Origin of the sequence: Elioraea sp. (assembly GCF_022842375.1) — a bacterium.
Lineage (GTDB): Bacteria > Pseudomonadota > Alphaproteobacteria > Acetobacterales > Acetobacteraceae > Elioraea_A.
In genome coordinates this window covers 35,001-143,280 of the sequence record NZ_JALHPR010000006.1, presented here as the reverse complement: position 1 = coordinate 143,280, position 108,280 = coordinate 35,001, and the positions used below count along the sequence as shown (strand labels likewise).

The window sequence follows — 108,280 nt, the reverse complement described above, 5'->3', positions numbered from 1 at the left end:
GGCAGCAGCACCCGACATGGCGTGGCAGAGGCGCATGCTCGCCTCGCCGTCACCCGCATGCGTCGCGTCCCGCAGCGCGGCGAGGCGGAGGGCGAAATCGTGCTCGAAGATGGCAAACAGGCGTGCGAGTCCGGCTTCGCCCAGCTCTTCGCCAAGCTCCGCCAGCATGGCCGGATCGAGGACATGCTCTGCGGGCTGGGAATGGGTGACGCCTGCCTCTGCAGGGCGGGGCATGTCGCGCTCCGTGGCGTTCAGATGCGCCACTGAGCCACGTCGCGATTGCGGAAGGGTAAAGCGAGACAGCCCCGCGTATGCGCAACGGTGGCGGTCAGCCCCGCGTGGTTGTCAGTGGGTGCTCACCAGGGCGTGCCGACGGGGAATGCGCGTCACGGCGCGAGACGCACGCCGATGCCGTCGAGCCCCGGGCCGGCCGAGGGAAAGCGGACGAGCACCGCCGGGTCATGGCCCGGCACGACCCGGCGCCGATCGCCCCCGGCCTCGCCGATGAGCCGCCGGTGGCCTTCGAGCACGGCGCGCATGTCATGCACGATCGGGTAGGGGTTTCCGGTCAGCGTCTCGTCGAAATGCGCGGCATCGGAGGCGAGCACGATGGGGCCGGAGGCGGTCTCGATCCGCGCTGCCATCAGCCCGGCCGAATGCCCGCCGATGCGCAGCAGGCGGATGCCGGGCCAGGGCTCGTCGTCGCCATCGTGGAACACCACCCGGTCCTCGAACACGCGGTGGACGAGGGCAGAGACATCCTCCGCCAGGAAGGGGCGGCGGAGATGCGGGTGGCACATGCAACGGCCTGTCGCATAGGCCATCTCGGCGTCCTGGATATGGAAGCGCGCGGCGGGGAAGGCGGCATGGCCGCCGGCGTGGTCGTAGTGCAGGTGCGTGATGACGACATCCTCGACCGACGCTGCATCGATGCCGACGAGGGCGAGCGCCTCGGCGGGCGAACGCAGCCAGGTGTGGCCATGCGCCGGGGCGCGATCGGCCGGGAAGCCCGTGTCGAACACAACGGCCTTGCCGGTGCCCGCGTGCCGCGCCGCCCAGACGAAGAAGGTGAGCGGGTGCGGCGTGTCATGCGCGGGATCGGGCGGGAAGAAATGGTTGCGCCGTCGCCGCGCGGTGTTCTCGGCATAGGCCAGCGCGAAGACCTCCCACATGGCGTGCTCCCGGTTCGTGGTTTAACTATGCCGCGAGCTTAGCCCACGGGGAGTGCATGACCATCGAAACGTTCCGCATCGCGGTGCTGCCTGGCGACGGCATCGGACACGAGGTGATGGCGCCGACGCTGGCGCTGCTGGACGCCGCCTGCGCCCGGGCGGGCGGGCTCACGCTCAGCCACGAGACCCTGCCGGCGGGCGCGGTCTGCTGGCGCGACACCGGTGCCGCCCTGCCCGCCGCGACCATGGCGGCGGCGAGGGCCGCCGATGCCATCCTGCTCGCCGCCATGGGCGACCCGGCGATCCGCTACCCGGACGGCACCGAGATCGCGCCCCAGCTCGACCTTCGCTTTGACCTCGGCCTCTATGCCGGCGTCAGGCCGGTGAAGCCGATCCCGGGCGTGCGCATCCCGCTGGCTGACCCGCGTGCGCGGGAGATGGATTTCGTCGTCCTCCGCGAATCGACCGAGGGGCTGTTCGCCAGCCGCGGCCGGGGCACCGTGGAGAACGATGCGCGGGCGTCCGACACGATGGTGATCACCCGCGCGGTGTCGGAGCGGCTGTTCGACTTCGCCTTCGCGCTGGCGCGTTCCCGCCGCGACAAGGGGGGCAGGAACCTCGTCACCTGCGTCGACAAGGCGAATGTCTTCACCTCCTTCGCCTTCTTCCGCCGCGTGTTCGACGAGCGCGCGGCCGCCCACCCCGACGTGCGCGCAGCCCACGCCTATGTCGACGCGATGGCGCTCGATTTCGTCCGCCGGCCGTGGGAGCTCGACGTGCTGCCGACCGAGAACATGTTCGGCGACATCCTCTCCGATCTCGGCGCCGGGCTGATGGGTGGGCTCGGCTACGCCCCCTCGGCCGACATCGGCGACGAGCACGCGGTGTTCCAGCCCTGCCACGGCAGCGCACCGGACATTGCCGGCCGCGGCCTGGCCAACCCCACGGCGATGATCCTCTCGGGCGCGATGATGCTCGAATGGCTCGGCGAGCGGCATGGCAGCGCGCGGGCGGCGCGGGCGGGCGGGCTGTTGCGCGCGGCGGTCGATGCCGCCTTCGCACCCGGCCAGCTGGTGACGGCTGAGCATGGCGGGGCGGCCGGCACCGCGGCGGTTGCGACGGCGGTGGGCGAGGCGCTGGCGGCAGCGTGATCTGCCATTGCGGCGCCATGCGGGGCTGCTCACATGGCCTGCATGCGCGTGCCATCCCTCCTCCTCCTGCTCGCCCTGGGTGCCTGCGCCACCACGCCCTATGCCTGGCAGCGGCCCGAGACGGGCGAGCGGCCGTCGGAGGAACTGATCAACGCCTGCAGGGCCGAGGCGGCGCGCGAGGCGCAGCGCACGGCGTTCATGGGCACCTGGCCCTCCTACGGCATGGTCTGGGGGCGGGGGCGTGCGCCAGGCTGGGGCTATGGCATGGGGTGGAGCCCCGGCTGGAGCAGCATGGCGATCAGCCAGCGCACGCAGGAGCTCACCGCCTTCTGCCTGCGCGTGCAGGGGTTCCAGCTCCTGCCGGTCGCGCCCGAGACGACGCCGGGCGCAGCACCGCCGCCGCCGGACGATGAGCCGCGGCCGAAGCGCTGAGGCCACGATGGCGTGACGACACCTTCCACTGCCCCATATCGAAGTCACACTATCAGGAACGCCGAAGGAGTCCCCGCCATGCCGATCCACCGCCGCAAGCCCTGGCAGATGCCCGAGAGCGCCGTGACACCGGAGGAGGCCGTGCTCGCCCATTCCGCGGCGAAACGGGGTGGTCTCTCGCGCCGCGCGCTGTTCGGCGGCGGCGCCGCGGTGGCGGCGCTGGCCGGTGCCGGCGGCTACGCTGCACTCGCGCAGGGGCGTGACCCGATCGGCTGGTGGGACGCCCAGGTGGGCAATGACCCCTCGAAGGGCCTCTACCCCGCAGCACGGACCGAGCGCTTCACCCTCGACCGCCCGATCACCGAGGCGCGGGAGGCGATCACCTACAACAACTTCTATGAGTTCGGCAGCCACAAGGGCATCTGGCAGGCCGCCCAGCGCCTCGAGACGCGGCCCTGGACGCTGACGGTCGACGGCCTCGTCGCCAAGACCAAGACCGCCGACATCGACACGCTGCTCAAGACCTTCCCGCTCGAGGAGCGCGTCTACCGCTTCCGCTGCGTCGAGGCCTGGGCGATGGCGGTGCCCTGGACCGGGTTCCCCCTCGCCGCGCTGATCGCCTGGGCCGAGCCGCAGGCGGGAGCGAAATACGTCCAGTTCGAGACGTTCCAGAACCCGGCCATCGCCCCTGGCTTCCGCCAGACCTGGTATCCCTGGCCGTACCGCGATGCGTTCACGCTCGACGAATGCACCAACGAGCTCGCCTTCATAGCGACCGGCGTCTACGGCAAGCCGCTGCCGCCGCAGATGGGTGCGCCGATCCGGCCGATAACCCCCTGGAAATACGGCTTCAAGCAGCCGAAATCCATCACCCGCATCAGCTTCCTGGCGGAGCGGCCCGTCGGCTACTGGGAGAAGCTGCAGCCCTCCGAGTACGGGTTCTGGGCGAACGTGAACCCCGAGGTGTCACACCCGCGCTGGAGCCAGGCGACGGAGCGGATGCTGGGCACCGGCGAGCGGCGGCCGACGCTGATCTGGAACGGCTATGGCGAGCAGGTGGCGGGCCTCTACACCGGGTTGACGCGCGAGCGGCTGTTCGCCTGAACCTGGCGCGGAAGGTCAGAAGTACGTTCCATGCGGTTGTTTTTTCGGCTTTTTCTTGGCGTGCTCGGGCTTTGCTTCCTGGCGCTCGCGCTGTGGCCGGCAGCGCGCGAGGCAATGGCGCTCGCCGCCGGCACGCACAGCTTCATCCCGCTCGGCCAGGTGGCGTTCGAACTCGACCCGGCTCTCCTGAACATGACCCAGGCAGGGGTGCAGCGGCACGTCGCCCCGTGGCTATGGGACGACGTTCTCCAGCCGCTGCTCGAACAGCCTGCGTGGCCCATCCTGGGCGGGCTGGGCCTCGCGCTGCTCTGGTTGAGGCCACGCTCACGATGAATGAGCCGGCGACGTGACGGGGGAGAGGGTTCTTCTCGTCGAGGATACGCGCGCGCTGGCGGAGCTCTACCGCTCCTACCTCCGTGATGCGCCCTGGTCGCTCGCCCATGCGGCGACGGCGGCCGAGGCGCGTGCGGCGCTGGCCGAGGGCGGGGCGGACGCGGTGCTGCTCGACCTTCGCCTGCCCGACGCCGACGGGCTTGACCTCCTGCGCGAGATCAGGTCGGGCGAGATCAGGTCGGGCGAGATCAGGTCGGGCGAGATCAGGTCGGGCGAGATCAGGTCGAGCGAGATCAGGACGGGTGAGCGTGCGCCGCCGGTGATCGTGATCACCGCCAATGGCTCCGTTGCCACCGCGGTCGCTGCCATGCAGGCAGGGGCGGCCGATTTCCTGGTCAAGCCGTTCCAGCAGGAGCGGCTTCTCGTCACGCTCGGCAACGTGCTCGAGCGGGCGCGGCTGGCGCGCGAGGTGGCCTCGCTCCGCGATGCGGCGGAGCGCAGCGCCTATGGCGGCTTCATCGGTGCCGCCCCTGCGATGCAGGCCGTCTACCGCATCATCGACAACGCGGCGGCCAGCAGGGCCACGGTGTTCATCAGCGGCGAGAGCGGCACGGGCAAGGAACTCGCGGCGGAGGCGGTGCACCGCATGTCGCCGCGGCGGGATGGGCCGTTCGTGGCGATCAACTGCGCGGCCATCCCGCGCGAGCTGATCGAGAGCGAGGTGTTCGGCCATGTCCGCGGCGCCTTCACCGGTGCCGTGGCTGACCGTGCTGGCGCCGCCGCCCAGGCCGCCGGCGGCACGCTCTTCCTCGACGAGATCTGCGAGATGGACCTCGGCCTGCAGGGCAAGCTGCTGCGCTTCATCCAGACCGGCACGTTCCAGCGCGTGGGCGCCACCAAGCTCGAGCAGGTGGACGTGCGCTTCGTCTGCGCCACGAACCGCGACCCGATGGGCGAGGTGAAGGCAGGGCGGTTCCGCGAGGACCTCTACTACCGCCTGCATGTCGTGCCGATCGAGCTGCCCCCCCTGCGCGAGCGTGGCGAGGACATCCTGATGCTCGCCGACCGCTTCCTCGCGCGCTTCGCCGCCGAGGAGGGCAAGCGCTTCACGGCGATCGGGGCGGAGGCGCGGGCGGTGCTCCTGGCGCATCCGTGGCCGGGGAACGTGCGCGAGCTCGAGAACGCGATCCGCACGGCCGTGGTGCTGAACGATGCCGAGACGCTGGAGGCAGCGATGCTGCCCGCCCAGCTTCGCGCGAGCCGGGCAGGCGCCGTCCGACCGCCGAGCCAGCCGGAGCCGCCCGCCGCCCCCCGGCTACGGGCAGGCATCAGGACGCTGGCCGAGATCGAGCGCGAGGCGATCGAGGCAGCGATCGTCGCCTGCGGCGGCAACATCGCGCAGGCGGCTGCTGCCCTCGGCGTCTCTCCCTCGACGCTCTATCGCAAGCGCATGGGCTGGGAGAAGGGCGAGGGAACGCCCGGAAGCATCGCCCAGTAAGCTTCTGTATTTGCGATAAAAGCGTCGTTCAGCCGCGGCGGCGCAGCATCGCCAGCGTGTCGTGCAGGCCGCTCTGCAGCGCGACGAAGGCAAGCGAGAGAAGGCCACGATTGTCCTGCCGCGCGGCGCGCTCGATCCGCCCGGCATCCTCCGCCAGCGCCCCGAGGCCGAGCACCATCGCACCCGTGGCGATCGCATTCGCCTCCGACACCACGGCCTCCAGGGCATCGACCTCGATCGCGCGCGCCATCGCATCCACCCGCCGCAGCAATTCGGCGGAGAACAGCGCCGCGCGCGCTGCCTCGCGCTCGGCCGCCTCGTCGCGCGAGGCGTCGGTCATCGCGGCACGGGCAAGGAACTGAACGCTGGCCATGGGTGGGCGATGCTCTCTCTTCGCAGCGGGACCCCGTAAGTCTGCGGCAGGGGATGCAAGCGCCGTGCAAGCTGGAGCTTGCTACTTGACCGAGAGCAAGGAGGCTGATTTTTCAATCACAACGCGTGTCCGATCCCAGAGCGGGATGGCCTGCGGGATCGTTCATTGTGTCCCTTGCGTGGGCTGCGATACCAGGACCTCCCCGAGGCCTCGGGGACAAGGACATGCTTGGTGTTCCGAGCCGGTCCAGATGATGGGACCACTGTCGCATGTCGTTTCTTGATCCTCGCAGCTCCTGGATCGGTTTCCTCGCCGTTGCCGGCCTCACGCTGACACTCGCATTCACCGCCCTTGAGCCGGCATCGTCGCAGGGCCTCGGCTTCCTGCCGCGCCTTGCCTTCTGGGCCGCCCACAATGCCGGGGCGCTGGTGCTGCTGTCGGTCGCCCAGCTTGCCATCACAAGCAGCCGATGGCTGGGTCGCGCCCCGCCGTTCGTGCAAGTCGCGCTGGCAGGTCTTCTCGGCGCCGTGCTGTTCACCCCCGTCGCGCTTGGTCTCGACAGGCTGTTTGCGTTCCTGAGCGCGACGCTGGTCGATGATCCCAGCCTCGTGCGCGCCCTGGCGCAGGAATTCGCCGCGTTGGCGCCGCCGCTCTGGCTCATCTGGGGTCTCTTGAATGCACCGAGGCTGGTTCACCTCCGCCAGGAGGCCACGCCGCCGGTGGCGGCCACGGACCACCAGGTGACGGAACGGCGGCAAGAGGATGCGACCCCACCAGCGGCCCAACGCGATCCCGACATCCTTCAGGAACTGTGGGAACGGGTTCCCCCCCGGCTGGGGCGGGACATCGTTGCCCTGACGGCGGAGCTGCACTACCTGCGCGTCTACACGGTTCAGGGTGACGCCCTGATCTTCATGGCTTTCGGGCGCGCGGTGGAGGCGCTCGCACCCCACCGCGGTTTCCAGATCCATCGCTCGCACTGGGTCGCGCTCGCGCATGTCGTAGAGCTCGCGCAGAAGGACGGCAAGACGTTCTGCGTTCTCGATACCGGCCTCAGCCTGCCGGTCAGCCGCGCCAACCGGGCCGCGTTCAAGGTCGCTTTCGAGACAGCGTCCTCCGCTGCCTGACCGCATCGACCGTTCGTGCAGGCAAGCCGTCCGCTCGTGCATTCGCCGTTGCCGTCCTCCGGCGCCGCTCCCCTGATCCGGCCTGCGCCACGACGCGGCGCTTCTGGGACGCGAGGAGTTCACGAATATGCGAAATGCCATCACCCTTGCCGCACTGTCCGCACTGATTCTGACGATGGCGGCCGCCCCGAGCGCGGCGCAAAGCTGGACGGATGGGGTCTACATCAGGCTGTTCGGCGGCGGGTCGTTCCTGCGCGATGACACCGCGACCCTGTCGGGCGCCGGGTCGGGCAGCGTCAGCTTCGATCCCGGCTTCGCCTTGGGCGGGGCGCTCGGCTACGAGGTGACGCGGAACATCAGCGCTGAAATCGAGCTGGCCTATCGCTCCGGCGGTGTCTCCAGCTTCGGCAATCCAGCACTTGGCACGGGAGGCGACTACGCCTCGCTCGCCGTCATGGCGAATGTCACGTACCAGCTCGATGGGTGGAATGTCGGCCTGGGGCGGCGCCTGCGTCCGTTCGCCGGGGTGGGGCTCGGCGTCATCGAGGAGATCGATTTCGACCTCAAGGGTGGGACCGGTCCGAGTGAATTCAGCGACAGCGGTCGCTTTGCGTTCCAGGTTCGGAGTGGGTTGAACTGGGAGCTGACCAGGAAATGGGTTGTCAGCAGCGAAGTCCGCTACTTCAGCGCCGGAACGCCCAAGCTCGCCGGGCAGGCCGGCAGAACCCTCGAAGCCGGCTATGCCAGCGTCGACGTGCTCCTGGGGCTGGGCTACCGGTTCTGATGTCCAGGACCCATGCTGCGACGCGGAGAGGCGCTGGTTCCCATGGCCCCGTCCAAGGGAGGCCCGTCCGATCATGTGAACCCACACGATCGGAACGTGCTCTAGCTCTCGCCGTGCCGCAGCATGGCGGAGGCCTTCATGATCACGGCCTCCGTCCTCTCCCAGAGGCCGAGCCCGGGCAGCGCGGTGAGCGGCGTCCACGCAACGCCGGCGCAGTCCCCCCCCGCGACGGGCTCGCCCGGACCCGCCAAGCCTGCGAAATCGACCAGCGTGTAGTGGAACCGCACCCGCCCTGCCTCGTCGCGGGTGATGGCATCGACCACGTCGACGAGGGTGAGGGGGCCGGCGATGCCGAGCCCCGTCTCCTCGGCGATCTCGCGCCTGGCGGTCTCCTCGACCGTCTCGCCAAGCTCCTGCCCGCCGCCGGGGAGAGACCATTCGCCGACGCGCGGCGGCGTGCCGCGGCGGATCAGCAGGACGGAGGAGCCCCGGAACAGGATGACGCCGACGCCGACGCGCGGGTGGACCGGATACTCCCTGCCGGAGGACACAGGCTAGGACGGGTCGCGCGGCGGCGGCGCCTGCATGTCCTCGCGGCGGAGCAGCAGGATGTCGGTCTTCCAGTCGACGAGCTGGTAGGCCCAGGGGGCGTGGCGGCGGGTGAGCGCTTCGGCTTCCGCGCGGGCCTCCTCGGGCGTCCTGACCTCGGGCGGTGCACCCTCCGACCGCGGGCCCTTGTCCTCCCAGCCGGCCGAGACGAGCGCCCAGCGCTTGTCGTCCGCCGTGACGATGCGCAGCGTCAGGGTAAGGCCGTCGAAGCTCGCGAACCGCGCCTCTCCGGTCGGGGTGCCGGCAGCGACGGCGGCGGCGGGGCGGACGTCGTTGAACGTCATCCACTCCAGCGCGCGGGGAAGATCGTCGATCTTGCCCTGGTCAGGCCTGAACCCCTCGGGCATGTCGGCCATCGTGGCCTGCTCGGCGGCTGGGGTGTCGCGCACGACCGTCACGGCGTCCTCGCCGGCGCGGTGGGCGGTGGCGGAGGCGATGCGCTGGCGCTTGATGTCCAGCACCTCGCGCTCGACCCAGAGCATCGGGTCGGTGTCGGTGCGCAGCTGGCCTTCGGCGAGGAATGTCCGGTTCTCGCCCGGCCGGCGGATATAGATCGCCTCCGGCAGGTTGCCGGCGGTGCGGATGCGCCGACGCCCGAGGATCGCCTCGGCAATCACCCGGCCCTGGCCGTCCTTCACGGTGAGGAGCTGGCTGGTGCCGCCGGCGACCGTCACGTCCTCGAGGCCGAGGCGGGAGAAGAGCTCAGGGTTGCCCGTGCGCTCCTCGATCAGCCGAAGCTCGCCAAGCCCAGCGAAGAGCTCGCGCACGCGGTCGGCGCGGACGGGGAAGCCGCCGCGATCGGCCAGCCCCCAGGTGCCGTCCTCGGCGCGGGTGAGCGACAGGGTCGCGTCTGCTTTCCGGATCTCGACCGTCCGCGCCTCGGCGAGGCGGGCGGCGACGCCGGGGAACACCGGCTGGCCGATCAGCGCGGCTTCGGTGCGCGTCGTCTCGCCGGTCATGACGACGGCGACCGCCCCAGCCGCGACGATCGCAGCCCCAGCCCCGAGCATGAGGACGCCGCGCCGTGTCATCGCCCGCCTCCGTTACGCATTGCATTCCGCATCGCAGATCGCACCCTCATGCGGCCGCCGCGAGCGGCTCCTCCGCCCGCCTTGCACGCCGGCGTACGCGCCAGAGGCCGAGCAGGATCGCGACGAGCGACACGACGACGGGAACGGCGACGATGGTGGCGATCTTCACCGTCCTCTCCAGCCCCTCGATGTCGCGGCGAAGCTCACGCTGCACGGCGCGAAGCTCCTGCCGCGTCGTGACGATGTCGGCCCGCGCCTGGTCGATCGCCGCGCGCTGTTCCGCCGTCAGCACCGCTTCGGCCCGGCCGCGCTCCGCTGCCGTCGCCCCGCCCTGGCGAAGCTCGCGGAGCTTCCGCTCGGTCTCCTCGAGCCGCTTGGTCAGCGCCTGCTCGCGCGAGCGGTAGGCGGCTTCCGCCTGCCGGCGCATGCCGTCGACCAGCTCGAACGGCCGGCGGCTCTCGCCGCGGCTGCGCAGCCCGATCAGCGCATCCGAGCCCGCGAGGTTGTCGAGCGTGTTGATGACCAGCGCGCCGTTGTCTGCCGTCGGCTGTGCCACCTGCTGGCCGAAGAAATCCTGCACGCGCACCCAGAACCGGTCCTCGAGCACATCGGCATCGGCGATCACGACGAGGTTGGCGTTGCCCACGCTCCGCGCCCTGTGGGCCTGGGTGCGGGCCGGCGCCTCCTGGCCTGCCTCAGCTGCGGGCGGGCCGTCGGGGAAGGCGGAGCGGAGCTCGCCGCGCACGCGGGCAGCGAGCGTCAGCGCCGTGCCGCCAGGCCGGAAGGCAGCGAGGATGGCCGACGGGTTCGGATCGGTGCGCACGCTCGCCGCATCGATCGCGGCTGCCTCGGTGCTGGTAGTGACCAGCGGCTCGAAGGCGATGGTGGCACCCTCGCGGCGGCTGATGAACCCAGCCGAGCCGAAGGCGACCTGGTTCAGCTCACCCGTCACCACGTCGGTGCGGCTGATCTGGCCGGGGCCCGAGGCTGCGAACCAGGCGACGTAGTCGACCGCCTGCACACGGTCCTGCGGCCCGGCGCGGACGCGGAAGGCGCCGCGCAGGTCACCGGCCACCTTGTCCTTGTCGTAGACGATGCCCCAGGCCTCGAGCAGGCGCTTGAGGTCAGACGCCGTCTCGGTCTGCGGCCGGCCGCGCGGGTCGGGGCGGAAGGCCTGCGCCTCGGAATGCGGGTCGACCATCAGCAGCAGCTTGCCGCCACGCATCACGAACTGGTCGATCGCGTATTCCGTCTGCGGCCCGATGCCTTGCGGATGGGCGACCATCAGCACGTCGATGTCGGCGGGGACCTCGGCGGCATCGAGGGCGACGTCCTTCACTGTGAGGAACTGCCGCATCTGGGCCATCACCACCCAGGGCGGGGTGGGGCGGCCGCCGGGGCCGCGCATCTCGCCGTTGATCGGCAGCGACGTCATGACGCCGACGGTGGGGCGGCGGGGGTTGGAGAGCTCGTAGACGAGGCGGGTCAGGTCGGCCTCGAGGAAGCGTTCCCGCTCGGGCTGGAAGAAGGCGATGATCCTCTCGTCATCCAGCGTGTTTGACCCGGCGAGGCCGAAATAGACCTGCTCGCCCGACTGATCGACCGGCACGCCCTGCAGCCCGAAGGCGAGCGCGCGATCCTCCACCTCCGAGAACGGCTCCGGCTCGTAGAATTCGAGCCTGAGCTTGCCGTCGGCGAGCGCGGCGTATTCGCTGAGGAACTCGCGCACGCGGGTCGCGAACCCCGCATAGACGGGAATCTCCCGGCCGAGGCGCTGCGAATAGTAGAAGCGGAGGGTGATCGGCTCATCGATGCCGGCCAGAACGCTTCGGGTGCCGTCCGACAGCGTGTAGAGGCGCTGTTCGGTCAGGTCGATCCGGTAGCGGCCGAGGAACCGGTCGGCCAGCACGTTCACGCCGATGGCGAGCACGAGGGCGGCGATGATGCCCACGGCACCGTAGAGGCGGCGCGGCGGCGCTTTCGCTGCCGTCACGGTTGCAGCTGCCATCTCAGCCGACCTTCTTGAGCTCGACGATCACCGCGTTGGCGTAGAGCCAGAAGCCGATGAAGGTCGCGAAGAACACGAGGTCACGCACGGCAATCACGCCGCGGGTGATGCTGTCATACCGCCCGATGAGGCTTATCCGCCGCGCCCCTTCCAGCACCCCGGCGGGTACCGCATCGGCCACGAAGCCGGCGACGACGGGGCTGCCGAACACGGTGAACACGAAGCAGGCAGCGGTGGCCAGCACGAAGGCGATCACCTGGTTCCGCGTCAACGCAGACACGGCCGCCCCCACCGCGAGATAGCAGCCGGCGATCAGCAGCGAGCCTGCGTAGCCCGCGAGGATGACGCCGTTGTCGGGCGCGCCGAGGATGTTGACGACGATGACGAAGGGGAAGGTGAGCGCGAGCGCGATGGCGGTGAACGCCCACGCCGCGAGGAACTTGCCGAGCACGGCCTGCCACATCGCCACCGGCAGGGTGAGGAGGAGCTCGATCGTTCCCGTCCGCCGTTCCTCCGCCCAGAGGCGCATGGTGATGGCGGGGATGAGCAGCAGGTAGAGCCACGGGTGGAAGGTGAAGAACGGCGCGAGGTCGGCCTGGCCGCGCTCGAAGAAGCTGCCGACGGAGAAGGTCAGCGCGCCCAGCATCACCAGGAAGATGACGATGAACACATAGGCCACCGGGGTGGCGAAGTAGGCGGCGAGCTCGCGCCGCGTGACGGCGAGGAGAACGTGCATGGTCAGGCCGCCTCGCTCGTCGGTGCTGGAGCCTTGCCGCTGGTGCCCGCCTTGCCGCTGGTAATCGCGCGGAACACTTCGTCGAGCCTGCCCTTCTCGATGCGCAGGTCGCGCGGTGCGATGCCGGCGGCGGCCAGCGCATCGCGCACCGCCCCCTCGACCGGCCTGCCGGCGACCGGCAGGGCGCTGATCGCGAGAAGTCCGTCGACCGGGTGGTCATCGGCCTCGACGCCATCGACGGCATCGAGGCGGGCGAGTGCGGCGATGGCGGCGACGCGCTGGTCGGGCAGCACGCGCACGGTCACGGCATTGTGCCAGCGCGAGCGTGCGGCGAGCGAGGCGGGCGCAGCATCGGCGACCAGGCGCCCGCGCGCGATCACCACCGCGCGGGTGCAGATCGCCTCCACCTCCTCGAGGATGTGGGTCGAGATCACAATCGCCTTCTCGGCCGCCATGGCGGTGATGAGCGCGCGCACCTCGTGCTTCTGGTTCGGGTCGAGGCCATCGGTCGGCTCGTCGAGCACCAGCACCTCGGGGTCGTGCAGGAGCGCCTGGGCAAGCCCGACGCGGCGCTTGAACCCCTTCGAGAGCGCCTCGATCGGGTAGTAGATGACGTCGCCGAGGCTGGTCGCACCCATCGCCTTCTCGACACGGCGCCGCTTCTCCGCTCCCGAGAAGCCGCGGATGGACGCGACCCATTGCAGGAAGGCGAGCACGGTCATGTCGGGGTAGGTCGGTGCCCCTTCCGGCAGGTAGCCGAGGCGCCGCTTCACCGCGAGCGGTTCCGCCAGCACGTCATGGCCGCAGAGGCGGGCCGTGCCGGCGGTGGGCGTGAGGAAGCCCGCGATCATCTTCATGGTCGTGGACTTGCCGGCCCCGTTGGGGCCGAGAAAGCCCAGCACCTCGCCGCGCGCGACGGCCATCGACACGTCGTCGACCGCGAGCACGGGCCCGAAGCGTTTCGTCAGCCGTTCGACCTCGATCATCGCCGCCATGCGGCCCAGTCTCCCCGTCGAAACCCGCGTTTGGCGGCGGATGTGGAAACGCCCGGCCGCACGATCAAGAAGCCGGGCGAATGACCATGCGGTTGCCGTCCGGTCAAGGCGTGCGGATCGGCGGGGCGCCGAGAAGCCGCGCCACGCCCTCGACATGGGCGGCGAGCAGCGCTGCCGCCCGCTCGCGCTCGCCTGACGCCAGGGCAGAAGCGATCGCCCGGTGCGCGGCGTTGGCGGCGGCGATGCGCCCGCGCGTGGCCGGCAGGGTGTGGCGCAGCGCGCGCACCCGCGCGGCAATGCCGCGATGCGCGCCGATGAGGTCCGGATTGGCCGAGGCGGTGACGATCGCCCCATGGAATGCGGTATCGGCCGTCTCGCAGGCCGCGAGATCGCCCACCGTGAGCGCTGCGTCAGCCCCGTCGCAAAGCCCGGCGAGGGTCGCGGCCAGCGTATCCGGCCCAGGCGCGAGCCTGACGGCGCCTGTTTCGAGCAGCGACCGGAAGGCGCAGAGCGCGGCGATCTCGTCAGCATCAGGCCGGAAGACGAAGCTGCCCGATTGCGGGCGGACGGTGACGAGCCCTTCCCCCACGAGGGCGAGCAGCGCCTCGCGCACGGGGGTGCGGCTGACGCCGAGCTCCGCCGCCAGCGCCTTGTCCGAGATGCGCGCGCCGAGGCCGAGCGTGCCGTCGGCGATCAGGGAGCGGATCGCGTCCGCGAGGCTCCGCTTGAGGGGGCCTTGGGGCGGATCGACATTTATCATACTAATATACTAGCATATCGCTATGAGCCACTTCACTGTCTTCCTCAAGCGCGACTGCGCCACCTGCCAGGCCGTTGCTCCCGTCATCGCCGAGCTCCGCGCCCGCGGCCTGGCGCTGATCGCGTGGGTCCAGGACGATCCCGGATTCTACGCCAGCCTCGGGGCGGAGGATGACACATCCCTCCGCGCCTCCTTCCTCGCCGATGTCGAGACGGTGCCAACTGTCGTCCGCGACGACGGCGCGAAGGCCGAGGGCTGGGACCGTGCGGCGTGGGAAGAGCTGACCGGCCAGCCTGACCTCGGCCCAGGCCTGCCGCCGTTCCAGCCTGGCTGCGGATCGAAGACGCGCGAGCCCTTCGTGCACGAGGCGCTCGCCGCCCGCTTCGGCCCAGCCCTCCTCGCCGCGCGCGCCATCCCGCTCGGCGCCTGGGACGATGACGCAGAGGCGTGCTTCGACCGGGGGTGGAGCGATGGGCTTCCCGTCGTGCCGCCGACGGACGCGCGCATCCTGCGCATGCTCGCCGGAACGAAACGGTTGCCAAACGAGATTGTCGGCAGCATCCCGCCCAACCTCGTGCCGTGCACGGTCGAGAAGGTGGCGATCAACGCGGTGATGGCGGGTTGCCGGCCCGAATACATGCCCGTCCTGCTCGCCGCGCTCGAGGCGGCGCTCGAGCCGGTGTTCACGCTGCATGGCGTCACCTGCTCCACCTGCTTCTCCGCGCCCGTGATCGTGGTGAACGGGCCGATCGCGCGCCGCATCGGGATGAACAGCGGGGCGAACGCGCTCGGCCAGGGCAACCGCGCCAACGCCACGATCGGCCGCGCGCTCAACCTCATCATCCGCAACGTCGGCGGCGCGGTTCCGGGTGGCATCGACCAGGCGACGCTCGGCGGCCCCCACAAGGTGGGCTTCTGCTTCGCCGAGGCCGAGGATGATCCGACCTGGCAGCCCCTCGCGCAGGCCCGCGGCATTGCTCCGGGCCGCAGTGCGGTGACGCTGTTCCAGGGCGAGGGCATCCAGGGCGTGATCGACTGGAGGAGCCGCACGGCCGATGAACTCGCCCGCTCCCTGGCCCTCTCGCTGCTCGCTGTCGGGCATTGGAAGCTCTGCGAGTTCTTCAACGCCATTCTCGTGCTGGCCCCGGAACATCATGCCATCTTCCGCAACGCCGGCTGGGGGCGGGGCGAGGTGGAAGGGGCGTTGCGTGCGGCCCTGCGCCGCCCCGGCCGCGACCTCGTCGCGGGTGCCGGCGGGGTGGGCGAGGGGATGGCGACAGCGCGGGCCGAGGACATGGTCGACAAGTTCTGGCCGGAGGGGCTTCTCGTCGTCCGCGCCGGCGGTGCCGCCGGCCTCTACTCCGCAATCTGCGCCGGCTGGACAGGCGGGCGGTTCCGCCACGAGAGCCAGCCCGTGACACGGGAGATCGTTGCATGAGCGATGGCATCACGCTGCGTGACCCGACGGCCGAGGCGAGCGGGGCGATGCGCCCACGCGTCGCCCCGCCTGCTTCCCTTGCCGGCGTCACCGTCGCGCTGCTGGATATCGGCAAGATGCGCGGCGACGAGTTCATCGACCGCCTCGCCATGCTGCTGACGGAACGCGCCATCGCCACGCGCCGCTTCCGCAAGCCCACCAACACGCGCACCGCACCGGTCGAGACGCTTCAGGAGATCGCCACCACCTGCAGCGCGGTGGTGATCGCACTGTCCGATTGCGGCTCCTGCACCTCCTGCTCGACGCATGACCTCAACGACCTCGATCGCCGTGGCATCCCCGGCGTCAACGTCATCACGGAGGCCTTCGTGGAGGCCTTCGCGGGCCAGACACGGGCGATCGGCTTTGCGGGGGCGTCCGTCGTCGTCGCCCACCCGGTGCAGAACCGCACGACGGTGGAACTGCACGCGATGGCAGAGGCAGCGTTGCCGGGCGTGCTTGCCGCCCTCGGCGTCGTGGCGGCAGAGTGAGGCGATGGACCTGCGCGAGCGCACCTTCGAGGACTACATCGTCGGCCACGTCGCGACCTTCGGCGCGCGCACCGTGACGGCCGAGGAAATCATCGCATTCGCGCGTGACTACGACCCGCAATCGTTTCACCTGAGCGAGGAGGGCGGGCGCGCGACACCCTATGGCGGGCTGATCGCGTCCGGCTGGCACACCGCGAGCCTCTCTATGCGCATGCTCGCCGACAACGCCGTCTCGCGCCACGGCCTCGGCAGCCCGGGGCTCGACGAGTTGCGCTGGTTCATCCCCGTCAGGCCAGGCGATACGCTTTCGGTGCGGCTCACCGTTCTCGAGACGCGGCGGTCACAGTCAAAACCCGATCGCGGCATCGTCAAGCAACGCACCGAGACGTTGAACCAGAACGGCGACGTGGTGATGCTCTGGACCGGCAACATCATGGTCCGCTGCCGCGACTGAGGCCTACGCGGTCACCTCGCGCCGCGAGCGGATCAGCCGCATCAGCGCGCTCACGCCAGCGAACAGCCAGACCGCGATCGTCAGCACGCCAAGCGCGGTCGAGAGCGGGCGGTCGAAGAACGCGGCGAGGTTGCCCTCCGACTTGATCATGCTGGTCATGAAGGTCTGCTCCAGCATCTCGCCGAGCACGAGGCCGAGGATGGCCGGTGCGACGGGGATGCCGTTCTCCTCCATGATCCAGCCGACCACGCCGGCCGCAAGCATGATGACGATGCCGTACACCGAGGAGGTGATGGCGAAGCTGCCCACCATGCAGAACAGCAGGATGATCGGGAGCAGCACGCGACGCGGCACGCGCAGGATGTAGGTCGAGCCCCTGATCGCGGCGAGGCCGAGCGGTACCATGAGGATATTGGCGACGATGAAGGCCATGAACACCGCATAGATCAGCTGCGGGTTCTGGATGAACACGGTCGGCCCCGGGTTCATGCCCTTCATGTAGAGGACGCCGATCACGATCGCGGTGATCGAATCGCCCGGGATGCCGAACACCAGTGCGGGGATCCACGCCGCGCCGAGGGCTGCGTTGTTGGCACTCGTTGCATCGACGATGCCCTCGACATGCCCGGTGCCGAACTTCTCCGGCTCCTTCGAGAACTTCTTCGACATGGCGTAGGCGACCCACGCCGCGATGTCCGCCCCGGCCCCTGGCAGCGCGCCGACGATGGTGCCGATGGCGTTGCCGCGGAGCGCGTTCGGCCAGTAGCGGCGCGTGACCGTTCCGAGGCCCCGGAACACGTTGCCGATGCGCTGCTGCGGCAGGGACGCCTGGCTCTCAGGGTCTGCCATGCCGCGCAGCACCTCGCTCACCGCGAACAGGCCGATCATCGCGGGGATGAAGCTCACGCCCGACATCAGGTCCGTCACGCCGAAGGTGAAGCGCGGGAAGCCGGAGATGGTGTCAAAGCCCACGGTCGAGACCATCAGCCCGAGCATGAGCGAGACCATCGCCGTGAGCGGGGTGAGCGAGGCGATGAAGACGCCGCAGGTGAGCCCGAGGCAGGCCAGCCAGAAATACTCGAAGCTCGAGAAGCCGAGTGCCAGGTCGGCGAGAACAGGGGCTGCGAACATCAGCACGACGGTGCCGAACAGCCCGCCCACCGCCGAGAACACGACGTTGACGCCAAGCGCCAGTTCCGCCTGGCCCTTCCGCGTCATCGCGAAGGCCTCGTCCGTATAGGCGGCGGAGGCGGGCGTTCCCGGCATGCGCAGCAGCGTCGAGGGGATGTCGCCGGCGAAGATCGCCATCGCTGTTGCCGTTACGATCGCGGCCAGCGCGGGCACAGGGGGCATGAAGAACGTCACCGGCACCAGCAGCGCGGTCGCCATCGTCGCGGTCAGGCCCGGAATGGCGCCGACGAGAATGCCGAACACGGCGCTGCCGAGGATGGTGAGCAGCACGTTCGTATCGAGGATGAGCCCGAAGGCCTGCCCAACTGCGTCCATCAGACAGCGTCCATCAGGCAAACACCACGAGAAGCCCGCGCGGCAGCGGAATGCGCATCAGGCTGCCGAAGGCGTATTCGACGACCAGCGCGGTTGCAACCGCTGCGATCGCTGTCGTGACCACGCTGACGCGGAGATAGAGCATCATCCCCGCGAGCATCAGTGTCGCGGTGATCACGAAGCCCAGCGTGTCGGACACGAGGATGTAGGCGACGATGGCACCCAGCGTCAGCGCGATCGCCCCTGCCGCGCGCGGGCTCCTCGCCCAGTCTGCGACCGTGACGAGCGGGTGCCGCGGGCGGATCGCCACGCCGCGGATGATCATCAGCACGCCCGAGAGTGCAAGCATCCCCGCGATCACGCGGGGGAACAGGTCAGGCCCATAGGGCTGGCCGGGGATGCGCGGGAAGGAGGCGGTGATCGAGAACACGGCAAGCGCGAGCCCGATCAGCAGCGCCCCGATCACCGCCTCGTTCACCCGCACGGGGGGCGTCCCCGTGCGGATGCGTTGCCTTGCCTCATGCCTTGGCGAGGCCCACGGCCTTCATCACCTCGCCCATCTGCTTGTCGTCATCGGCCATGTGCTTGGCGAAATCCGCCGGTCCCGCCCAGGTCATGCCGAAGCCGCGGGCGTTCATGAAGGTCTTGAAGTCGTTGCTGTTCCAGATCTTCTCGAGCAGCGGCACGATGCGCGCGACGACCGGCGCGGGCAGGTTGCGCGGGCCCGCGATGCCCCGCCAGGCAGCGACGGTGTAGTTGATGCCGAGCTCTTCGTTCAGCGTCGGCACGGTCGGGAATTGCGGGTTGCGCGCCGGCGCCATGATGGCGAGCGACTTCGCCCGGTTCGCCTCGATCATCGCGCGCGCCTCGGGCACCGAGCAGGTGACGATGTCGACGCCGCCCGCCGCGAGGTCCTGCATCGCGGGCGCCGCACCGTTCGAGGGCACCCAGCGCACCGCATCGCCCGGCAGGCCCATCGCCCGCAGCCAGCCCGCGAGGGCGAGGTGCCAGATGCCGCCCTGGCCGGTGCCCGACGCCGTCATCCGGCCCGGGTTCGCCTTGATCGCATCGGCCAGCGCCTTGACGTTCTGGAAGGGGCTGTCGCCCTTCACCTGCACGCCAGGCGGGTCGGAGTTCATGAGCGCGAGCGGGGTGTAGCTCGTGCCCTTGAGCTCGGTCAGCCCCTGCCAGTGCATCATGCCGATCTCGACCGTGATCATGCCGATCGTGAAGCCGTCGGCCGGCGCGGTGGCGATCGCGGAATGGCCGACGACGCCCGACCCGCCGGTGCGGTTGACCACGTTGACAGGCTGGCCGAGTTCCTTCTCGAGGGCGGCAGCGACGAAGCGCGCGGTGGCATCGGTGCCGCCGCCGGCACCCCAGGGAACGACGAAGGTGATCGGCCGGTTGGGCGACCACTGTGCCTGCGCTGCGGCCGTTCCAATCAATGCAGGCGCGGCGAGCATGCCGGCACTGCCGGCAAGCAGGATGCGACGACGGACCATCGGTTTCTCTCCCCATTCGCAAATGTTGCACCCCGGCTTGGGCCGGGTTTCGCGCGCGAGTGTTGCCGGAACCGCGCCCGGGCGAAAGGGAAATTGTCAGCCGATCCGTGGCACGCCTGCCGGCCTGTCGTCCTTCAGCGCCACGCCCGAGAGGCCGCGCGCCCGCATCTGCCCGACCAGCCAGGCGAGCGTGGCGGCGGCCTCGGGGAAGCCGAGCCCGCCAGGGCGGATGTTGCTGATGCAGTTGCGTTCCGCATCCGTTCGCCCCGGCCGCGGTGCGAAGGTGATGTAGGCGCCGAGGCTGTCGGGTGCTGACAGCCCGGGCCGCTCGCCGATCAGCACGATCACCACCTCCGCGCCCAGCGCTGCGCCGATGTGATCGCCGAGTGCGACGCGCGCCATCGTCGCGATCACCGCACGCACCGGGGCCGCGCCGATCGCCGCGAGCATCGGCAGCGCGGCGGCGACGAGCGGTGCTGCTTGCCGCTCGGCCGCGGTGGCCGAAAGCCCGTCGCCGATCACGAGCGCGACGCCGCCCTCGCGCGGCAGGGCGGCGAGGTCATCGGGGTCAGCGACCCGGCCGAGATCGGGGCGGAGCAGGTAGGCCGCGCGGTCCGGCGCACGCGACCGGCAGGTCGAGACGGCAAGCCCGAGGGCGCCGAGGTCGGCCGCAAGCACCGCCGTATCGAGCCGCGCGTGCACGGCATCGCGGGCGAGCGCATGCGCGGCCTGGAAGTCGAGATGCGCTGCCGTGGGCAGTGCGTTCCCGGCGCGACCGAGTGCCACGCGTGCTGCGGTGAAGCGGCGGAGGTCGCGCCAGGCGGCGGGGGGATCAGCCAAGGCCGATCAGCGTCGGCGAGAGGGCAGGGGGGATCGCCACGCCATCGGTGCCGATGCCGACACGGTCCAGCCACGCAACGAATTCCGGGGCGGGTCGCTTGCCGAGTGCGGCGCGCACCGCGAGCGCATCGTGGAAGCTGGTGGACTGGTAGTTCAGCATCACGTCATCGGCCCCCGGAACGCCCATGACGTAGGTGACGCCGGCAACGCCGAGGAGGGTGAGCAGCGCGTCCATGTCGTCCTGGTCGGCCTCGGCGTGGTTCGTGTAGCAGACATCGACCCCCATCGGCAGGCCGAGCAGCTTGCCGCAGAAATGATCCTCGAGGCCTGCGCGGGTGATCTGCTTGCCGTCGGCGAGATACTCGGGGCCGATGAAGCCGACGACGGAGTTGACGAGCAGCGGGGCGTAGGCACGCGCGACGGCGTAGGCGCGGGCCTCGATCGTCTGCTGGTCGACGCCGTGATGCGCGTCGGCCGACAGCGCGCTGCCCTGGCCGGTTTCGAAATACATCACGTTGCAGCCCACCGTGCCGCGCCGGAGTGCGAGCGCTGCATCCCGCGCCTCGGCGAGCAGGGAGAGCGAGACGCCGAAGCTCTCGTTGACCCCTTGCGTGCCGCCGATCGACTGGAACACGAGATCGACCGGCGCGCCGGCCGCGATCGCTGCCATCGTCGTCGTCACATGCGCGAGCACGCAGCTCTGCGTCGGGATGTCGTAGCGCGCGCGCACCTCGTCGAGCAGCTGGAGAAGCCGTATCGTATTCGAAACACTGTCGGTGGCCGGGTTCACGCCGATCACGGCATCGCCGGCGCCCAGCAGCAGCCCATCGAGCACCGCGGCGGCGACGCCGCGTGGATCATCGGTCGGGTCATTCGGCTGCAGGCGCACCGAGAGCGTTCCCGGCAGCCCGAGCGTGTTGCGGAAGCGCGTGACGACGCTGCACCGTGCCGCGACCGCGACGAGATCGGCCAGCCGCATGATCTTGGCCACCGCCGCGGTCATTTCCGGCATCAGGCCTGGTGCGAGGGCGGTGAGCGTGGCGGTGTCGGCCTTCCCCAGCAGCCAGTCGCGGAAGCCGCCGACGGTGAGGTGTGAGACGGGGGCGAAAGCGCGTGCGTCATGGCCGTCGATGATCAGGCGGGTGACGTCATCCGCCTCGTAGGGGATGACGGCTTCGCTGAGGAAGTGGCGCAAGGGGACATCGGCCAGGGCGCATTGCGCGGCGACACGCTCCGCCCCCGATCCTGCCGCCACGCCGGCAAGCGCATCGCCCGAGCGGAAGGGTGTTGCGCGCGCCATGAGCGTGCGGAGGTCATCGAAGACGAAGCGTGTGCCGCCGATCGTGTGCGCGAAGCCCATGCGCCACGGTGGCGCGTGGGCCTCGCCGCTGTCCAGCCCCTACCAGGCGCAGATGGTCGGCCAGGCGGGGACCGTGCCGTCGGCGGCGAGTGCCTGCGGCGGCGGTGCCGGTGCGTTGCCGAGCCAGCCGCGCGCGGCGACGGTGGCAGCGATCGCCGCGGCGACGCGTGGCGGCGTTAGGCCCTGGCGGCGGAGATCGGCGCGCAGTGCCGCGATCTCGGCCACGCGGCCGTCCCATTCCGGGCCGTAGCGGGCCTCGAGGTCGCGACGGATCTGCACGGCGAGGCCAGGTGCCGCGCCGCGGGTCGAGACCGTCAGCGTCAGGTCGCCGCGACGGACGATGGCGGGAACATGCACGTCACAGAATTTCGGCACGTCCTCGACATTGACGAGAACGCCGATGCGCCGCGCGGTGGCGGCAAGCGGGGCGGCCTCCTCCTCCGCAAGGTCGCACACGAAGAGCAGCTTCACGCCCGCGATCTCGTCAGGTCTCGGCAGGCTGGGGCGGAGCCAGCGTGTCGCTGCGTCGGCGAGCGCCGGTGAGGGCGCGTCGGACCACACGGCGATGTCGCGTACGCCCGCCGCCTCGACGAGACGGAGGCGGTTCAGCGCCTGGCGGTCGCGCCCGACGATGCCGACGCGCGCGGCGGTGAGATCGAAGGCAAGCGGCAGAAGAGCGGGAGGGCGCATCGCTCAGCCCTCCGCGACGATGTTGAAGCGACGGATGATCGCGCCGTAGCGCACGGCATCCTCGCGGATCGCGTCGGCCAGGGCCTCCGGCCCCTCGTCGGTCGGCTCGACGCCGAGGGCGGCGAGGCGCTCGACCAGCCCTGGCTCACGGACGGCGTCGCGGCTTGCGGCGTTGAGCTTCGCAAGGATCGTCGGATCGGTGCCATGGGGGGCGACGATGCCGTGCCAGCCGACGGCGGTGAGCGCGCCGAATCCGGCTTCGGTGAGCGTCGGCACGTCGGGCAGCGCCGTGCTGCGTGCGGCTGGGCTGACGGCAAGGCCACGCAGCCTTCCCGCGCGCACATGCTCGGTGACGGCGCCGATGTTGATCATCACGCCGTCGAGGTGGCCGGCGAGAAGGTCGTTCAGCGCGAGCGGCCCGCCGCGATAGGAGACATGCGTGAGCTCGGCCCCGCTCTCGGCGGCGAGCTGTGCCGTCAGCAGGTGCGAGAGCTGCCCCGTTCCCGGCGTGCCGACAGAGGCGCCCTTCGCCCGGGGGAGCGCGAGCCAGGCTGCGAGGTCGCGCGCCGGATGATCGGCCCTGACGACGAGGATCTGGGGCACGCGCACGGTGCGGTGCACGGGGGCGAAGCCGAGCGGGTCGAAGGCCAGGCGTGGCGCGAGCGTGCCGACGATCGACAGTGAATCTGCGCCCGCAAGCAGCGTATGGCCATCAGGGGCCGCGCGTGCGGCGGCTGCATAGCCGATCGTCGAGCCGCCGCCCGGAACGTTCTCGATGGTGATCGCATGTCCGATGCGCTCCGACACCGCCCGCGCCCAGTGGCGGGCCACCACGTCCTGGCTGCCGCCCGGGGCGACGGGGACGATGAGCTTGAGCGGTCGCGACGGCCACGCGGCCTGCGCGGTGGCGCGGCGCGCGGTGGCGGCAGAGACGAGGGCCGAGGCGGCGGAGGCCAGCGCGGCGCGGCGTGTGATGGTGGTCATGTCGTGTCTCCTGCGTGGGGGATGGATGCGGCGCGCGGTCAGCCGCGCCGACATCGCCGTGCAGGAGGAGGGAGGGGGCGCATCAATCGGCCGCCAGCTTCGTGGGGCCGGGAAGGGCGAGCAGCGCATCGCGGCCGAGGCGGTGGCAGAAATCGCCGAAGCCTTCGTTGCTGTACCGCAACGCCGCGAAGGCGGCGAAGAGTGGCGCGAGCGCATCGGCGACCGCCGCTTCCTTCACCTTGTCATGCAGCATGTAGGACAGCCGCGTTCCTTCGAAATCGCCGCCGACATGCAGAGCGTAGTGGCCCGGCATGCGGCCGACGATGCCGATGTCGCCGGCATAGGGCCTGGCGCAGCCATTCGGGCAGCCGGTGATGCGCACGCTGATCCGCTCATCCAGAAGCCCGTGGCGGGCGAGTGCCGCCTCGATCGCGCCGATCATCGGCTCGCGCACACGCTCTGCTTCCGCCAGTGCCAGGCCGCAGGTGGGGAGCGCGGGGCAGGCGAGCGCCCAGCGCGCGAGCGGGCTGCGATCCTCGGCGAATTCCACGCCGAGGGAGCGGAGCGAGCGTTCGACGGCACCGCGATCCGCCTCCGCGACGTCGGCGAGCAGGATGTCCTGCTGCGGCGTCAGGATCGGCGAGAGACCGAACCGCGCGATGACCGGGCGCAGCGCGGCGCGGAGCTTCACCTGTCCCAGATCGGCGATGCGGCCCGACGGCACGGGAAGGCCGAGCCACCAGCGCCCGTCGCCCTGCGCGTGCCAGCCGAGATGATCGGGGATGGCAAGCGTCGGCAGCGCGGGCGGCTCGTCCATCCGCCTGCCGAACCGTTCCGCGAGCCGATCCTTCACCCAATCGAGGCCCATGTCGTCGATGACGTATTTGAGGCGCGCGCGCTTGCGGTCGCTGCGGTCGCCGAAGTCGCGCGAGAGCCTGATGACGGCCTCGACGGCGGCGAGCAGATCGGCGTGGTCGACGCGTCCGACCGGGGTGGCGAGCCGCGGATAGGTGCGCGGCTTGTTGTGCGTCATCCCGTGCCCGCCGCCGACGCAGACGATCCAGCCCGTGATCGCCTCACCCGTGACCTCGGCGATCAGGCCGAGGTCGTTGGCAAGGACGTCGATGCTGTTGTCGGCAGGGTGCGCGAGGCCGATCTTGAACTTCCGCGGCAGGTAGGTGGCGCCGTACAGCGGCTCCTCCTCGCCCTCGGTGCCGTCGTCCTCGCCCGCAACGAAGATGGCGTGGTGGGCGCGCGTTCGGGGCAGCAGCGCGGCCGAGAGCATGCGCGCGCTCTCCTCCAGCATCGCATGCACGCCGTCCTTCACCGGGGCTGCCGTCGCCATGACGTTGCGCGCGACATCGCCGCAGGTGGCGAAGGTCGTCAGCAGGGTCGCATCGACCGCGGCGATGGTCTCGCGCAGGTCACGCTTGGCGATGCCGTGGAACTGGATGGTCTGGCGCGTGGTGATGCGGAGCGTGCCGTTGCCGTGCCGGTCGGCCAGGTCATCGAGCGCGAGGTACTGCGCCGCCGTGAGCCTGCCCGCCGGGATGCGGACGCGGACCATGAACTGCCAGTCCTTCTCCTGGCCCGCCTGCTTGAGCGCGGTGGCGGTGTCACGGTCATGCTGCTCGTAGGTGCCGTGGAATTTCAAAAGCCCATAGGTGGCCTCGGTCACCTGCGGCGTCGTGGCGTCGGCGAGCTCCGTGGCGATGTCGCCACGCAGGCCCCTGCTCGCTGCCTTCACGCCCTCGATGCCCGACACGCTGGTTCTCCGTGGCTTAGGAGGCATTCATAAAAACCACAGATCAACAGCGCAAGTTTTTTCTTTACACGATACGGATCGGCGTCATGATCGGCTCATGCAGCGTTTCGCCCCTGGATCCGTCTGGCTCGTCGGCGCTGGCCCCGGCGATCCCGCCCTCCTCACGCTCAAGGCGGTGCACGCGCTCGGCCAGGCCGACGTGGTGCTGCATGACGCGCTGGCCGGCCGCGCGGCGCTGGCCCATGCGCGGCGTGGGTCGGAGATCATGGCCGTCGGCAAGCGCAAGGCCGCGCCCTCGCTGCCGCAGGCACGGATCAGCGCGCTGCTCGTCGCGCATGCGCGGGCGGGGCGGCGCGTGGTGCGGCTGAAGGGCGGCGACCCCTTCGTGTTCGGCCGTGGCGGGGAGGAGGCGCTGGCGCTCGCCGAGGCCGGCATCCCGTTCGAGATCATCCCCGGCTTGTCGGCCGGTACCGCTGGCCCTGCCCTTGCCGGCATTCCGGTGACGCACCGTGGCATGGCGTCGGCCGTGACGTTCCTGACGGGTCATGACGAGCAGGGCGGGCTGCCGGAAGGGCTCGACTGGGCCGCGATCGCCCATGGTGCGCCGACGTTGGTCGCGTTCATGGCGCTCACCACGCTCGATGCGCTGGCGGTGCGGCTGATCGCGGCCGGGCGTGATCCGGCGACGCCCGTGGCGGTGATCTCCCGGGCCTCGCTGCCGAACCAGGAGACGCTGACGACGACGCTCGGCGCGGCGACGCTCGCGGCACGACGCGCGTCGATCGGCTCGCCCGCACTCGTGGTGATCGGCGAGGTGGTGGGTCTCGCAGCGACCCTGGCGGCCGGGATGGCGGTGCCGAAGCATGCGGCGGTCGCGCGATGACAGCGGGGCGAGAGCTGCTTGCGCTCGCTCTGCGCGCGGCGATCTTCATTGCGATCCTCGGCGGGATCGCGGTGCTGGCGGGCGGCTGAGCCGCCCGCCAGCGCTGCTACTCAGCCGCCTTCTTCGGCCCGGACGGGTCAGGAACCAGGCGCAGATAGGGCTTCAGCGCATTCCAGCCGTTGGGGAAACGCTTCGCCGCTTCCTCGTCCGACAGCGACGGCACGATGATCACCTCCTCGCCCGGCTGCCAGTTCACCGGGGTGGCGACCTTGAACGCATCGGTCAGCTGCAGGCTGTCGATCACCCGCAGCACCTCGGTGAAGTTCCGCCCCGTGGCGGGCGGGTAGGTGAGGGTCAGCCGCACCTTCTTCGCCGGGTCGATCACGAACACCGTCCGCACCGTCACGGTCGGGTCGGCCTCCGGGTGGATCATGCCGTAGAGCGTCGAGACCGAGCGGTCGGCGTCGGCGATGACGGGGAAGTTCAGGGCCTGGCCCTGCGTCTCGGCGATGTCGGCGGCCCAGCCGGCATGGCGCTCGCCGGTATCGACGGAGAGGCCGATGATCTTCACGCCCCGGCGGTCGAACTCAGGCTTCAGCCGCGCTGCCTCGGCGAGTTCGGTGGTGCAGACAGGGGTGAAGTCCTTCGGGTGGCTGAACAGCACGCCCCAGGACTGGCCGAGCCAGGCGTGGAAGCTGATCGGCCCCTCGCTGCTCTCCTGGGTGAAGTCGGGCGCGATCTGGCCGAGCTGGATGGACATGGCGTGTGATCCCTCGTGGGTTCGGGAGAGCATGGACGCATGGCCGGCGCACGCGTTCAAATAAAAACGCCGTGCAGACGTGGGTTTCAGAAAAGCTCAGATTGCATAAGTGATGGGGACATCCGGCTTCGGCGCGAGACCGGCGGCGGTGGCCTTGCGGGCCAGCGCCTCGATCGTCACGGCATCGAGGCGCGCCAGCGCTGCCTCGCGCGCCTCCAGCCACGCGGGAGCCACGGCGGCAGTGACGAGGGCGGGGAGCGCCTCGCCCGGGGCATCTCCCTCGGCCAGCGCACGGAGGATTGCCCCGGCGGAGATGTCGCGCCGCGCCCGAGCGAGGCGATACCCGCCGCGCCTGCCCCTGCTCGACGCCAGGATGCCGGCACGGCTGAGCGCCTGCAGCAGCGGTTCGAGCCCGCGCGGGTTCTGGCCGAGCCGTTCCGCGATTGCCGCCCCGCCGACGGGGCCTGCGGCACCGTGCAGCGCGACGTCCACCACCGCGGCCACCGCGATTGCCTCCCTGCCGCCCGCATCCAGCATCGCACCGCCTCCAGGCCCGTTGAGGGGACTAAACTACGCTTCCCCGTCGTGGTATTCCATCCGGCATGGACGGTCCATCCCAGGTTTCCCGCATCCACGACAGCATCCTCGATACGATCGGCCGCACGCCGCTGGTGCGCGCGCCGCGGCTGGCGGCATCCGAAGCGCTGGCGGCCGACCTCGTGCTGAAGCTCGAGTTCTTCAACCCGCTCGGCTCGGTGAAGGACCGGATCGGGCTCGCCATGGTGCTGGCGGCGGAGGAGGCGGGAACCATCCGCCCCGGCCAGGGAACGCTGGTCGAGCCGACGTCGGGCAACACCGGCATCGCGCTCGCCTTCGTCGCTGCCGCGCGCGGCTATCGCCTGGTAGTCACCATGCCGGAGGGGGCGTCGGAGGCGCGGCGGCGGATGCTCAGGCTGCTCGGGGCCGAGGTGGTCGAGACGCCGTCGCGCGAGGGCATGGCAGGTGCGATCGCCCGCGCCGAGGCGATCGTCGCGGCAACGCCCGGGGCGGTGATGCCGCGGCAGTTCGACAACCCGGCCAACCCAGCGATCCACGAGGCGACCACGGCCGAGGAGATCTGGGCCGACACGGCCGGTGAGGTCGATGCCATCGTCGGCGGCATCGGCACGGGCGGCACGCTGACCGGCATTGCGCGTGCGCTGAAGCCGCGCAGGCCCGGGCTTCGCATCATCGGGGTGGAGCCTGACGAGAGCGCCGTGCTGTCGGGCGATGGGCCTGCGCCGCACGGCATCCAGGGCATCGGCGCGGGCTTCGTTCCCACCGTCCTCGACGCGACGCTGCTCGACCAGGTCGAGCGCGTCGCCGAGGCAGAGGCCATCGCCACCGCGCGGCGCGTCGCGCGCACCGATGGCATCGCCTGCGGCATCAGCTCAGGCGCCGCACTCGCCGCGGGGCTTCGCATCGCGCGGGAGCCGGCAATGGCGGGCAGGCGCGTGGTGGTGATATGCGCATCCTTCGCCGAGCGTTATCTCTCGACGCCGCTCTTCGCCGCTCTCGACTGAGGGTGTTGGATGGTGGGCGCGGTAGGGATTGAACCTACGACCCCCGCCGTGTGAAGGCGATGCTCTCCCGCTGAGCTACGCGCCCATCCAAGGCCGCGGGTCTTAGGAGGCGCGGGTATCTGCTGTCAAGCAGCGGCGCCGCCCGGCCCGGGCCGGGCCGACCCTGGCAGCGCCGACCCTGGCAGCGCCGAGGCCGAGCAGCCCGGCGGCGAGCAGGGCGAGCGTCGCAGGCTCCGGCACCGCCGTGATCGCGTCGATCGTGAAGGCTTCCACCGTGATGCCGATGCTCCAGGAGAACTCACGCGTCTCGCCCGGGTCGAAATCGGCGAGCAGCAGGAAGTCCTCCGAGACGTTGGCGCTGCCGACGCCGCAGGCGCGGCCTGCCGAGGGCAGTGTGTCGACCACGATCGCCCCGCCTGGCGAGCCTGCCGCCTCGGTCGTGCAGGCATGGGCATCGCTGGCCTGAGGGCCGCCGAGCCGCGAGGCGGCGCGGGCAGCCTCGCGCGTCGTGTCGAAGGCCAGCGCGATGGTTTGGCCCGAGGTGGTGAAGGGCGCGCCGAGGCCCGACAGGGCGGCGCCGAGGACAGGGCCGCCGGTCGGCGTCACGGCGCTGAAGGCGAGCATCACCAGCAGGGCGTCGAAGCTGCGGGCGCCGTCGTTCCTGAGCGTCGCGGTCAGCGTGACGGCGAGGTCGAGCAGGGCTGTGCCCTGGTCGGTGACGCGCGCCGCTGCCGTCACGCCTGCACCGGCGCGGCCAGGGTGTGTGTCGATCACCGTTGCATGGCTCACCGCGCCGTCACCCGTCGTCGCGGTGGTGACGGTCGGCGGTGCGGCGGCGAGCGAGAGGGCGATCTCGCCCGGGCCTGGGGTGACGAAGCTGCCAGCGATGATCCCGTCGCCGAGGCGGAGGCCGATGAAGGCCTGGCCGATCTCGGCGATCGCGGCCGCGCTGGCTGGGGCTGGGGCGAGGGCGGGCGTGCCCAGCCAGGCGGCGGCGAGCAGGACTGATGAGACGTGTCTCAACGAACGGAACTCCATCACGGTTACCCTGCACACAATGTCGTGAGTTGTGATGGTTGCCCACAACTGTACCGCGTCGCAACCACGAAACAACACGCATCACGCGCATTTCGCGTGCGGTGTTGCGGATGTCACATCCGCGTGGTGCTTCCCCAATCCGGCAGTCCCGGCCCGAATGCCCTTGCGCCGGCATGCCGCCATTGCATATCGAAACGCATGCGCAGCATCCTCCTCGTCTCCCTCTCGTTGATCGCTTTGCCGCTGGCGGGTGAGGGGCGGGCGAACACGCCGCTCGCCAGTCCCGCCGGCGCCGTGATGTCAGGTCCGGTGCAGGCGAGCTACACCGCCTACTGGTCGGGCTTCACGATGATGACGCTCGATGCCTCGATCGAGCTCGGCCCCGAGGCCTATCGCGTCGCCTCGACCATGCGCACCGCCGGCCTGCTTTCCACCTTCGTGCGCGGCGAGACCACCACGGTAGTGGAAGGCCGCGTGCAGCCGGCAGCGACGCCGCTGGCGCTGGCCCCGCAGCGCTTCTCGATGGAAGGGCGCTGGCGCGACACGCCGCGCCGCGTCTCGATGAGCTGGACGGGTGGGCAGCCCGAGGTCCTGGCGCTTCTGCCCGCCAACCAGGATGAGCGGGAGCCGGTGCCGACGGAGTTGCAGCGCGGCACGGTGGATACGCTGACCGCCCTGGCCGCCCTGGTGCGCCAGGCTGCTGCCACGGGGCGTTGCGATGGCAGCGCCCAGGTGTTCGACGGCCGCCGGCGCAGCGACTTCACCGCCGTGACCGACGGGAACGAGATGCTCGCGGCCAATCGCTGGAGCGGCTTCTCGGGCCCCGCGCTGCGCTGCCGGTTCGAGGGCCGCCAGGTGGCGGGGTTCTGGAAGGAGGCTGACCGCGCGGAGGCCTCCAAGCCCCGCGGCGGCACGGCGTGGTTCGCAAGCCCAGGCGCCGGCCTGCCGATCATCCCCGTGCGGATCGAGGCCGACAGCAACTGGGGTACCGTCTACCTTCACATGACACGTGCCGCCCCGGGCGTGCTCGCCCTGCCGGCGCGGCAGACCGAGCGCCGCTGACTTGGCGGTGTCACGGGGGCGCCGGTCGCGCGCGATCAAAAACCGCCGCGATAGAGCGTGATGATCTCGCGGTCCGGGATCGTCCTCTCCTGCCTTGCGCCGTAGAAGAACACGCCGCCCGCACCGTCAAGCGAACCAGCGTTCCGCACCAGCATGCGGTCGAGCTGCTTGATCGGAATGCTGAGGAGCAGCGCCACGAGCGACATCACGCTCCGGAACCGCCGCGACGGGTGGAGGTTCGACAGCACCATTTTCAGCGACCAGGCAGACGCCGCTGCGGGGCCGCGTGCGATCCCGCTCTCGATCTCCGAGAAGCGCCGGAAGAGGCGCTGGTGGCCGAGCGGCGTGAATCGGGTGAAGTCATAAGCCCCCATGTGCACGGGCTGGAGGAATGGCGTCTCGGCAAAGACGCGTCCGTCCGGCTTCAGCACCCGCCAGACCTCGCCCACCACGCGCGCCGGATCGGCCACATGCTCGAGCACGGCGATGGCGATGACGAAGTCGAACGTCCCATCGGCAAAGGGCAGGTCGTGGGCGTCGGCGATCGCGTTCACGCCGTCGGAGAACGCGACATCGGTGTAGTGGAACTCCGCCGCATCCTGGTAGCGGCAGTTGCCCGCGCCAATGACCAGCACACGGGGCCGCTCGGCACGCGCCGCGCAGAAGTCGTGCAGTGCGCGCTCGACATCCAGCGTCCTGCGGCTGATCTCGTACTCCGCGAGCCGATGCACGGCACGCCGATAGCGGCCACGAAGGCCGCCATGCGGGTCCGACGCCTCGCCGTAGGAGACACCCTGATAGGCGCCGGCGGACCGATAGTCGTCGATCGCGAAGACGCTGTTCTCGTCGTTGATGAGAATCGGCACGCCCCTGACGACAGGGTATCGCCGGCCGCAGGCGTGGCAGACGAGTTCGCTGCCCCCCGTTGCAAGCGGCCCGCCATGGCAGGTGGGACACCAGAAATCCGCGCCTGCCGCCACACCCTCATCGGCCAAGGCGATGTTCTCCCGCTGCCACTACGTACGGTATCATTGCAGGGCCGACATAACCTGCTCAAGCTTCGCTGTCCGCTCCACGCTGCCGTTGCCCCTTGCCACCGCGATAGGCAGGACGGCTAAACGGGACGTGACCGTGTCCAGGCACCGGCGCCGGAAGCAGCGCGATGACCGCCACGACGGGGATGAGCCAGGCGATCCGGGCCTGGTAGCGGTGGTGCGGCTTCGACAGCGCCCCGGCGGCGAAGGCATTGGCGCCAGCGGCGGTGAGCACGACCAGAACGAGTGCCAGGCTCCGGATATCGCCGCGACGGAAGCTTCGCCACCCAGCGTAGAACGCCAGCAGCACGCCGCCAGCCAGAACCGGCGCATGCACCCAGGCGAGGGGGGAGACGATGCCGGGAAGGCTGCGGTCAGCCTGGCGCGAGGCGGCATAGCGTTCAGCTTCCGCTGCCGGGAAGAACTCCCTGATCCTGCTTCCCGTCGCGTTGTCGATATCGGACCAGGGCTGGGCGATCACGTCGCCGGCGCCGGCCGTGACCGCCTGGCGCAGCGTGTTCGCCACCATCGCGCGGGCGACCGCCGCGGGCTCGCGGGCGATCGTCTCGCGCACGATCTCCCGCGCCTCGGCCGAGAGCAGCGCGCCGCCGAGGAACCGGTCATTGCCCGCCGCGTCGCGGTTCACCGGGCTGCTGCGTTCCCAGAGGAACAGATCGCTGTCCATCGGCATCCACGCGGTGAAGTCACAGAGATACCAGCCGCGATCGGGGCAAAGGGCGGCGATGGTGCGTGCGGCAGGCCCATCGGCCTGCAATCTCGCGAGCAGGAACGTCGAGCCGTGCGGAGACAGCGAGAGCCGCTCGTGGCCCACGAGATTGGTGCCGAGCAGCAGCAGGAGCGCGGCCGCGAGCGGGGCCGTCATGCGCAGCGCGGGGCGAAGCTTCCGCCGGAGCAGGATGCCCATGGCGATGACGGCGGCAGCCACCGGCAGGTGCGAGAGGTGCGCCGCGATCCCGAGCGTCGCCACCGCCCCTGCCCAGAGCATCTCCCACCGCCCGAGCCTGTCGGCCCCGAAGCCGAGCAGGAACAGCGCGAGCACGACCGCGGCGGTGAACACATCGGGCATCAGCAGCGCGATGGTGAAGGGTGCGGTGGTAACGGCGGCCGCGAAGGTCGTGAGCGCCACGTGGGCCAGCGGCCGCGCCCCCCACACGACCCGTCCTGTGAGCCAGAGGAGGTGCGACATCATCAGCCCCTGCGCGACGAGCGGCAGCCAGAGGGTGATGCGCCAGTGGAACAGGTGCAGCAGCGGGCCGTAGACCCAGGGCTTGTCCCAGATCATCAGCGGCACGAGGCTCTGGGCGAGGAAGGCACCGGTGTCGCTGAACAGGATCGGGTAGCCATTGACGATCGCGGGCCAGACCAGCAGCGCCGCGCCGGCCGCGATGGCGGCGAGTGCCTGGATGCGCGACGCCATCAGCGCCCCCAGCGCGCCGCGGCTGCCTCGTCGCTCTCCCGCGCCTCGACCCAGCGGCTCTCGCCCGTGGCGAACTCCTCGCGCTTCCAGAACGGTGCCTTGGTTTTCAGCCAGTCGATCAGGAAGGCACACGCCTCGAGCGCGGCGGTGCGGTGGCGCGATGCGGCGAGCACGAGCACGATCGGCTCCCCGGGCACGAGAGGGCCGACGCGGTGGATCACCGTCACGCCCGTGAGCGGCCAGCGTTCCGCGGCCTCCGCGGCGATCCGGCCGATCGCACGCTCGGTCATGCCGGGGTAGTGCTCGAGCACCATGCGGGAGAGGCCGTCATCGCTGCGCGCGATGCCGATGAAGCTCGCGACGCCGCCGACATCGTGGCGGCCGGCGCTGAGTGCCGCTGTCTCTGCCGCGATGTCGAAGCGCTCCTCCTGGACGCGCACGGTGGGCGTCATCCCACTCCTCCCCGGTTCCGTCAGGCCAGAGATGCGGCCTCCTCCGCCGCCGCTCAAGCCCGCACGGGGGCGGCGAACAGGGTTGTGAGCACGCCCGGCAGGTCGGCGAACCGGTCGATGGCCGCGATCGCGCCGAGCGCCGCGTGGTCTTCCTCGCCATAGCCGAAGGCGGCGTAGACGGAGGCGATCCCCGCCCCGCGCGCGGCCAGCAGGTCGTTGCGGTGATCGCCCACCATGACGGCCCGGCTGGACGGGATGTCGAGGGCAGCGAGAGCGCCGAGCAGGTGGCCAGGGTCGGGCTTGCGCACGGGGAAGCTGTCGCCGCCCGCGACGGTTGCGAACATCCCGGCAAGCCCCAGCGCGTCGAGCACGATCCGCGTCGCCTCCGCCGGCTTGTTGGTGACGACGGCCAGCGCATGCCCGGCATCGGCCAGTGCCGCGAGCGTCTCCGGCACGCCGGGGTAGGGGCGTGTCTCGATCAGCGCGTTCCGCTCATAGTCGGCGATGTAGGCGGCGGCCTCGTCATCGAGCGCAGGCCCGCTGATCGGGCGCCCGGCGGCGGCGAAGCCGCGCGTCAGCAACACCTTCGCGCCATCGCCGATCATCCGGGTGATCGCGGCCAGGCTGAGCGGGCCGAGGCCGGAGGCCGCAAGCCGGCGGTTCAACGCGGCGGCGATGTCGGGTGCGCTGTCGATCAGCGTTCCATCGAGGTCGAGGCAGACAGCTCGTCGCATTCTTGAACCTTTATCCATGTTGCTCGGCGACACAATGCGTGACGGGGCCCTGCTTTGACAGGGGGGCCCGTGCCGGGCAGAACCGTGCCCCGTGCAAGTGCAGGAACGCGCACAACCGATGGATCAGCTCGCCATCATCCTTGCCGCAGGGCTTGGCACACGGCTCAGGAGTGCCGTGCCGAAGCCGTTGCACCGGCTTGGCGGCCGGCCGATGGTGCGCCTCCTGCTTGATGCCTGCGAGGCAGCGGGGTTCTCGCGAATCGTCGTCGTCGCGGGGCCGGAGCCGTCCTTCGCGCCGATGCGCGAGGTCGCCGCACCCCATGCCGTGGTGGTGCAGGCTGACCGGCTCGGCACCGCCCATGCCGCGCTGATGGCCGACGAGGCGCTGGCCGCCACCGGCGGCGAGGCGATCATCCTCTACGGTGACGTGCCGCTGGTCTCGGCCGCCACGCTCGCCGCCATGGTCAGGCGCCGGGCCGAGGCTGGGGCGGGGCTGGCGCTGCTCGGCTTCACGCCATCCGATCCGGCGCAGTATGGCCGCGTGGTGCTCGGCCCGGACGGGTCGGTCGACCGGATCATCGAGTTCAACGACGCGACGGCCGCCGAACGCGCGATCGGCCTCTGCAACGCGGGCCTCTTCTGCGCGCCGGCCGCCGACATGCGCCGCTGGCTGAAGGCCGTGGGCAATGCCAACGCCAAGGGCGAGTACTACCTCACCGATATCGTGGCCCTGGCCCGTGCCGATGGCCTGACGGTCGCGGTCGCCGAGGCGCCGGCCGACGAGGTGCTCGGCATCAACTCGCGCGCCGAGCTCGCCGCCGCCGAAGCGGCGTTGCAGCGGCGGTTGCGGGCGGCGGCGATGGCGGGCGGGGCGACACTCGTCGCACCCGAGACGGTTTTCCTCGCCGCCGACACGGTGCTCGGCACCGATGTCACCATCCACCCCCATGTCGTGTTCGGCCCTGGCGTGCGCGTTGCCTCCGGGGCCACGGTCCTCAGTTTCAGTCACCTCGAGGGCGCGCAGGTGGGCGAGGGGGCGACGGTCGGGCCCTATGCGCGGCTCAGGCCGGGGGCGGATGTCGGCGCCGGCGCGCATGTCGGCAATTTCGTCGAGCTCAAGAACACCACGCTTGGCCCGGGGGCGAAGGCCAACCATCTCTCCTACCTGGGTGATGCGACGATCGGGCGGGGCGCGAATATCGGTGCCGGAACGATCACCTGCAACTACGATGGCGTCGGCAAGCACCGCACGGTGATCGGTGCCAGCGCCTTCATCGGCTCCAACACGGCCCTCGTCGCTCCCGTCACGGTGGGCGAGGGAGCGATCGTGGCGGCTGGCAGCACGATCACCGAGGATGTGACGGCTGACGCACTGGCGCTTGCCCGCGCGCGTCAGACTGAAAAGCCTGGGCACGCGGCGCGCTTCCGCGCTGCCGCGAAAGCGCGCAAGGAGGGCTGATTGCATGTGCGGCATTGTCGGGATCGTCGGGCGTGGGGTCGCGGCACCGCTTCTGCTCGATGCGCTGAAGCGCCTCGAGTATCGCGGCTATGACAGCGCTGGCATCGCCACGCTGGTGAATGGCCACATCGAGCGCCGCAGGGCCGAGGGCAAGATCGCCCGCCTTTGCGCGCTGATCGACCAGCGCCCCCTGCCAGGCACCACCGGCATCGGCCACACCCGCTGGGCCACGCATGGGCGGCCGTCGGAGGTGAACGCGCACCCGATCGCGACCCGCCATGTCGCGGTGGTGCACAACGGCATCATCGAGAACCACGCCGACCTGAAGGCCGAGCTGATCGCCGGGGGGGCGGAGTTCGAGAGCGAGACCGACACCGAGACCGTCGCCCGCCTGCTCGACCGTGACCTTGCCGCCGGCGCCTCGCCCGAGGCCGCGATGGCAGCGACGCTCAAGCGCATCCACGGCGCCTTCGCCCTCGCCGTCCTCGTCGCCGGCCGCCACGACATGATCATGGCCGCGCGCCGCGGCTCGCCGCTGGCGATCGGCTATGGCGATGGCGAGATGTATGTCGGCTCTGACGCGCTGGCGCTGGCACCGCTGACCGAGCGCATCGCCTACCTCGAGGAGGGCGACTGGGCCGTCGTCACCGGCGCGGGGGCCGAGGTGTTCGACGCCGACGACAAGCCGGTCGAACGCGAGATCCGCCGCACCTCGGTGTCGGGCGCGATGGTGGGCAAGGGCAACTACCGCCACTTCATGGAGAAGGAGATCCATGAACAGCCTGCCGTGATCGGCGATACGCTGAAAAGCTACATCGACCCCACCACGCGGGCGGTGACGCTGCCCGACCTTGGCATCGACCTTGCCGCCATCCCGCGCGTGTCGATCGTTGCCTGCGGCACCTCGCTCTATGCCGGGCAGGTGGCGCGCGACTGGTTCGAGCAGATTGCCCGCATGCCGGCCGTATCGGAGGTCGCCTCGGAGTTCCGCTACCGCGAGCCGGTGCTCGACCCTGGCGCGCTGGCGCTGTTCATCAGCCAGTCCGGCGAGACGATCGACACGCTCTCGGCACTGCGCTGGGCCAAGACGCAGGACCAGCGGATCCTCGCGGTGGTGAATTCCCGCGAGAGTGCGATGGAGCGCGAGAGCCACGGCGTGCTGCACACGCTGGCCGGGCCCGAGATCGGGGTTGCCTCGACCAAGGCGTTCACGACGCAGCTGGCGGCACTCGCCTGCCTCGTGATCGCCGCAGGCCGCGCCCGCGGCACCCTGTCCGCCGGGCGGGAGGCGGAGTTGACCTCGGCGCTGATCGAGGTGCCCGCGATGGCGGCCGAGGTGCTGGAGGCCGACAACATCGTCCGCGGTGTCGCCGAGGAGGTGGCCGAGGCGCGCGACGTCCTCTATCTCGGCCGCGGCACGGCCTGGACCATCGCCATGGAAGGGGCGCTGAAGCTGAAGGAGATCAGCTACATCCACGCCGAAGGTTATCCGGCGGGCGAGATGAAGCACGGCCCCATCGCGCTGATCGACGAGGCCGTGCCCGTGGTGGTGATGGCCCCCTCAGGACCGCTTTTCGAGAAGACCGCCTCGAACGTGCAGGAGGTGCATGCGCGCGGTGGACGGGTGATCCTCATCTCCGACCAGGCTGGCTGCGCGCGGCTGGCCCCGCTCTGCGCGCATACCATCGCCCTGCCATCCGTTCATCCTTTCGTCGCACCGATCCTGTACGCAATTCCGGCGCAATTGCTCGCCTACCATGTTGCGGTGTTGAAGGGCACGGACGTGGACCAGCCCCGCAATCTCGCCAAGAGCGTGACGGTGGAGTGATGCCTCGTTCCATGGCACACTTCCCGTAAAGGGGATGATCCTGGCCTGATGCTGCGTCGTATTGCTCTTCGCCTGGGTTTTGCAGCGATCCTGTTCTCAGGTGGCGTGACCGCTGCTGCGGCCTCCGGCCAGAACAGCGAATGGCGCGTCGTTCCTGACCGCATCACCACGGCCGACGATACCCGCACCCTGCCCTACAACGTGTTCCTGCCCGCCGGGTACGATCCTGCGCGCGGCCCCTATCCGCTGCTCGTGCTGCTGCATGGCGCCGGGGCGGACGAACAGTTCTGGGCGGGCCAATTCAGGCTCTGGCAGGCCGTCGAGGCGGGCATCAAGGCAGGCAGGCTGCCGAGGCTGATCGCGGTGATGCCAGGCAGCCGCAATTCCTGGTGGCTCGACCGTCCCGGCCAGCCGGCGGAAAGTGCCGTGGTCGAGGACCTGCTGGCGGACTTGACCGCGAAATACCCCGTGATGGCCACGCGCGAGGGGCGTGCCATCGCCGGCTACTCGGCCGGTGCCTATGGCGCGCTCCGGATCGCGATGCGCCACCCGGGCCTGTTCGGCGCAGCGACCCTCTGGGCACCTGCCACCTACTACGACATCCCGCCGCAATTATCCGCCGCGCGGCGCGCCCGCGTGTTCGCGGGGCGAGACGGCGCGTTCAGCCTCGAGGCCTGGGCTGCCGACAACTGGCCGTCGCTCCTGCCCGGCTACGTGGCACAGCCCTTGCGGGTGCCGCTGTTCATCGCCGCCGGCGACCATGACCGGCTCGAGACGGCGTTCGAGGGTGCGATGCTGTCCAAGACGCTCACCCCCCACCAGCCCGACGAGATCGAGCTTCGCGTCGTCGATGGCGGGCACACCATGCGGGTCTGGGAAACGACGGTCGATGAGGCGTTGACCTTCATGTTCTCGCATCTCGCCCGCCAGTCCCTCGCCCAGCGGCAGGACTGATCCGGCCGCGTTCGTCAGAGCGCCGGTCGGAACAGGAAACCGCCGGCAACGCCGAACACGATCACCGAGACGAGGGACGCTGCGCCGAGCCACATGCCGGTGGCGACTGCCTTGTCGCCACGGCTCGCAACCACGATGCTCGCCACGCCGAGCAGGGCGAGGCCTGCCGAGACGACGATCCAATGCTCGAGCCGCCCGTACACCACGGGCGTGATCCAGGTGCGGAAGGCAGCGGGATCGGAGATCCCGGCACCCAGTGCGAGCAGGGCAACCGGGGCGAGCAGCAGGCCGGTCACGCCCGCCGGCACGGCCAGGAATGCGAGCGTCATGCTCGCCTCTGGCACGCGGCCGCGCCGCCCGAGCGCGATGCCGCGGCTGACGATCGCGCCGGCGACCAGCAGCATGGCCAGGAGGATACCGAGGCTGATGCCTGGCGTGAGCCGCCCCTCGGCCGCGCGGGCGACGATCAGCGCCACGAGCCCCGCGATCACGGCGATGCCGATGCCGAGCATCCGGCCGAACCGCCGGCGCAGATGTCCCGGCCAGGCAGCCCATGGCATGGCCCGGGCAGGCTGTCGCTGCCAGTCAGCGGAGGTCATCGGGCAATCCCCCCTTTGTGTCATGCCGCAATACGGCGCATCCGGCGGCGCTAGCAGAAATGGGGATCGGCTTTCCTTGATCCGAGTCACGCCGGGGGTGAATTCACCGGCTTGTGTGCCCAGCCCGTTTTCCTGGCTCGTTCTCCCGGCTTGTGTTCCCGGCGTGCCCGCTGCCCAGGGCGGTTCGACCGGCGCGGCGGAGGGGTGTATGCTCGCCGCCAAAGGGAAACGGGAGAACCGCCATGCTGAACCCAGCCGCACCACTGCCGCTCAAGGACCCCTCGCTGTTCCGCCAGGCCTGCCTCGTCAACGGCAAGTGGGTCGAGGCCGACAACGGCCGGGGAACACCCGTGCGCAACCCCGCCACCGGCGAGGTCATCGGCGAGGTGCCTGCCTTCGGCCGTGCCGAGACGAAGCGCGCGATCGAGGCCGCCGCCGCGGCCTACCCCGCCTGGCGCGCGATGCTGGCGAAGGACCGCAGCGCGATCCTGCGCAAGCTGTTCGACCTGATGATCGCCAACGCCGACGACCTTGCGCTCATCATGACCACCGAGCAGGGCAAGCCGCTCGCCGAGGCCAAGGGCGAGGTGGTCTATGCCGCATCGTTCATCGAGTGGTTCGCCGAGGAGGGCAAGCGCGCCTACGGCGACATGATCCCGCAGAACGCGAAGGGCCGGCGCATCCTGGTGATGAAGGAGCCTGTCGGCGTTTTCGCCGCCATCACGCCGTGGAACTTCCCCGCCGCGATGATCACGCGGAAGATGGGGCCGGGGCTTGCCGTCGGCTGCACCGGCATCGTCCGGCCCGCGTCGCAGACGCCGTTCACCGCGCTCGCCATCGGCGTGCTGGCCGAGCGTGCGGGGCTTCCGCCGGGCGTGATGAACATCATCACCGGCCCTTCGGGCGAGACGGGGCGTGAGCTCACCGAGAACCCGATCGTGCGCAAGCTCTCCTTCACCGGCTCGACCGAAGTGGGCAAGGTGCTGCTCGAGGCCTGCGCCAAGACCGTGAAGAAGGTCTCGATGGAACTCGGCGGCAACGCGCCCTTCATCGTGTTCGACGACGCCGACCTCGATGCCGCCGTGGTCGGCGCGATGGCCTCGAAGTTCCGCAACACCGGGCAGACCTGCGTGTGCGCCAACCGCATCCTGGTGCAGGACGGCATCTTCGACGCCTTCTCGAAGAGGCTGGCCGAGGCTGCCGCCGCGATGAAGGTGGGGCCGGGCACCGAGCCGGGCGTGGGCCAGGGGCCGCTGATCAACGCCGATGCGGTGGCGAAGGTCGAGGAGCATATCGCCGACGCGCTGGCCAAGGGGGCCAGCATCGTCACCGGCGGGGCGCGGCATGCGCGCGGTGGCAATTTCTTCCAGCCGACCGTGCTGGCCGACGTTCCCCGCGAGGCGAAGATCTTCACCGAGGAGACGTTCGGGCCCGTGGCGCCGCTGTTCCGTTTCCGCACCGAGGAGGAGGCGATCGCGCTCGCCAACGACACCGAGTTCGGGCTCGCGGCCTATTTCTACACGCGTGACGTGGGCCGCGTGTTCCGTGTGTCCGAGGCGCTGGAATACGGCATCATCGGCGCGAACGAGGGCATCATCTCGACCGAGGTGGCACCCTTCGGCGGGTTCAAGGAAAGCGGCCTCGGCCGCGAGGGTTCCAAGTACGGCATCGAGGAATACCTCGAGATCAAGTATGTCGCGCTTGGAGGCATCGGCACCTGAAAGCCCGCTCGATACGTCTACTGCCGTGGCCGTCTGGCTTCGGGTTTCTGCGCTTCCGGTGCTCACGGCCCCAAGGCCGCTCCGCTCCGGTTCTCGAAACCGCTCGCCATACGACTCACGGCAGCGACGTCTCGAACGGGCTTTAGAACGTTCGACCGGAGGCAGTGGATGGATTTCGATCTCTTCGTCATCGGCGGTGGTTCCGCCGGTGTGCGCTGCGGGCGGATTGCCGCCGGCCATGGCGCGAAGGTTGCGGTGGCGGAACGGCGCTTCTGGGGCGGCACCTGCGTCAATGTCGGCTGCGTTCCGAAGAAACTGATGGTCCAGGCCGCCGAATACGGCGCCTGGGCCGCTGACGCAGCCGGTTTCGGCTGGGACATCGACGTGCGCGGCCATGACTGGGGCAAGCTGCAGCAGGCGGTGACGGCGGAGACGACGCGCATCGGCGGCGTCTATCGCCGCCTGCTCGACGGTGCCGGCGCGCGCATCATCGATGGCGATGCGAGCCTCGTCGATGCGCACACGGTTGCTGTGGGCGATGAGCGGATCACGGCCAGGCACATCGTCATCGCCACGGGCGGCGCGTCGGTGATGCCGGAGTTCCCGGGGGCGGAGCATTGCCTCGTCAGCGATGCGCTGTTCGCGATGCCCGAGAAGCCCCGGCGCGCCGTCGTGCTCGGCGGCGGCTACATCGCCTGCGAGTTCGCCGGCATCCTCGCCGGCCTCGGTGTCGCGACGACGCAACTCTACCGCGGCCATCTGTTCCTGCGCGGCTTCGACGCCGACATCCGCGAGGCGCTGGCCGCCGAGATGCGCGAGGCGGGCGTCGACCTTCGCTTCGAGACGGGCATTGCCAAGGTCGAGCGTGCGGGCGACGAGTATCTTGTGCACGCGACAGACGGCACGATCATCGAGACCGACGCGGTGTTCGCAACGATCGGCCGCCGCCCCGCCACCGCTGGCTTGGGCCTGGATGCTGCCGGCGTCGCGGTGACGGAGACGGGTGCGGTGATCGTCGAGCCCGGCGGGCGCACCTCGGTGCCGCACATCTACGCCTTGGGCGACGTGACCGACCAGGTGAACCTCACTCCCGTCGCCACCGGCCAGGGCCATGCGCTGGCCGATACGCTGTTCGGCGGAAACCCCCGCACCATCAGCCTCGCCAACATCCCCACCGCCGTGTTCACCGCACCGCCCATCGGCACGGTGGGGCTGACGGAGGCTGAGGCTGCGAAGCATGGCGAGGTCGATGTCTATCTCAGCCGGTTCCGCCCGCTGCGCCACACCATCTCGGGCCGCGAGCGGCGGACGCTGATGAAGCTCGTGGTCGACCGGCCGACGCAGCGCGTGCTCGGCGTCCATATGCTCGGCGAGGATGCGGGCGAGATCCTGCAGGGTTTCGCGGTGGCGGTGGTGATGGGGGCGACGAAGCAGGATTTCGATCGCACCATCGGCATCCACCCCTCGGCGGCCGAGGAGTTCGTGACGATGCGCACCCGCAGGCCCGACCAGCTGGCCAAGGCCGCGGAGTAGCGAGCCCCGACGCAGCGATGCGCCCTGCGCAGTAGCGCGGGGCGGCGGCTTGTGCATAACTTGCGCTGCACTGCAACCATAACACGCGAGGAACACACGTCATGACCGCGCCCTGGACTCCCGATTCCTGGAGGGGCAAGACGGCCAGGCAGCTTCCGGCCTACCCGGATGCCGCAGCCCTTGCCGCTGTCGAGGAGCGGGTCGGGCGATTTCCCCCGCTGGTTTTTGCGGGCGAGGCACGCCGGCTGAAGGCATCCCTTGCCGACGCCGCCGAGGGGCGCGCCTTCGTGCTCCAGGGCGGTGACTGCGCCGAGGCGTTCTCCGACATGACGGCGAACAACATCCGCGACACGTTCCGCGTGCTGCTGCAGATGGCCGTCGTGCTCACCTATGGCGGGGCCGTTCCCGTGGTGAAGATGGGCCGCATGGCGGGGCAGTTCGCCAAGCCGCGCTCCTCCGACAACGAGACGATCGGCGGCGTGACGCTGCCCTCCTACCGCGGCGACATCGTCAACGGCCCCGAGTTCACCGCCGAGGCGCGCGTTCCCGATCCACGCCGGATGGAACAGGGCTATTTCCACTCCGCCAGCACGCTGAACCTGCTGCGCGCCTTCGCCCAGGGTGGCTACGCCGACCTGCACCAGGTGCATCGCTGGAACCTCGGCTTCGTCGAGCGCAGCCCTGCCGCCGCCCGCTACCAGGACCTTGCCTCGCGCCTCGACGAGACGCTCGCCTTCATGGCCGCCTGCGGCATCACGAGCGACACGACGCCGCAGATCCGCGAGACCGATTTCTACATCAGCCACGAGGCGCTGCTGCTGCCCTACGAGCAGGCCATGACGCGCGTCGATTCCACGTCGGGCGACTGGTACGCGTGCTCGGCGCATCTTCTCTGGATCGGCGACCGCACCCGCCAGGCCGATGGCGCGCATATCGAGTTCCTGCGCGGGGTCAGGAACCCGCTCGGCCTCAAATGCGGCCCGTCGCTCGAGGCGGACGACCTGCTCAGGCTCTGCGATGCGCTGAACCCGGAGAACGAGGCCGGGCGGCTGACGCTCATCACCCGCATGGGGGCGGACAAGGTCGAGGCCAAGCTGCCCGGCCTCGTGCGCGCCATCAAGCGCGAGGGGCGGAAGGTCGTGTGGCTGTCCGACCCGATGCACGGCAACACCGTGAAGGCCTCGAACGACTACAAGACGCGGAGCTTCGACGCGATCCTCTCCGAGGTGCGGCAGTTCTTCGACGTGCACGAGGCGGAAGGCACCTGGGCCGGCGGCGTGCATGTCGAGATGACGGGCCAGGACGTGACGGAGTGCCTCGGCGGCTCGCGCACCGTCACGGAAGCCGCTCTCTCCTCGCGCTACCACACTTTCTGCGACCCGCGCCTGAACGCGGAGCAGAGCCTCGAGCTCGCCTTCCTCGTGGCGGCCGAGCTGAAGGAGCGTCGCATCCCGGCCGATCGCCGCCGGGTGGCTGCCCAATAGGGCCATGGCACCGGGTGCGTCGCCGCGGGACGATGAGATCGCGGCGCGCACCGATGTCTATTTCAGCCGCACGCGCGCGATCGTCGAACGTTTCGGCGACGTTCCCGTCACCTATGCGGTGTTCCTCCGCCGCCCCGTGCTGATGGCGGCGAAACCCGCGCTCGACTGGCTGCGCGCGGTGCGTGGCGATGCCGTCACCATCACGCCGCTCTACGAGGAAGGCGACGAGGTGGGGGCGGGCGAGAAGCTGCTCACGCTCACCGGCAGTTTCGTCGCACTCGCCGAGCTCGAAACGATCCTGCTGCAGAAGCTGGGCGCGCCAAGCGTGGCGGCATGGAACGCGCGCGAGATGTGCCTCGCCCTCCCGCAGGCGGGCTTCCTCGCGATGGATGCGCGCCACTGCGCCGGCACCGAGATGGCGGAGCTGATGGCCTATGCGGCCTCCGTCGGCTCGCGGGCGGCGCAGGCGCGCGGGGCGAGGGGGTTCATCGGCAACGCCACGCATGCCACCGCGCATCATTTCGGGCGCGAGCGTGGCCTCGGCACGATGCCGCACGCGCTGATCGGCTATGCCGGCTCGACGCTGCGTGCCGCCGAGATGTTCGTCGAGACCTTCCCCGACGAACCGCTCACCGTGCTGGTCGATTATTTCGGTACCGAGACCACCGATGCGCTCGCCGTCTGCCGCCGCTTCCCCGACATGGCGGCGTCGGGGCAGGTGGCATTCCGCCTCGACACCCATGGCGGGCGGTTCATGGAAGGGCTCGACCCCGCTGCCTCCTACGCCGTCCTCGAACGCCACGCACCCGAGGCGATCCGGCGCTACCGGTCGGAGGAGGAACTGCGCTGGCTGGTCGGCACGGGCGTCTCGGCCGCCGCGGTGTGGCGCATGCGCGAGGCGTTGGACGAGGCAGGGTTCCGCGCCGCCCGCATCGTCGGCTCCTCCGGCTTCTCGGTCGCCAAGTGCCGCATCATGGCCGAGACGCAGGCCCCGCTCGACCTCGTCGGCACCGGCTCGTACCTGCCGGAGGCGTGGAGCGAGACCTACGCCACGGCCGACATCATCGCCTATGGCGGCATCCCGCGCGTGAAGATCGGCCGCGAGTTCCTGCTGGCCAACCCGGCCCGCTGACGGGTGGAGCCGGCGTCACGCGCGCGCGAACAGCGCATCGGCTTTGCCTGCGCGTTCCTCGTGCTGTTCGTCTGGACGGGCTTCATCCTCGTCACCCGCGCGGGGGCGACGCGCGGCGTGCTGACGCCGTGGGACATTGCCGCGCTCCGCCTCGTCGTCGCCTTCGTGGTGCTGGCCCCCTTTGCCGCGTTCGGGGCGCTGAAGGGGCTCGCCCCCTCCCGCGTGCTGGCACTCGGTGCCTGCGCGGGCCTGGGTTTCCCGATCGCTGCCTATGTCGCGTTCACCCTCGCCCCCGCCGCGCACGGGGCGGTTCTGCTGCCGGGTGCGCTGCCCTTCGCCACCGCGCTCGTCGCCTGGGCCTGGCTCGGCGAACGGGTCGGCGGGGCGAAGGCGATCTCTCTCGCCATGGTCGCCGCCGGCATCGTGCTGCTGGCCGGTGCCGGGTTCATCGCCGAGCCCGGCGCCTGGCGGGGCGACCTGCTGTTCCTCCTGGGCACCACGTTCTGGGCCGTCTACACGCTGCTGATCCGCCGCTGGGGCGTCACGGCGCTGCAGGCGACGGTGGCGGTCGGGGTCGCCTGCGCGCCGCTCTACCTCCCGGTGTGGCTGGTGGCACTCCCCTCCCGGCTCGGCGAAGCCTCGTGGGGAGAGATCGCGTTCCAGGCGACCTACCAGGGGCTGCTCGCGATGGTGATCGCCTCGCTGCTCTATACCCGCGCCCTGGTGGCCCTCGGCCCGGCCAAGCTGGCCTTCTTCACCGCCATCGTGCCGGCGCTCGCGGCCCTTGCCGCCTGGCCGCTGCTCGACGAGCCGCTTGGGCCCGGGGCGCTGGCGGGCGTCGGCTTCGTCACGGCCGGCATGCTCTACGGGGTGCTGCGCGGATCAGGCCCCGCACCGTCACGCGTTGACGCTCCGGCACCCCGAACCTAGCTTCCGCCCATGAGAGACACCCTCCGCATCGCGCTCGCGCAGCTGAACCCGCACCAGGGCGACGTGACGGCCAATGCCGCGCGCATCAGCGCCGCCCGCGCAAAGGCAGCCGCGATGGGCGCCGACCTCGTGGTGACGCCGGAGCTCTCGATCGCCGGCTACCCGCCCGAGGACCTGATCCTGAAGCCCGCCTTCCTCGATGCCTGCGACGCGCGGATTGCCGCGCTGGCGGCAGAGACGGGCGATGGGGGCCCCGGCCTCATCGTCGGCGGCCCGTGGCGGACGGAGGGCAAGCTCTACAACGCCGCCTTCCTGCTCGAGGGTGGGCGCATCGTGACGGCACGCGCCAAGCACGAGCTGCCGAACTACGGCGTGTTCGACGACAAGCGGCACTTCGTGCCCGGCCCGGCACCGGGCCCGGTGCAGTTCCGCGGCTTCCGCATCGGGCTGATGATCTGCGAGGATTGGTGGTTCCCCGCCGTCGCCGAGACGCTGGCCGAGAGCGGGGCGGAGATGCTGCTCTCGATCAACGGCAGCCCATACGAGGCGGGCAAGCACGACACGCGAGAGGCGCTGGCCGTCGCGCGGGTGGTGGAAACGGGGCTGCCGTTCGTGTTCCTGAACCAGGTGTGCGGGCAGGATGAGCTCGTGTTCGAGGGCGCGTCGTTCATCCTCAACGCCGATCGCGCGCCGGCCCTCCGCATGCCCTCCTTCTCCGAGGCCGTGACGATGACGGAATGGTGCCGCGAGGGCGGCCACCTCGTCTGTGTGCCGCAGAAGCTGCCGCCGGCCGAGGTGCGGGAGGAGAACATCTACCGCGCGATGATGCTGGGCCTGGCCGACTACGTGAACAAGAACCGCTTCCCGGGCGTCGTGCTCGGGCTGTCGGGTGGCATCGACTCAGCGCTCACCGCCGCCGTCGCCGTCGATGCGCTCGGGGCTGATCGGGTGCGCGCGGTCATGCTGCCCTCGCCCTACACGAGCCAGGAGAGCCTGGATGACGCGGCCGAGGCCGCCCGCATGCTCGGCATCCGGTACGACAGCGTGCCGATCTCGGGCGCGATGGAGGCGTTCCACCAGGCGCTCGCCCCCGTGTTCGGCAACCGCGCGCCCGACATCACGGAGGAGAACATCCAGTCGCGCTCGCGCGGGCTGATCCTGATGGCGATGTCGAACAAGTTCGGCGACATGCTGCTGACCACGGGCAACAAGTCGGAGATGTCGGTCGGCTACGCCACGCTCTACGGCGACATGTGCGGCGGGTTCTCGGTGCTGAAGGACGTGTACAAGACGACGGTGTTCGACCTGTCGCGCTGGCGGAACGCGCATCGCCCGCGCGACGGCCGTGGGCCCGATGGCATGGTGATGCCCGAGCGCACCATCACAAAGCCGCCCTCGGCCGAGCTCAAGCCCAACCAGACCGACCAGGACACGCTGCCCCCCTACGAGGTTCTCGATGCGATCCTGGAAGGGCTGGTCGAGGACGAGGAGGGGGTGGATGCGGTCGTCGCGCGCGGGTTCGATCGCGCAACGGTGCTGCGCGTGTGGCGGATGCTCGACCGCGCCGAGTACAAGCGCCGCCAGGCCCCGCCCGGCGTGAAGATCACCCGCCGCGCCTTCGGCCGCGACCGGCGCTATCCGCTGACCAACGGCTTCACGGGGCTTGTGACATGATTGGCGGAATCTTTGCCCCCGAAGGTGGCTGGGTCGTGCGAATCCGCGACCTCTCGGCCGATGACCCATCCTCCCCCGATGCGGTGGAGGATGTGGCGGGCTTCGAGACGCTGATGCACGCCAACGCCTTCGCCCGCCGCTACGTGCGCGACAGCCTCGAGCGCTGCCGCGTGCCGGGTGCGACGCCCGAGGACGTTGCCGGTGACTGGCACGCCTTCGGCGAGGATGCCGAGGTGCTGGATGCCGCCGAGGGCGGCTGGACCAGCGCCTCCGAGCTCGCGCTGTTCGCCGCCACCCCCGTTCCGCCAGGCGACGAGGCGCGCGACTGGCGCAGCCTCGACCCTCGCCGCGACGAGGATGACGAGGACGACGACGACGACGATGACCACGGGGATGATGACGGGGAGGATGATGTGCCATGACGCGCACGTGGCGCGTCTCGTGCGGCGACTTCTTCCACTTCATGGACACTGACGAGGAGTGGACGGTCGAAGGGTTCCAGACTGCGGAGGCTGCACGCGAGTATGCCCGCCGCTTCATCCGCTCGCACATTGAGCGTCTGCGCACGCCTGATCCGGTCGAGCACCATAGCCAGTACATGTCTTTCGGCGAGTACGCGTCAGCCGGGGGATTCGACAGCAGCGAATGGGTCGCGTGGTGCATCGCCAGTCCGGCGACCAGGCCAGAGCACACCGACTATCTGGCTCTCGATCCGACGCCGCGAAAGGCAGCGTCTTGACCCCGCGCGTCCGCTTCGCTCCCTCTCCGACCGGCTACCTGCACGTCGGCAACGCACGCGCGGCGGTCGCCAACGCGCTGTTTGCAGCACGTCACGGTGGAACGTTCCTGCTCCGCCTCGATGACACCGATACGGAACGCTGCCGCCCGGAATACGAGACGGCGATCGCCGAGGATCTCCGATGGCTCGGCATCGCCTGGGAGGGAGAGCCGCTGCACCAGCGCGACCGTCTCGACCGCTACGCCGAGGCGGCCGAACGCCTGAAGAAGGCCGGCCGCCTCTACCCCTGCTGGGAGACCGAGGACGAGCTCAAGTTCAAGCGCGAGCAGCGGCTCAAGCGCGGGCTCGCGCCGATCTATGATCGCGCCGCGCTCGCCCTCTCGCCGGAGCAGCGCGAGAAGGCGCTCGCCTCGGGCCGCCCACCGCATTGGCGCTTCCGCCTCTCCGAGGGCCAGGCGGTGTGGAACGACCTCGTCCTTGGCCATCGCGCGGTGAAGCTCGGCGCCGTCTCTGATCCCGTCCTCGTCCGCGCCGACGGAACGCCCCTCTACACCTTTGCCTCCGTCGTCGATGACCTCGAGATGGGCATCACCCACGTCATCCGCGGCGAGGATCATATCACCAACACGGGCGTGCAGCGCGACATCATCGCGGCCCTCGGCGCGAAACCCGATGCGATGGCGTTTGCGCACCTGCCGCTGCTGGTCGGCGCCGAGGGCGAGCCGCTGTCCAAGCGAATCGGCTCGCTCTCGCTCCGCGCGATGCGGGGCGATGGCATCGAGCCGGCCGCCCTCGTGGCCTACCTCGCCCGCCTCGGCTCCTCGGCCGACATCGCACCTGCGCCGTGGGACGAGCTGGTGGCCGGCTTCGACTTCCGCGCCTTCAGCCGGAGTGCGGCCAGGTTCGACCCTGCCCAGCTCCTCAGCCTCAACTGCAAGGTGCTGCACGCGCTGCCCTTCGAGGCCGTGCGCGAGCGCCTGCCCGAGGGGGCGACAGAGGCGTTCTGGCACGCCGTCCGCGGCAATCTCGACATGCTGTCGGAAGCCCGCCACTGGTGGGACGTGGTGTCGGGCAACATCATTCCCCCGCCGATCGACGAGGCAGGAGACCGCGCCTTCCTCGCCGACGCCGCCGCGGCGCTGCCCGCCGGCGCCTACGACACCACCACCTTCAGGTCCTGGACCGCAGCGCTCACCGAAGCCACCGGGCGGAAGGGCAGGGCGCTGTTCCACCCGCTTCGCCTCGCCCTGACCGGCGAGGAGAAGGGGCCGGAGCTGAAGGACCTGCTTCCCCTGATGGGGCGCGATCGGGCATATTCGCGCCTTGCGCTGGCCGCAGGAGGTGTGTCGTGACCATCCGGTGTCGTATCCGCCGCGTTTGACCTCGCCGCGCGCGTGACCCATACGGGCAGCCCTGATTTGGGCAGCCGTGGCCAACCGGACGGACCAATGACCGAGCTCACCCTCTACAATTCCGCCACCAGGCGGAAGGAACGCTTCCAGCCGATCGACCCTTCGCACGTGAAGCTCTACGTGTGCGGCCCGACCGTGTATGACCGCGCGCATCTCGGCAACGCACGCCCCGTCGTGGTGTTCGACGTTCTGGTGCGGCTGCTGCGCAGCCTCTACCCGCGTGTCACCTATGTCCGCAACATCACCGACGTGGAGGACAAGATCATCGCCGCCGCGCGTGAGCGTGGCGAGGCGATCGAGGCGGTGACGGAGCGGACGACGCGCTGGTTCCACGAGGACATGGCCGCCCTCGGCGCCCTGCCGCCCGATGTCGAGCCGCGCGCGACCGAGACGATCGCCGAGATGATCGCGCTGATCGAGCGGCTCATCGCCAACGGCCATGCCTATGCCGCCGACGGCCACGTGCTGTTCGACGTGCCGTCCTTCCCGCAATACGGCGCACTCTCAAACCGTTCCGTTGACGAGATGGAAGCGGGCGCGCGCGTCGAGGTTGCCCCCTACAAGAAGGCCGCCTCTGATTTCGTTCTGTGGAAGCCTTCGAGCGACGATCAGCCTGGCTGGGCGAGCCCGTGGGGCCGCGGCCGGCCCGGCTGGCACATCGAGTGCTCGGCCATGAGCTGGAAGCATATCGGCGCGGATTTCGACATCCACGGCGGTGGGCTCGACCTGCTGTTTCCCCACCATGAGAACGAGGTGGCGCAATCGGTCTGCGCCTTCCCCGGCTCGGGCTTCGCGCGGCTCTGGATGCACAACGGCATGCTGCTCGTGAACGGCGAGAAGATGTCGAAGTCGCTCGGCAACTTCCTCACGGTTGCCGACATCCTGGCCGAGGGGCCGTGGGCGGGAGAGGCGTTCCGCCTGCTGCTGCTGAAGACGCACTACCGCATGCCGCTCGACTATTCGCGCGAGCGGCTCGCGGAAGCGAAGGCCGAGCTTGACGATTTCTACACCCCGCTCTTCGCCGCCTCCGGCGAGGGCGAGCGGAACACGGCCGATGTCGACGAGCTGGTGGCGTGGGTGACGGCGCCGCTGGCCGATGACCTCAACACCCCGCTCGCGCTCTCGCGGCTGCATGATCTGCGCACGCTCGCCAACATCGATGCCGCAGGCGGGTCGGCCACCGCCGTCCTTGCGCGGATGGACCAGAAGCGCGACCTCGTGCCGGGAGAGGCCGTCACGGCGCTGCGCCGCGCGGCCGCGGTGCTTGGGCTGCTCGGCTCCGATCCGCGCGTGTGGCGCCAGGGCGCGGCTGGCGGCGAGGCGGTCGAGATCGAGGCCGCCATCGCCGCGCGGCTGGCCGCCCGCCGCGCGCGCGACTTCGCGGAAGCCGACCGTATCCGCAACGATCTTCTGGCGAAGGGCATCGTGCTCGAGGACACGAAGGACGGCACCACCTGGCGGCGCGCGTCGTGAGCAGCCCCATGACCGGACCGCGGATCCACATCTATGACTGCACGCTGCGCGATGGGCAGCAGATGCAGGGCATCGACTGGGGCGTCGCCGACAAGCAGGCGATCGCGCGTGCGCTCGATGCGTTCGGCGTCGACACCGTCGAGGGCGGCTGGCCAGGTGCGAACCCGATCGACGATGCCTTCTTCGCCAACCCGCCGCCGATGACGCGCGCCAAGCTCTCGGCCTTCGGCATGACGCGGCGGGCCGGCCGCAGCGCCTCGAACGACCCTGGGCTTGCCGCCATCTTCGGCGCGCGCACGCCCATCGTCACCCTCGTCGGCAAGACGTGGGACTATCATGCCGGGATCGCGCTCGGCGTCTCGCTCGAGGAGAACCTCGCGATGATCGCCGACAGCGTGGCGGAGGCCGCGCGTCGCGCCGAGGTCGCGATGTTCGACGCAGAACATTTCTTCGACGGTTACAAGCGCAACCGCGACTATGCGCTGCGTGCGATCACCACCGCGCACGAGGCGGGCGCGCACTGGATCGTGCTGTGCGACACCAATGGCGGCACGCTGCCGGACGAGGTTGAGGGGATCGTGGCCGAGGTTGCGCGCCACATCCCGGGCGAGCGCCTGGGATTCCACGGCCACAACGACACCGAGAACGGTGTGGCCAACACGCTCGCCGCTGTGCGCGCGGGCGTTCGCCAGGTGCAGGGCACGATCAACGGCATCGGCGAGCGCTGCGGCAACGCGAACCTCATCAGCATCATCCCGACCCTGATGCTCAAGATGGGCTACAGCACAGGCATCACCGAGGAGGGCCTGCGCGGCATCACCAAGCTGTCGCGCATGCTCGACGAGCGCCTCAACCGCGCGCCAGCGCGCGGGGCTGCCTATGTCGGCGAGAGTGCCTTCGCGCACAAGGGTGGCCTGCATGTCAGCGCGGTGGAGCGTGACCCGGCGACCTACGAGCACATCCCGCCCGAGTGCGTCGGCAACCGCCGCCACATCGTGGTGTCGGACCAGGCCGGGAGGTCGAACATCCTGTCGCGACTGCGTGATGTCGGCATCGACATCGACGGCGAGGACAAGCGCATCAAGCGCATCCTGGACGAGGTGAAGGCGCGCGAGTTCCAGGGCTATGCGTATGACGGGGCGGAAGCGTCGTTCGAGCTGCTTGCCCGCCGCGCGCTCGGCACCGTGCCGCAATATTTTCACCTCGAATCGTTCCGCACGCTGGTCGAGCGTCGCGGCGAGGGGGAGGAGCCGCTGTCGGAGGCCACCCTCAAGATCGTGGTGAAGGGCGAGCGTGTGTTGACGGTGGCCGAGGGCAACGGCCCGGTGAACGCGCTCGATGCCGCGCTCAGGAAGGCGCTGCTGCCGCATTACCCCGATGTCGCCGCGCTCAGGCTCGTCGACTACAAGGTGCGCATCCTGGCCCCTGACCAGGCGACGGCGGCGGTCACCCGCGTGATGATCGAGAGCGAGGACGCCGCGGGCACGCGCTGGGCCACCGTCGGCGTGTCGGGCAACGTCATCGAGGCCTCGTTCTTCGCGCTTGCCGATGCCGTGACATACCTGCTGATGCGCGAGGGTGCAGCCGGCGGCTGACCACTTGCCCCATCCCCTCCCGGGGGATAGGATGGACAACATGGACGGGTCCATTCGCCATGTCTCGCATGCCGATGCGGTCAAGCGCCTCCGCCGCGCGGAAGGGCATCTCCGTTCCGTGATTGTGATGATCGAGGAGGGGCGCCCCTGCCTCGACCTCGCGCAGCAGCTCGCGGCCGTGGAGAAGGCGATCACGGCCGCCAAGCGCGCGATGATCCAGAACCATATCGACCACTGCCTCGACCGTGCCGTGGCCGATGGTAGGGCGGAAGACGCGCTCGCGGAGTTCCGCGAGATCGCGAAGTACCTCTGAGCCGGCGATGGATTTCGCCGCCCTTCTTGCCCAGGGCCATGGCGCGGCGCTCGCCTACCTTCCCTTCGCGTTCCTGCTCGGCGCCCTGCATGCGCTCGAGCCTGGCCACGCCAAGACGATGATGGCGGGCTTCATCGTGGCGACGCAGGGAACGGCGCGCCAGGCGATGCTGCTTGGCCTCTCGGCCGCCGTGTCGCATTCGCTCGTTGTGTGGGTGCTCGCTCTCATCGGCCTCTGGATCGGCGACATGCTGATCGCCGAGCGTGCGCTGCCGTGGCTGCAGGCAGGCGGCGGTCTTGCCGTGCTCGCGATCGCCGCGTGGATGGCGCTTCGCCTGCGCGGCGGCGATCACCACGGCCATGACCATGGCCACCACCATGACCATCACCACCATCACGACCATCATGACCACCATCATGACCATCACCACCATCATGGCCATGACCACCATCACCACGCCCCGGTCGTTTCCGGCGCGCCGGTGACGATCCGCCAGATCATCGCCGTCGGCTTCTCGGGCGGGCTCGTGCCATGCCCGGCAGCGGTGCCGGTGCTCATCCTGTCGCTCCAGGCCGGCGCCGCGGCGATCGGGATCGCGACGGTCGCTGCCTTCAGCCTCGGCCTCGCCGCGGTGCTCGTCGGCGTCGGTCTTGCCGCCGCGCTCGGCCTCTCGCGGCTCGACGGCGCGGGCCGCTTCGCCCATGTCCTGCCCGCGATCTCGATCGCCGTCATCGCCCTCGCGGGCCTCTACGCCCTGGCCAAGGGCATCACCTCGCTCACTGCATGACACAGCACCGGAAGAGAGCCGCATGATCCGCACGACACTGCTCGCCGCCGCCTTCGCGACCGCCGCCTTTACGCTCTTCATGGGGGCGGGATCGGCTCACCATGGCGCCCACCACGACACGACGCTGGCCCAGGCACAGCACCACCATGGCCACGGCGCGCCGCGGGCAGCGGCCGAGCCTGCCTCGACACGCGCGTTTCGCGAGGCGAACGAGAAGATGCATCGCGAGATGGAGATCCGCTACTCCGGCAACGCCGACCGCGACTTCATCGCCGGAATGATCCCGCACCACCAGGGGGCGATCGACATGGCGCGCATCGTTCTCCAGCACGGCCGTGATCCGGAGACGCGCAAGCTCGCCGAGGAGATCATCAAGGCCCAGGAAGCCGAAATCGCCCAGATGCGCGCGATGCTGCGCCGCCTCGGCGGATGATCCTCCGCTCCGCGGCACTCGCGCTGTGCCTGCTCGCGCCGGCTGAGGGGCGCGCGCATTCCGAGCTCCGCACCTCGGCGCCGGCTCAGGGCGCGCGCCTCGCCGCGGCGCCGACCGAGATCGTGCTGCGCTTCAACGAGCTGGTGCAGCTCACCGCGCTGACGCTGATCGACGCCGAGGGACGGCAGACGCGCGTGGCCCTGCCGCGCGACACCACGCCGCGCGCCGTCGAGCGCCTGGCCGCCCCGCCTCTCTCGCCGGGTGCGTGGCGGTTCGAATGGCGCGCCATCTCCGCCGATGGCCACCCCGTGCGCGGCACGGTCCGTTTCGCCATCGAGGGCGTGCGATGATCATTGAGGCGCTGACCCCCGATGCCTCGGCCTGGGATGGCGCGACGGTGCTGCTCCGCGCCGCCTACTACGCCGCGAGCCTGGGTGCTGCTGGCACGGCGCTCGTGCATGCCGGCTTCTCCGCGCGGCTCGGCGAGGCGGATGCGGCAGCACTTCGCCGCCTCGCCACGCGCGCGGCGGTCCTGGCGATCCTGCTCTCCCTCGCGGCACTCGTCGTGCGCGCGGGCGTGCTCGGCGGCGGGGGCGACCTGTTCGAGGCGCGCACCTGGCAGGCGATGATGGGGTCGCGGATCGGCGATGCGTTCTGGATCCGCCTCGCCGGCCTCGCGCTGATCGCCTCTCTCGCGAGCGGCATGGCGATCGCCCCGCACCTTGCCGTCGCGGGGGCCTTCGCCGTCGCTGCGTCCTACGCGGCGATGGGGCATTCGATGCTCTACCGCCCGCGGCAGGAGATCGCCGCCCTCGTCGTCATCCACCTTGCGTGCGTGTCGTTCTGGGTCGGATCGCTGCTGCCGCTGGCGCGGCTGGCGCGGAGCAGGGATTCCGAGGCGCCAGCGATCATCGCCGACTGGTCGCGCATCGCCCGCCCGGTCGTTGCCGTCCTGGTCGCGAGCGGCGGGCTGCTGGCGGCACTCATGGTCCGCCGGCTCGATCTCGTCTACGCCACCGCCTATGGCTGGGCGTTGACGGCCAAGCTCATCCTGGTCGCCACCATGCTCGGGCTCGCGCTGCGGCATGCGTTCGTCCTGGTGCCCGCGGCGGCGCGGCGCGAGGCTGGCGCGGGCGAGAGGCTCGCGCGCTCGATCCGGCTCGAGGCGGCCGTCGCACTGCTGGTGTTCTGGGCAGCGGCCGAGATGGTCTCGATCCACCCGCTGGACGCTGGCCACCGCGTCACGGCCTGAGGTTGCCCAGGGGGCCAAGCCGCCCTAAACCCACGCCATGACGGGACGTGACGGTGGTGCGGAGATCGGGCCGGTGGGCGAGAATACGCCGGTGGTGGTGCTCGTGCGCCCGCAGCTTGCCGAGAACATCGGTGCGGCGGCGCGCGCCATGGCCAATGGCGGGCTGTTCCATCTCCGCATCGTCGCGCCCCGCGATGGCTGGCCGCAGGAGAAGGCCTGGCGCATGGCCTCGGGCGCCGATCGCATTCTCGACGCGGCGACGATCCATGCCACGCTTGCCGAGGCGGTGGCCGACCTCCAGCGCGTGTTCGCCACCTGCCCGCGCCCCCGCCACGTGATCGTCGAGACGATGACGGCGCGCGGCGCGGCCTCGGCGCTGCGCGACGCATCCTCGCGCGGGCTTCGCACCGGCATCCTGTTCGGGCCGGAGCGTGCCGGGCTGCTCGCCGATGACCTCGCGCATGCCGACACGCTCGTCCAGGTGCCGCTGAACCCGGACTTCAACTCGATGAACCTCGGCCAGGCGGTGATGGTGCTGGCCTATGAGTGGTGGAGTGCCGGTGACGCGACGCCGGCTGCGCGGCTGGTGACCAACGAGACCGGGATCGCGACGAAGGACCAGCTCGAGAACTTCTTCCGCCACCTGGTTGCCGAGCTCGATGCCTGCGGCTTCCTGCGCAACGCCCCGAAGCGGCCTGGCATGATCCGCAACATCCGCGCGCTGTTCCAGCGCGGCGAGGTGACGGCGCAGGAACTCCGAACGCTGCACGGCATCGTCACCGAGCTCGCGCGCGGGCGGATGGTGCGCGGCCGTGTCGAGCCTGACATGGTTGGGCCAGACATGATTGGGCCAGACATGATTGGGCCAGACATCGCTGACGACGCAAAGGACCCCGATGCGCACCCATCCTGACGGCACCGTCATTCCACCGCTGCCCGATCTCCGCTTCGTCGCGATCGACGATGCACGGCTCGCCCTCACGGGGCCGCGCGCGTCGTTCATGGAAGCGGGGGAGGCGGGGCCCGTCGTGCTCTGCCTGCACGGCATCGGGGCGTCGAGCGTGTGTTTCCGCTTCATGTTCGCGGGGCTTGCGCGGCATGCGCGCATCATCGCGCCGAACGCGCCGGGTTACTTCCTCTCCGATCCGTTCCGCGCCGACGCACCGCGCGCGGAAGCCTATGCAGATGCCGCTGCCGCCTTCCTCGATGCGCGCGGCATCGCGGGGCCGGTGCATGTCGTTGGCTCCAGCTTCGGGGCGATGACGGGGGCGTTGCTCGCCGCGCGCCACCCGGGCCGCGTCGCACGGCTCGTGCTGATCGGCGCCTCGCGCGGCCAGCGCTGGCGCGGCCCGCAGGAACGCGCCGACATGCTGGCCCGCCGTGCCGCCAGCGTTGTTGATGGTGGGCTCGTGCTGGCGGCCACGCGCTGGCAGGCGCTCGTCGCGCCCGGCACCGGTGCGGTCGTGCAGGACCTCGTGCAGACGATGCTGGCAGCAACCAATGCAACGGCGCTGATGCAGGCCGCGCACGCGACCGACGGCGTCGACATCGTCGCCGACGCAGCGGCGGCGATCGCCGCGCCGACGCTGGTGCTGACGGGGGCGGAGGACGCGGTGAACCCGCCCGCGATCGGCGATGCCATTGCTGCTGCCATCGGGCCGCATGCGCGGGTGGAGAACCCCGCCGGGATCGGGCATCTGCCCGAACTCGAAGCGCCCGCCCTCGCGCTTGCCCTCATTGCCTCGCACCTCGGGATCTGAAGGACCGACCATGCCGACGCGCCGCCTCCTGCTCGCCTCGCCCTTCGTGCTGGCTGCTTCCCGTGCGCGGGCACAGGCTTGGCCCGAGCGCGGGGTGCGCATCGTCGTGCCGTTCCCGCCGGGCGGCGGGCTCGATGCGCTCGCCCGCGCGCTGGCCGCCGAGCTGGCACCTGCCTGGGGCCAGGCCGTGGTGGTCGACAACCGCCCCGGCGGTTCCACCGTTCCGGGAACCGACATCGTCGCGAAGGCAGCACCGGATGGCCACACGCTGCTACTGACGGCCGACAACTCCATCACCGCCAACCCGCACGTGATCCGCGGCCTGCCGCATGACCCGATGCGCGACCTCGCACCCGTGTCGCACCTCGTCGACGTGCACCAGATGGTGCTGGTGCATCCTGCCGTTCCTGCCGCCGACATGGCGGGCCTCGTCGCCGCGGCACGGGCGCGGCCTGGCGTGCTCAACTTCGGCAGCTATGGCACGGCCAGCCAGCCGCATTTGCTGTTCGGCGCGCTGATGGCGGCGACGGGGATCGAGCTCGTGCAGGTGCCCTATCGCGGCCTCACGCCCGCGGTGCTCGCGACCATCGCGGGCGAGGTGCAGATGACGCTCGCGGGCGTCGCGTCCTCGCGCGAGCATATCGCTGCCGGAACGTTGCGCGCGCTCGCCGTCGGCAGGCCCTCGCGGCTGCCGCAGCTTCCCGCCGTGCCGACGCTGGCCGAGGCCGGCTTCCCGCAGATCGACCCGCGCACCTGGTTCGGCGTGTTCGCGCCCGCCGGCACGCCGGAGGCGCTGCGCGAGAAGATCGCTGCCGACATCCGGACCGCGATGGCAACACCGGCCGTGGCGGACCGGCATCTCACGCCGAACGGCTACACGGTGCATGCCGGAACGCCGGCCGCCTTCGCCGCATTCATCGCGGCCGATCTCGCCTACAAGGCAGAGCTGATCCGCACCGCGGGCATCACGGCCGGTTGAACGGGACTGGCCGGGCGGGTCGTGCCGTCCTAGGCTTGCCGCAAGGCTTCACGGGGGTTCCATCATGTCCATCCGCCGCTCGCTCTTTGCCGCAGCCGTGCTTGGTGCCGCTGGCGTCACGCCGGCCATCGTTCCGGCTGTGGCGCAGGCACCGTTCCGCCTCGGCCACGTTCTGGCCGAGAGCCATTCCTGGCACGTGAACGCCGCCGGCTTCGCGCAGGAGGTCGAGGCACGCACGCAGGGGCGGGTGAAGATCCAGATCTTCCCCGGCGGCCAGCTCGGCGCCGAGACGCGGGTGATCGAGGGGCTGCAGCTCGGCTCCGTGCAGATGGGCCTGATCGGTGCGGGATCGTTCCAGACGCTCGAGCCCAGGATGGGCATCGTCGAGCTGCCCTACACCTGGCCCTCGCGCCTGCATGCCTACCGCGCCTATGACGGCGAACTTGGCGCGGCGCTCGCGAAGCTGATGGAGGCGAAGAACATCGTCATCCTCGGCTGGTGGGAAACCGGCCTCCGCCACGTGACGACGCGTGATCGCGTGGTGCGCGCGCCGGCCGACCTGCGCGGCCTCAAGATCCGCGTCACCCCTGACCGCATGCGCCTCGAGACGTTCAAGGCCATGGGGGCGGAGCCCGCGCCGCTGGCCTTCGGCGAGCTCTACTCCGCCCTCCAGCAGGGCGTGTTCGACGCGCAGGAGAACCCGCTCTCGATCATCTGGTCGGCCTCGTTCTTCGAGGTGCAGAAGCAGCTTTCGCTGACCGGCCACGTCTATGGCCCTGCAGCGCTTGCGATCTCGCGCGCGAGCTTCCAGCGCCTCTCGGCCGACGATCAGGCCGTGCTGCGCTCGGCTGCGTCGACCTGGGGCGGCCGGCAGCGCCTCGACAGCATCAAGGCTGACGAAGCCGCAATCGAGCAGCTCAAGGCAAAGGGCATGACCGTGACGGAGGTCGACCAGGCCCCATTCGTCGCCGCCGTGAAGCCGGTGTGGGACGAGTTCGGCCGGATCTACGGGCCTGAGCTGATGGCGCTGCTCGAGCGCTACCGCAACTGATTGGCGTGATGACACGGCTTGCGGCAGCGCTCGGCGCTGCCGCGATTGCGCTGGCGGCACTTCTCACCGCTGCCTTTGCCGCAGCCGTGATGTTCACCGTCGCCTCGCGCTACGGCTTTGGGCGGACGCCGATCTGGGCCGAGGAGCTGCCGCGGCTGCTGCTCGTGTGGGCCGCGTTTCTGGCCGCCGGTGGGGCAGAGGCGAAGGGCGGCCACCTCTCCGCCGGGCTGATGCCGCTGATCGTGGGCGAGGGGCGTGCCGCGCGCATCGGCGCCGCTCTCGGCGACGTGGCGGTCATCGCCTTCGCCGTGCTGTCGGTGTCCGCGACGATCCAGTTCGTCGCGATCGCGGGCAGCGGCACGACCACGGCGCTCGCACTTCCGGTGGCGGCGTTCTATTGGGCGGCGGCAGCGGGGCTTGGCCTCATTGCGCTCGGTGCTGCCGCACGCCTTCTCTCGCGGCTCTGATGGGCGGCGGCGCCCTCGGTACGCTGTTCGGCGTGTTTGCGGCAGCACTCCTGATCGACGTTCCTGTTGCCTCCGCCCTCGGGCTTGCCGCGATGGCAGCGATCCTCGCGCATGACATCGCGCCGCTGCCGGTGGTCGCACAGCAGATGGTCGCAGGGCTCGACAGCTTCCCGCTGCTGGCCATCCCGCTGTTCGTGCTCGCCGGCGGGCTGATGGGCGCTGCCGGCCTGACGGGGCGGATCGTCGCACTCGCGCTGTCGCTGGTCGGCCAGCGGCGTGGTGCGCTTGCGGCCGTCGCGGTCGTTGCGTGCATGTTGTTCGGCGCGCTTTCGGGCTCGGGCGTTGCCGATACGGTGGCGATCGGTTCTCTCGTCCTGCCGGCGATGAAGCGCGCGGGCTATCCGCCCGGATTTTCGGCCGGCCTGCTCGGCTGCGCTGGCTCGCTCGGCACGGTCATTCCGCCTTCGATCGTCATGATCGTCTATGGGGTCGCGACCGGGACCTCGATCGGCCAGCTCTTCACGGCGGGCCTGGTGCCCGGCGTTCTCGCGGGCGGAGCGCTGATGGCTGTCTCGGTGTGGCGGGCGCGCCGCGAGGGCTGGGGCGGGGCGGGGGAGGCAGAAGGGCTGGTGGCGGAGGAGGGGGCCTGGGTCGGGCTGCTCGCGCTTGGCGCGCCGCTGATCATCGTCGGCGGCATCCGCGGCGGCATCTTCACCGCGACCGAGGCGGGCGCAGTTGCCTGCCTCTACGCCCTCGTCGTCGGGCTCGTGGCGACGCGCGCGCTCACCCTCGCGTCGCTCTGGGGCGAGCTGCGCCGCGCGGCGGAGACCTCTGGCGTGATCCTCTACGTGATCGCCACCGCCTCGCTGTTTGGTTGGGTGCTCGGCGCGATGGGCGCGCCGCAGACGGTGACGGCCTGGCTGCTCGGGCTGACGCGCGATCCGACGGTGGTGATCCTGCTGGCGATGGCGCTGCTGCTTGTCCTCGGAACGTTCATGGAGACGATCGCGGTCATCCTGCTGCTCGCACCCATGCTGTCGACCGCCCTGCCGCGCTACGGCATCGACCCGGTGCATTTCGGGCTTCTGCTCACGCTGAACCTGGCGATCGGGGCGAACACGCCGCCGCTCGGCATCGACCTGATGGCGGCGTGCCGGGTGGCCGGCATCCCGATGCGCGAGAGCTTCCGGCACCTTCCGGCGCTGTTGGGTGCGATGGCGTGCGTGCTGTTGGCCCTCGCACTCGCACCTGACCTCGTGCTGTGGCTGCCGCGACGGCTCGGCTGATCAGCCCAGCTGCTTCGCGAGTTTCCGCGCCAGCAGGTAGCCGATGCCGCCGCCGAGCGGGGCGCCCGGCAGGATCAGCAGCCACCCGATATGGGCGCCCTGGACGACGAGGCCCATGCCGATGCCGAGCATCAAGCCGCCCGTGAGGCTGCCGATGACGCCCGCGGTGAGGCCGAGGATAAGGATGTCGCTGCGCGTGACCATGGGACCGGATTAGGGGCGCATCCATCGGTTTGACAAGGCATGGTCGCCTGACTATACCCCGCCGCACTCCCGGGAACGTGGACGGGCCCAACCGTGGCCCGCGCCCGTCCTTTCGCGCTTCCGAAAGGGCCTACCAGGACAGAAGACGCTGCAAAGGGCAGCGTCGCCAAGAACCGACGAAAGGGGTCGCGCATGACCAAGCGCGCCGAAAGCAAGTACAAGATCAATCGCCGCCTCGGGCTGAATCTCTGGGGCCGCCCGAAATCGCCGATCAACAAGCGCGACTACGGCCCCGGCCAGCACGGCCAGCGCCGCAAGAAGCCGACCGATTTCGGCACGCAGCTGATGGCGAAGCAGCGGCTCAAGGGCTACTACGCCAACATCGGCGAGCGTCAGTTCCGCCGCTATTACGAGGAGGCCGTGCGCCGCAAGGGCGACACCTCCGAGAACCTGATCGAGCTGCTCGAGCGCCGGCTGGATACGGTGGTGTATCGCCTCAAGTTCGCGATCACGCCCTTCGCAGCACGCCAGATCGTGAACCATGGGCACATCCAGGTGAACGGCAAGCGCGTCAACATCTCGAGCTATCTCGTGAAGGATGGCGACGTGGTCGAGATCAAGGAGAAGTCGAAGCAGCTCGCCGCCGTGCTCGACGCCGCGCAGTCGTCCGAGCGTGACGTGCCGGAGTATCTCGAGGTCGATCACCGCGCGATGAAGGGCCGTTATCTCCGCGCGCCGAAGCTCGCCGACGTTCCCTATCCCGTGCAGATGGAACCGAACCAGGTGGTCGAGTTCTACTCGCGCTGATCCGGGCTTCCTGGAGACAAGTGCACGCGCCGGGCAGGGTCACCTGCCCGGCGCGTCTGCGTTCGGGGCATTGTCATTCGGGTGAGGCGTGCTCTCACGCCGGCTTCATCCGCGCTTCCAGGTGCCTGGCCGTGAGGCTGACCGGATAGCAGAGCGCGAAATAGAACAGGGCGACGAACCCGTAGACGAGAAACGGTTGCAGCGTGATGTTCGAGATCATCGACCCGGCCTTGGTCAGCTCGATGAAGCCGATGACGGAGGCGAGCGCGGTTCCCTTGATCACCTGAACGAGGAAGCCGACCGTGGGCGGGATCGCGATCCTGAACGCCTGCGGCAGGATGATGAAGCGGAGTTGCTGCAAGAAGCTCAGGGCAAGGCTTTGGGCACCCTCCCACTGGCCGCGCGGCACCGAGTCGACACAGCCTCGCCAGATCTCGGCAAGGAACGCGCTGCTGTAGAGCGTGAGCGCGAGGATCGCTGCCTGCCAGGCGGAGGTCTCGATGCCGAGCAGCGGAAGCCCGAAATAGGCGAGGAAGAGCTGCATCAGCAGCGGCGTCCCCTGGAACACATGCACGAAGCCGGCAAAGAGAATGGCGGGGAGCCCGGCTCGCGCGGTCCGCACGACCAGCAGGACCAGGCCCAGGCTCGCGCCGCCGGCGAAGGCGATGAGCGAGAGAAGCACCGTCCATCGCGCGGCGAGCAGGAGGTTCCGCACGATGTCCCAGAGCGTGAACTCGATCATGCGGCACCGCCGAAGATGAAGCGCGGCCCGATCCAGTTGAGCGCCTGCCGCAGCAGGATGGCGAGGACGAGGTAGACGAGGGTGACGATGAAGTAGGCCTCGAAGGAGCGGAAATTCCTGCTCTGGATCAGGTTCGCCGCGAAGCTCAGCTCCTCGACCGAGATCTGCCCGCAGACCGCCGAGCCGAGCATGACGATGACGATCTGGCTGACAAGCGCCGGCCAGACCTTCCGCAGCCCGGGCGGAAGGATGATGTGGCGGAATGTCTGTGCGCGGCTAAGGGCAAGGCTCATTGCCGCCTCAATCTGGCCGCGCGGCGTCGCTTCTATGCCGGCGCGCACGATCTCGGTCGCGTATGCGCCGAGATTGATCACCATCGCGAGCATCGCGGCGGTCTCCGCGGAGAGGCGCACCCCAGCCGCGGGAAGACCGAAGAAGATGAAGAACAGCTGGACGATGAACGGGGTATTCCGGATCAGTTCGACATAGGCGCCGACGGCGAGCCTGAAAGGGCGCGGTCCTTCCGCGCGCACCCACCCGCCCGCGATGCCGATGACCAGGCCGAAGACGGCGGCAACGATCGTCAGCCCGATCGTCCACGCGACCCCGAGCAGGAGCATCCGCCAGTCGACGAGCACCGCACCGAAGTCGAAGGCCGGGGCCATGGCGGCTAGGGGACCATCCGCGTGTGCCGAACCGCGTGGTGAGCCGAACGCGGATGAGATCGTGGGCCACGGTCAGCCATGTGCGTGGGCATGCCCATGGCCGCGGCGGGCCTCACGCCGGCGCGCGGCAACGGCCCTAGAGGGGGAGCTCGCCGGCGGGACGGCCGAGCCAGCGTTGCGCGAGCCTGTCGATCGTGCCGTTTGCCTTCGCTTCCGCAATGATCTCGTTCACCCTGTCGCGGAGCGCGGTCTCGCCCTTCGGCAGCCCGATGAAGTTCGGGCTCTCGCGCAGGAGGAACTTGTACTCCGCGCCGAGGGCCGGATTGCGCTGCATGACCGTTGCCGCGACGGACACGCCAGTTGCGAGAAGGTCGGTCTGGCGCGAGACGAAGGCGGTGACGGTGGCGCTGTTGTCCTCGAAGCGGCGGATCGTCGCCGTCGTCGGCGCGACCTCGGTGAGCGAGGTGTCGTCCATCGAGCCGCGTGTGACGGCGATCGTGCGGCCCGCCAGGTCCTCCGGCCCCCTGACGGAAATGCTGGCCGGCCCGAACACGCCGATGAAGAACGGCGAGTAGGCGGCGGTGAAGTCGATGACCGCGGCACGCTCCGGGTTCCGCCCCAGCGTCGAGATGACGAGGTCGACGCGCCCGGTCTGGAGATAGGGGATACGGTTCGTCGTGGTGACCGGAACCAACGTGACCCGCGCGCCGAGCTTCTCCCCGATCAGGTTGGCCATGTCGATGTCGAGGCCGCGCGGCTGAAGGTCCGGGCCAACGAAGCCGTAGGGAGGAAAATCGGTCGGGATCGCGACACGGAGGACGCGGTTGGACCGGATGGTCGCAAGACGGTCCTGCGCCCTGGCGCCTTACGTGGCAAGCAGCATGCCCACGGAGGAGAGAACAAGGGTTCTGCGCGTCGCGACCTTCATCGATGGCCTTCCTGCTCGGATGATGACTGGCGTGGAGGGAGCAAGCGACGTGCCAGCGAATTTGCCGCGCGCGACGGCGGGTGAGGGAGGGGGGTGCCGATCCGCGCGCCATGCCGTGCCCCGGATCAAGGCAGCGGCGTACGCCAGGGCGGTGCGACAATGCGCGGCAAACGGATCTTCATTCCGTCCTGCCGGGCAATCCTCTAGTCTAGACCGGCATGCTGGCGCAGCACCACCAACGGAGTTGACGGACCGCCATGGCACTGACGCGCGTCAATGGCCAGAAATACGACCAGGGGCAGTACTTCCAGGAAGGCGTCTGCTTCCGCCTGTCCTTCAAGTGGGCCGCCGTCTCGATGTTCGGCGGCGATTTCAATTACGCGATGGACAAGGGCGGCCTCAGTATCGCCAGCACCAAGAAGAAGTTCGGCGAGTATATCGACTTCTCCGAGAAGCACCTCGCCGACGCGACCAAGAACTGGTCCGACAGCAAGGTGTTCGGTGACTGGGTGGCCGGTGACGTGCTGCAGGCCATGGCCTACATCAACAAATGGGGCGTGAAGGTCACCGACAGCACGCACGCCTATGGCGGCGTCACGCTCGACAAGATCGTCGATGGCACGGCGAGCGACTACATGAAGGCCGCGAACGCCGCCGGCATCACCGTCGTCTACGGCTACTACGGCTACGACAAGGGCGTCCCCGCCGGCCATGCCACCGCCTACAGCAACGGCAGGTATTTCGACCCGAACTACGGCACCTACACCTCGAGCGAGACGACGGCCGCCGGCATCGGCCGCGACATCGATGCCTTCATTGCCGACAAGGAGCGCACCTGGACGCAGAAGCGCTTCATCATCTACCTGCTTGGCGCCGCTAACCCGACGGTGAAGAAGCGCGCCTGAGCCCGGCCCTCACGCGGCGAGGGCAGCGGGCTTCGGCAGGGTCGCGAGCACCGCCTCGACGGAGGCGACGTTCTCCGGGTCGAGAGCGAAGGTCAGCGTGACATAGCCACCCTCGACGCGCGTCACGCGCGCGCGCGCCTCCCGGCCGAGGCCCGGGAACCGGACGGTCACGGGATGGCCCGAGGGAACCGAGGCGCCGCAGGAAAGCTTCACGCCGCCCACCGAGATGTCGATGACGGTGGCCGACTGTGCCGCCATGCCCTCGGCCACCAGCGTGCAGGCGAGCCCGTTGCCCGGAACGCGCTCGAACACCCGCCGCTCGCCGCTGATCGTCTTCAGCGTGCCGAGGAAATGATCCACCTCCGTCCGCAGCGCGACCGCCTGCTCGCCGACCCGTTCTGACGCTGTGGTCGAGGAGGCGGAGGCCGCATCGGCCCGCTCGGTGGCAACCGAGACCTCGCGCATCTCCGACAGCACGTGCACCGTGCCGGCAACGACGCTCTGCACCGAGCCTGCGATCTCGCGCGTGGCCTCGCCCTGCTGCGTGACGGCGACGTCGATCGTGGCAGTGATGCCGTCCATTTGCTGGATCGTTCCCGAAACCAGCTTCACCGCTTCCACCGCGCCTTCGGTCGCGCTCGTGATGGCGGAGATCTGCGCGGCGATCTCCTCGGTCGCCTTCGCCGTCTGCGCGGCGAGCGCCTTCACCTCGCCGGCCACGACCGCGAAGCCCTTGCCCGCCTCGCCAGCCCGCGCCGCCTCGATCGTCGCGTTCAGCGCGAGGAGGTTGGTCTGGCTCGCGATGCTCTCGATGAGCCGGACGATCTCGCCGATGCGGCCGGCCGCGGTGCCGAGGTCGCGCACGCGCTCATCCGCCACGCCGGCCGAGGCGACGGCATCGCGCATCACCGCGGCTGCCTCGCTGATGCGGCGGCTGATCTCGTCGATCGAGGCGCTGAGCTCCTCCGTCGCTGCGGCGATCCGCGAGAGGTTGGCCTGGCTTTCCTCCGCCTGTCCCGTCGTGGCGTTGGCGCGGCGATTTGTCTCGCGCGATGCCTCTGCCGCGGTGGCCGACGCCTCGCGCATCATCCGTCCAGCATCGGCGAAGCTGCCGAGGACGCCGGAGATGGTCTGGGTGAAGTCCTCCGTATGCCGGTCGATCGCGACCTGCTTGCGATCCTTCGCGGCCAGCTCCGCCGCCGCCTGGACCTGGTGCGCCTGCTTCTCGGCCGTCATGCCCCTGAACGTCTCGAGTGCTGCGGCCATGTCTCCGATCTCGTCTTTCCGGTTGCGGCCGGCAATCTCCACGTCGACCCTGCCATTCGCGATTGCCAGCATGGTGCCGGCGAGGCTCGTGAGCACCGCGGCCATGCGGCGCGAGGCAATCGCGGCGACCGGCAGCGTGACGAGCAGCACGAGCAGAGCGGCGGCGCCGATCCTGAAGAGGGCGGCATTCGTTGCCGTCAACGCACGCTCGGCCGGGGCTGCGATGGTGATCGAGGCGCGTTCGCGGCCATCAAGCTCGCGGATCGGCACGGCCGCGACCATGTGCCGGCCAACCGCGCCGATCGAGACTGGCTCCGCCGTTCCTGCTGCCCCGGCGAGCAGCGGGCCAAGCGCGGCGAGGTCGACCGTGGCAGGCGTGCTGGCGGCGACGATCCGCCCCTCGACGACGAGGAACACCTGGCCGCCGGTGCTGAGCGAGAGCTGCCTCGCGGTGTCGACCGTCAGCCGCCCCGCAACCTTCAGCGTGCCAACCACCTCGTTGCCGCGACGGAGGGGAACGGCAGCGCCGATCGCGATCTCGCCCGAGCCAGGGGACAGGATCGTGCCGAGCACAGGGCGGCCGGTGAGGGCGCCAGCGACGTCCGGCACGGTGGCCTTGCTGTCGCCGGTGCGGGGGCCGTGCGAGCGCACGAGGATCGTGCCGGCCTTGTCGGTGATTTCGAGCACATGCAGCGCGGGATCTACTGCGCGCAACGCCTCGTAGGCCGGGGCCAGGATGGTTCGGAGTGCTTCGGTGTCGCGCGCTTCGGTCGCTGCGATGATGTCCTGCCGCGTCGCCAGCGGGGAGGCCGCGGCATGCATCCGGCTCGCGATGCCCGTCAACTCGACCTCGGCAAGCCGCCGTGCGCTGGCGAGGTCGTCGGCCAGCCGCTCGTCCGCAGTGGTCGAGATCGTCCACGCGGCGGCGACGGCCGCGAGCGCCGCGGCGGCGAGCGCCGGGACGAGGGCGGTCGCGAGCAGTTTGCGGCTGAGCCCGAGGCGCATGGGAAACTCCGTTGGCTAGTTGCTGCCGACGGAACTTGGGCGGAAATGATGAAGCTTCACGAAATACCCAACGCGGACGCTGCGTTTTTCGTCATCGATCTGTCACTTTCCACCCTGGAAGAGCCGACGTTAGCGTCGGCACACGAGGGTGCGCCCGTGGGCGCGGGGGAGGGGCGATGCCGCTCGAGAAGCTCGGTGGACTCAACTATTCGCAGGACCGTTACGCCAAGAAGAAGGGCGGCGAGGGCGGCGTCTGCTTCCGGCTGGCCTTCAAGTGGGCTGCCGTGAACCTCGTGGGCGGGGAGTTCAGGTACGCCCTCGACAGCCACGGCCTGAACGTGTCGAAAACGATCAAGAAATTCAACGCCTATGCCACGCGCGGCGGCACGATACCGGCCGACCAGAAGATCCCGTGGAACACGCCGAAGCTCGAGCAGTTCCTCGCCGAAGGCGTCTGGGAAGGCCTCACCTACATCAACCGCTGGGGCGTGACGTTCAAGGACAGGAAGGGCAAGAAGTTCGGCGGCGTCAGCGTCGAGAGCGTAGAGTGCATGACGGCGGGCGCCTTCCTCGCCCAGGTGAACAACCCGAAGCTCACCTTCATCTATACCTATTCTGGCCCCGCGAAGGACGGCGTCGGCACGGGGCACGCGACGGCCTATTCGGGACACCGCTATTTCGACCCGAACCACGGCGTCTATTCGAGCCCTGCGCCGACGGCCGCCGGCATCGGGGCGGACATCGACGCCTTCCTCGCGGCCAAGGAGACCGACTGGAATCCGCAGCGCTTCTGGGTCTTCGTGCTTCGCGAGAAGGACTGACCCGAAGCCTCAGCCCATTGAGCGGCCGGGCTTGGAAACGAGCGCGCGCGGCAGCAGCGGCAACTCGCCTGTGCGGCACGGCTCGGTGCCAGGAATCTCGACAGTGGAGCCGACGCCCGTCCTCCGCATCGGCGCAAGTGCCGTGAAAACCTGGGTCACCGGCTTCGCCGCTCAGGCCGTCTGCATCAACGGAGGCCTGGCGAGGGATAGCCGGATTTTCGCACCGGACTTCAACAACCCGACCTACCCGCCGCTCACCGTGACGGCCGTCCCCAGCATTGATCCTCCGCCGCCGCCCCCTCCCACGGCAGTGCCCGCACCCGCGGGGCTGGGGCTGTTCGTGCTGGGGCTCGCGGCCCTCGGCCTGCTGCGCCGGTCGCCACGGGTGGGCTGACGCGCCCAAGGACGGCGCCCGTTCAGCCCCCGTAGCGCCCAAGCTGCGGCACCAGCGCGCGGGGCAGCAGCGGCAGCGCATGCGCGGCGGCAAGCACGGCGGCGCGCTTGACGCTTGGCGCGGCAAGCAGCGAGGCGCGCATCCAGCGCCGCCCCTCGGCAGCCCTGCCGTGGCGGACGAGCTCGCGGCCCACGATCCAGGCATTCTCGGCCTCGGTGCGCCGGCGGATCGCGGCAAGGCGTTCCGCGCCGAAGCGGGCGAGCAGGGCGGGGTTGGCGAAGATCGCGTCCATGGCCGGGGTGAAGCTCGCAGGGTCGGTCGCCATGCGGAGATAGGCGCCGGAGGAGCGCTGCCGGACATAGAGGAGGGGGGCGTCACCCGGAACGGCGGCGAACCGTCCGGCAACGGCGAGGCGTAGCCAGTACTCCCAGTCCTCGCCGAAGCGCACGCCCTGGAGGAACCCGCCCGCCGCCCGCGCAGCCTCGGCGCGGATCAGCATGTGCCCGCCATTGTGGAACAGGTTCGTCACGAGCAGCCGCTCGACGATGTCGCCCTCGGGGAAGGGGCCCGCCTTCGTCCAGAGCGGGGCCGCACCCGGGTGCGCCTCCTCCGCCACGAAGGCGTAGGCGCCGTAGGCAGCGACGCTGCCCTCGCCCAGCGCGGCGAGCAGGCGGGCGAGCGCGTCGGGGGCAAGCCAGTCATCGGCATCGAGGAAGCACAGCGCGTCGCCGCGTGCCTCTGCCATCCCACGGTTGCGGGCGGCGGAGACGCCCGCGTTGGCCTGCGCGACCAGGCGCACGCGCGGATCGCCGAAGGCGGTGACGACCTCGCCCGTTCCATCGCGCGAGCCGTCATCGACCACGATCGCTTCCCAGGCCGGCATGGTCTGCGCCGCGAGGGAGGCGAGCGTGTCGCCGATGTAGGACACGACGTTGTAGGCTGGGATGACGACGCTGACGGCCATCCGCGAATCAGCCCGGGAATCAGCCCGAGAATCAGCCCGAGAATCAGCAGGGGCGCCGGATCGCTCCGACGCCCCCTCACGGTCGTGCAAGCGCGGGAGCCTCAGCTCACGGCCGGCTTCAGCTCGACGCCCTTCTCGGCCATCATTCCCTCGAGCTCGCCCGACTGGAACATCTCGGTCACGATGTCGCAGCCGCCGACGAACTCGCCCTTCACGTAGAGCTGGGGGATCGTCGGCCAGTTGGTGAACTGCTTGATCCCGTCACGGATGCCGGGGTCCTCCAGCACGTTCACGCCTTTGAACTTCACGCCCATGTGCATGAGGATCTGCACCACGCGGGCGGAAAAGCCGCATTGGGGGAACATCGGCGTGCCCTTCATGTAGAGCACCACCGGGTTCTCGGTGACGTCGGCCTTGATCCTGTCGAACGCGGGATTGGACATCGGTCGGCCCTTCGCTTGGACGCTTCGGTTGATCAGTCTTGCGGCGCGCTGGTCTGCAGCGCAAGGGCGTGGAGAACACCGCCCATCCTGCCCTGCAGCGCGGCGTACACCATCTGGTGCTGCTGCACGCGCGACTTTCCCTTGAACGCGGCCGAGACGACGGTGGCTGCATAGTGGTCGCCGTCGCCGCGCAGGTCCTCGATCGTCACCTGCGCGTCGGGCAGGGTTGCCCTGATCAGGGCCTCGATCTCGCCGGCCGACATTGCCATGGTCCCGATCGCTCCCGTTACGCGCTCATCAAGGTGGGCAGCCAGGCGGCATTCGCCGCGCGCAGCCTCTCGACGGATATGGAGAACGCACCCGCCAAGGTCAATTCCTGCCCGCCCGTCCGCCCGATCTGCCGTGCCGGAACCCCGGCCACCGCCGCCCGGGCGAGGAAGGCTGCACCATCGGCAACCGCGAGCACGTAGCGGGCCTGGTCCTCGCCGAACCAGAAGCCGTGCGGGGCAACGCCCGCGGGCGCCGGCAGCAGCACCGCCCCCGTGCCGCCCGCCATCGCCATCTCGGCCACCGCGACCAGCAGCCCGCCATCCGACACGTCATGGCAGGCCGAGACGCTGCCGGCCAGGATGGCAGTGCGCACCAGGTCGCCATTCCGGCGCTCGGCGCCGAGGTCGACTGGCGGGGGCGCGCCGTCCTCCCGCCCCGCGATCTCGCGGAGCCAGAGCGACTGGCCGAGATGCCCGGCCGTGTCGCCGACCAGGATGAGGTCGAGGCCCGGTGCGAGCGCGAGGCCGATGGCCTGGGCGGCATCCTCCAGCACGCCCACGCCGCCGATCGCAGGCGTCGGCAGGATCGCGCGCCCATCCGTCTCGTTGTAGAGGCTCACGTTGCCGCTCACGACCGGGAAGTCGAGCGCGCGGCAGGCCGCCGCCATGCCGCGCACGCAGCCGGCGAACTGGCCCATGATGCGGGGCCGTTCCGGATTGCCGAAGTTCATGTTGTCGGTGATGGCCAGCGGCCGCGCACCCACCGCCGTGAGGTTGCGCCACGCCTCCGCCACCGCCTGCGCTCCGCCCTGCTCAGGGTCGGCCAGGCAGTAGCGGGGGGTGCAGTCGGTCGTGATGGCGAGTGCTCGCTTCAGGCCTTCGAGCTTCACCACGGCGGCATCAGCCCCGCCGGGGCGCTTCACCGTCTGCCCGCCGACGGTGCTGTCGTACTGGTCCCAGATCCACGCGCGCGAGGCGAGGTCGGGCGAGGCGACCAGCGCTTCGAGCGCGGCGCCGAGGCCGACCGGGTCGGGGATCGACGCGGCGTCGAGCAGGGCTTGCTTCGGCGTCTCCTCCGTCGGGCGGCGGTAGAGGGGGGCCTGGTCGGACAGCGGGGCCAGCGGGATGATCGCCTCGGTCCGCCCCTGGTGGCGCACCTCGATCATGCCCGTGTCGGTCAGGTGGCCGACGACGGCGAAGTCGAGCTCCCACTTCTCGAAGATCGCGCGCGCCAGGTCCTCCGCACCGGGGCGGAGGATGAGCAGCATCCGCTCCTGGCTTTCCGACAGCATCATCTCGTAGGCCGTCATCCCCGTCTCGCGCTGGGGAACGGTGTCGAGCTCCAGCACGATGCCCACACCACCCTTGCCCGCCATCTCGACGGAGGAGGAGGTGAGGCCGGCAGCCCCCATGTCCTGGATCGCGACGATCGCGTCGGTGGCCATCAGCTCGAGGCAGGCCTCGATCAGCAGCTTTTCGGTGAACGGGTCGCCGACCTGCACGGTGGGGCGCTTCTCGTCGCCCTCATCCGCCGCGAACTCGGCCGACGCCATGGTCGCACCATGGATGCCGTCACGCCCCGTTTTCGACCCGACATAGACCACCTGGTTGCCGACGCCCGCGGCAGCCGAGAGGAAGATGCGATCGGCCGGCGCTATGCCCACGGTCATCGCGTTGACCAGCGGGTTGCCGTCATAGGCCGGGTGGAAGTTCACCTCGCCGCCGACGGTCGGAACGCCGACGCAGTTGCCGTAGCCGCCGATGCCGCGCACCACGCCATCGAGGATGCGCCGCGTGCGTGGGTTCGCCGGGTTGCCGAAGCGGAGCGCGTTGAGATTGGCGACGGGCCGCGCGCCCATCGTGAACACGTCACGCAGGATGCCGCCGACGCCTGTGGCGGCCCCCTGGTACGGCTCGATGAAGGAGGGGTGGTTGTGGCTTTCCATCTTGAAGATGGCAGCCAGCCCATCGCCGATCGCAATCACGCCCGCGTTTTCGCCTGGCCCGTGGATCACCCACGGCGCGGTGGTCGGCAGTTCCTTCAGCCAGACGCGGGAGGATTTGTAGGAGCAGTGCTCCGACCACATCACGGAGAAGATGCCCAGTTCGGTGAGGCTGGGTTCGCGCCCGAGGATGGCGAGAACGCGCTCGAACTCGTCCGGCTTCAGCCCGAACTCGGCCGCGAGCTTGGCGGCGCGGTCACGTGCGAGGGTTTCATGTGGCGTCGGGGCTGTGGTCACGCTGGCGCTCTCCGTCTCTGCCGGCGTGAGGGGCCACGGCGCGGGCGCGGCGTCAAGCGGGGAGGGTCAGTCGATGCGCGCCAGGACCTCGATGGTCTGGCGGAAGGGCATCACGCCGTTGATCCCGGGGCCGGAGACTGTGCCTTCGACCATGCTCAGTTGCACCCGGCGCAGGATCGCTGCCGTCGTCGGATCGACGGCGAGCCAATGGTTCTCGCGCGCCTCGCCGCGGCGAACGGTCCCGTCCGGGTCGGTCAAGGTGAGCGGCGTTTCGCCCCTGCATTCGAACACGAGCACAGGACGGGAGGACGCCGCTGAAGCCCCAGCGACCGTGCACGTCAGTGACATGGAAGCAGGGTCGGGCGTCGTCTCCGAATCGATCAACGGCCAAGCGCGCGTCACCGACTGACTCTGCGCGAAGCGACCAGCGGGTGACCACACGAGCGGTTGTGCGCTGCTCCGGGCTTCCGCCGCCAGCGCCACGCGGCTCGACCCTGGCCGCGCATCGATGCCGGGCCCGGCGAGCGCGGCATTTCGGACGCCTTCGGTCGCCGAGGGTTCGAAGGTGAGCGAGAAGCTGCGCGGCGCCCCCCTTTCGCCGAATAGTAACGAGACCTGCTGCTGCCCACTTGGAAGCCGAGCGGTACTCACCTCCGCGCACTGCCGGGCCGGCGGCGGCCGATACCCCCGGCTGGGGGTGACGCGGGTCCGTGTCTGCAGGGCGCAGGTGCGCGTGAAGCCGCCCCAGGACCCGGCGGAGATCGTGACCGGTTGCGCAATCGGCACGACAGGCTGATCCAGGGCGAGCCGCTCCGGGCCGTTTGCGGGAAGGTGGAGCGGGGGAAGCGTCGTCGGCGCGCAGGCGGCGAGCAGTGCGAGGCTTGCCGCGGCGCAGCGGATGATCGGATACAGCATGAACAATACGCCCTTCGATCGACTTGAGTACGCATGACTCTAACCCCCCCCCCCCCCCCCGCACAATGCCAATGACATGCGACGGCCAGTCAAGCAGCGGCTCGTGACGGGAGGAGCATGGTGGTAAGCCAGCACCCGATGGCCGCGAACCGCCCCGTCGATGTTCACCCCGCGCGCCGCGCAGCGCTCGATGCCGGAACCGTCGCGTCGGCAACACTCGCCGAGGCGCTGGTGGTGGATTTCGCGGCTCTGCTCGGAACGTTGCCGGGCATCGAGGCGCGCGGGGTGGCGGCGATGCGTGCGGCCGCAGACGAGGGCGTCGTTGCGCGCATGAAGCGCGGCGGGGCGATCCTGGCGGATGCCGGGCTCGCGCCAATCGATCACCCCTCCGACACCGTGCGCGGCTGGGCGGCCTTCGCGGCCATGGCCGACGCCTCGCTCACGCTCGACCGGTGCCTCGCGGCCATCCGCCCCTTCGCCGACGATGCGCATTTCGGCGTGCGCGAATGGGCGTGGATGGCGATCCGCCCCGCACTCGCCGCGGAGCTTCCCGCCGCGCTCGCACGTCTCATGCCGTTCGCCGAAAGCCCGCGCGAGAACCTCCGCCGCTTCGCCTCGGAGGCGACGCGGCCGCGGGGCGTGTGGTGCGCGCACATCCCAGGCCTGCGGCGCGATCCGTCGCCCGCGCTCCCGCTGCTCGATGCGCTGCGGGCAGACCCGGCGCGGTATGTGCAACTCTCCGTCGGCAACTGGATCAACGATGCGGGGAAGGACAACGCCGCGTGGGTCAACGCGCTTGCCGGGCGCTGGGGCCGGACCGATCCGAACACCGCGCGCATCCTTGCGCGAGGGCTGCGCAACCTGCGCTGATGGCGCGCGGTGTCACGCCCGCGTCATGATGCAGATCAAGGCATCGCGGGCAGGCCGGGGCGATGCTTGATCGAACATCCGAGGGAAGGGCAACGCGTTGGCGAAGAAGCACAAGAAGGACAAGCCCGGGAACGGCAAGGCGCAGGCGCAAGGTGCGGTCGAAGCGGGCAGTGCCGTCGTCGCGGCCGATGCCGGCAATGCATCACCGTCGAAGGCCGACGGCAAGCTCTCGCGGAAGACCTACGAGCGCGCGTTGGCCGAGCTGCATGTCGAGCTCGTGAAGTTGCAGCAATGGGTGCAGCACACCGGCGCCAAGGTGTGCGTGATCTTCGAAGGCCGCGACGGGGCCGGCAAGGGCGGCACCATCAAGGCGATCACCGAGCGGGTGAGCCCGCGCGTGTTCCGCGTCGTCGCGCTGCCGGCGCCGACGGAGCGCGAGAAATCGCAGATGTATGTGCAGCGCTACATCCCACATCTACCGGCGGCCGGCGAGGTCGTGATCTTTGACCGCTCCTGGTACAACCGCGCCGGCGTCGAACGCGTAATGGGGTTCGCGGCCGACGCGCAGGTCGAGAAGTTCCTGACCATGGCGCCTGGCGTCGAGAAGGCCATGGTCGAGAGTGGCATCATCCTGATCAAGTACTGGCTCGAGGTCAGCATGGAGGAGCAGACGCGCAGGCTCGAGGCGCGCATCCATGACGGGCGCAAGACCTGGAAGCTCACGCCGATGGACCTGAAGAGCTACAGCCGCTGGTACGAGTATTCGCGCGCCCGCGACGCGATGTTCAAGGCGACCGACAGCTCCTGGGCTCCCTGGTACGTTGCGCATTCCGACGACAAGAAGCGCGCGCGGCTGAACATCATCCGCCATCTCCTGCGTCACATCCCCTACGAGGGGCCGAAGCGGGAGAAGGTCGCCCTGCCGAAACGGCAGAAGCCGGGCGACTACGTGGAGCCGGATTATCCGTGGAAGGTGATTGCGGACACGGTGGGTGAGCGGGAGCCCAAAATAAATGAGGCCCGCCCGGAAGCTTCCCCGGGCGGGCCTGGATGACCGTATCGGCAGCGCGAGCGTCTACGCGCGGACGCCGCCGCGGCATCCGATCAGAGAGGCTTGCGGCGCCGTGCCGCGAAGCCGAGGCCGAGCAGGCCGGCACCGAGCAGCGCCATCGTCGCAGGCTCCGGCACCGCGGTGATCTCCACCGTCAGCACCGACGGCGAGCCGTTCTGGCGGCCGTAGTAGAGAACGGTGTCGCTGCCGCTCGCGAGCGTCACGACCTCGGTGATCGCCGTCGTCGGGCCGGCCGTGGTCGTGCCGATGCGGGTCGCACCCTGGAAGACGCTGACGCCGTCATCGTGCTTGATCGTCAGGATCGTGCCGGCGGCGAGGTTGCCAAGCTCGATCTTGTAGAGCGAGCCGTACTGGTAGCCCGACGCGCTGCCGCTCGAGGCGAGGAACTGCGCGAGCGAGTTGAAGTTCGCGTTGGCCGGGCCGGGCAGCGAGCCGGCGCCGACATAATTGGAGATGCCGGCCGCGTTGGCGCCGAAGAAGGTCGAGTTCAGGTCGCCGGCGCTGCTGTTGTTCTGCGGCGGGCCGAGGTTGAAGCTGAGCGGCCCGGTGTAGTCGAAGGTCGCGGTGATCGCGCCGGCGCTGTTGAAGCCAGGCGCGGTGTTCGTCGCCTGGAACTGCACGCCAGCCTGGTTCGCGGTCTGCACCGTGAACTTGTAGGCGGCTTCGGCGCTGCCCGCCGCGCCGATCGCGATGGCCGCCGTCGCGGCCAGAAGAATGCGTCTCATCCTGTCGTCCCATCCCCTGTGAGCAACGGCAAATCCGCTGCCCGGAACGTTGCAGCAGGGATCGTGCCGAGGTGCCGGAAATATGCCGGATCAGGCCCTTGGGGTCGCGTGTGGATGTGCTGCTGCATACACCTGTCAAGCCTTACGACAGGTGGGGAACGCCCTCACGCCGCGGCGGCGAGGCTCTCGAACAGGGGCAGCCCATCGGTCCCGCCCATCAGGGGGTCGACCAGGTCCTCCGGATGCGGCATCAGGCCGAGGATGCGACGGTTCCCGGAGAAGATGCCGGCGATGTTGCGCGCGGCCCCGTTCAGCGCCGCCTCGCGCGCCGCCTCACCACGCGCGTTGACGTAGCGGAACGCCACCAGCCCCTCGCCCTCGAGCCTGTCGAGAACGCCCTCGTCGGCGACGTAGTTCCCGTCACCATGCGCCATCGGGGCGCGGATCACCTGGCCCCGCTGATAGTGCGCGGTGAACGCCGTGTCGGTGCGCTCGACGCGCATCAGGCAGTCCATCGAGAGGAAGCGCAGCGTCGCGTTCCGCAGCAGCGCGCCTGGCAGCAGCCCTGCCTCGCACAGGATCTGGAACCCGTTGCAGACACCGAGCGTCAGCCCGCCGCGGCCGGCATGGGCAGCGACCGCGCGCATGATCGGGCTGTGCGCGGCCATGGCACCGGTGCGCAGATAGTCGCCATGGCTGAACCCGCCGGGCAGCACCACGAGGTCGAGCCCCGCGGGAAGCTCGGCGTCGCGGTGCCAGAGCATCGCGGGCTTGGCCCCCGTCGCGCGTTCGAGCGCGATGGCCATGTCACGCTCCCGGTTCGTTCCGGGAAAGACGACGATCCCTGCCTTCATCATATCCTCACAACGACCCCAGCCTCAGCCAGTGCATGGCCGCGAGCGTCACCAGCGTGATGCCGACGGCAATCGCCGCCGCGTCGAACCAGAGCCTGATGGCGGCCCGCTTCTTCGCCACGTAGCCCGTGGGAGAGGGCGCCGATTGCCGCCGCTTCAGCGCCCAGGCGATCAGCACCGTCAGAACCAGGAAGACGACGAGGGAGGCCTTGACCATCGGCGAGGCTCAGACGAGCTCGACGCGGAAGCTCTCGATCACGCTGTTGGCGAGCAGCTTCCGCGCCATTTCCTCGGCAGCCGCCTTCGCCTTCGCCGGGTCGGTCTCGGCCAGCGTCACCTCGATGACCTTGCCCGCGCGCACGTCCTCCACCCCGCCGAAGCCGAGCGAGCCGAGGGCGTGGGCGATCGCGCGGCCCTCTGGATCGAGAACGCCCGACTTCGGCATGACAGTAACCCTTGCCTTCATGACAGGCCCTCAAGCGCCGGGCGCGGCCTCCGGCCGCTTGGCTCGCCGCAGGGGCGGCGGGCGCCGTTCGGCACCTTGGCCGGCTGCGCCGGCCGGACAGGCGTCATCATGATCCCAACCGTCACTGCATCGTCTCCGGGCCCTTCATGTCGCGGGTGCCGGCCTCGGGGAGGATGCCCAGGCGTCGCGCGACCTCCTGGTAGGCCTCCTCGACCTTGCCCAGGTCGCGGCGGAAGCGGTCCTTGTCGAGCTTCTCGTTCGTCTTGGTGTCCCACAGTCGGCACGAATCGGGGGAGATCTCGTCGGCGAGCACGATGCGCATCTCCTCGTTCTCCCAGAGCCGGCCGAACTCCAGCTTGAAGTCGACCAGCCGGATACCGACGCCGAGGAAAAGCCCGGTGAGGAAGTCGTTCACGCGCAGCGCCAGCGCCATGATGTCGTCAAGGTCCTGCACCGAGGCCCAGCCGAAGGCGGTGATGTGCTCCTCCGCCACCATCGGGTCACCGAGCTGGTCGTTCTTGTAGTAGTACTCGATGATCGAGCGCGGCAGAGCGGTGCCCTCGGGAATGCCGAGGCGGGTGGACATGGAGCCGGCCGCGACGTTGCGGATCACCACCTCGAGCGGGATGATCTCGACCTCGCGGATGAGCTGTTCGCGCATGTTCAGGCGGCGAACGAAGTGCGTCGGCACCCCGATCTCGGCCAGCCGCATCATGATGAACTCGCTGATGCGGTTGTTCAGCACGCCCTTGCCCGTGATCACGCCCTTCTTCTGGGCGTTGAACGCGGTGGCGTCGTCCTTGAAGTACTGCACGAGCGTGCCGGGTTCCGGCCCCTCGAACAGGATCTTGGCCTTGCCTTCGTAGAGCTGCCTGCGGCGCGCCATGTCGGAAACACTCCTTCTCCCGCCGGCGCGGGGACGGTCCCATCGTCGGTCCAAATCTTGGTCGGGGGTATAGCACGCAGGGCGGTCGCTGCCACCGGCGCACGGTGTCGGGGCCGATGTGCGTGGCCGGAAGCTCACCGGCCGCGGCCGGCGCCCTCGACGAGGTCCTGCACCAGCTGGTTGCCCACCTGGGCGAGCACCACCGCGGTGCCGATGACCAGGACCTCGTAGCCCGGCCGGAGGATGAGCTGCGACAGCAGGGTCTGCGGCGCGGCGCGGCGCGCGATGCCGGGCGGGAGCGGCTTGCCGCGTGCCAGGTTCCGCGCGATGCCGGGCGGCAGCGGCTGGAGCGAGCCCGCATTGGCCGCGAGCCAGGCGGTGATGCGCGCCTGTTCGGTCGTGCTGAAGGTCGTGGGAACCTGCGCCCCGCCGCGACCCTGGTTCGGCGCTTGGCCCTGACCTTGGCCCTGGCTTGGACCCTGGTTCTGGTTCTGCCGCTGGCCTTGTCCTTGCCCCTGGCCCTGCGCCTGGGCGCGCCAGGACAGGGTGGCGAGAAAGGCCGCAAGCACGGCACGGCGGGCTGGAGCGCGCATGCGGCTAGGGTTGCGCCGAAACCCCCGCACGCGCAAGCGCGACGGGCGCGAGCCGCGCTCGCCCCGCCGGGCCCGGCGCGAACAGCCACAGCGGCGCCCCGTCGCCCGCCGGCAGGAAGACGAGGCTCGCCGAGACGGTTCCGTAGCCGCGGTCCGGCAGCACGGCGAGGACGCCGCGCGGCCCCGCGCCAGGCTCGGCGTCGGTGGCGGAGAGCAGCGCTGCCCAGGCATCTGCGGTCGCTGGCGAGGGGTGGGGGGCGGCCCGGAACCGGGGCAGGTGCAGGCGCGCCCGCGCCGTCTCGCCCTCGTCATGCCCGACAGCGGTGATCATCGCCACCCCCTCCGGCAGGGCGGTGGCGGCGATCGGGCCGGGGCCGTCGCCCACAAGCAGCCAGGCTGAGGCTGCATCGGCGACCACGAGGTTGAAGGGGCGCCAGGCGCTGCCGTCCTGCCCATCGAGGGCCGCTGCGGCCGCCCCGGCCGTGGCATGCCCGAGGGCGGCGAGCGGCAGCTCGCCGCGCGAGCGGAAGCCTGCGGCCGGTCCCAGAGAGCCCGGGCGGTTCAGCACCGCGGCGACCATGCCGCCGGCCATCGCCATCCAGGTGCCGCCAGCGAGCCTGTCACGCCCGCCGACGCTGCCGGGATGGGTGGGCCAATGCGCCGCCGGCGGGTCCCACGGGCGGTCGAGCATCTCGTCGCGATTCGCGGCGATCACCGTGGGCCAGGGAGCGCCGGGGACGCGGGAGATCACCAATGTGCACATCGGGTCCGGTTCTGCTACACCGCGCGCATGACGCAAAGCCCATCATGCGGGGGAAAAGTCCGATGAGCACCGATGCGTTCGCTGATCGCGAAAAGGGTTTCGAGGCGAAGTACAAGCTCGACCAGGAGCAGGAGTTCCGCGCCCAGGCGCGCCGCAACCGGCTGTTCGGCCTGTGGGCGGCGTCGAAGCTCGGCAAGGCGGGACCTGATGCGGAAGCCTATGCCAAGACCGTCGTCGCCGCCGACTTCACCAAGCCTGGCCATGACGATGTTCTCGAGAAGGTCGCGGCCGACCTTGCCGCCGCCGGGCAGACAGCGACCATGAGCGACCTCAAGGTGGAATACGACGCCGCCCTGATGGCCGCGCGCAAGCAGGTCGCGTCGGAGAGCTCGTCCTCCTGAGGCGGCTCAGCCGCCGTCGACGTCGCCGGGCTGAGGCTCGGCGTCGCCGAACACGCGGGCAAGCGTGGCATCGACGTGGCGGAGATGCAGCATCGGGTCCATCGCCCGGTCGATCGCCGCGGCGTCGAGATGCGCCGTCACCGCGGGGTCGGCGAGCAGGGTCTCGCGGAAGCTCCGCCCCTCCGGCGTGCCGAGGCGCGTCCACGCAGCCATCGCGTTGCGCTGCACGGCCGCATAGGCCGCCTCGCGCGTCATGCCGGCCTGGGTGAGCGCCAGCAGCACTTCGCCCGAGTGCACGACGCCGCCGAGCGCTTCGACATTCGCTGCCATCCGCTCAGGGTAGATCAACAGCTTCTCGATCATGCCGCCGAGGCGTTGCAGCGCGAAGTCGAGCGCGATCGTGGCGTCCGGGCCGATCACCCGCTCGACCGATGAATGCGAGATGTCGCGCTCGTGCCAGAGCGTGACGTTCTCGAGTGCCGGCACCACCATGCCGCGCACCAGCCGTGCGAGGCCCGTGAGGTTCTCCGACAGCACCGGGTTGCGCTTGTGCGGCATCGCCGACGAGCCCTTCTGGCCCGGGTGGAAGAACTCCTCCGCCTCCCGCACCTCCGACCGCTGCAGGTGCCGCACCTCGGTGGCCAGCCGCTCGACCGCCGCGGCAATGACGGCCAACACCGCGAACACCATCGCGTGACGATCACGCGGGATCACCTGCGTCGAGACCGGCTCGACGGCCAGGCCGAGTCGGGCCGCGACGAAGGCCTCGATCGAGGGATCGACATGCGCGAAGGTGCCGATGGCACCGGAGATGGCGCAGGTGGCGATCTCGCGCCGCGCCTGGGCGAGGCGCCGGCGGCCGCGCGCGAACTCGGCCCAGTGCCCTGCGAGCTTGAGGCCGAAGCTGGTCGGCTCCGCGTGGATGCCGTGGCTTCGCCCGATCGTGACGGTGTGGCGATGTTCGAGCGCGCGCGCCTTCAGCGCATCGCAGACCCGCGCGAGCCCCTGGTCGATCAGGTCGAGCGCCTCGGTGAACTGGACGGCGAGGGTGGTGTCGAGCACGTCGGAGCTGGTCAGCCCCTGGTGCATGAACCGCGCCTCCGGCCCGATGCCTTCGCCGAGCCAGGTGAGGAATGCAATCACGTCATGGCGGACCTCCGCCTCGATCGCATCAATCCGGGCAATGTCGGCCTCCGAGATCGCGGCGATCACGGGTGCGCCCTTCTCGCGGATGATGCGCGCGGCTTCGGCCGGAATCTGGCCCATCTGGCCCTGGCGTTCGGCCACGAGAGCCTCGATCTCGAACCAGATCCGGTAGCGGTTGGCCGGTGACCAGATCGCGGCCATGGCGGGGCGTGAGTAGCGTGGGATCATCGGCGTCCTCGTCGTTTCGGCGCCTCTGTGCGCCGCCCGGCGCGGGTTGACAAGCGCGGGCCGCTCGCACGGTATGGCGGCCGGTCTTGGTGACGGGCGCACGCATGGAACTTGCCTTCTCAACGTCACAGCTCTGGGCGCTCGCGCAGGTCATCCTGATCGACGTCGCTCTCGCCGGGGACAATGCCGTGGTCGTCGGCATGGCAGCTGCCGGCCTGCCGCCGGAACAGCGTCGCCGGGCGATCATCCTCGGCATCGCCGCCGCCGCGATCCTGCGCATCTTCTTCGCGCTGATCACGGTGCTGATCCTCGACATCGCCGAGCTCGTGTTCGCCGGCGGGCTGCTGCTCGTCTGGGTCTGCTACAAGATGTTCGGTGAGTTGCGCGGGGCGCATGTCGCGACGAGCGAGCATGCTGCCGAGGGGTTCGAGGCCAAGCCGAAAACCTTTGCGCAGGCGATGTGGCAGATCACCATCGCCGACGTCTCGATGAGCCTCGACAACGTTCTCGCCGTCGCTGCGGCCTCGCGCGACCACCCCTACATCATGGCCTTCGGCCTCGCGCTCAGCGTGATCCTGATGGGCGTTGCTGCGAGCTGGATCGCCAAGGTGCTCGACCGGTACCGCTGGATCGGCTGGATCGGCCTCGCACTCATCGTCTACGTGTCGCTCAAGATGCTCTGGGAAGGCTGGCCGGGTGTGGCGCGCCACATCGCCCTGTCGCCGGATCCGACGATCCCGATCGGCATCTTCGCTGCCGTGATCGCGATCTACGTTGTCTACGATTTCGCGCTGAAGCGGCGGACGATCCCCCAGGGCAGCGCGGAGTAGCAGCATCGGCCGTCGGGCGTCGGCCATCGGCAGCGCCCGCGGGGTTCCCGGTCCCCGCTGCCAGCCGCCGCCGAAAGCCTCACTTCGTCATCATCATCGTTCGTGGATCGTATCCTAGCGCGCGGATGACCGCCTCCGCGGCGCTGTCGCGCATCGTCCCCTGGGTGGTGGCGAACAGGTTGTCGATGACCTGCTTCATCGTCTGCGCCGACGTGAAGTTTTTCCCGTGAGTCTTGTGACCTTTGTCGGGGATCCCCATCAGCTTGGAGAGGTCCTTCCGAAGTTCCGGCTGGTCCTTGATGCTGTAGCTCGTCAGCAGCTCCTTGTTGAGCGTGTAGCCCGGATGCTTGGCGACCTTGGCGGGATCCGGCGGGACGGGGTCGGGCTCGTACCTGAGATCGACGAAATGCGTCGGGCAGTGCGGGTCCTTGCCCTGGAAAAAGGGGTTCAGCGCTGCCTTGTGGACCGGCCTGACGGACGGCGCGCCAACCCAAACGTCGCAGCCCTCGATCGGGCAGGTCCACTTCGCCATCGGCGTTTTTTCCCAAGATGTTCAACCGGGAGACTACAGCACGCGAAGGCGTGGGCGCTACAGCAACCCTTCCTGGCGGAAGCTCACCCAGCGGCCGTTGCCGACGATGACGTGGTCATGCAGCGCAAGCCCCAGCGCCTTGGCCGCCGCCACGAGCTCGCGCGTCATGTCGATGTCGGCGCGGCTCGGCGTCGGGTCGCCGGAGGGGTGGTTGTGCACGAGGATCAGCGCCGCGGCCTGGAGCTCCAGCGCACGGCGCACGATCTCGCGCGGATAGAGCGGCGTGTGGTTGATCGTGCCGCGGCCATGCACCTCGTCGGCGACGAGGCGGTTGCGGTTGTCGAGATAGAGGGCGCGCACCTGCTCCACCGGCTCGCGGGCCAGCGCGGCGTGAAGGTAGTTCATCAGCGCATCCCAGGAGGAGAGCACGGGCGCGTCGCGAAGCTCCGCCTTCAGCAGCCGCAGCGACGCGGCATGCACCACCTTCAGCGCCGCCGCCGCTCCCTCGCCCATGCCCTCGACGGCCATCAGCTCCGCCTTCGGGGCTGCGATGGCCGACGCGAAGCTGCCGAACTTCGCGATCAACGCCTTGGCGATCGGCTTGGTGTCGACGCGCGGCACGGCGAACAGCACCATTTCGAGCAGCTCATAGTCGGCCAGCGCCTCGGGGCCGGCGGCGAACAGACGCTCGCGCATGCGCTTGCGATGATCGAGATGGCCCGGTTCCGGGGCGGGAGCGTCGGGGGCGCTGAACAGGTCGCTGCCCTCGGCGAGGCCCTTGGCGGACCCTTTCCGCGACCTCACGCGCCGTAGGGCGGCTTGTGCAGCGCGGCGGGCGAGAGGGTGAAGATCTCGCAGCCCCCGGCCGTCACGCCGACGCAATGCTCGAACTGCGCCGAAAGGCCGCGGTCGCGCGTGACCGCCGTCCAGCCATCGTCGAGGATCTTCACCTCGGGGCGGCCGGCATTGACCATCGGCTCGACCGTGAAGAACATGCCCTCGCGCAGCGCCAGGCCCTCGCCCGGGCGGCCGAAATGCAGCACGTTCGGCGCCTCGTGGAAGCTGCGGCCGAGGCCGTGGCCGCAGAAATCGCGCACCACCGAGAAGCGCTGCCGCTCCACGTAGCTCTGGATCGCCCAGCCGACGTCACCCAGCGTCGCCCCCGGGCGGATGGCGCGGATGCCGCGCAGCATCGCCTCGTAGGTCACGTCCATCAGCAGCTGTGCGCGCCGGTTCGGCGGGCCTGCGGTGAACATGCGCGAGGTGTCGCCGTGCCAGCCGTCGAGGATGACGGTGACGTCGATGTTGATGATGTCGCCTTCCTCCAGCCGCCGGTCGCCCGGGATGCCGTGGCAGACGACGTGGTTGACGGAGGTGCAGATCGACTTCGGAAAGCCCCTGTAGCCGAGCGGGGCGGGAACCGCGCCGTGGGCGAGGATGTAGTCATGGCAGAGGCGGTCGAGCTCCGCCGTCGTCACGCCGGGGCGGACATGGGGAACGAGCATGTCGAGCGTGGCCGCGGCGAGTTGCCCCGCCCGGCGCATGCCGGCGAAGTCATCGGGGCCGTGGAGCACGATGCGCCTTGCATCGGCCGTCGCACCGCCTGGGTCGCGCTCGAGCTGGTTCATGTCATTGTTGCCTATCGGGCATGGCCTAACGCAGCGGGCGCGGCGGTGCAAGCGGCGCCTCGCCCGCGCCCACTTCCGGCACGCCAAGGGCTGTCGCCAGCCGGGTGGAGGCAGAGCCAGGCGCGAGCGGCTTCGGCTGGCTCTCATGCGGGGCCCAGCCGGTCAACGTCGCGATCACGAAGGGGATGGCCAGGTGCCCGTCCCGCATCCGTCCGCCGAGGTCGGCCGCCACGGCCGAGAGAACCGCGCGCGGCAGTGGCCTGCGGCTGCGCTCGGCCACCGCATTGGTCTCGCCCAGGGCACGGAGGTCGGCGAACAGGCCGAACGGGCTTGCGTACTCGACCGTCAGCGTCTCGGCGTCGGCCACCGGCAGGGCGAAGCCGGCGCGCTGGAGCAGGCCCGCACAGTCGCGCAGGTCAGCGAAGGGCGAGACGCGCGGGCTGGCCCCGCCGGCATGGGTGGCCTCGGCCGCGAGGAAGGCCTCCCGCACCGGGGCGAGGGTGCCCCAGGCCCAGAGTGTCGCGACGAACAACCCATCGGGTGCGAGCGCGCGGCGGATCTGCACCAGCGCGCCAGGCAGGTCGTTCACCCAGTGCAGCGAGAGGTTCGAGACGATGAGGTCGAAGCTGCCGGGGGCGAAGGGCAGCGCCTCCTCGTCGGCCGCGACCACGGGGAGGCCGCGGGCGCCGGCCCTGGCGGCCATGGCGGGCGAGAGGTCGGCGGCGACCACCGTGCCGATGCCGCGGTCGCTTAAGCCCTGCGCGAGAAGCCCGTGGCGTGAGCCGAGGTCGAGCGCGCGGGAAAACCGCCGCGTCGTGTCATCGAGCCGGTCAAGCAGGCGTGATGCGGCCTCGGCCAGGATCGGCTCCGCGCCATCGACGAGCGAAGCGGCCCTGTCGCGCCGTTTCCTGTGGGCCAGCCTGTCGAACACCGCCAAGGGGTTGTCCATGCGCGCTCATGTGGGCCGGTTGCCCCGCCGCGCCAAGCCGGCGCAGGATGCGTCCGCGACGGACCAGCCCTGCTTGCCGTCAGCCACGGGAGAAACCGCCATGAACGAGACGACCATCCTCGCATCCCGCGCGGCCGCGGTCGCTGCCACGGTCGACCGCATCCGCGGCATCGAGCACCGCATGGGCGTGACGCGCGCATCGCTCGACGCGATCATGGACGAACTGAAGACGCTCGCCGCCAACGAGCCGCTGTTCCCCTCGGCCGAGTTCCCGCCGCCGCCCTCGGGCGAGAAGGGCAACCGCCGCTACCTGCTGCACGAGGACCCAGGCGGGCGCTTCGCGCTCTACCTCAACGCGCTCAACCCCGGCAACGAGACCAAGCCGCATGACCATACGACCTGGGCCGTTGTCGTCGCCGTCGATGGCGAGGAGTTGAACAAGGTGTATGCGCCCAGGACGGGCGGCGGCATGGAGATCGTGCGCGAGGTCGTCGTCAAACCCGGCACGGGCATCGCGCTGATGCCGGAGGACATCCACTCCATCCACACGCAAGGGACGGTGCCGACGCGGCATCTGCACATGTACGGGCTCGCGCTCGAGAAGCTCGACAAGCGGATGGCCTATGACGCCGCGACGGGGGAGGCGGTTCCCTACAACGCCAACTTCATGAAGCCGACCGAGAACCGCCCCGCGTCATGAAACGTGTGTCTCCCGCGGCGCTGAAGGCAGCGATCAGCGACCGCGCCGAGCTTGCCATCCTCGATGCGCGCGAGGAGGGCGAGTTCGGCACGGCGCATCTGTTCTGGGCCTCGCCGCTGCCGCTCTCGCGCCTGCCGCTGATTGCGCGCGCGCTGGTGCCGAACCCCGCCGCCCGCGTGGTGGTCACTGATGACGGACGTGGCCTCGCCGAGCGCGCGGCGCGCGAACTCGCGGCGTTGGGCTACTCCGACGTCGCGGTGCTCGATGGCGGCACGCCGGCCTGGGACGCCGCGGGCTACGTGCTGTTCTCGGGCGTGAACGTTCCCTCCAAGGCGTTCGGCGAGTGGGTCGAGCATCATTACGGCACCGAGAGCATCGACGCCGCCGACCTGAAGGCGCTTGCCGACCGGGGCGAGCGCATGGTGATCCTCGACAGCCGCCCCCTCGACGAGTTCCGGCGGATGAGCATTCCCGGCGGCATCAACGTGCCTGGCGGCGAGCTCGCCTACCGCATTGGCTCGCTGGTACCCGACCCCGACACGCTCGTGGTGGTGAACTGCGCCGGCCGCACGCGCTCGATCCTCGGTGCGGAGAGCCTTCGTTCCGCCGGCATTCCGAACCGCGTGCTCGCGCTGCGCAACGGCACGATGGGCTGGGAGCTCGCGGGGTTCGCTTGCGCGCGCGGCGAGACGGCCCGCTACCCCGAGGGCACTCCGCCCGACCTCGACACCGCACTCGCCCGCGCCGAGGCGCTGCGGGTGAAGCACAAGGTTGGGCTGGTCGATCGCGAGACGGTCGATGCGTGGGCGGCGGACGGCACCCGCACCCTCTACCTCCTCGACGTGCGCGATCCGGCCGAGTTCGCCGAGAGCCATATCCCCGGCAGCCGCAGCGCCCCCGGCGGGCAGCTCGTGCAGGCGACGGACGGGTGGATCGCGGTGCGCAACGCCCGGATCGTGCTGGTCGACGACACCGGCGTGCGCGCGCGCATGGCGGCACAGTGGCTCGCGCAGATGGGCCATCGCGACATCCACGTTCTCGAGGGCGGGCTTGTGGCCCCCCTCGTCACCGGCCCGTGGGTGCCCGATGTGGCTCTGCCGGAGGTCGAGGCGCTGCCGCTGCGCGCGGTGCATGCGGCGCTTGCCGCCGGGCAGGGCAGGGTGGTGGACCTCGCGCGCTCCATCGCGTTCCGTGACGGGCATATCCCCGGCTCGCTCTGGGGCGTGCGCACCCGGCTCGATGCGCTGGCCGCGCGGCTGCCCGAGACGGGGCTCGTCGCCGTCACCTCGCCTGACGACAATCGCACCGCTTCACTGGCGGTCGAGGAGCTGGCCGATCTCACGGCCGCGCGCGTCGGTGTGCTCGAGGGAGGCGTGGCGGTCTGGGCCGCTGCCGGGCTGCCGCTTGCGGCGGACCGGACGAACCCGCCCGACGAGGCCTGCATCGACGCCTATCTGAGGCCGTATGACCGGAATTCGGGTGTGGAGGCGGCGATGGTCGCGTATCTCTCGTGGGAGATCGACCTCGTGAAGGAAATCGCCCGCGATGGCGATGCCCCATTCGGCTGAACCACGTCCTCGGTTGCTGAGGCTTGCGCACGGCGTGCTGCGGCGGGCGGCCGATGCGCTGCTGCCGCCTGCCTGCTTCGCCTGCCAGGCACCGGTCGAGACGCAGGGGCTGCTCTGTGCCGCCTGCTTCCCGCGCTTCCGCTTCATCGGCGCGCCGCACTGCCATTGCTGCGGGCTTCCCTTCGCCAATGCCGCCGCCGTGGGCGAGGGGGGCCTGTGCGAGGCCTGCCTCGATGCGCCGCCCGCCTTCGACCGTGCCCGCGCCGCCTGGCTCTATGACGAGGCCTCGAAGCCCGTCCTGCTTGCCTTCAAGTACGGCGACCGCACCGACCTTGCCCCCGCCCTGGCCCGTGCGATGGCCACGGCCGGTGCCGGGCTGCTGGTGGAGGCCGACGTGATCGTCCCCGTGCCGCTTGCCCACGCCCGCCTCGTCTCGCGCCGCTACAACCAGGCGGGGCTCCTGGCCGCCGGTCTTGGGCGCATCGCCGACCGCCCCGTGGCTCAGACGCTGCTGAGGCGGACGCGCAACACCGCCCCGCTGGCGGAGCTCTCCGCCCGCCGCCGCGCGGCCGTGCTGGCCGGTGCGTTCGCCGTCACCCCGCGTCTTGTGCCGCGGATCGCCGGCCGGCGCGTGCTGCTGGTCGATGACGTGCTGACGAGCGGGGCGACGGCGAATGCCTGCGCCTCAGCACTTCTTGCCGCCGGCGCCGGCGGGGTGGATGTGCTGGCCGCCGCCCGCACGCCGCCGCGTGCCGACGAGGACGCCCCCCTTGACGGGACGGGCGCGCCGCGCGACCTCCTCGCCCATGGCTGAGACGAACCCGACCCCGATCGACATCTACACCACCGCCTGGTGCCCCTACTGCTCGGCGGCCAAGGGGCTGCTGACCAGGAAGGGCGTGTCGTTCCGCGAGATCGACGCGCCGGCGGGCTCGTCCGCGCGGGCCGAGGCGATCGCGCGCTCGGGCGGGCGCACCACGGTGCCGCAGATCATCGCCGGCGAGGCTGCGCTCGGCGGCTACGACGACATCGCCGCACTCGACCGCGCCGGCAAGCTGGACGCGCTGCTCGGGCTCTGAGCCGTCTCGCCGTTAGCCCCGCGTTGGCAGTCCCTTGCGCAGAGTTCGGGTACTGCCATCATCCTGGCATGCGCGGCACCGAGCCAATCCGCCCGTGCAGCCGAGAGAGGGACGATGATCCACTACGCACTCCGCTGCGACGCCGGCCATGAATTCGATGGCTGGTTCAAGGACAGCGCCACGTTCGAGAAGATGGCCAAGCGCGGCCTTGTCGAGTGCACCCACTGCGCCACGACGAAGGTCGAGCGTGCGCTGATGGCGCCAGCGATCGGCGCCGGGGCGAAGCGCAAGGCCATGGCTGATCCGGTCCCCGCGCCCGTTCCCGCCGAGACCGCCCCGGTACCCGCGCCAGCCAAGGCAGCGTCTGGCCCGATCCCTGCGGCGATGGTCGCGATGCTCCAGCGCATGCGCGCCGAGGTCGAGAAGAACTGCGACTATGTCGGCCCGCGTTTCGCCGACGAGGCGCGCAAGATCCACGAGGGCGACGCGGAGGCCAGGGCCATCTACGGCGAGGCGACGCCGGACGAGGCCGCCGCGCTGAAGGAAGACGGCATCGGCTTCGAGAGCATTCCCTGGGTCAAGCCCGCGGAGGGATGAACCCCCCGCGGGTTCGACCGAAGCCCCTGCGGGTCAGCCTCCCGCCTTCTGCTTCGCTGCCGCCAGCAGCCCCGCGATCGACCGCGCCATCTGGCTGCGGGTGATCGGCTTCGGCAGGAAGGCGATCTCGTCCATCAGCGTCAGCGCCGCGTTCATCTCGCCGCCGACGAAGCCCGAGATCATCAGGATCGGCAGCCCCTTGTGCCGCTGCCTGGCCCAGAGGGCCAGTTCCTGGCCGTTCATGTCGCCTGGCATCACGACATCCGTCACCATGATGTCGAACCCGCCGGTGAAGAGATGGTCGCGGGCCGAGCGCGCATCGCCGCATTCCACCACCTGGGCGCCGAGGTCGCGCAGCGTCGCTGCCATGACCCCGCGCACGGTCGCGTCGTCATCGACGAGCAGGATGCGCGCCTCGAGATGTTCCGGCGCCTCCTCCGGCATCGGTGCTGGCTCGCCGTCCCGCTCGGCCGAGATCGGCAGGAACACCGAGACGCGCGTGCCGCGGCCCATGCGACTCTCGATCCGCGCCGTGCCGCCTGACTGGTTGGCGAAGCCATAGACCATCGAGAGGCCGAGCCCGGTGCCGCGGCCAGGCTCCTTGGTGGTGAAGAACGGCTCGAAGGCGCGTGCCATCACCTCCGGCCCCATGCCGCGGCCATTGTCCTCGACATCGATCACCGCGTACTCGCCCGAGCCGAGGCCCTCGGTCGCCTCGGCGGCGGGGATCACGCGGGCGCGGGTGCGCACCACGATTCGCCCCTGGCGCTGCATCCCATCCCGCGCGTTCGAGACGAGGTTGATCAGGCAGGCGTCGAGATGCGTCGGGTCGACGCGCACCGGCAGCGAGGCCGGGGAGAGGTCGAGCACCAGCTCGTTCTGCTCGCCCGCGGCGCGGGTCAGCAGGGTGCGGCACCGCTCCACCTGGCGGCCGACGTCGCAGGCGACGGGGAACAGCATCTGCTTCCTGGCGAAGGAGAGAAGCTGGCCGGTGAGGTTCGAGCCGCGCTCGATCGTGCGCAGCATCAGCTCGGTGGTTTCCTGGGCACGGCGGTCCTCGCGGAAGCGGAGCGAGAGCGCCTCGGTGCAGCCGAGCAGGACCGAGAGCAGGTTGTTGAAGTCATGCGCGACACCGCCGGTGAGCATGCCCACGCTCTCAAGCTTCTGGGCGTGGTGCAGCTGGTCCTCGGCCTTGCGGCGCGCGGCATCTGCCTCGCCAAGGCTCTCGACCAGCGCCGCATGGGCGAGCGCGCTCTTGCGCAGCGACCGCGCGAGCCACCACACCGCACCCGAGGCGAGCAGCAATACGCCGAGGATGATGGCGGCGAGCTTGTCGTTCGCACCGGCCATCTCGCGCCGGTCGGCGGAGACGACGACGGCGACCGGCCAGCGGGCGAGGCGCTGCACCATCACGAAACGGTCATACCCGGCGCTGCCCTGCTGCACCACGGCCGGTGCTGCGGCATCGGCTGGGTTGTTGAGCGCCTGGGCGAGCCAGGATGGATCGGCGGCGAGGCGGAGATGGTCGCGCATGTCCTGCCGGCGGGTCAGCAGCCAGCCGTCGAAATCGACCCAGTTCACGATGAAGTCCCGGAACGGCCGGATGTCGGCATAGAAGCGTGCCATGTAGTCGGCCGGGGTGCTGACGAGCACCGCGCCGCTGACCCCATGCGCATCGGTGATGCCGACGACGACGGAGAATTGCAACGTGCCGGTGACCGGCGAGACATAGGGGCGGGTGAGCTCCGCGCCGCTGCCGTCCTTGAGCGCGCGAGCCAGTGCCTCCATCCCTTCGAGCCGCACGGTCTCAGCCGGCGTGCCGGCCGAGTGGGCGATGATCCGCCCGGTGCTGTCGGTCACGATCACTGAACCCACGGCCGAATGCCGCCGGGAGATGGCGGCGAGCTTGTTGGCGAAGGCGGGCTCCGCGGCACGTGCGGCGAGGTCTGCGTCGCCGCGGTCAGCGGCAAGCGTCTGGGCCAGCAGCCGCGCGATCTCGCCGTTCAGTTCGAGCACGCTCTCGGCGTGGCGGGCAGCGACCTCGAGCACGGTCGAGAGCCGCGTCTTGGCTTCCGCGAGCGCCGCCTCGCGCAGATAGGCGATGGCAGCACCGCCAAGCAGCAGTGGCACGAGGGTGGTGACGAGCAGGAGCGCGATGGTGCGTTGGCCGAGCCGATGGGCCGAGGACGAGACATCGTCGATATCGACATAGCCTCCCATGGCGGATGTTCCCTTTTTGTTCCAGTTTGCGGGCAAACGGGCCATGCTGTCCTGGTCCTTGGCGTGTCGACGTTGCGGGGGCCGCCGATCGACCGGCGACGCGACCCGGCGCCACGGGAGTGGCGGTTCAGAGACAGGATACCTAATTAAGGGAGATATTCCTACAACAAAATCGCCTGCAGGCCAGCCGCCGTCATCCCATGCGCATCACAGTCGCGTCGCGGCGGCGATGTAGTTGATCGAGAGGTCGCTGCTCTCCGTCCAGGCGCCGGTGACGAGGTTCATCCGCATCCCTGCCGTCGCCACGGGCCGGAGCCCCGCGGCGCGCAGCTCCCGCCCCAGTTCCGCCGGCGTGATGAACCGCCGCCAGTCATGCGTGCCGCGCGGCAAGAGGCGCGCGACGTACTCCGCCCCGATCTTGGCGACGGCGAGCGAGGCGAGGGTGCGGTTGAGCGTCGAGAGCACGACGAGCCCGCCAGGTCGCGTCACGGCGGCCAAGGCGGCGAGGAATGCCCCGGTATCGGCCACGTGCTCGATCACCTCGAGCGCCGTGACGACGTCGAACGCCGCCCCTTCGGCTGCCAGTTCCTCCGGTGCCGCGACGCGGTAGTCGATCGCAAGTCCCCCGGCGGCGGTATGGGCGCGGGCAGCGTCGACGGCCTCGGCGGCCGCGTCGATCGCCGTCACGCCGGCACCGGCGCGGGCGAAGGCCTCCGCCGCGAGTCCCGCGCCGCAGCCGACATCGAGGACCCGCGCACCCTCCCAGGCGATGCCGAGTTCGCCCGCGCGCGCCTTCACCCAGGCGGTGCGCAGCGGGTTCATGCGGTGCAAGGGCCGCATCGGCCCGTTGGGGTCCCACCACCGATCGGCCAGCGCGCCGAAGCGGGCGATCTCCGCGGCTTCGACCGTCCCTGTTCGCTCCGTCATGTGTCGCGCCCCCATTGCCGCCTTGTCGGACCATCGTTATCTGTCGCCCCATCAACGGCGCGCAACCGCGTCACATGTGGTGATCCCCGATGGCCCGTCTCGTCATGAAGTTCGGCGGCACTTCCGTCGCCGACCTCGACCGTATCCGCAACGTCGCCGCCCGCGTCAAACGCGAGGTGGACGCGGGCCACGAGGTCGCTGTCGTCGTCTCGGCCATGGCGGGTGTCACGAACCAGCTTGTCGCATGGTGCCAGGCGCTGTCGCCGCTGCATGACGCGCGCGAGTACGATGCCGTCGTCGCGACGGGCGAGGAGGTCACGTCCGGCCTGACGGCGATCGCCTTGCAGACGCTGGGCGTCGACGCCCGCTCCTGGCAGGGCTGGCAGGTCCCGGTGCTGACCGATGGCGCGCACGGCAAGGCGCGGGTCGAGAGCATCGCGGGCGAGGAGCTGATCCGCCGCATGCAGGCGGGCCAGGTGCCGGTGGTGGCCGGGTTCCAGGGCATCGGGCCCGACAACCGCGTCACCACGCTCGGCCGCGGCGGGTCGGATCTCTCGGCCGTCGCTCTGGCCGCCGCGGTGGGCGCCGATCGCTGCGACATCTTCACCGATGTCGACGGCGTCTACACGACCGACCCGCGGATCGTGCCGAAGGCCCGCAAGCTTCCCCGCATCGCCTATGAGGAGATGCTGGAGATGGCCTCGCTCGGTGCGAAGGTGCTGCAGACGCGCTCGGTCGAGCTTGCAATGAAGGAACGCGTGCGCGTTCAGGTGCTATCCTCCTTCGAGGACAAGCCCGGCACGCTGGTGGTGGACGAGGACGAGATCGTGGAAAAGGAACTGGTCAGCGGCATTGCCTATTCGCGCGACGAGGCGAAGGTGACGCTTCGCCACGTGCCGGACCGCCCGGGCGTGGCCGCCGCCGTGTTCGGCTCGCTCGCCGATGCGCATGTGAATGTCGACATGATCGTGCAGAACGTCTCGGCAGAGGGCACGACCGACATGACGTTCACGGTGGGCAAGGCCGACCTTCCCCGCGCGATGGACACGTTGGGGGGCAAGCGCGCGGCGATCGGCTATGCCGAGCTCTCGGCCGATGCGGGGGTGGCGAAGATCTCCGTCGTCGGCATCGGCATGCGCAGCCACGCGGGGGTGGCCAACACGATGTTCCAGGCACTCGCCGCGCGCGGCATCAACATCGAGGTCATCACCACGTCGGAGATCAAGATCTCGGTCCTGATCCGCGAGGACGCGACGGAGCTTGCCGTGCGCGCGCTGCACGCTGCCTACGGGCTGGACGCATCGTGATGCGCGAGACCGACGCCCGCGAACGGCTCGACGCGCTCTGGGCCAGGGGAACCGCCTTCCTCGGCACCGAGGTGGCGATCATGGGCGGGGCGATGAGCTGGGTGAGCGAGCGTCACCTCGTCTCCGCCATCTCAAATGCCGGCGGCTTCGGCGTGATCGCCTGCGGGTCGATGAACCCAGCCCTGCTCGATGCCGAGATCGCCGCGACGAAGGCGCTCACCACGAAGCCCTTCGGCGTGAACCTGATCACGATGCACCCGCAGTTGGATGACCTCATCGGCGTGTGCCTTGCCCACGGTGTCGGCCATGTGGTGCTTGCGGGCGGGCTGCCGCCGGGGCCGGCGATCCGGCGGGTGAAGGATGGCGGGGCGAAGCTCGTCTGCTTCACGCCCGCCCTCTCGCTCGGCAAGAAGCTCGTGCGTTCCGGCGCCGATGCGCTGGTGATCGAGGGCTCGGAGGCAGGCGGGCATATCGGGCCGGTGAGCCTCACCGTGCTCGCGCAGGAGATCCTGCCGCATCTCCGCGACGTGCCGGTGTTCGTGGCCGGCGGCATCGGGCGGGGCGAGACGATCCTTTCCTATCTCGAACTGGGTGCGTCGGGCGTGCAGCTCGGCACGCGGTTCGTGTGCGCGTCGGAATCGATCGCCCATGCCCGCTTCAAGCAGGCCTTCATCCGGGCCGCGGCGCGCGATGCGCTGCCGACCGTGCAGATCGACCCGCGCTTTCCCGTCATCCCCGTCCGCGCGCTGGTGAACCAGGGGACCGATCGCTTCATGGCGCACCAGGCCGAGGTGGTGCGCCGCTTCACCTCGGGCGAATTGACGAAGGATGCCGCCCAGCTCGACATCGAGCATTTCTGGGCAGGCGCGCTGCGCCGCGCGGTGATCGACGGCGATGTGGAACAGGGTTCGGTGATGGCGGGGCAGTCCGTTGGCCTCGTCACCCGCGAGCAGCCGACGGCCGAGATCATCGCCGAGCTCGTCGGCCAGGCCGTGGCCGCGATCGCCGCGCGGAACCAGACCGCCCGCGCCGCCGCCCCGGCAGCGGCCGACTGACCGGCGCGCGCGTGGCCGCCGCCTTCGACCAGGCAGCGCCGCGACGCCTTCTCGGCCGGCTGCGCGCCGTCATGGCCGAGGCCGAGACGCCCGGTGGGCGGCTGTCCGGCCTCGTTCGCCTGGTGGCCGCCGAACTGGTGGCTGAGGTCTGCTCGATCTATGTGATGCGGCCCGGCGAGATCCTCGAACTCGTCGCGACCGAGGGGCTGCGCCAGGGCGCGGTGAACCGCACGCGGCTTCGCGTCGGCGAGGGCATCGTCGGCATCGCGGCGGCACAGTCGCTCAGCCTGAACCTGCCGGATGCGCAGAACCACCCCGCCTTCGCCTACCGCGCCGAGACGGGCGAGGAGGCCTATTCCTCGATGCTCGCCGTGCCAGTGGTCAGGGCAGGCCAGGTGCTCGGCGTGATCGCGGTGCAGAACCGCACCACCCGCCTCTACGCAGAGGACGAGGTCGAGGCGCTCGAGACGGTGGCGATGCTGCTGGCAGAACTCGTCGCCGGGCTGCAACGCGCGTCCGAGGGCGGCGAGGCGCCGCGCCACCTCTCCGCCACCATGACGCGGGTGTTCGAGGGGGTGGGGCTCACGCCCGGGATCGCCATGGGCCGCGTCGTGCGCCATGGCGTGCGCGTCGTCGCCGCGACCACGCTGGCCGCCGACCCGGTGGCGGAGCGGCAGCGCCTCGACCGGGCGGTGCGCGCGATGCAAGCGGGGCTCGACGCGCTGCTCGCCGGCAATGGCGGGCTCACGGCCGGCTCGGCCGAGACGCGGGACGTGCTCGAGGCGTACCGGCTGATCGCCGCGGATGCCGGGTGGCTCGGCAGGATCGCGGATTTCGTGGATGCAGGGCTCTCGGCGGAAGCCGCGGTCCAGCGTGGCATGGCGGAGCTTCGCGCGCGGATGCGGAGGGTGCCGGACCCCTATCTGCGCGAGCGGCTTGCCGATCTCGAGGACGTGGCCGGCCGGCTTCTCGATGCGCTGACCGGCACCGGCGTGGCTGATGACCTGCCGCCCGGCTTCGTGCTGCTCGCCCGTCGCCTCGGCCCTGCCGAGCTGCTCGACTATCACGCCCGCGGGTTGGCAGGGCTGCTGCTGGAGGAAGGCAGCCCGACGGCGCACGCGACGATCATCGCGCGTGCGCTCGAAGTGCCGCTGCTGGCAGGCGGGCGCGGTGCCGTCGATGCCGCCGAGGGGGGCGAGACGGCGGTGCTCGACGCCGAGGAGGGGCGGCTGATCCTCCGCCCCGATGCCGAGATCCTCGCGGGCTACGACGCCGCGCTGGCCGCGCGCACCGCCCGCCGCGCCGCGCTGGCCGAGCAGGCCACGCTCCCGCCGGTGACGGCCGACGGCGTGCGCATCTCCGTGCTGATGAATGCCGGGCTGCTGATGGACGTCGCCCAGCTCGCCTCCTCCGGGGCAGACGGCATCGGCCTGTTCCGCACCGAGATCGCCTGGCTTGCCCGTGGCGGATTGCCGGATGCCGACGCCGAGGAGGCGTTCTACGCGCGCGTCGTGGAGGCCGCCGGCAACCGCCCGGTGCTGTTCCGCACCATCGACCTCGGCGGCGACAAGCTGCTGCCCGGCTTCCCGCATGGATCGGAGGAGAACCCCGCCCTCGGCTGGCGCTCGCTCCGCATCGGGCTCGACCGGCCGGCGATGCTGCGGCGGCAGTTGCGCGCGCTGCTGCGCGCCGCCGCCGGGCGTTCCCTCCGCGTGATGTTCCCGATGGTCACGACCGTCGAGGAGTTTCGCGCCGCGAAGGCGATGCTGCGGGCGGAGACTGCCTCCCTCCGGCGTACCGGCCGGGCGCCGGACCATGTGCTGGCGGGCGCGATGATCGAGGTGCCGGCGCTGCTCTGGCAGATGCCGGCGCTGCTCGACGAGGCCGATTTCCTCTCGATCGGCTCGAACGACCTGACGCAGTTCCTGTTCGCGGCCGATCGCGGCAATGCGCGCGTCGCTGCCCGCTACGACTTCCTGTCCGCACCTGTTCTTGATCTGCTCGCGGAGGTTGCCGCGCAGGCAAGGGAGGCGTCCGTTCCCGTGAGTTTGTGCGGCGAGGCAGCGTCACGTCCGCTCGAGGCGCTGGCGGTGCTGGGCGTTGGTGTGACGGCCGTCTCGATGCCCGCGGGGGCCGTGCCTGCGGTGAAGGCAATGGTGCGCAGCCTCGATCTCGGGGCGTTCTCGCGCTTCCTCGCCGGGCTGCGACGATCGGCTGCGGGTGGCGGATCATTGCGGGTGGAGATTGCTGCCTGGGCGCGTGACCACGGGATAATTCTCTAGCTATGCGCGAAATGTGCGGGATTTTTTCTATCGAATCCCATAAACTCTTCACGTTAGGGCTGGCAAGGACGGTTGTTCCCGCGCTAGACGATCGTAGGTCGAGCACGGGATCGGGGGGACCGGCGCCGCTCGATTTTCATGCCGTGCTGCGAGGATTTCGGCAGGTGTTGCAAGACGGAAAGACTCTGGTGGCCGACGGTGCGATGTCCGTTCCGGCCACAAGCCCCTCAGCGGTTGGCGGCCTTCTTCGGGCCGCGCGATTGCGTCAGGGATTGTCGGTCCAGGATGTGGCCGTGGCCCTCCGGATCAGGCGACCGTATGTCGACGCGATCGAAGATGGCAGGTTCGCCGCCCTTCCCTCGCCGGCCTACGCCGTCGGCTTCGTCAAGAGCTATGCCGCCGCCCTCGGCCTCGACCAGGAGGAGATCGCGCGGCGCTGGCGTGACGAGACGGGCAACGCCGCGGCGAAGAAGCCGGAGCTCTCCTTCCCCGCCCCGGTGCCCGAGCGTGGCATTCCGGCGGGCGCGCTCATCGTCGTCGGCGTCGTCATGGCAGCCGGGCTCTATGGCGGCTGGTACTACCTTACAGGCACCGGCCAGCGCGTGGCCGACATCGTTCCCGCCCTGCCCGAGCGCCTCGCGCGCATCGAGACGACGCCGCAGCCGGCACCGGGTCTTTTGCAGCCAGCGTTGCCCCTCGCCTCCGTCCCGAGCCAGAACGGGACGCAGGCTCCCGCAGCCGTCGCGCCGATCCAGGCGCCGATCCAGGCGCCGCCCCAGGCGATCCTGCCGCCGCTCGCTGCCACCCAACCGGTGCCGGATGCTCCCCGCGTCATCCTGCCGGCGACCGGGCCCTGGCCGACCGGCCCTGCCGTGACGCCGGAGAGCCTGCTGCCGCCACGCCCTGCCGCGCAGAGCCCGACGAGCGCGAGTGCCGCCCCGCTGAACCCTGGGCCGATCGCGCAGCCGCCTCCGGTCGATCCGGCGGTGGCGAGCTACGGCGCTGCGGATGACAGCCGCATTGTTCTCCGCGCCCGCGCCGACAGCTGGATCCAGGTGCGCGAGCGCACCGGCGGCACGGTGCTGTTCAACCGCGTTCTCCGTCCTGGTGAGACCTATCGCGTGCCGATGCGCCCCGGCCTGCTGCTGACGACGGGCAACGCTGGCGGGCTCGACGTCGTGCTCGACGGCGATGCCCTGCCCACCCTCGGCCAGCAGGGAGCCGTGCGGCGCGACCTGCCGCTCGAACCTGACCAGATCAGGCAGGCGGTCGCGGCCCTTCCCCGTTAGGGTTCAGGCACGCCCGTTAACAGGCGCGCTGGCGAAACCCGCGCGACCGCGCCATTCTCCCGGCGTTCGGGAGAGGACAGCCTCATGTCGTATCGGCCCTACCAGCAGATCACGCGCCGCCGCAGCCGGCAGATCCATGTCGGCCGCGTGCCCGTCGGCGGCGACGCGCCGATCACCGTCCAGACCATGACCAACACGCCGACAACCGACGTCGAGGCGACGATCGCGCAGATCCGCCGCGCCGAGATCGCCGGCGTCGACATCGTGCGCGTCTCGGTGCCGGACGAGGAAAGCACGGCGGCACTGGCGAAGATCGTGCCCGAGGTGAACGTCCCGATCGTCGCCGACATCCATTTCCACTACCGCCGCGCCATCGAGGCGGCCGAGGCCGGTGCCGCGTGCCTGCGGATCAACCCAGGCAATATCGGCTCGGCCGACCGTGTGAAGGAGGTCATCCGCGCCGCCCGCGACCATGGCTGCTCGATCCGCATCGGCGTCAACGCGGGCTCGCTCGAGAAGCACCTCCTCGAGAAATACGGCGAGCCGAACCCCGAGGCGCTGGTCGAGAGCGCTCTCTGGCATGCGGCCCACCTGCAGGAGCATGATTTCCACGCGTTCAAGATCAGCGTGAAGGCATCCGACGTGTTCCTCGCCGTCGCTGCCTACCAGCAGCTCGCCGAGGCGTGCGACCACCCGCTGCACCTTGGCATCACCGAGGCAGGCTCGCGCCGCGCCGGCACGGTGAAGAGTGCGATGGGCATCGGCTCCCTCCTCTGGGCCGGGATCGGCGACACGATCCGCGTCTCGCTGTCGGACGAGCCGGAGGAGGAGGTGCGCGTCGGCTGGGAGATCCTGAAGGGCCTGCATCTCCGCCACCGCGGCGTGAAGATCATCTCCTGTCCTTCCTGCGCGCGTCAGGGCTTCGATGTGATCCGCACGGTCGAGGCGCTGGAGAAGCGGCTCGAGCATATCCAGGTGCCGATCAGCCTCTCGATCATCGGCTGCGTCGTGAACGGGCCTGGCGAGGCGCTGCTGACCGACCTTGGCCTGACGGGCGGCGGGGCAGGGCGGCACATGATCTACGCGGCCGGGCGCACCGACCATACGATCGGCGCCGAGGGCATGGTCGATCACATCGTCTCGCTCGTCGAGGCGAAGGCTGAGGCTCTGAAGGCAGAAGCCGCGCTGGCCAAGGCCGCGGAGTAGCCCCTGCTTGACTGGCTCGTGCCGCGGAGCGGCCCTTGACAGGCTCGCGCTGACGCTGCCCTTGGCGCATCCGATGCGCCGTTGAACTGGACAAGTGACACCGTGACAGCACTGCAACCCGTGCGCGGCATGCGCGACCTCATCGGCGAGGATGCCCGCCGCCACCGCCAAGTGAGCGAGACCGCCCGCCGCGTCGCCTCCCTCTGGGGCTTCGATGCGTGGGAGACGCCCGTTCTCGAGGACACGCGCGTGTTCTCCCGCACGCTGGGCGACACCTCCGACGTGGTGACGAAGGAGATGTACAGTTTCGAGGACCGCGGCGGGGAGAGTGTCACGCTGCGCCCCGAGAACACCGCCGGCGTCTGCCGCGCGCTGGTCTCCAACGGGCTGACGCAGAGCCTGCCGCAGAAGGTGTTCTACGCAGGGCCGATGTTCCGCTACGAGCGCCCCCAGAAGGGCCGTTACCGGCAGTTCCACCAGATCGGTATCGAAACGCTGGGTGCTGCCGAGCCGCTGGCCGATGCCGAGGTGATCGCCTGCGGCTTCGAGATCCTGACGGCGCTTGGCGTCGCCGACGGCACGATCCTCGAGGTGAACACGCTCGGCGACAACGAGAGCCGTGCTGCCTATCGTGCCGCCCTCGTGTCGTTCCTCCAGGCGCACGAGGAGAGGCTGTCGACCGAGAGCCGCGAGCGGCTGGCGCGCAATCCCCTTCGCGTCCTGGACAGCAAAGATGCGTCGGATCGTGCGATCGTCGCCGACGCGCCGGACATCTTCGCGCACCTGACCGATGCCGCCCGCGCGCAATGGGAAGGTGTCCTCGCCACCCTCGATGCCTTCGGTGTTCCCTATCGCGTGAACCCGCGGATCGTGCGCGGGCTCGACTACTACTCCCACACCGCCTTCGAGTTCGTGACCGACAGGCTCGGCGCGCAGGGCACGGTGATGGCGGGCGGGCGGTATGACGGGCTGGTCGAGGAGATGGGCGGGCCACCGACGCCATCGGTCGGATGGGCTGCCGGGATCGAGCGTCTGGCGATGCTGCTCGCCGAGGCGCCGCCCGCGCCCTCGCCGATCGTGGTGATCCCCGTCGGCGAGGTGGCGGAGCGTGCGGCGATCGGTGTTCTCACGTCGCTTCGCCGTGCCGGCCTTCGCGCCGAGATGGCGTTCCGCGGCAACCTCAAGCGGCGGATGGAGCGTGCGAACAAGCAGGGCGCGCGCGCGGCAATCATCCTCGGCGAGGCGGAGCTTGCGGCCGGCGAGGCGCAGGTGAAGGACCTTGCCACCGGCGCGCAGGAGGCGGTTCCGCTCGCAGCGCTTGCCGCCAAGCTAGGCGAATGAGCTCGGGCTTCTCGCCAGGCTTCCAGGCGCGGCTCGACCGCGTGCTGATGCGCGCTGAGGAGCTCGACGCGCTGCTGCAATCGGGGCTCGACGGCGGGGCCTATGTCGCGGCAACGCGCGAGGCATCGGCCATCGCCGAGGTGGCTGGGCAGATCGCCGCACTGCGCCGTGCCGAGCGCGAGCTCGCCGAAGCCGAGGCAATGCGTGACGCTGCCGGAATGGATCCCGAGATGCGCGCGATGGCGGAGGAGGAGGCGCGCGAGCTTGCCGAGCGTGTCACGGCGCTCGCGCGTGCCGTGCGCATCGCGCTGCTGCCGAAGGACGAGGCCGATGAGCGCAACGCCATCCTCGAGGTGCGCGCCGGTGCCGGCGGCGACGAGGCCGCGCTGTTCGCCGCCGACCTGTTCGAGATGTATCGCCGCTACGCGGAGGGCCGAGGCTGGCGCTTCGAGGTGCTGGAGCTCTCCGAGAACGACCTCGGCGGCTATCGCGAGGCGGTGGCTGGCATCACCGGGCAGAACGTGTTCGCCAGGCTGAAGTTCGAGAGCGGCGTGCACCGCGTGCAGCGCGTTCCCGCGACCGAGGCGCAGGGGCGCATCCATACCTCCACCGCAACGGTCGCGGTGCTGCCGGAAGCCGAGGAGGTGGATGTCGCGATCAATGACGCCGATCTCCGCATTGATGTCTTTCGTGCGTCGGGTGCCGGCGGCCAGCACGTGAACAAGACCGAGAGTGCCGTGCGCATCACGCACATGCCGTCCGGTATCGTCGTGCAGTGCCAGGACGAGAAGAGCCAGCACAAGAATCGCGCACGGGCGATGAAGATCCTGCGCGCCCGGCTCTATGAGCGCGAGCGCGAGGCGAAGGCAGCGGCGCGGTCGGACATGCGGCGCTCCCAGGTCGGCACCGGCGATCGGTCCGAGCGCATCCGCACCTACAATGTGCCGCAGGGGCGGGTGACCGACCATCGCATCGGGCTGACGCTGCACAAGATCGACCGCGTGCTGGCGGGCGAGCTCGACGAGCTGGTCGATGCGCTGACGTCGGAGCAGCAGGCGGAGCTGCTCGCGGCAGAAGGATGAGCACCGCCACGATCGGCGGGCTGCTCTGCGAGGCGGGTGCCGCTTTCCGCGCGGCCGGCATCGAGGACGCGCGCATCGAGGCACGCCTGCTGCTCGGACATGTTCTCGGGCGGAAGCCGCTCGCGCTGCCGATGGAGGGTCATCGCGTCGTCGCGGAGGAGCAGGCCGCGCAGTTCCGCGCGTTGGTCTCACGCCGTGTGGCGCGTGAGCCTTCCGCCTACCTCATCGGCACACGAGGGTTCTGGACGCTCGACCTCGCCGTCACGCACGACGTGCTGATCCCGCGCCCTGACACAGAGACGATCGTCGCTGCCGCTCTCGATGCGGTGCCGGATCGGCCTGCCGTCGGCCGCGTGCTCGATCTCGGTACCGGGTCGGGCGCGATCCTGCTGGCACTTCTTGCCGAGTGTCCTGCCGCCTACGGCATCGGACTGGATCGGAGCGCGGGTGCGCTTGCGGTCGCGCGCGCCAATGCCGCCGCGGCGGGGCTTGCGGCGCGTGCGGGCTTCGTGCGCGGCGACTGGGCGGGCGCCATCGCCGGGCAGTTCGACCTGGTGGTCAGCAACCCTCCCTATATCGAGACGGCAACGATCGCGAGCCTCGAACCGGAGGTTGCGGTGCATGAGCCGCGCGCAGCGCTCGATGGTGGTGCCGACGGTCTCGATGCGTATCGCGCGATCGTTCCGGCCCTGTCACGGCTGCTCCGTGCGCGGGGGGCGGCGGTGCTCGAACTGGGCTTCGGCCAGGCCGCAGCAGTGGCCGATCTCGCCCTGCGGGCCGGGTTGGGGGTGACCGAAATACGGCAGGATTTGGGCGGGGTTGACCGCGCAGTCGTTCTCCGTCCGGCGTGATCGAGGGATCTGGAAAAAACGGTTGGCGCCGCGGCGCGTGCGCACTAGGGTGCCTCCGGTTCCAGTGCATCACCCGATGAGAATCCCGCTCATGCCACGATGGCTCGGCGGACGATCGTCACGGCGCGCTTGGGCCGGCGCTCGGGGGCCAGGCTCAGGCTCAGCCAGCGTCGCCGGCACGGCCGGCGCGAGGATGCTGCGACAACAACGGCAGACACGAACACATGAACCTGAAGCGTATGCGTGGCCGCGGCCATCACCAGGCTCCTCGGCAGCACCAGCAGCACCGCAACGTGCCGATGAACCGCAACCACGTGTTCGACAGCAACGGGCCCGATGTTCGGCTCCGTGGCACGGCGCAGCAGCTCTTCGAGAAGTATCTCCAGCTCGGTCGTGACGCGACCTCGGCCGGCGACCGCGTGATGGCGGAAAGCTACTTCCAGCATGCCGAGCACTATTTCCGTATCCTCAATGCCATGCAGCAGACGCAGGCCCCGCAGGGCCAGCCCCAGCAGGGCAACCAGAACGGCCAACGCCGCTATGAGGGCGAGGGGATCGACCCGGTCGACGCGGCGGTCGAGCAGGCGATGAACGGTCATGGCACCGAGCAGGCGCTTGCCGGCGAGGGCGAGCAGCCAAAGATCCAGCCAAGCGCCGAATAGCGCTCCCACCCGTCCCTAGGCCAGTTCCTTCCTGAGGTAGCGGACGGTCTTTCCCCGCTCGGCGAGGTGCGCCTCGCCGACGGCGTGGAACCTCCCGCGCGCGTGGAAGGCAAGAGAGCCCGGGTTGGGCGGATCGATGTTCACCTCCGCCACGAGCGCGCGTCGGCCGAGTGCCAGCGCGGCGCCGGCCAGATCGGCATAGAGCGCTGCGGCGATGCCGCGGCGGCGCGCTGCCGCCGCAACCACGATGCGATCGACGTAGACGAAATCGTCCATCCGCGCGGCGAACCAGCGGAAGTTGAGCCCGTCATGCGCCGTCGCGGCATCGATGGCGATCAGGAACCCTGCTTCCGGGCCAGCCACCGTTGCGTGGCAGGCAGTGGCGAGCAGCGCGTCGAGCCCTGCCTGGTCAAGCGGGCCGGTCTCCGACACATGCGCCGCGTTGAGGCCCAGCACCCAGGCGTGATCGGCCTCCGCCATCATCCGGACGCTCAGAGCGTTGCCTCGCGCAGTCAGGGCGTTGCCTCGCGCAGCACGATCGCGTCGCCGACCGCGACACGCCCGCCATCCTCCACGCGGCCGTAGACGCCCAGATCGGGGTGGCCGAAGGCCTCGCGCAGTCCATCCACCGGGTTGCAGTCGCGCCGCGCCGTCACCGGGTTCACCTCCGTAGCCGGGCAGCGAGGGATGCGTTTTGTGATGGTCAGGGTTGCGCCGCCGAGCTCGATGCTGCGTCCCACCCAGTCGAACTCGGCCCAGGCCGGCAGGCCGCTGAAATAGACGTTCGCGCGGAAGCGCAGCTTGTCGAGGCTTCGCCCCATCGCGTTCTCGAGCGACGCCAGCGAGGCGAGATTGATCAGCGAGACAACCTTGTTGCGATGGTCGCTGAAGCTGAAGCCGGGGGAGGTGACGAAGCGCGGCACCCCCCTTGCCTCGGGCCCCAGGAAGGCCGTGAGCCAGGTGGCGATCTCGCGGCGGCCATCCTCCGTCGCCGTGCTCGCGGTCAACGCAGGGCCCGCCGGAGGGCGGATGACGAGCACCTCGCGCCGGTCATCCCAGGCGGCGTGAAGCTCGGCCAGCCGTTCATTCTTCATCAGCATCGCGAAATGCTGCTTCTGCAGCCAGAAGGGGGCCGCCTCGTCGAACGGCGCATCACCCTGGGCCAGCGCGAATCGACGGTCACCGGGCAGCGGCTCGCCGGGGTCGAGGTGCACCTCGGCCAGGCTTTCGGCCGACAGCCCTTTCACCGGGTAGCGGTAGATGTGTTCGACGCGCACCGAGCGATTCCCCCAACACGTGACCTTGAGGGGCATCAAAGCGTTTCCCATGTCCTTTGCGCAACGCTCGGGTCACCCGGACGTCGCCGTTGGGTGCAGCCTCAGGGGGTGCCCGGCGCCCGTCGCCTCATGGAGGGACAGAGAATGGACATCGAGAAGTTCACCGAACGTGCCCGCGGCTTCATCCAGGCCGCCAGCACCATTGCCATCCGCGAATATCACCAGCGGCTGCTGCCCGAGCATCTGCTGAAGGCGCTGCTCGACGACCCCGAGGGGGCGGCGGCGGGGCTGATCCGCGCCGCCGGTGCAGACCCCGCCAAGATCCGCATCTCCGCCGACCAGGCCGTCACGAAGCTGCCCAAGGTGTCCGGCGGCGGCGCTGGCCAGCCCATGCTCACCCCCGAACTCGTCCGCGTTCTCGATGGCGCGCAGCAATCGGCGCAGAAGGCCGGCGACGAGTTCGTCGCGCAGGACCGCCTGCTCGTGGCACTCGCCACTGCCGAGGGGCCGGCTGGATCGGCACTCCGCACCGCGGGGGCCACGGCCCAGGCGCTGGACAAGGCCGTGGCCGATATCCGCAAGGGCCGGAAGGTGACGAGCCAGGGGGCCGAGGACACGTTCGACGCGCTCTCGAAATACGCGCGCGACATCACCGCCGTCGCCCGCGAGGGCAAGCTCGACCCCGTGATCGGGCGTGACGAGGAGATCCGCCGCGCCATCCAGGTTCTCGCGCGCCGGACCAAGAACAACCCCGTGCTGATCGGCGAGCCGGGTGTCGGCAAGACGGCGATCGTCGAGGGCCTGGCACTCCGCATCGTCAACGGCGACGTGCCGGAGGCGTTGAAGGGCAAGCGCGTGCTGGCCCTCGACCTCGGCGCGCTGGTCGCTGGGGCGAAGTTCCGCGGCGAGTTCGAGGAGCGGCTGAAGGCGGTTCTCTCCGAGATGGAGCAGGCTGCCGGCGAGGTGGTCCTGTTCATCGACGAGATGCACACCCTCGTGGGGGCAGGGAAGGCCGAGGGCGCGATGGATGCGTCCAACCTGCTGAAGCCGGCGCTGGCGCGCGGCGAGCTTCACTGCATCGGGGCGACGACGCTCGACGAGTACCGCAAGCACGTCGAGAAGGACGCGGCCCTTGCCCGTCGCTTCCAGCCGGTGTTCGTGGCCGAGCCTTCGGTCGAGGACACAATCTCCATCCTCCGCGGCATCCGCGAGAAGTATGAGCTGCACCACGGCGTGCGGATCGCCGATGCGGCGCTGGTGGCCGCGGCCACGCTGTCGAACCGCTACATCACCGACCGCTTCCTCCCCGACAAGGCGATCGACCTGGTCGACGAGGCAGCATCGCGGCTGCGCATGCAGGTGGACAGCAAGCCGGAGGAACTCGACGAGCTCGACCGCCGCGTCATCCAGCTCAAGATCGAGCGCGAGGCGCTGAAGCGCGAGGAGGACACGGCCTCGAAGGACCGCCTCGTCCGCCTCGAACGCGAGCTGGCCGAGCTTGAGGAGAAATCGGACGCGATGACGGCCGAGTGGCAGGCCGAGAAATCGCGCGTCGCCGAGACGCAGACGCTGAAGGAGAAGCTCGACCGCGCCAAGGCCGATGCGGAGGTGGCGCAGCGGCAGGGTGATCTCGGGCGCGCGTCGGAGCTGCGCTACGGCGTGATCCCCGAACTCGAGCGGAAGATCGCCGAAGCGGGTGCGGATGGGCGGCTCGTGAACGAGGCGGTGACGGAGGCCGAGATTGCCCATGTCGTCAGCCGCTGGACGGGCATTCCAGTCGACAAGATGCTAGAGGGCGAGCGGGCGAAGCTGCTCGCGATGGAGGAGAACCTGCGCCGCCGCGTCGTCGGGCAGGAGGATGCGCTGAAGGCCGTGGCCAACGCCGTCCGCCGCGCCCGCGCCGGGCTGCAGGACCCGCAGCGCCCGATCGGCTCGTTCCTGTTCCTCGGCCCCACGGGCGTCGGCAAGACGGAGCTCTGCAAGGCGCTCGCCGGCTTCCTGTTCGATGACGAGAAGGCGATGGTGCGCATCGACATGTCGGAATACATGGAGAAGCACGCCGTCTCGCGGCTGATCGGCGCGCCGCCGGGCTATGTCGGCTACGAGGAGGGCGGGGCCCTGACCGAGGCGGTCCGCCGCCGGCCCTACCAGGTGATCCTGTTCGACGAGGTGGAGAAGGCGCACGAGGACGTGTTCAACGTGCTGCTCCAGGTGCTCGACGACGGGCGGCTGACGGACGGGCAGGGGCGGACGGTGGACTTCCGCAACACCATCATCGTGCTCACCTCGAACTTGGGTTCGGACGTTCTTGCCAACCAGCGCGAAGGCGAGGATGTCGACCTTGTGCGTGGCCAGGTGATGGCGGTGGTGCGAAGCCGCTTCCGGCCCGAGTTCCTGAACCGGCTTGACGAGATCATCCTGTTCCGCCGCCTGGGCCGCGGCGAAATGGGGGCGATCGTCGAGATCCAGCTCGAGCGTCTGAAGGCGCTGCTGGCCGACCGCAAGGTGGCGCTGGAGGTGGGTGAGGACGCCAGGGCCTGGCTCGCGGAAGCGGGCTACGACCCGATGTATGGCGCACGCCCGCTCAAGCGCGTGATCCAGCGGTCGTTGCAGAACCCGCTCGCCACGATGCTGCTCGAAGGCTCGATCGGCGAGGGCGAGACGGTGCACATCTCCTCCGCCGGCGAGGCGCTCGCGATCAACGGGCGGATGGCGGAGGCGGCGTAACGATCCGCATTAGGAACGGACTTGGCCTGTAACGACGGCGCCGTTGCGGACACGCAACGGCGCCGTCGCCGCGTCGATCGAACGTTGCTTGAGCGGTTCGTTAATCGGCCGCGGCGAGCTCCCGCCCCGGGGCAAGTGCCGCGAACTGTCGCTCGGCGCGCGCCCGCGCGCGCTGGAACGCGGCGAGCTCGGCGCCTGCAAGCCGCCCGGGCGGCATGACCTGTGCCACGGAAGGATTGAGCGGGCGATCGTTGCGTCGCACCTCGAAATGAAGATGCGGGCCGGTCGACATCCCCGTCGAGCCGACGCGGCCGATCACCTGGCCCTGCCGCACGGCCGAGCCGGGGCGCAGCCCGCGCTGGATCGACGAGAGATGGGCGTAGAGCGTGCTCGTCCCGCCGGTGTGGTTGACCACGATCGTTGTGCCGTAGCCGCCGCGCGTGCCGGCGAAGGCGATGCGCCCGTCGCCCGCGGCATAGACAGGGGTTCCGGTCGGTGCTGCGAAATCCACCCCCTGGTGCATCCGGCTGTAGCCGAGGATCGGGTGGCGGCGCATGCCGAAGCCGGAGGAGATGCGCGCGGCATCGAGC

At 70.2% G+C, this 108,280-nt stretch carries 113 protein-coding genes, 1 tRNA gene and 1 pseudogene (2 of these 115 only partly in view); 61 read left to right on the top strand and 54 right to left on the bottom strand.

The features are described from left to right. Both Q0C38_RS07870 and Q0C38_RS07865 read right to left on the bottom strand, forming a co-directional pair. On the bottom strand, positions 1-234 hold the 5' portion of the coding sequence (locus Q0C38_RS07870) for an Hpt domain-containing protein (RefSeq protein ID WP_291296524.1). The gene continues 153 nt to the left of window position 1, outside the view; the window shows 234 of its 387 coding nt (coding positions 1-234); its start codon is at positions 232-234; the stop codon falls past the left edge of the window. A gap of 152 nt (positions 235-386) precedes the next feature. Beyond that, positions 387-1,172: an N-acyl homoserine lactonase family protein gene (locus tag Q0C38_RS07865; protein WP_291296523.1), complete on the bottom strand. Its 786-nt coding sequence runs from the start codon at positions 1,170-1,172 to the stop codon at positions 387-389. A 56-nt stretch (positions 1,173-1,228) separates the two neighbouring features. On the opposite strand from Q0C38_RS07865, the gene Q0C38_RS07860 reads away from it, so the two are divergent. The 5 genes from Q0C38_RS07860 (at position 1,229) to Q0C38_RS07840 (ending at position 5,690) form a co-directional block, all read left to right on the top strand. Next, complete coding sequence (locus Q0C38_RS07860; RefSeq protein ID WP_291296522.1) at positions 1,229-2,323, top strand: isocitrate/isopropylmalate dehydrogenase family protein; 1,095 nt, start codon at positions 1,229-1,231, stop codon at positions 2,321-2,323. A gap of 42 nt (positions 2,324-2,365) precedes the next feature. Next, positions 2,366-2,755, top strand: coding sequence for a hypothetical protein (locus tag Q0C38_RS07855; RefSeq protein WP_291296521.1), 390 nt, complete (start codon positions 2,366-2,368; stop codon positions 2,753-2,755). 78 nt (positions 2,756-2,833) lie between these two features. Next, positions 2,834-3,859 carry a protein-methionine-sulfoxide reductase catalytic subunit MsrP gene (gene msrP / locus Q0C38_RS07850; protein WP_291296520.1) on the top strand — a complete coding sequence of 342 codons (1,026 nt, stop codon included), beginning with the start codon at positions 2,834-2,836 and terminating at the stop codon, positions 3,857-3,859. A gap of 30 nt (positions 3,860-3,889) precedes the next feature. After that, positions 3,890-4,192 carry a hypothetical protein gene (locus Q0C38_RS07845; protein ID WP_291296519.1) on the top strand — a complete coding sequence of 101 codons (303 nt, stop codon included), beginning with the start codon at positions 3,890-3,892 and terminating at the stop codon, positions 4,190-4,192. 13 nt (positions 4,193-4,205) lie between these two features. Beyond that, positions 4,206-5,690, top strand: coding sequence for a sigma-54 dependent transcriptional regulator (locus Q0C38_RS07840; RefSeq protein ID WP_291296518.1), 1,485 nt, complete (start codon positions 4,206-4,208; stop codon positions 5,688-5,690). A gap of 28 nt (positions 5,691-5,718) precedes the next feature. Here Q0C38_RS07840 and Q0C38_RS07835 read toward each other — a convergent pair whose 3' ends face one another. Further along, complete coding sequence (locus Q0C38_RS07835) at positions 5,719-6,030, bottom strand: hypothetical protein (protein ID WP_291296517.1); 312 nt, start codon at positions 6,028-6,030, stop codon at positions 5,719-5,721. Positions 6,031-6,491: 461 nt separating this feature from the next. On the opposite strand from Q0C38_RS07835, the gene Q0C38_RS07830 reads away from it, so the two are divergent. Together Q0C38_RS07830 and Q0C38_RS07825 are read left to right on the top strand one after the other, a co-directional pair. Further along, positions 6,492-7,190 (top strand): LytTR family DNA-binding domain-containing protein, encoded by a 699-nt coding sequence (locus Q0C38_RS07830; RefSeq protein WP_291296516.1) that lies wholly within the window; start codon positions 6,492-6,494, stop codon positions 7,188-7,190. Between the two features lie 127 nt (positions 7,191-7,317). Then, the gene (locus Q0C38_RS07825) at positions 7,318-7,974 is read left to right on the top strand and encodes an outer membrane beta-barrel protein (RefSeq protein WP_291296515.1); all 657 of its coding nucleotides are present in this window, start codon (positions 7,318-7,320) and stop codon (positions 7,972-7,974) included. 101 nt (positions 7,975-8,075) lie between these two features. On the opposite strand, the gene Q0C38_RS07820 is transcribed toward Q0C38_RS07825, so the two are convergent. From Q0C38_RS07820 to Q0C38_RS07795, 6 genes are all read right to left on the bottom strand, one after another. After that, a complete protein-coding gene (locus Q0C38_RS07820; RefSeq protein ID WP_291296514.1) occupies positions 8,076-8,525 on the bottom strand; it encodes an NUDIX hydrolase in 450 nt (149 codons plus the stop codon). Between the two features lie 3 nt (positions 8,526-8,528). Next, a complete protein-coding gene (locus tag Q0C38_RS07815) occupies positions 8,529-9,614 on the bottom strand; it encodes a DUF4340 domain-containing protein (protein ID WP_291296513.1) in 1,086 nt (361 codons plus the stop codon). Between the two features lie 46 nt (positions 9,615-9,660). Continuing rightward, positions 9,661-11,622, bottom strand: a complete 1,962-nt coding sequence (locus Q0C38_RS07810) for a Gldg family protein (RefSeq protein WP_291296512.1) — start codon at positions 11,620-11,622, stop codon at positions 9,661-9,663. A gap of 1 nt (position 11,623) precedes the next feature. Further along, positions 11,624-12,358 (bottom strand): ABC transporter permease subunit, encoded by a 735-nt coding sequence (locus Q0C38_RS07805; RefSeq protein WP_291296511.1) that lies wholly within the window; start codon positions 12,356-12,358, stop codon positions 11,624-11,626. A 2-nt stretch (positions 12,359-12,360) separates the two neighbouring features. After that, positions 12,361-13,353, bottom strand: a complete 993-nt coding sequence (locus Q0C38_RS07800) for an ABC transporter ATP-binding protein (protein WP_291296510.1) — start codon at positions 13,351-13,353, stop codon at positions 12,361-12,363. 103 nt (positions 13,354-13,456) lie between these two features. Next, entirely contained in the window at positions 13,457-14,113 is a 657-nt protein-coding gene (locus tag Q0C38_RS07795) for a GntR family transcriptional regulator (protein WP_291296509.1), read from the bottom strand. A 22-nt stretch (positions 14,114-14,135) separates the two neighbouring features. On the opposite strand from Q0C38_RS07795, the gene Q0C38_RS07790 reads away from it, so the two are divergent. The 3 genes from Q0C38_RS07790 to Q0C38_RS07780 are packed head-to-tail and all read left to right on the top strand — an operon-like array spanning position 14,136 to position 16,535. After that, complete coding sequence (locus Q0C38_RS07790; RefSeq protein ID WP_291296508.1) at positions 14,136-15,551, top strand: hypothetical protein; 1,416 nt, start codon at positions 14,136-14,138, stop codon at positions 15,549-15,551. Continuing rightward, the gene (locus Q0C38_RS07785) at positions 15,548-16,081 is read left to right on the top strand and encodes a UGSC family (seleno)protein (protein WP_291296507.1); all 534 of its coding nucleotides are present in this window, start codon (positions 15,548-15,550) and stop codon (positions 16,079-16,081) included. The genes Q0C38_RS07790 and Q0C38_RS07785 overlap by 4 nt, the downstream gene beginning before the upstream one ends. A gap of 4 nt (positions 16,082-16,085) precedes the next feature. Further along, positions 16,086-16,535: a MaoC family dehydratase gene (locus Q0C38_RS07780; RefSeq protein ID WP_291296506.1), complete on the top strand. Its 450-nt coding sequence runs from the start codon at positions 16,086-16,088 to the stop codon at positions 16,533-16,535. A gap of 3 nt (positions 16,536-16,538) precedes the next feature. Here Q0C38_RS07780 and Q0C38_RS07775 read toward each other — a convergent pair whose 3' ends face one another. From Q0C38_RS07775 to Q0C38_RS07740, 8 genes are all read right to left on the bottom strand, one after another. Next, positions 16,539-18,041, bottom strand: coding sequence for a tripartite tricarboxylate transporter permease (locus Q0C38_RS07775; RefSeq protein ID WP_291296505.1), 1,503 nt, complete (start codon positions 18,039-18,041; stop codon positions 16,539-16,541). A gap of 13 nt (positions 18,042-18,054) precedes the next feature. After that, positions 18,055-18,525 (bottom strand): tripartite tricarboxylate transporter TctB family protein, encoded by a 471-nt coding sequence (locus Q0C38_RS07770; protein WP_291296504.1) that lies wholly within the window; start codon positions 18,523-18,525, stop codon positions 18,055-18,057. 34 nt (positions 18,526-18,559) lie between these two features. Continuing rightward, positions 18,560-19,546 carry a tripartite tricarboxylate transporter substrate binding protein gene (locus tag Q0C38_RS07765; RefSeq protein ID WP_291296503.1) on the bottom strand — a complete coding sequence of 329 codons (987 nt, stop codon included), beginning with the start codon at positions 19,544-19,546 and terminating at the stop codon, positions 18,560-18,562. Between the two features lie 96 nt (positions 19,547-19,642). Continuing rightward, the gene (gene eutC / locus Q0C38_RS07760; protein ID WP_291296502.1) at positions 19,643-20,386 is read right to left on the bottom strand and encodes an ethanolamine ammonia-lyase subunit EutC; all 744 of its coding nucleotides are present in this window, start codon (positions 20,384-20,386) and stop codon (positions 19,643-19,645) included. Further along, positions 20,379-21,746, bottom strand: a complete 1,368-nt coding sequence (locus Q0C38_RS07755; protein ID WP_291296501.1) for an ethanolamine ammonia-lyase subunit EutB — start codon at positions 21,744-21,746, stop codon at positions 20,379-20,381. The genes eutC and Q0C38_RS07755 overlap by 8 nt, the downstream gene beginning before the upstream one ends. A gap of 39 nt (positions 21,747-21,785) precedes the next feature. Further along, a complete protein-coding gene (locus tag Q0C38_RS07750; RefSeq protein ID WP_291296500.1) occupies positions 21,786-22,436 on the bottom strand; it encodes a bifunctional precorrin-2 dehydrogenase/sirohydrochlorin ferrochelatase in 651 nt (216 codons plus the stop codon). A 3-nt stretch (positions 22,437-22,439) separates the two neighbouring features. Continuing rightward, a complete protein-coding gene (locus Q0C38_RS07745; RefSeq protein WP_291296499.1) occupies positions 22,440-23,420 on the bottom strand; it encodes a tripartite tricarboxylate transporter substrate binding protein in 981 nt (326 codons plus the stop codon). Between the two features lie 82 nt (positions 23,421-23,502). Further along, positions 23,503-25,212 carry an NADPH-dependent assimilatory sulfite reductase hemoprotein subunit gene (locus tag Q0C38_RS07740; protein WP_291296498.1) on the bottom strand — a complete coding sequence of 570 codons (1,710 nt, stop codon included), beginning with the start codon at positions 25,210-25,212 and terminating at the stop codon, positions 23,503-23,505. Positions 25,213-25,282: 70 nt separating this feature from the next. Here Q0C38_RS07740 and cobA point away from each other — a divergent pair, with 70 nt between their 5' ends. Next, positions 25,283-26,068, top strand: coding sequence for a uroporphyrinogen-III C-methyltransferase (gene cobA, locus Q0C38_RS07735; RefSeq protein ID WP_291296497.1), 786 nt, complete (start codon positions 25,283-25,285; stop codon positions 26,066-26,068). Between the two features lie 106 nt (positions 26,069-26,174). On the opposite strand, the gene Q0C38_RS07730 is transcribed toward cobA, so the two are convergent. After that, complete coding sequence (locus tag Q0C38_RS07730) at positions 26,175-26,828, bottom strand: peroxiredoxin (protein ID WP_291296496.1); 654 nt, start codon at positions 26,826-26,828, stop codon at positions 26,175-26,177. A gap of 96 nt (positions 26,829-26,924) precedes the next feature. Next, positions 26,925-27,365, bottom strand: coding sequence for an Rrf2 family transcriptional regulator (locus Q0C38_RS07725; protein WP_291296495.1), 441 nt, complete (start codon positions 27,363-27,365; stop codon positions 26,925-26,927). Positions 27,366-27,430: 65 nt separating this feature from the next. Between Q0C38_RS07725 and cysK the strand changes: the two genes are divergently transcribed. Further along, positions 27,431-28,390 (top strand): cysteine synthase A, encoded by a 960-nt coding sequence (cysK, locus tag Q0C38_RS07720; RefSeq protein WP_291296494.1) that lies wholly within the window; start codon positions 27,431-27,433, stop codon positions 28,388-28,390. A gap of 10 nt (positions 28,391-28,400) precedes the next feature. Here the strand turns inward: cysK and Q0C38_RS07715 are convergent. Beyond that, positions 28,401-28,475 (bottom strand) — tRNA-Val (locus Q0C38_RS07715). Between the two features lie 17 nt (positions 28,476-28,492). Further along, positions 28,493-29,428: a PEP-CTERM sorting domain-containing protein gene (locus Q0C38_RS07710; RefSeq protein WP_291296493.1), complete on the bottom strand. Its 936-nt coding sequence runs from the start codon at positions 29,426-29,428 to the stop codon at positions 28,493-28,495. 198 nt (positions 29,429-29,626) lie between these two features. On the opposite strand from Q0C38_RS07710, the gene Q0C38_RS07705 reads away from it, so the two are divergent. Beyond that, positions 29,627-30,490, top strand: a complete 864-nt coding sequence (locus tag Q0C38_RS07705) for a DUF3108 domain-containing protein (protein ID WP_291296492.1) — start codon at positions 29,627-29,629, stop codon at positions 30,488-30,490. A gap of 35 nt (positions 30,491-30,525) precedes the next feature. On the opposite strand, the gene Q0C38_RS07700 is transcribed toward Q0C38_RS07705, so the two are convergent. From Q0C38_RS07700 to Q0C38_RS07685, 5 genes and pseudogenes are all read right to left on the bottom strand, one after another. Continuing rightward, positions 30,526-31,356, bottom strand: a complete 831-nt coding sequence (locus Q0C38_RS07700) for a class I SAM-dependent methyltransferase (protein ID WP_291296491.1) — start codon at positions 31,354-31,356, stop codon at positions 30,526-30,528. Between the two features lie 12 nt (positions 31,357-31,368). Further along, positions 31,369-31,470: pseudogene (locus tag Q0C38_RS23245) on the bottom strand (Trm112 family protein); the annotation flags it as partial. A 73-nt stretch (positions 31,471-31,543) separates the two neighbouring features. Next, a complete protein-coding gene (locus Q0C38_RS07695) occupies positions 31,544-32,962 on the bottom strand; it encodes a hypothetical protein (protein WP_291296490.1) in 1,419 nt (472 codons plus the stop codon). Further along, positions 32,962-33,414 carry a molybdenum cofactor biosynthesis protein MoaE gene (locus Q0C38_RS07690; RefSeq protein WP_291296489.1) on the bottom strand — a complete coding sequence of 151 codons (453 nt, stop codon included), beginning with the start codon at positions 33,412-33,414 and terminating at the stop codon, positions 32,962-32,964. Before Q0C38_RS07690 ends, Q0C38_RS07695 begins: the two co-directional genes overlap by 1 nt. A gap of 53 nt (positions 33,415-33,467) precedes the next feature. Further along, on the bottom strand, positions 33,468-34,148 hold the full coding sequence (locus Q0C38_RS07685) for an HAD-IA family hydrolase (protein WP_291296488.1): 681 nt from the start codon (positions 34,146-34,148) through the stop codon (positions 33,468-33,470). 118 nt (positions 34,149-34,266) lie between these two features. Between Q0C38_RS07685 and glmU the strand changes: the two genes are divergently transcribed. The 3 genes from glmU to Q0C38_RS07670 are packed head-to-tail and all read left to right on the top strand — an operon-like array spanning position 34,267 to position 38,389. Beyond that, positions 34,267-35,607 (top strand): bifunctional UDP-N-acetylglucosamine diphosphorylase/glucosamine-1-phosphate N-acetyltransferase GlmU, encoded by a 1,341-nt coding sequence (glmU, locus tag Q0C38_RS07680; RefSeq protein WP_291296487.1) that lies wholly within the window; start codon positions 34,267-34,269, stop codon positions 35,605-35,607. Between the two features lie 4 nt (positions 35,608-35,611). Beyond that, positions 35,612-37,435, top strand: a complete 1,824-nt coding sequence (glmS, locus tag Q0C38_RS07675) for a glutamine--fructose-6-phosphate transaminase (isomerizing) (protein ID WP_291296486.1) — start codon at positions 35,612-35,614, stop codon at positions 37,433-37,435. A 48-nt stretch (positions 37,436-37,483) separates the two neighbouring features. After that, the gene (locus Q0C38_RS07670; RefSeq protein WP_291296485.1) at positions 37,484-38,389 is read left to right on the top strand and encodes an esterase family protein; all 906 of its coding nucleotides are present in this window, start codon (positions 37,484-37,486) and stop codon (positions 38,387-38,389) included. A gap of 14 nt (positions 38,390-38,403) precedes the next feature. Here Q0C38_RS07670 and Q0C38_RS07665 read toward each other — a convergent pair whose 3' ends face one another. Then, a complete protein-coding gene (locus Q0C38_RS07665; RefSeq protein WP_291296484.1) occupies positions 38,404-38,988 on the bottom strand; it encodes a hypothetical protein in 585 nt (194 codons plus the stop codon). Positions 38,989-39,230: 242 nt separating this feature from the next. Here Q0C38_RS07665 and Q0C38_RS07660 point away from each other — a divergent pair, with 242 nt between their 5' ends. The 22 genes from Q0C38_RS07660 (at position 39,231) to Q0C38_RS07555 (ending at position 61,009) form a co-directional block, all read left to right on the top strand. Further along, positions 39,231-40,709: an NAD-dependent succinate-semialdehyde dehydrogenase gene (locus tag Q0C38_RS07660; RefSeq protein WP_291296483.1), complete on the top strand. Its 1,479-nt coding sequence runs from the start codon at positions 39,231-39,233 to the stop codon at positions 40,707-40,709. A gap of 168 nt (positions 40,710-40,877) precedes the next feature. Then, a complete protein-coding gene (gorA, locus tag Q0C38_RS07655; RefSeq protein ID WP_291296482.1) occupies positions 40,878-42,242 on the top strand; it encodes a glutathione-disulfide reductase in 1,365 nt (454 codons plus the stop codon). A 101-nt stretch (positions 42,243-42,343) separates the two neighbouring features. Next, positions 42,344-43,726: a class II 3-deoxy-7-phosphoheptulonate synthase gene (locus Q0C38_RS07650; RefSeq protein ID WP_291296481.1), complete on the top strand. Its 1,383-nt coding sequence runs from the start codon at positions 42,344-42,346 to the stop codon at positions 43,724-43,726. A gap of 4 nt (positions 43,727-43,730) precedes the next feature. Next, positions 43,731-44,858: a nicotinate phosphoribosyltransferase gene (locus Q0C38_RS07645; protein WP_291296480.1), complete on the top strand. Its 1,128-nt coding sequence runs from the start codon at positions 43,731-43,733 to the stop codon at positions 44,856-44,858. A 3-nt stretch (positions 44,859-44,861) separates the two neighbouring features. Then, positions 44,862-45,788, top strand: a complete 927-nt coding sequence (locus Q0C38_RS07640; protein ID WP_291296479.1) for a DMT family transporter — start codon at positions 44,862-44,864, stop codon at positions 45,786-45,788. A gap of 9 nt (positions 45,789-45,797) precedes the next feature. Then, positions 45,798-47,462 carry an NAD+ synthase gene (locus tag Q0C38_RS07635; RefSeq protein WP_291296478.1) on the top strand — a complete coding sequence of 555 codons (1,665 nt, stop codon included), beginning with the start codon at positions 45,798-45,800 and terminating at the stop codon, positions 47,460-47,462. Continuing rightward, positions 47,459-47,884 carry a hypothetical protein gene (locus Q0C38_RS07630; RefSeq protein ID WP_291296477.1) on the top strand — a complete coding sequence of 142 codons (426 nt, stop codon included), beginning with the start codon at positions 47,459-47,461 and terminating at the stop codon, positions 47,882-47,884. The genes Q0C38_RS07635 and Q0C38_RS07630 overlap by 4 nt, the downstream gene beginning before the upstream one ends. Further along, positions 47,881-48,201: a hypothetical protein gene (locus Q0C38_RS07625; protein ID WP_291296476.1), complete on the top strand. Its 321-nt coding sequence runs from the start codon at positions 47,881-47,883 to the stop codon at positions 48,199-48,201. The genes Q0C38_RS07630 and Q0C38_RS07625 overlap by 4 nt, the downstream gene beginning before the upstream one ends. Continuing rightward, the gene (gene gltX / locus Q0C38_RS07620) at positions 48,198-49,553 is read left to right on the top strand and encodes a glutamate--tRNA ligase (protein WP_291296475.1); all 1,356 of its coding nucleotides are present in this window, start codon (positions 48,198-48,200) and stop codon (positions 49,551-49,553) included. Before Q0C38_RS07625 ends, gltX begins: the two co-directional genes overlap by 4 nt. Before the next feature lie 96 nt (positions 49,554-49,649). After that, positions 49,650-51,086, top strand: a complete 1,437-nt coding sequence (cysS, locus tag Q0C38_RS07615; RefSeq protein ID WP_291296474.1) for a cysteine--tRNA ligase — start codon at positions 49,650-49,652, stop codon at positions 51,084-51,086. 8 nt (positions 51,087-51,094) lie between these two features. Further along, complete coding sequence (cimA, locus tag Q0C38_RS07610) at positions 51,095-52,681, top strand: citramalate synthase (RefSeq protein WP_291296473.1); 1,587 nt, start codon at positions 51,095-51,097, stop codon at positions 52,679-52,681. Between the two features lie 31 nt (positions 52,682-52,712). Next, positions 52,713-52,994 carry a metal-sensing transcriptional repressor gene (locus tag Q0C38_RS07605; RefSeq protein WP_408870016.1) on the top strand — a complete coding sequence of 94 codons (282 nt, stop codon included), beginning with the start codon at positions 52,713-52,715 and terminating at the stop codon, positions 52,992-52,994. Positions 52,995-53,001: 7 nt separating this feature from the next. Next, positions 53,002-53,781 (top strand): nickel/cobalt efflux transporter, encoded by a 780-nt coding sequence (locus tag Q0C38_RS07600; protein ID WP_291296471.1) that lies wholly within the window; start codon positions 53,002-53,004, stop codon positions 53,779-53,781. Positions 53,782-53,803: 22 nt separating this feature from the next. Further along, on the top strand, positions 53,804-54,214 hold the full coding sequence (locus tag Q0C38_RS07595; protein ID WP_291296470.1) for a DUF305 domain-containing protein: 411 nt from the start codon (positions 53,804-53,806) through the stop codon (positions 54,212-54,214). After that, complete coding sequence (locus Q0C38_RS07590) at positions 54,211-54,564, top strand: copper resistance CopC family protein (protein WP_291296469.1); 354 nt, start codon at positions 54,211-54,213, stop codon at positions 54,562-54,564. Before Q0C38_RS07595 ends, Q0C38_RS07590 begins: the two co-directional genes overlap by 4 nt. Continuing rightward, the gene (locus Q0C38_RS07585; protein WP_291296468.1) at positions 54,561-55,466 is read left to right on the top strand and encodes a copper resistance D family protein; all 906 of its coding nucleotides are present in this window, start codon (positions 54,561-54,563) and stop codon (positions 55,464-55,466) included. Before Q0C38_RS07590 ends, Q0C38_RS07585 begins: the two co-directional genes overlap by 4 nt. Positions 55,467-55,503: 37 nt before the next feature. Next, on the top strand, positions 55,504-56,379 hold the full coding sequence (locus Q0C38_RS07580; RefSeq protein ID WP_291296467.1) for an RNA methyltransferase: 876 nt from the start codon (positions 55,504-55,506) through the stop codon (positions 56,377-56,379). After that, a complete protein-coding gene (locus Q0C38_RS07575) occupies positions 56,363-57,226 on the top strand; it encodes an alpha/beta fold hydrolase (RefSeq protein ID WP_291296466.1) in 864 nt (287 codons plus the stop codon). The genes Q0C38_RS07580 and Q0C38_RS07575 overlap by 17 nt, the downstream gene beginning before the upstream one ends. Before the next feature lie 10 nt (positions 57,227-57,236). Then, positions 57,237-58,205: a tripartite tricarboxylate transporter substrate binding protein gene (locus Q0C38_RS07570; protein WP_291296465.1), complete on the top strand. Its 969-nt coding sequence runs from the start codon at positions 57,237-57,239 to the stop codon at positions 58,203-58,205. A 64-nt stretch (positions 58,206-58,269) separates the two neighbouring features. Beyond that, on the top strand, positions 58,270-59,256 hold the full coding sequence (locus tag Q0C38_RS07565; RefSeq protein ID WP_291296464.1) for a DctP family TRAP transporter solute-binding subunit: 987 nt from the start codon (positions 58,270-58,272) through the stop codon (positions 59,254-59,256). 8 nt (positions 59,257-59,264) lie between these two features. Further along, a complete protein-coding gene (locus Q0C38_RS07560) occupies positions 59,265-59,723 on the top strand; it encodes a TRAP transporter small permease subunit (protein ID WP_291296463.1) in 459 nt (152 codons plus the stop codon). After that, a complete protein-coding gene (locus tag Q0C38_RS07555) occupies positions 59,723-61,009 on the top strand; it encodes a TRAP transporter large permease (RefSeq protein WP_291296462.1) in 1,287 nt (428 codons plus the stop codon). Before Q0C38_RS07560 ends, Q0C38_RS07555 begins: the two co-directional genes overlap by 1 nt. On the opposite strand, the gene Q0C38_RS07550 is transcribed toward Q0C38_RS07555, so the two are convergent. Then, positions 61,010-61,213 (bottom strand): hypothetical protein, encoded by a 204-nt coding sequence (locus Q0C38_RS07550; protein WP_291296461.1) that lies wholly within the window; start codon positions 61,211-61,213, stop codon positions 61,010-61,012. It abuts the gene before it with no gap. A 192-nt stretch (positions 61,214-61,405) separates the two neighbouring features. On the opposite strand from Q0C38_RS07550, the gene rpsD reads away from it, so the two are divergent. Further along, on the top strand, positions 61,406-62,020 hold the full coding sequence (gene rpsD, locus Q0C38_RS07545) for a 30S ribosomal protein S4 (RefSeq protein ID WP_291296460.1): 615 nt from the start codon (positions 61,406-61,408) through the stop codon (positions 62,018-62,020). A 94-nt stretch (positions 62,021-62,114) separates the two neighbouring features. Here the strand turns inward: rpsD and Q0C38_RS07540 are convergent, their stop codons facing one another. From Q0C38_RS07540 to Q0C38_RS07530, 3 genes are all read right to left on the bottom strand, one after another. Then, positions 62,115-62,762 carry an amino acid ABC transporter permease gene (locus Q0C38_RS07540; protein ID WP_291296459.1) on the bottom strand — a complete coding sequence of 216 codons (648 nt, stop codon included), beginning with the start codon at positions 62,760-62,762 and terminating at the stop codon, positions 62,115-62,117. Next, entirely contained in the window at positions 62,759-63,427 is a 669-nt protein-coding gene (locus tag Q0C38_RS07535; RefSeq protein WP_291296458.1) for an amino acid ABC transporter permease, read from the bottom strand. Before Q0C38_RS07535 ends, Q0C38_RS07540 begins: the two co-directional genes overlap by 4 nt. Before the next feature lie 136 nt (positions 63,428-63,563). Further along, entirely contained in the window at positions 63,564-64,232 is a 669-nt protein-coding gene (locus Q0C38_RS07530) for a transporter substrate-binding domain-containing protein (protein ID WP_291296595.1), read from the bottom strand. A 380-nt stretch (positions 64,233-64,612) separates the two neighbouring features. On the opposite strand from Q0C38_RS07530, the gene Q0C38_RS07525 reads away from it, so the two are divergent. Continuing rightward, complete coding sequence (locus tag Q0C38_RS07525) at positions 64,613-65,260, top strand: hypothetical protein (RefSeq protein ID WP_291296457.1); 648 nt, start codon at positions 64,613-64,615, stop codon at positions 65,258-65,260. 9 nt (positions 65,261-65,269) lie between these two features. Here the strand turns inward: Q0C38_RS07525 and Q0C38_RS07520 are convergent, their stop codons facing one another. Further along, positions 65,270-67,531: a methyl-accepting chemotaxis protein gene (locus Q0C38_RS07520; protein WP_291296456.1), complete on the bottom strand. Its 2,262-nt coding sequence runs from the start codon at positions 67,529-67,531 to the stop codon at positions 65,270-65,272. A 176-nt stretch (positions 67,532-67,707) separates the two neighbouring features. On the opposite strand from Q0C38_RS07520, the gene Q0C38_RS07515 reads away from it, so the two are divergent. Continuing rightward, positions 67,708-68,352, top strand: a complete 645-nt coding sequence (locus Q0C38_RS07515; protein ID WP_291296455.1) for a hypothetical protein — start codon at positions 67,708-67,710, stop codon at positions 68,350-68,352. A gap of 103 nt (positions 68,353-68,455) precedes the next feature. Further along, positions 68,456-68,746 (top strand): hypothetical protein, encoded by a 291-nt coding sequence (locus Q0C38_RS07510; protein ID WP_291296454.1) that lies wholly within the window; start codon positions 68,456-68,458, stop codon positions 68,744-68,746. Positions 68,747-68,768: 22 nt separating this feature from the next. Here Q0C38_RS07510 and Q0C38_RS07505 read toward each other — a convergent pair whose 3' ends face one another. The 5 genes from Q0C38_RS07505 to Q0C38_RS07485 all read right to left on the bottom strand — a co-directional run bounded on the left by Q0C38_RS07505 (position 68,769) and on the right by Q0C38_RS07485 (position 73,577). Continuing rightward, entirely contained in the window at positions 68,769-69,710 is a 942-nt protein-coding gene (locus Q0C38_RS07505; protein ID WP_291296453.1) for a glycosyltransferase family 2 protein, read from the bottom strand. 101 nt (positions 69,711-69,811) lie between these two features. After that, positions 69,812-70,153, bottom strand: a complete 342-nt coding sequence (gene grxD, locus Q0C38_RS07500) for a Grx4 family monothiol glutaredoxin (protein ID WP_291296452.1) — start codon at positions 70,151-70,153, stop codon at positions 69,812-69,814. Between the two features lie 32 nt (positions 70,154-70,185). Further along, on the bottom strand, positions 70,186-70,422 hold the full coding sequence (locus Q0C38_RS07495) for a BolA family protein (RefSeq protein ID WP_291296451.1): 237 nt from the start codon (positions 70,420-70,422) through the stop codon (positions 70,186-70,188). Between the two features lie 17 nt (positions 70,423-70,439). Next, the gene (purL, locus tag Q0C38_RS07490; protein ID WP_291296450.1) at positions 70,440-72,662 is read right to left on the bottom strand and encodes a phosphoribosylformylglycinamidine synthase subunit PurL; all 2,223 of its coding nucleotides are present in this window, start codon (positions 72,660-72,662) and stop codon (positions 70,440-70,442) included. A 66-nt stretch (positions 72,663-72,728) separates the two neighbouring features. Beyond that, a complete protein-coding gene (locus Q0C38_RS07485; protein WP_291296449.1) occupies positions 72,729-73,577 on the bottom strand; it encodes a hypothetical protein in 849 nt (282 codons plus the stop codon). A gap of 138 nt (positions 73,578-73,715) precedes the next feature. Here Q0C38_RS07485 and Q0C38_RS07480 point away from each other — a divergent pair, with 138 nt between their 5' ends. Then, entirely contained in the window at positions 73,716-74,447 is a 732-nt protein-coding gene (locus Q0C38_RS07480) for a DNA alkylation repair protein (RefSeq protein ID WP_291296448.1), read from the top strand. Positions 74,448-74,544: 97 nt separating this feature from the next. Next, positions 74,545-75,501, top strand: a complete 957-nt coding sequence (ppk2, locus tag Q0C38_RS07475) for a polyphosphate kinase 2 (RefSeq protein WP_291296447.1) — start codon at positions 74,545-74,547, stop codon at positions 75,499-75,501. 50 nt (positions 75,502-75,551) lie between these two features. Here ppk2 and Q0C38_RS07470 read toward each other — a convergent pair whose 3' ends face one another. The 7 genes from Q0C38_RS07470 to Q0C38_RS07440 form a co-directional block, all read right to left on the bottom strand. Beyond that, complete coding sequence (locus Q0C38_RS07470) at positions 75,552-76,244, bottom strand: PEP-CTERM sorting domain-containing protein (protein ID WP_291296446.1); 693 nt, start codon at positions 76,242-76,244, stop codon at positions 75,552-75,554. Positions 76,245-76,408: 164 nt separating this feature from the next. Next, the gene (gene purQ, locus Q0C38_RS07465) at positions 76,409-77,098 is read right to left on the bottom strand and encodes a phosphoribosylformylglycinamidine synthase subunit PurQ (protein WP_291296445.1); all 690 of its coding nucleotides are present in this window, start codon (positions 77,096-77,098) and stop codon (positions 76,409-76,411) included. A gap of 7 nt (positions 77,099-77,105) precedes the next feature. Then, positions 77,106-77,315, bottom strand: a complete 210-nt coding sequence (locus tag Q0C38_RS07460) for a hypothetical protein (protein ID WP_291296444.1) — start codon at positions 77,313-77,315, stop codon at positions 77,106-77,108. A gap of 9 nt (positions 77,316-77,324) precedes the next feature. Beyond that, a complete protein-coding gene (gene purS / locus Q0C38_RS07455; RefSeq protein ID WP_291296443.1) occupies positions 77,325-77,564 on the bottom strand; it encodes a phosphoribosylformylglycinamidine synthase subunit PurS in 240 nt (79 codons plus the stop codon). A gap of 121 nt (positions 77,565-77,685) precedes the next feature. Then, a complete protein-coding gene (gene purC / locus Q0C38_RS07450) occupies positions 77,686-78,450 on the bottom strand; it encodes a phosphoribosylaminoimidazolesuccinocarboxamide synthase (RefSeq protein ID WP_291296442.1) in 765 nt (254 codons plus the stop codon). A 134-nt stretch (positions 78,451-78,584) separates the two neighbouring features. Beyond that, a complete protein-coding gene (locus tag Q0C38_RS07445; protein WP_291296441.1) occupies positions 78,585-79,043 on the bottom strand; it encodes an anti-virulence regulator CigR family protein in 459 nt (152 codons plus the stop codon). Positions 79,044-79,047: 4 nt separating this feature from the next. Next, complete coding sequence (locus tag Q0C38_RS07440) at positions 79,048-79,806, bottom strand: NRDE family protein (RefSeq protein ID WP_291296440.1); 759 nt, start codon at positions 79,804-79,806, stop codon at positions 79,048-79,050. 62 nt (positions 79,807-79,868) lie between these two features. On the opposite strand from Q0C38_RS07440, the gene Q0C38_RS07435 reads away from it, so the two are divergent. Next, entirely contained in the window at positions 79,869-80,207 is a 339-nt protein-coding gene (locus Q0C38_RS07435) for a DUF1476 domain-containing protein (RefSeq protein WP_291296439.1), read from the top strand. Between the two features lie 6 nt (positions 80,208-80,213). On the opposite strand, the gene purB is transcribed toward Q0C38_RS07435, so the two are convergent. Further along, positions 80,214-81,581: an adenylosuccinate lyase gene (gene purB / locus Q0C38_RS07430; protein WP_291296438.1), complete on the bottom strand. Its 1,368-nt coding sequence runs from the start codon at positions 81,579-81,581 to the stop codon at positions 80,214-80,216. Positions 81,582-81,685: 104 nt separating this feature from the next. Between purB and Q0C38_RS07425 the strand changes: the two genes are divergently transcribed. Next, positions 81,686-82,411 carry a TerC family protein gene (locus tag Q0C38_RS07425; RefSeq protein WP_291296437.1) on the top strand — a complete coding sequence of 242 codons (726 nt, stop codon included), beginning with the start codon at positions 81,686-81,688 and terminating at the stop codon, positions 82,409-82,411. 79 nt (positions 82,412-82,490) lie between these two features. Here Q0C38_RS07425 and Q0C38_RS07420 read toward each other — a convergent pair whose 3' ends face one another. From Q0C38_RS07420 to Q0C38_RS07405, 4 genes are read right to left on the bottom strand one after another with little or no spacing between them, the layout of a single operon-like run. After that, on the bottom strand, positions 82,491-82,943 hold the full coding sequence (locus tag Q0C38_RS07420) for a hypothetical protein (protein ID WP_291296436.1): 453 nt from the start codon (positions 82,941-82,943) through the stop codon (positions 82,491-82,493). Between the two features lie 57 nt (positions 82,944-83,000). Continuing rightward, complete coding sequence (gene radC / locus Q0C38_RS07415) at positions 83,001-83,747, bottom strand: DNA repair protein RadC (protein ID WP_408870015.1); 747 nt, start codon at positions 83,745-83,747, stop codon at positions 83,001-83,003. Continuing rightward, entirely contained in the window at positions 83,744-84,571 is an 828-nt protein-coding gene (gene map / locus Q0C38_RS07410; RefSeq protein ID WP_291296435.1) for a type I methionyl aminopeptidase, read from the bottom strand. Before map ends, radC begins: the two co-directional genes overlap by 4 nt. 25 nt (positions 84,572-84,596) lie before the next feature. After that, on the bottom strand, positions 84,597-85,520 hold the full coding sequence (locus Q0C38_RS07405; protein ID WP_291296434.1) for a methyltransferase domain-containing protein: 924 nt from the start codon (positions 85,518-85,520) through the stop codon (positions 84,597-84,599). A gap of 100 nt (positions 85,521-85,620) precedes the next feature. Here Q0C38_RS07405 and Q0C38_RS07400 point away from each other — a divergent pair, with 100 nt between their 5' ends. From Q0C38_RS07400 to Q0C38_RS07380, 5 genes are all read left to right on the top strand, one after another. Beyond that, positions 85,621-86,220 (top strand): cysteine dioxygenase family protein, encoded by a 600-nt coding sequence (locus tag Q0C38_RS07400; RefSeq protein ID WP_291296433.1) that lies wholly within the window; start codon positions 85,621-85,623, stop codon positions 86,218-86,220. Further along, a complete protein-coding gene (locus tag Q0C38_RS07395) occupies positions 86,217-87,788 on the top strand; it encodes a rhodanese-like domain-containing protein (RefSeq protein WP_291296432.1) in 1,572 nt (523 codons plus the stop codon). The genes Q0C38_RS07400 and Q0C38_RS07395 overlap by 4 nt, the downstream gene beginning before the upstream one ends. Beyond that, positions 87,766-88,602 (top strand): ComF family protein, encoded by an 837-nt coding sequence (locus Q0C38_RS07390; protein WP_291296431.1) that lies wholly within the window; start codon positions 87,766-87,768, stop codon positions 88,600-88,602. The genes Q0C38_RS07395 and Q0C38_RS07390 overlap by 23 nt, the downstream gene beginning before the upstream one ends. Further along, complete coding sequence (gene grxC, locus Q0C38_RS07385; protein WP_291296430.1) at positions 88,595-88,867, top strand: glutaredoxin 3; 273 nt, start codon at positions 88,595-88,597, stop codon at positions 88,865-88,867. The genes Q0C38_RS07390 and grxC overlap by 8 nt, the downstream gene beginning before the upstream one ends. Positions 88,868-88,981: 114 nt before the next feature. After that, positions 88,982-89,464: a DUF1178 family protein gene (locus tag Q0C38_RS07380; protein ID WP_291296429.1), complete on the top strand. Its 483-nt coding sequence runs from the start codon at positions 88,982-88,984 to the stop codon at positions 89,462-89,464. A gap of 33 nt (positions 89,465-89,497) precedes the next feature. On the opposite strand, the gene Q0C38_RS07375 is transcribed toward Q0C38_RS07380, so the two are convergent. Both Q0C38_RS07375 and ubiG read right to left on the bottom strand, forming a co-directional pair. Next, entirely contained in the window at positions 89,498-91,684 is a 2,187-nt protein-coding gene (locus Q0C38_RS07375; RefSeq protein ID WP_291296428.1) for an ATP-binding protein, read from the bottom strand. 207 nt (positions 91,685-91,891) lie between these two features. Continuing rightward, positions 91,892-92,611, bottom strand: a complete 720-nt coding sequence (gene ubiG, locus Q0C38_RS07370; RefSeq protein WP_291296427.1) for a bifunctional 2-polyprenyl-6-hydroxyphenol methylase/3-demethylubiquinol 3-O-methyltransferase UbiG — start codon at positions 92,609-92,611, stop codon at positions 91,892-91,894. Positions 92,612-92,700: 89 nt separating this feature from the next. Here ubiG and Q0C38_RS07365 point away from each other — a divergent pair, with 89 nt between their 5' ends. The 9 genes from Q0C38_RS07365 to Q0C38_RS07325 all read left to right on the top strand — a co-directional run bounded on the left by Q0C38_RS07365 (position 92,701) and on the right by Q0C38_RS07325 (position 103,686). After that, the gene (locus Q0C38_RS07365; RefSeq protein ID WP_291296426.1) at positions 92,701-93,918 is read left to right on the top strand and encodes an aspartate kinase; all 1,218 of its coding nucleotides are present in this window, start codon (positions 92,701-92,703) and stop codon (positions 93,916-93,918) included. Further along, entirely contained in the window at positions 93,918-94,973 is a 1,056-nt protein-coding gene (locus Q0C38_RS07360; protein ID WP_291296425.1) for a nitronate monooxygenase family protein, read from the top strand. The genes Q0C38_RS07365 and Q0C38_RS07360 overlap by 1 nt, the downstream gene beginning before the upstream one ends. Before the next feature lie 11 nt (positions 94,974-94,984). Beyond that, positions 94,985-97,255, top strand: a complete 2,271-nt coding sequence (gene ptsP, locus Q0C38_RS07355; RefSeq protein WP_291296424.1) for a phosphoenolpyruvate--protein phosphotransferase — start codon at positions 94,985-94,987, stop codon at positions 97,253-97,255. 2 nt (positions 97,256-97,257) lie between these two features. Continuing rightward, a complete protein-coding gene (locus Q0C38_RS07350; RefSeq protein WP_366937247.1) occupies positions 97,258-98,544 on the top strand; it encodes a RodZ domain-containing protein in 1,287 nt (428 codons plus the stop codon). An 84-nt stretch (positions 98,545-98,628) separates the two neighbouring features. After that, positions 98,629-99,750 (top strand): flavodoxin-dependent (E)-4-hydroxy-3-methylbut-2-enyl-diphosphate synthase, encoded by a 1,122-nt coding sequence (ispG, locus tag Q0C38_RS07345; protein ID WP_291296422.1) that lies wholly within the window; start codon positions 98,629-98,631, stop codon positions 99,748-99,750. 102 nt (positions 99,751-99,852) lie between these two features. After that, positions 99,853-101,091, top strand: a complete 1,239-nt coding sequence (gene hisS, locus Q0C38_RS07340; protein WP_291296421.1) for a histidine--tRNA ligase — start codon at positions 99,853-99,855, stop codon at positions 101,089-101,091. Continuing rightward, positions 101,088-102,173 carry a peptide chain release factor 1 gene (gene prfA, locus Q0C38_RS07335; RefSeq protein WP_291296420.1) on the top strand — a complete coding sequence of 362 codons (1,086 nt, stop codon included), beginning with the start codon at positions 101,088-101,090 and terminating at the stop codon, positions 102,171-102,173. The genes hisS and prfA overlap by 4 nt, the downstream gene beginning before the upstream one ends. Further along, on the top strand, positions 102,170-103,024 hold the full coding sequence (gene prmC, locus Q0C38_RS07330) for a peptide chain release factor N(5)-glutamine methyltransferase (RefSeq protein ID WP_291296419.1): 855 nt from the start codon (positions 102,170-102,172) through the stop codon (positions 103,022-103,024). The genes prfA and prmC overlap by 4 nt, the downstream gene beginning before the upstream one ends. A 224-nt stretch (positions 103,025-103,248) precedes the next feature. After that, positions 103,249-103,686, top strand: coding sequence for a DUF4167 domain-containing protein (locus Q0C38_RS07325; protein WP_291296418.1), 438 nt, complete (start codon positions 103,249-103,251; stop codon positions 103,684-103,686). Positions 103,687-103,701: 15 nt separating this feature from the next. Here Q0C38_RS07325 and Q0C38_RS07320 read toward each other — a convergent pair whose 3' ends face one another. Then, positions 103,702-104,166, bottom strand: coding sequence for a GNAT family N-acetyltransferase (locus Q0C38_RS07320; protein ID WP_291296417.1), 465 nt, complete (start codon positions 104,164-104,166; stop codon positions 103,702-103,704). A gap of 32 nt (positions 104,167-104,198) precedes the next feature. Then, entirely contained in the window at positions 104,199-104,963 is a 765-nt protein-coding gene (locus Q0C38_RS07315) for an MOSC domain-containing protein (protein WP_291296416.1), read from the bottom strand. A gap of 144 nt (positions 104,964-105,107) precedes the next feature. Between Q0C38_RS07315 and clpB the strand changes: the two genes are divergently transcribed. Continuing rightward, positions 105,108-107,690 (top strand): ATP-dependent chaperone ClpB, encoded by a 2,583-nt coding sequence (gene clpB, locus Q0C38_RS07310; protein ID WP_291296415.1) that lies wholly within the window; start codon positions 105,108-105,110, stop codon positions 107,688-107,690. A 100-nt stretch (positions 107,691-107,790) separates the two neighbouring features. Here clpB and Q0C38_RS07305 read toward each other — a convergent pair whose 3' ends face one another. Beyond that, on the bottom strand, positions 107,791-108,280 hold the 3' end of the coding sequence (locus tag Q0C38_RS07305; protein ID WP_291296414.1) for a M23 family metallopeptidase. 791 nt of this gene lie beyond the right edge of the window; 490 of the gene's 1,281 nt are visible here — the last part of the coding sequence; its start codon lies off the right edge, out of view — the gene reads right to left on this strand; its stop codon occupies positions 107,791-107,793.

What these genes read in the sequence shown, in the direction of transcription:
- Q0C38_RS07565 (WP_291296464.1), top strand. Translation starts at nt 58,270, where the DNA reads ATGTCCATCCGCCGCTCGCTCTTTGCCGCAGCCGTGCTTGGTGCCGCT.
- Q0C38_RS07750 (WP_291296500.1), bottom strand. Translation starts at nt 22,436, where the DNA reads ATGCGCCCTCCCGCTCTTCTGCCGCTTGCCTTCGATCTCACCGCCGCG.
- Q0C38_RS07800 (WP_291296510.1), bottom strand. Translation starts at nt 13,353, where the DNA reads ATGGCGGCGATGATCGAGGTCGAACGGCTGACGAAACGCTTCGGGCCC.
- Q0C38_RS07785 (WP_291296507.1), top strand. Translation starts at nt 15,548, where the DNA reads ATGAGCGATGGCATCACGCTGCGTGACCCGACGGCCGAGGCGAGCGGG.
- Q0C38_RS07795 (WP_291296509.1), bottom strand. Translation starts at nt 14,113, where the DNA reads ATGATAAATGTCGATCCGCCCCAAGGCCCCCTCAAGCGGAGCCTCGCG.
- Q0C38_RS07380 (WP_291296429.1), top strand. Translation starts at nt 88,982, where the DNA reads ATGATCCACTACGCACTCCGCTGCGACGCCGGCCATGAATTCGATGGC.
- rpsD (WP_291296460.1), top strand. Translation starts at nt 61,406, where the DNA reads ATGACCAAGCGCGCCGAAAGCAAGTACAAGATCAATCGCCGCCTCGGG.
- Q0C38_RS07485 (WP_291296449.1), bottom strand. Translation starts at nt 73,577, where the DNA reads ATGCTGTATCCGATCATCCGCTGCGCCGCGGCAAGCCTCGCACTGCTC.
- Q0C38_RS07835 (WP_291296517.1), bottom strand. Translation starts at nt 6,030, where the DNA reads ATGACCGACGCCTCGCGCGACGAGGCGGCCGAGCGCGAGGCAGCGCGC.
- Q0C38_RS07445 (WP_291296441.1), bottom strand. Translation starts at nt 79,043, where the DNA reads ATGCGCGCTCCAGCCCGCCGTGCCGTGCTTGCGGCCTTTCTCGCCACC.
- Q0C38_RS07790 (WP_291296508.1), top strand. Translation starts at nt 14,136, where the DNA reads ATGAGCCACTTCACTGTCTTCCTCAAGCGCGACTGCGCCACCTGCCAG.
- Q0C38_RS07505 (WP_291296453.1), bottom strand. Translation starts at nt 69,710, where the DNA reads ATGGCCGTCAGCGTCGTCATCCCAGCCTACAACGTCGTGTCCTACATC.
- Q0C38_RS07555 (WP_291296462.1), top strand. Translation starts at nt 59,723, where the DNA reads ATGGGCGGCGGCGCCCTCGGTACGCTGTTCGGCGTGTTTGCGGCAGCA.
- Q0C38_RS07810 (WP_291296512.1), bottom strand. Translation starts at nt 11,622, where the DNA reads ATGGCAGCTGCAACCGTGACGGCAGCGAAAGCGCCGCCGCGCCGCCTC.
- purQ (WP_291296445.1), bottom strand. Translation starts at nt 77,098, where the DNA reads ATGAAGGCAGGGATCGTCGTCTTTCCCGGAACGAACCGGGAGCGTGAC.
- Q0C38_RS07470 (WP_291296446.1), bottom strand. Translation starts at nt 76,244, where the DNA reads ATGAGACGCATTCTTCTGGCCGCGACGGCGGCCATCGCGATCGGCGCG.
- Q0C38_RS07425 (WP_291296437.1), top strand. Translation starts at nt 81,686, where the DNA reads ATGGAACTTGCCTTCTCAACGTCACAGCTCTGGGCGCTCGCGCAGGTC.
- Q0C38_RS07695 (WP_291296490.1), bottom strand. Translation starts at nt 32,962, where the DNA reads ATGGCGTCGCGCATCCAGGCACTCGCCGCCATCGCGGCCGGCGCGGCG.
- Q0C38_RS07825 (WP_291296515.1), top strand. Translation starts at nt 7,318, where the DNA reads ATGCGAAATGCCATCACCCTTGCCGCACTGTCCGCACTGATTCTGACG.
- Q0C38_RS07710 (WP_291296493.1), bottom strand. Translation starts at nt 29,428, where the DNA reads ATGGAGTTCCGTTCGTTGAGACACGTCTCATCAGTCCTGCTCGCCGCC.
- Q0C38_RS07420 (WP_291296436.1), bottom strand. Translation starts at nt 82,943, where the DNA reads ATGGCGAAGTGGACCTGCCCGATCGAGGGCTGCGACGTTTGGGTTGGC.
- ubiG (WP_291296427.1), bottom strand. Translation starts at nt 92,611, where the DNA reads ATGACGGAGCGAACAGGGACGGTCGAAGCCGCGGAGATCGCCCGCTTC.
- Q0C38_RS07560 (WP_291296463.1), top strand. Translation starts at nt 59,265, where the DNA reads ATGACACGGCTTGCGGCAGCGCTCGGCGCTGCCGCGATTGCGCTGGCG.
- Q0C38_RS07605 (WP_408870016.1), top strand. Translation starts at nt 52,713, where the DNA reads ATGGACAACATGGACGGGTCCATTCGCCATGTCTCGCATGCCGATGCG.
- Q0C38_RS07630 (WP_291296477.1), top strand. Translation starts at nt 47,459, where the DNA reads ATGATTGGCGGAATCTTTGCCCCCGAAGGTGGCTGGGTCGTGCGAATC.
- ispG (WP_291296422.1), top strand. Translation starts at nt 98,629, where the DNA reads ATGTCGTATCGGCCCTACCAGCAGATCACGCGCCGCCGCAGCCGGCAG.
- Q0C38_RS07660 (WP_291296483.1), top strand. Translation starts at nt 39,231, where the DNA reads ATGCTGAACCCAGCCGCACCACTGCCGCTCAAGGACCCCTCGCTGTTC.
- Q0C38_RS07860 (WP_291296522.1), top strand. Translation starts at nt 1,229, where the DNA reads ATGACCATCGAAACGTTCCGCATCGCGGTGCTGCCTGGCGACGGCATC.
- Q0C38_RS07595 (WP_291296470.1), top strand. Translation starts at nt 53,804, where the DNA reads ATGATCCGCACGACACTGCTCGCCGCCGCCTTCGCGACCGCCGCCTTT.
- Q0C38_RS07690 (WP_291296489.1), bottom strand. Translation starts at nt 33,414, where the DNA reads ATGACGCCCACCGTGCGCGTCCAGGAGGAGCGCTTCGACATCGCGGCA.
- purB (WP_291296438.1), bottom strand. Translation starts at nt 81,581, where the DNA reads ATGATCCCACGCTACTCACGCCCCGCCATGGCCGCGATCTGGTCACCG.
- Q0C38_RS07325 (WP_291296418.1), top strand. Translation starts at nt 103,249, where the DNA reads ATGAACCTGAAGCGTATGCGTGGCCGCGGCCATCACCAGGCTCCTCGG.
- Q0C38_RS07740 (WP_291296498.1), bottom strand. Translation starts at nt 25,212, where the DNA reads ATGCCTCCTAAGCCACGGAGAACCAGCGTGTCGGGCATCGAGGGCGTG.
- Q0C38_RS07535 (WP_291296458.1), bottom strand. Translation starts at nt 63,427, where the DNA reads ATGGCCCCGGCCTTCGACTTCGGTGCGGTGCTCGTCGACTGGCGGATG.
- glmS (WP_291296486.1), top strand. Translation starts at nt 35,612, where the DNA reads ATGTGCGGCATTGTCGGGATCGTCGGGCGTGGGGTCGCGGCACCGCTT.
- grxD (WP_291296452.1), bottom strand. Translation starts at nt 70,153, where the DNA reads ATGTCCAATCCCGCGTTCGACAGGATCAAGGCCGACGTCACCGAGAAC.
- Q0C38_RS07395 (WP_291296432.1), top strand. Translation starts at nt 86,217, where the DNA reads ATGAAACGTGTGTCTCCCGCGGCGCTGAAGGCAGCGATCAGCGACCGC.
- Q0C38_RS07650 (WP_291296481.1), top strand. Translation starts at nt 42,344, where the DNA reads ATGACCGCGCCCTGGACTCCCGATTCCTGGAGGGGCAAGACGGCCAGG.
- Q0C38_RS07755 (WP_291296501.1), bottom strand. Translation starts at nt 21,746, where the DNA reads ATGGGCTTCGCGCACACGATCGGCGGCACACGCTTCGTCTTCGATGAC.
- Q0C38_RS07515 (WP_291296455.1), top strand. Translation starts at nt 67,708, where the DNA reads ATGCCGCTCGAGAAGCTCGGTGGACTCAACTATTCGCAGGACCGTTAC.
- Q0C38_RS07635 (WP_291296478.1), top strand. Translation starts at nt 45,798, where the DNA reads ATGAGAGACACCCTCCGCATCGCGCTCGCGCAGCTGAACCCGCACCAG.
- Q0C38_RS07350 (WP_366937247.1), top strand. Translation starts at nt 97,258, where the DNA reads ATGCGCGAAATGTGCGGGATTTTTTCTATCGAATCCCATAAACTCTTC.
- Q0C38_RS07645 (WP_291296480.1), top strand. Translation starts at nt 43,731, where the DNA reads ATGGCACCGGGTGCGTCGCCGCGGGACGATGAGATCGCGGCGCGCACC.
- Q0C38_RS07685 (WP_291296488.1), bottom strand. Translation starts at nt 34,148, where the DNA reads ATGCGACGAGCTGTCTGCCTCGACCTCGATGGAACGCTGATCGACAGC.
- Q0C38_RS07780 (WP_291296506.1), top strand. Translation starts at nt 16,086, where the DNA reads ATGGACCTGCGCGAGCGCACCTTCGAGGACTACATCGTCGGCCACGTC.
- Q0C38_RS07775 (WP_291296505.1), bottom strand. Translation starts at nt 18,041, where the DNA reads ATGGACGCAGTTGGGCAGGCCTTCGGGCTCATCCTCGATACGAACGTG.
- Q0C38_RS07580 (WP_291296467.1), top strand. Translation starts at nt 55,504, where the DNA reads ATGACGGGACGTGACGGTGGTGCGGAGATCGGGCCGGTGGGCGAGAAT.
- cysK (WP_291296494.1), top strand. Translation starts at nt 27,431, where the DNA reads ATGGACGGTCCATCCCAGGTTTCCCGCATCCACGACAGCATCCTCGAT.
- Q0C38_RS07600 (WP_291296471.1), top strand. Translation starts at nt 53,002, where the DNA reads ATGGATTTCGCCGCCCTTCTTGCCCAGGGCCATGGCGCGGCGCTCGCC.
- Q0C38_RS07625 (WP_291296476.1), top strand. Translation starts at nt 47,881, where the DNA reads ATGACGCGCACGTGGCGCGTCTCGTGCGGCGACTTCTTCCACTTCATG.
- Q0C38_RS07705 (WP_291296492.1), top strand. Translation starts at nt 29,627, where the DNA reads ATGCGCAGCATCCTCCTCGTCTCCCTCTCGTTGATCGCTTTGCCGCTG.
- Q0C38_RS07765 (WP_291296503.1), bottom strand. Translation starts at nt 19,546, where the DNA reads ATGGTCCGTCGTCGCATCCTGCTTGCCGGCAGTGCCGGCATGCTCGCC.
- clpB (WP_291296415.1), top strand. Translation starts at nt 105,108, where the DNA reads ATGGACATCGAGAAGTTCACCGAACGTGCCCGCGGCTTCATCCAGGCC.
- Q0C38_RS07440 (WP_291296440.1), bottom strand. Translation starts at nt 79,806, where the DNA reads ATGTGCACATTGGTGATCTCCCGCGTCCCCGGCGCTCCCTGGCCCACG.
- prmC (WP_291296419.1), top strand. Translation starts at nt 102,170, where the DNA reads ATGAGCACCGCCACGATCGGCGGGCTGCTCTGCGAGGCGGGTGCCGCT.
- cimA (WP_291296473.1), top strand. Translation starts at nt 51,095, where the DNA reads ATGACCGGACCGCGGATCCACATCTATGACTGCACGCTGCGCGATGGG.
- Q0C38_RS07865 (WP_291296523.1), bottom strand. Translation starts at nt 1,172, where the DNA reads ATGTGGGAGGTCTTCGCGCTGGCCTATGCCGAGAACACCGCGCGGCGA.
- Q0C38_RS07365 (WP_291296426.1), top strand. Translation starts at nt 92,701, where the DNA reads ATGGCCCGTCTCGTCATGAAGTTCGGCGGCACTTCCGTCGCCGACCTC.
- Q0C38_RS07665 (WP_291296484.1), bottom strand. Translation starts at nt 38,988, where the DNA reads ATGACCTCCGCTGACTGGCAGCGACAGCCTGCCCGGGCCATGCCATGG.
- Q0C38_RS07730 (WP_291296496.1), bottom strand. Translation starts at nt 26,828, where the DNA reads ATGTCCATCCAGCTCGGCCAGATCGCGCCCGACTTCACCCAGGAGAGC.
- Q0C38_RS07320 (WP_291296417.1), bottom strand. Translation starts at nt 104,166, where the DNA reads ATGGCGGAGGCCGATCACGCCTGGGTGCTGGGCCTCAACGCGGCGCAT.
- Q0C38_RS07495 (WP_291296451.1), bottom strand. Translation starts at nt 70,422, where the DNA reads ATGGCAATGTCGGCCGGCGAGATCGAGGCCCTGATCAGGGCAACCCTG.
- Q0C38_RS07480 (WP_291296448.1), top strand. Translation starts at nt 73,716, where the DNA reads ATGGCCGCGAACCGCCCCGTCGATGTTCACCCCGCGCGCCGCGCAGCG.
- Q0C38_RS07575 (WP_291296466.1), top strand. Translation starts at nt 56,363, where the DNA reads ATGCGCACCCATCCTGACGGCACCGTCATTCCACCGCTGCCCGATCTC.
- Q0C38_RS07460 (WP_291296444.1), bottom strand. Translation starts at nt 77,315, where the DNA reads ATGGTCAAGGCCTCCCTCGTCGTCTTCCTGGTTCTGACGGTGCTGATC.
- Q0C38_RS07375 (WP_291296428.1), bottom strand. Translation starts at nt 91,684, where the DNA reads ATGGGAGGCTATGTCGATATCGACGATGTCTCGTCCTCGGCCCATCGG.
- Q0C38_RS07590 (WP_291296469.1), top strand. Translation starts at nt 54,211, where the DNA reads ATGATCCTCCGCTCCGCGGCACTCGCGCTGTGCCTGCTCGCGCCGGCT.
- gorA (WP_291296482.1), top strand. Translation starts at nt 40,878, where the DNA reads ATGGATTTCGATCTCTTCGTCATCGGCGGTGGTTCCGCCGGTGTGCGC.
- msrP (WP_291296520.1), top strand. Translation starts at nt 2,834, where the DNA reads ATGCCGATCCACCGCCGCAAGCCCTGGCAGATGCCCGAGAGCGCCGTG.
- cysS (WP_291296474.1), top strand. Translation starts at nt 49,650, where the DNA reads ATGACCGAGCTCACCCTCTACAATTCCGCCACCAGGCGGAAGGAACGC.
- map (WP_291296435.1), bottom strand. Translation starts at nt 84,571, where the DNA reads ATGAACCAGCTCGAGCGCGACCCAGGCGGTGCGACGGCCGATGCAAGG.
- Q0C38_RS07745 (WP_291296499.1), bottom strand. Translation starts at nt 23,420, where the DNA reads ATGACCACCATCACACGCCGCGCCGCGCTGGCCTCCGCCGCCTCGGCC.
- cobA (WP_291296497.1), top strand. Translation starts at nt 25,283, where the DNA reads ATGCAGCGTTTCGCCCCTGGATCCGTCTGGCTCGTCGGCGCTGGCCCC.
- Q0C38_RS07855 (WP_291296521.1), top strand. Translation starts at nt 2,366, where the DNA reads ATGCGCGTGCCATCCCTCCTCCTCCTGCTCGCCCTGGGTGCCTGCGCC.
- prfA (WP_291296420.1), top strand. Translation starts at nt 101,088, where the DNA reads ATGAGCTCGGGCTTCTCGCCAGGCTTCCAGGCGCGGCTCGACCGCGTG.
- Q0C38_RS07815 (WP_291296513.1), bottom strand. Translation starts at nt 9,614, where the DNA reads ATGACACGGCGCGGCGTCCTCATGCTCGGGGCTGGGGCTGCGATCGTC.
- purS (WP_291296443.1), bottom strand. Translation starts at nt 77,564, where the DNA reads ATGAAGGCAAGGGTTACTGTCATGCCGAAGTCGGGCGTTCTCGATCCA.
- Q0C38_RS07585 (WP_291296468.1), top strand. Translation starts at nt 54,561, where the DNA reads ATGATCATTGAGGCGCTGACCCCCGATGCCTCGGCCTGGGATGGCGCG.
- Q0C38_RS07540 (WP_291296459.1), bottom strand. Translation starts at nt 62,762, where the DNA reads ATGATCGAGTTCACGCTCTGGGACATCGTGCGGAACCTCCTGCTCGCC.
- Q0C38_RS07400 (WP_291296433.1), top strand. Translation starts at nt 85,621, where the DNA reads ATGAACGAGACGACCATCCTCGCATCCCGCGCGGCCGCGGTCGCTGCC.
- Q0C38_RS07570 (WP_291296465.1), top strand. Translation starts at nt 57,237, where the DNA reads ATGCCGACGCGCCGCCTCCTGCTCGCCTCGCCCTTCGTGCTGGCTGCT.
- Q0C38_RS07725 (WP_291296495.1), bottom strand. Translation starts at nt 27,365, where the DNA reads ATGCTGGATGCGGGCGGCAGGGAGGCAATCGCGGTGGCCGCGGTGGTG.
- Q0C38_RS07405 (WP_291296434.1), bottom strand. Translation starts at nt 85,520, where the DNA reads ATGGACAACCCCTTGGCGGTGTTCGACAGGCTGGCCCACAGGAAACGG.
- Q0C38_RS07805 (WP_291296511.1), bottom strand. Translation starts at nt 12,358, where the DNA reads ATGCACGTTCTCCTCGCCGTCACGCGGCGCGAGCTCGCCGCCTACTTC.
- Q0C38_RS07525 (WP_291296457.1), top strand. Translation starts at nt 64,613, where the DNA reads ATGGCACTGACGCGCGTCAATGGCCAGAAATACGACCAGGGGCAGTAC.
- Q0C38_RS07550 (WP_291296461.1), bottom strand. Translation starts at nt 61,213, where the DNA reads ATGGTCACGCGCAGCGACATCCTTATCCTCGGCCTCACCGCGGGCGTC.
- Q0C38_RS07520 (WP_291296456.1), bottom strand. Translation starts at nt 67,531, where the DNA reads ATGCGCCTCGGGCTCAGCCGCAAACTGCTCGCGACCGCCCTCGTCCCG.
- purC (WP_291296442.1), bottom strand. Translation starts at nt 78,450, where the DNA reads ATGGCGCGCCGCAGGCAGCTCTACGAAGGCAAGGCCAAGATCCTGTTC.
- glmU (WP_291296487.1), top strand. Translation starts at nt 34,267, where the DNA reads ATGGATCAGCTCGCCATCATCCTTGCCGCAGGGCTTGGCACACGGCTC.
- Q0C38_RS07360 (WP_291296425.1), top strand. Translation starts at nt 93,918, where the DNA reads ATGCGCGAGACCGACGCCCGCGAACGGCTCGACGCGCTCTGGGCCAGG.
- Q0C38_RS07390 (WP_291296431.1), top strand. Translation starts at nt 87,766, where the DNA reads ATGGCGATGCCCCATTCGGCTGAACCACGTCCTCGGTTGCTGAGGCTT.
- Q0C38_RS07670 (WP_291296485.1), top strand. Translation starts at nt 37,484, where the DNA reads ATGCTGCGTCGTATTGCTCTTCGCCTGGGTTTTGCAGCGATCCTGTTC.
- grxC (WP_291296430.1), top strand. Translation starts at nt 88,595, where the DNA reads ATGGCTGAGACGAACCCGACCCCGATCGACATCTACACCACCGCCTGG.
- Q0C38_RS07435 (WP_291296439.1), top strand. Translation starts at nt 79,869, where the DNA reads ATGAGCACCGATGCGTTCGCTGATCGCGAAAAGGGTTTCGAGGCGAAG.
- Q0C38_RS07845 (WP_291296519.1), top strand. Translation starts at nt 3,890, where the DNA reads ATGCGGTTGTTTTTTCGGCTTTTTCTTGGCGTGCTCGGGCTTTGCTTC.